General features: G+C 44.2%; 124 protein-coding genes (1 of these 124 running past the window's edge). 54 read left to right on the top strand and 70 right to left on the bottom strand.

Annotated features, from left to right (window positions below):
• From G511_RS0107345 to G511_RS0107235, 23 genes are all read right to left on the bottom strand, one after another.
• Positions 1-512, bottom strand: the 5' portion of a protein-coding gene (locus tag G511_RS0107345; protein ID WP_036551574.1) for a metal ABC transporter solute-binding protein, Zn/Mn family. It extends 406 nt beyond the left edge of the window; only the first 512 of its 918 coding nucleotides appear in the window; its start codon is at positions 510-512; the stop codon falls past the left edge of the window.
• Positions 505-1,014, bottom strand: coding sequence for a DUF6162 family protein (locus tag G511_RS0107340; protein WP_028469070.1), 510 nt, complete (start codon positions 1,012-1,014; stop codon positions 505-507). The genes G511_RS0107345 and G511_RS0107340 overlap by 8 nt, the downstream gene beginning before the upstream one ends.
• Positions 998-1,309: a hypothetical protein gene (locus G511_RS0107335; protein ID WP_036551571.1), complete on the bottom strand. Its 312-nt coding sequence runs from the start codon at positions 1,307-1,309 to the stop codon at positions 998-1,000. Before G511_RS0107335 ends, G511_RS0107340 begins: the two co-directional genes overlap by 17 nt.
• Positions 1,306-2,139, bottom strand: coding sequence for a DUF4198 domain-containing protein (locus G511_RS0107330; RefSeq protein ID WP_051221681.1), 834 nt, complete (start codon positions 2,137-2,139; stop codon positions 1,306-1,308). Before G511_RS0107330 ends, G511_RS0107335 begins: the two co-directional genes overlap by 4 nt.
• Positions 2,140-2,141: 2 nt before the next feature.
• A complete protein-coding gene (locus tag G511_RS0107325) occupies positions 2,142-2,648 on the bottom strand; it encodes a DUF2271 domain-containing protein (RefSeq protein ID WP_028469067.1) in 507 nt (168 codons plus the stop codon).
• 11 nt (positions 2,649-2,659) lie between these two features.
• On the bottom strand, positions 2,660-3,304 hold the full coding sequence (locus tag G511_RS0107320; RefSeq protein WP_028469066.1) for a PepSY-associated TM helix domain-containing protein: 645 nt from the start codon (positions 3,302-3,304) through the stop codon (positions 2,660-2,662).
• Between the two features lie 334 nt (positions 3,305-3,638).
• Positions 3,639-4,988 (bottom strand): sensor histidine kinase, encoded by a 1,350-nt coding sequence (locus tag G511_RS0107310; protein ID WP_028469065.1) that lies wholly within the window; start codon positions 4,986-4,988, stop codon positions 3,639-3,641.
• The gene (locus tag G511_RS0107305) at positions 4,985-5,707 is read right to left on the bottom strand and encodes a response regulator transcription factor (RefSeq protein ID WP_051221679.1); all 723 of its coding nucleotides are present in this window, start codon (positions 5,705-5,707) and stop codon (positions 4,985-4,987) included. The genes G511_RS0107310 and G511_RS0107305 overlap by 4 nt, the downstream gene beginning before the upstream one ends.
• 24 nt (positions 5,708-5,731) lie before the next feature.
• Positions 5,732-6,937, bottom strand: a complete 1,206-nt coding sequence (locus tag G511_RS0107300) for a tetratricopeptide repeat protein (RefSeq protein ID WP_028469063.1) — start codon at positions 6,935-6,937, stop codon at positions 5,732-5,734.
• A gap of 1 nt (position 6,938) precedes the next feature.
• Complete coding sequence (locus G511_RS23780; RefSeq protein WP_051221677.1) at positions 6,939-7,625, bottom strand: energy transducer TonB; 687 nt, start codon at positions 7,623-7,625, stop codon at positions 6,939-6,941.
• Positions 7,625-8,032, bottom strand: coding sequence for an ExbD/TolR family protein (locus G511_RS0107290; RefSeq protein ID WP_028469062.1), 408 nt, complete (start codon positions 8,030-8,032; stop codon positions 7,625-7,627). The genes G511_RS23780 and G511_RS0107290 overlap by 1 nt, the downstream gene beginning before the upstream one ends.
• Positions 8,032-8,562 (bottom strand): MotA/TolQ/ExbB proton channel family protein, encoded by a 531-nt coding sequence (locus G511_RS0107285; protein WP_051221675.1) that lies wholly within the window; start codon positions 8,560-8,562, stop codon positions 8,032-8,034. Before G511_RS0107285 ends, G511_RS0107290 begins: the two co-directional genes overlap by 1 nt.
• Positions 8,552-9,916, bottom strand: coding sequence for a MotA/TolQ/ExbB proton channel family protein (locus G511_RS22070; protein ID WP_156905171.1), 1,365 nt, complete (start codon positions 9,914-9,916; stop codon positions 8,552-8,554). The genes G511_RS0107285 and G511_RS22070 overlap by 11 nt, the downstream gene beginning before the upstream one ends.
• Positions 9,913-10,668: a DUF3450 domain-containing protein gene (locus G511_RS0107275; protein ID WP_169565734.1), complete on the bottom strand. Its 756-nt coding sequence runs from the start codon at positions 10,666-10,668 to the stop codon at positions 9,913-9,915. The genes G511_RS22070 and G511_RS0107275 overlap by 4 nt, the downstream gene beginning before the upstream one ends.
• A 160-nt stretch (positions 10,669-10,828) precedes the next feature.
• Complete coding sequence (locus G511_RS0107270) at positions 10,829-12,643, bottom strand: ABC transporter ATP-binding protein (RefSeq protein WP_028469059.1); 1,815 nt, start codon at positions 12,641-12,643, stop codon at positions 10,829-10,831.
• A complete protein-coding gene (locus tag G511_RS0107265; protein WP_028469058.1) occupies positions 12,640-13,233 on the bottom strand; it encodes a c-type cytochrome biogenesis protein CcmI/CycH in 594 nt (197 codons plus the stop codon). Before G511_RS0107265 ends, G511_RS0107270 begins: the two co-directional genes overlap by 4 nt.
• A gap of 24 nt (positions 13,234-13,257) precedes the next feature.
• Complete coding sequence (locus G511_RS0107260) at positions 13,258-14,034, bottom strand: heme ABC transporter ATP-binding protein (RefSeq protein WP_028469057.1); 777 nt, start codon at positions 14,032-14,034, stop codon at positions 13,258-13,260.
• Positions 14,031-15,086, bottom strand: a complete 1,056-nt coding sequence (locus G511_RS0107255) for a FecCD family ABC transporter permease (protein WP_051221673.1) — start codon at positions 15,084-15,086, stop codon at positions 14,031-14,033. Before G511_RS0107255 ends, G511_RS0107260 begins: the two co-directional genes overlap by 4 nt.
• On the bottom strand, positions 15,083-15,967 hold the full coding sequence (locus tag G511_RS22065; RefSeq protein ID WP_036551568.1) for a heme/hemin ABC transporter substrate-binding protein: 885 nt from the start codon (positions 15,965-15,967) through the stop codon (positions 15,083-15,085). Before G511_RS22065 ends, G511_RS0107255 begins: the two co-directional genes overlap by 4 nt.
• Entirely contained in the window at positions 15,967-17,052 is a 1,086-nt protein-coding gene (locus tag G511_RS0107245; protein WP_028469055.1) for a hemin-degrading factor, read from the bottom strand. Before G511_RS0107245 ends, G511_RS22065 begins: the two co-directional genes overlap by 1 nt.
• A 110-nt stretch (positions 17,053-17,162) precedes the next feature.
• The gene (locus G511_RS0107240; RefSeq protein ID WP_028469054.1) at positions 17,163-19,085 is read right to left on the bottom strand and encodes a TonB-dependent receptor plug domain-containing protein; all 1,923 of its coding nucleotides are present in this window, start codon (positions 19,083-19,085) and stop codon (positions 17,163-17,165) included.
• Positions 19,086-19,220: 135 nt separating this feature from the next.
• Complete coding sequence (gene hemP, locus G511_RS24180) at positions 19,221-19,385, bottom strand: hemin uptake protein HemP (RefSeq protein ID WP_084629035.1); 165 nt, start codon at positions 19,383-19,385, stop codon at positions 19,221-19,223.
• A gap of 277 nt (positions 19,386-19,662) precedes the next feature.
• Positions 19,663-20,586, bottom strand: coding sequence for an NAD-dependent epimerase/dehydratase family protein (locus G511_RS0107235; protein WP_028469053.1), 924 nt, complete (start codon positions 20,584-20,586; stop codon positions 19,663-19,665).
• A 294-nt stretch (positions 20,587-20,880) separates the two neighbouring features.
• Between G511_RS0107235 and G511_RS22060 the strand changes: the two genes are divergently transcribed.
• The 6 genes from G511_RS22060 (at position 20,881) to G511_RS0107205 (ending at position 27,197) form a co-directional block, all read left to right on the top strand.
• Positions 20,881-21,927, top strand: a complete 1,047-nt coding sequence (locus G511_RS22060) for a glycosyltransferase family 4 protein (protein WP_051221671.1) — start codon at positions 20,881-20,883, stop codon at positions 21,925-21,927.
• Entirely contained in the window at positions 21,924-22,751 is an 828-nt protein-coding gene (locus G511_RS0107225; RefSeq protein ID WP_028469052.1) for a hypothetical protein, read from the top strand. Before G511_RS22060 ends, G511_RS0107225 begins: the two co-directional genes overlap by 4 nt.
• Positions 22,748-23,266 carry a hypothetical protein gene (locus G511_RS0107220; protein ID WP_028469051.1) on the top strand — a complete coding sequence of 173 codons (519 nt, stop codon included), beginning with the start codon at positions 22,748-22,750 and terminating at the stop codon, positions 23,264-23,266. Before G511_RS0107225 ends, G511_RS0107220 begins: the two co-directional genes overlap by 4 nt.
• Positions 23,267-23,383: 117 nt before the next feature.
• A complete protein-coding gene (locus tag G511_RS22055; RefSeq protein WP_051221669.1) occupies positions 23,384-24,373 on the top strand; it encodes a DUF4114 domain-containing protein in 990 nt (329 codons plus the stop codon).
• Positions 24,370-25,815: a lipopolysaccharide biosynthesis protein gene (locus tag G511_RS0107210; RefSeq protein WP_051221667.1), complete on the top strand. Its 1,446-nt coding sequence runs from the start codon at positions 24,370-24,372 to the stop codon at positions 25,813-25,815. Before G511_RS22055 ends, G511_RS0107210 begins: the two co-directional genes overlap by 4 nt.
• Before the next feature lie 11 nt (positions 25,816-25,826).
• Complete coding sequence (locus G511_RS0107205) at positions 25,827-27,197, top strand: O-antigen ligase family protein (RefSeq protein ID WP_051221665.1); 1,371 nt, start codon at positions 25,827-25,829, stop codon at positions 27,195-27,197.
• A 47-nt stretch (positions 27,198-27,244) separates the two neighbouring features.
• Here G511_RS0107205 and G511_RS0107200 read toward each other — a convergent pair whose 3' ends face one another.
• On the bottom strand, positions 27,245-27,640 hold the full coding sequence (locus G511_RS0107200) for a DUF1761 domain-containing protein (protein WP_028469048.1): 396 nt from the start codon (positions 27,638-27,640) through the stop codon (positions 27,245-27,247).
• Between the two features lie 346 nt (positions 27,641-27,986).
• On the opposite strand from G511_RS0107200, the gene G511_RS0107195 reads away from it, so the two are divergent.
• Positions 27,987-28,613 (top strand): dioxygenase family protein, encoded by a 627-nt coding sequence (locus G511_RS0107195; protein ID WP_028469047.1) that lies wholly within the window; start codon positions 27,987-27,989, stop codon positions 28,611-28,613.
• Between the two features lie 55 nt (positions 28,614-28,668).
• Here G511_RS0107195 and G511_RS0107190 read toward each other — a convergent pair whose 3' ends face one another.
• The 3 genes from G511_RS0107190 to G511_RS24330 all read right to left on the bottom strand — a co-directional run bounded on the left by G511_RS0107190 (position 28,669) and on the right by G511_RS24330 (position 31,453).
• A complete protein-coding gene (locus G511_RS0107190) occupies positions 28,669-29,556 on the bottom strand; it encodes a DMT family transporter (RefSeq protein WP_051221663.1) in 888 nt (295 codons plus the stop codon).
• 141 nt (positions 29,557-29,697) lie between these two features.
• Entirely contained in the window at positions 29,698-30,216 is a 519-nt protein-coding gene (locus tag G511_RS0107185) for a hypothetical protein (RefSeq protein WP_028469045.1), read from the bottom strand.
• Between the two features lie 1,093 nt (positions 30,217-31,309).
• Positions 31,310-31,453 carry a hypothetical protein gene (locus tag G511_RS24330; RefSeq protein WP_156905169.1) on the bottom strand — a complete coding sequence of 48 codons (144 nt, stop codon included), beginning with the start codon at positions 31,451-31,453 and terminating at the stop codon, positions 31,310-31,312.
• A gap of 59 nt (positions 31,454-31,512) precedes the next feature.
• Here G511_RS24330 and G511_RS22050 point away from each other — a divergent pair, with 59 nt between their 5' ends.
• From G511_RS22050 to G511_RS0107110, 13 genes are all read left to right on the top strand, one after another.
• Complete coding sequence (locus G511_RS22050) at positions 31,513-31,860, top strand: DUF2750 domain-containing protein (RefSeq protein ID WP_036551565.1); 348 nt, start codon at positions 31,513-31,515, stop codon at positions 31,858-31,860.
• 251 nt (positions 31,861-32,111) lie between these two features.
• Positions 32,112-32,894 (top strand): acyltransferase, encoded by a 783-nt coding sequence (locus tag G511_RS22045; protein WP_051221661.1) that lies wholly within the window; start codon positions 32,112-32,114, stop codon positions 32,892-32,894.
• The gene (locus tag G511_RS0107160) at positions 32,891-34,024 is read left to right on the top strand and encodes a glycosyltransferase (protein ID WP_028469044.1); all 1,134 of its coding nucleotides are present in this window, start codon (positions 32,891-32,893) and stop codon (positions 34,022-34,024) included. The genes G511_RS22045 and G511_RS0107160 overlap by 4 nt, the downstream gene beginning before the upstream one ends.
• A gap of 67 nt (positions 34,025-34,091) precedes the next feature.
• Complete coding sequence (locus tag G511_RS0107155; protein WP_028469043.1) at positions 34,092-34,649, top strand: hypothetical protein; 558 nt, start codon at positions 34,092-34,094, stop codon at positions 34,647-34,649.
• 292 nt (positions 34,650-34,941) lie between these two features.
• Entirely contained in the window at positions 34,942-35,424 is a 483-nt protein-coding gene (locus G511_RS0107150; RefSeq protein WP_028469042.1) for a hypothetical protein, read from the top strand.
• Positions 35,425-35,448: 24 nt separating this feature from the next.
• Positions 35,449-36,945, top strand: a complete 1,497-nt coding sequence (locus tag G511_RS0107145) for a GumC family protein (RefSeq protein ID WP_036551562.1) — start codon at positions 35,449-35,451, stop codon at positions 36,943-36,945.
• Complete coding sequence (locus G511_RS0107140; protein ID WP_028469040.1) at positions 36,938-38,047, top strand: glycosyltransferase; 1,110 nt, start codon at positions 36,938-36,940, stop codon at positions 38,045-38,047. The genes G511_RS0107145 and G511_RS0107140 overlap by 8 nt, the downstream gene beginning before the upstream one ends.
• A 1-nt stretch (position 38,048) precedes the next feature.
• The gene (locus G511_RS0107135) at positions 38,049-39,245 is read left to right on the top strand and encodes a glycosyltransferase family 2 protein (protein WP_036551559.1); all 1,197 of its coding nucleotides are present in this window, start codon (positions 38,049-38,051) and stop codon (positions 39,243-39,245) included.
• Entirely contained in the window at positions 39,242-39,919 is a 678-nt protein-coding gene (locus G511_RS0107130) for a sugar transferase (protein ID WP_084629034.1), read from the top strand. Before G511_RS0107135 ends, G511_RS0107130 begins: the two co-directional genes overlap by 4 nt.
• 181 nt (positions 39,920-40,100) lie before the next feature.
• Positions 40,101-40,421, top strand: a complete 321-nt coding sequence (locus G511_RS0107125) for an STAS domain-containing protein (RefSeq protein ID WP_084629033.1) — start codon at positions 40,101-40,103, stop codon at positions 40,419-40,421.
• Entirely contained in the window at positions 40,418-40,798 is a 381-nt protein-coding gene (locus G511_RS0107120; RefSeq protein ID WP_028469036.1) for a hypothetical protein, read from the top strand. The genes G511_RS0107125 and G511_RS0107120 overlap by 4 nt, the downstream gene beginning before the upstream one ends.
• Entirely contained in the window at positions 40,795-42,885 is a 2,091-nt protein-coding gene (locus G511_RS0107115; protein ID WP_028469035.1) for an SLBB domain-containing protein, read from the top strand. The genes G511_RS0107120 and G511_RS0107115 overlap by 4 nt, the downstream gene beginning before the upstream one ends.
• A 29-nt stretch (positions 42,886-42,914) precedes the next feature.
• A complete protein-coding gene (locus G511_RS0107110) occupies positions 42,915-43,652 on the top strand; it encodes a P-loop NTPase family protein (RefSeq protein ID WP_028469034.1) in 738 nt (245 codons plus the stop codon).
• Here the strand turns inward: G511_RS0107110 and G511_RS0107105 are convergent.
• Complete coding sequence (locus G511_RS0107105; protein WP_028469033.1) at positions 43,636-45,159, bottom strand: SpoIIE family protein phosphatase; 1,524 nt, start codon at positions 45,157-45,159, stop codon at positions 43,636-43,638. The genes G511_RS0107110 and G511_RS0107105 overlap by 17 nt on opposite strands.
• A 112-nt stretch (positions 45,160-45,271) precedes the next feature.
• On the opposite strand from G511_RS0107105, the gene G511_RS0107100 reads away from it, so the two are divergent.
• The 4 genes from G511_RS0107100 to G511_RS0107085 all read left to right on the top strand — a co-directional run bounded on the left by G511_RS0107100 (position 45,272) and on the right by G511_RS0107085 (position 49,598).
• The gene (locus G511_RS0107100; RefSeq protein WP_028469032.1) at positions 45,272-46,738 is read left to right on the top strand and encodes a sigma-54-dependent transcriptional regulator; all 1,467 of its coding nucleotides are present in this window, start codon (positions 45,272-45,274) and stop codon (positions 46,736-46,738) included.
• Between the two features lie 138 nt (positions 46,739-46,876).
• Entirely contained in the window at positions 46,877-47,299 is a 423-nt protein-coding gene (hpaR, locus tag G511_RS0107095) for a homoprotocatechuate degradation operon regulator HpaR (protein WP_028469031.1), read from the top strand.
• A 261-nt stretch (positions 47,300-47,560) separates the two neighbouring features.
• Positions 47,561-48,412 carry a 3,4-dihydroxyphenylacetate 2,3-dioxygenase gene (hpaD, locus tag G511_RS0107090; RefSeq protein WP_028469030.1) on the top strand — a complete coding sequence of 284 codons (852 nt, stop codon included), beginning with the start codon at positions 47,561-47,563 and terminating at the stop codon, positions 48,410-48,412.
• Positions 48,396-49,598 carry a multidrug effflux MFS transporter gene (locus G511_RS0107085; RefSeq protein WP_028469029.1) on the top strand — a complete coding sequence of 401 codons (1,203 nt, stop codon included), beginning with the start codon at positions 48,396-48,398 and terminating at the stop codon, positions 49,596-49,598. The genes hpaD and G511_RS0107085 overlap by 17 nt, the downstream gene beginning before the upstream one ends.
• Before the next feature lie 140 nt (positions 49,599-49,738).
• On the opposite strand, the gene G511_RS0107080 is transcribed toward G511_RS0107085, so the two are convergent.
• On the bottom strand, positions 49,739-50,602 hold the full coding sequence (locus tag G511_RS0107080; protein ID WP_028469028.1) for an ABC transporter six-transmembrane domain-containing protein: 864 nt from the start codon (positions 50,600-50,602) through the stop codon (positions 49,739-49,741).
• A gap of 111 nt (positions 50,603-50,713) precedes the next feature.
• Here G511_RS0107080 and G511_RS0107075 point away from each other — a divergent pair, with 111 nt between their 5' ends.
• Genes G511_RS0107075 through G511_RS0107040 form a run of 8 tightly spaced genes read left to right on the top strand, consistent with a single transcriptional unit; the run spans position 50,714 to position 57,765 of the window.
• Positions 50,714-51,304 carry a TetR/AcrR family transcriptional regulator gene (locus G511_RS0107075; RefSeq protein WP_028469027.1) on the top strand — a complete coding sequence of 197 codons (591 nt, stop codon included), beginning with the start codon at positions 50,714-50,716 and terminating at the stop codon, positions 51,302-51,304.
• An 11-nt stretch (positions 51,305-51,315) separates the two neighbouring features.
• Positions 51,316-51,486, top strand: coding sequence for an Asp23/Gls24 family envelope stress response protein (locus G511_RS24495; RefSeq protein WP_169565732.1), 171 nt, complete (start codon positions 51,316-51,318; stop codon positions 51,484-51,486).
• A gap of 11 nt (positions 51,487-51,497) precedes the next feature.
• Positions 51,498-52,100: an effector binding domain-containing protein gene (locus G511_RS0107065; protein ID WP_028469026.1), complete on the top strand. Its 603-nt coding sequence runs from the start codon at positions 51,498-51,500 to the stop codon at positions 52,098-52,100.
• A gap of 10 nt (positions 52,101-52,110) precedes the next feature.
• Positions 52,111-53,007, top strand: coding sequence for a sterol desaturase family protein (locus G511_RS0107060; RefSeq protein ID WP_028469025.1), 897 nt, complete (start codon positions 52,111-52,113; stop codon positions 53,005-53,007).
• A 5-nt stretch (positions 53,008-53,012) separates the two neighbouring features.
• Positions 53,013-54,782 (top strand): DUF1800 family protein, encoded by a 1,770-nt coding sequence (locus G511_RS0107055; RefSeq protein ID WP_028469024.1) that lies wholly within the window; start codon positions 53,013-53,015, stop codon positions 54,780-54,782.
• A 2-nt stretch (positions 54,783-54,784) separates the two neighbouring features.
• The gene (locus tag G511_RS0107050; RefSeq protein ID WP_028469023.1) at positions 54,785-56,182 is read left to right on the top strand and encodes a DUF1501 domain-containing protein; all 1,398 of its coding nucleotides are present in this window, start codon (positions 54,785-54,787) and stop codon (positions 56,180-56,182) included.
• A gap of 44 nt (positions 56,183-56,226) precedes the next feature.
• On the top strand, positions 56,227-57,468 hold the full coding sequence (locus G511_RS0107045) for a B12-binding domain-containing radical SAM protein (RefSeq protein ID WP_028469022.1): 1,242 nt from the start codon (positions 56,227-56,229) through the stop codon (positions 57,466-57,468).
• 39 nt (positions 57,469-57,507) lie between these two features.
• The gene (locus G511_RS0107040) at positions 57,508-57,765 is read left to right on the top strand and encodes a hypothetical protein (protein WP_028469021.1); all 258 of its coding nucleotides are present in this window, start codon (positions 57,508-57,510) and stop codon (positions 57,763-57,765) included.
• Between the two features lie 427 nt (positions 57,766-58,192).
• Here the strand turns inward: G511_RS0107040 and G511_RS0107030 are convergent, their stop codons facing one another.
• The gene (locus G511_RS0107030; RefSeq protein ID WP_156905168.1) at positions 58,193-58,594 is read right to left on the bottom strand and encodes a hypothetical protein; all 402 of its coding nucleotides are present in this window, start codon (positions 58,592-58,594) and stop codon (positions 58,193-58,195) included.
• Entirely contained in the window at positions 58,551-58,928 is a 378-nt protein-coding gene (locus G511_RS0107025) for a hypothetical protein (RefSeq protein WP_028469018.1), read from the bottom strand. The genes G511_RS0107030 and G511_RS0107025 overlap by 44 nt, the downstream gene beginning before the upstream one ends.
• 172 nt (positions 58,929-59,100) lie before the next feature.
• On the opposite strand from G511_RS0107025, the gene G511_RS22040 reads away from it, so the two are divergent.
• From G511_RS22040 to G511_RS0107000, 5 genes are all read left to right on the top strand, one after another.
• The gene (locus tag G511_RS22040) at positions 59,101-59,592 is read left to right on the top strand and encodes an MFS transporter (RefSeq protein WP_156905167.1); all 492 of its coding nucleotides are present in this window, start codon (positions 59,101-59,103) and stop codon (positions 59,590-59,592) included.
• Between the two features lie 437 nt (positions 59,593-60,029).
• Entirely contained in the window at positions 60,030-60,341 is a 312-nt protein-coding gene (locus G511_RS0107015; protein ID WP_028469017.1) for a peptidoglycan-binding domain-containing protein, read from the top strand.
• Positions 60,310-60,873, top strand: a complete 564-nt coding sequence (locus G511_RS0107010; protein WP_156905166.1) for a hypothetical protein — start codon at positions 60,310-60,312, stop codon at positions 60,871-60,873. Before G511_RS0107015 ends, G511_RS0107010 begins: the two co-directional genes overlap by 32 nt.
• A complete protein-coding gene (locus tag G511_RS0107005) occupies positions 60,855-61,553 on the top strand; it encodes a hypothetical protein (RefSeq protein WP_028469015.1) in 699 nt (232 codons plus the stop codon). The genes G511_RS0107010 and G511_RS0107005 overlap by 19 nt, the downstream gene beginning before the upstream one ends.
• Positions 61,543-62,658 carry a tetratricopeptide repeat protein gene (locus G511_RS0107000; protein WP_156905165.1) on the top strand — a complete coding sequence of 372 codons (1,116 nt, stop codon included), beginning with the start codon at positions 61,543-61,545 and terminating at the stop codon, positions 62,656-62,658. The genes G511_RS0107005 and G511_RS0107000 overlap by 11 nt, the downstream gene beginning before the upstream one ends.
• A 16-nt stretch (positions 62,659-62,674) precedes the next feature.
• Here the strand turns inward: G511_RS0107000 and G511_RS0106995 are convergent, their stop codons facing one another.
• Positions 62,675-63,580, bottom strand: coding sequence for a LysR family transcriptional regulator (locus G511_RS0106995; protein ID WP_028469013.1), 906 nt, complete (start codon positions 63,578-63,580; stop codon positions 62,675-62,677).
• Between the two features lie 110 nt (positions 63,581-63,690).
• Between G511_RS0106995 and G511_RS0106990 the strand changes: the two genes are divergently transcribed.
• Together G511_RS0106990 and G511_RS0106985 are read left to right on the top strand one after the other, a co-directional pair.
• On the top strand, positions 63,691-64,533 hold the full coding sequence (locus G511_RS0106990; RefSeq protein ID WP_028469012.1) for a pirin family protein: 843 nt from the start codon (positions 63,691-63,693) through the stop codon (positions 64,531-64,533).
• Between the two features lie 53 nt (positions 64,534-64,586).
• Positions 64,587-65,180, top strand: a complete 594-nt coding sequence (locus tag G511_RS0106985) for an isochorismatase family protein (RefSeq protein ID WP_028469011.1) — start codon at positions 64,587-64,589, stop codon at positions 65,178-65,180.
• Positions 65,181-65,475: 295 nt separating this feature from the next.
• On the opposite strand, the gene G511_RS0106975 is transcribed toward G511_RS0106985, so the two are convergent.
• Positions 65,476-66,069, bottom strand: coding sequence for a hypothetical protein (locus G511_RS0106975; protein ID WP_028469010.1), 594 nt, complete (start codon positions 66,067-66,069; stop codon positions 65,476-65,478).
• 548 nt (positions 66,070-66,617) lie between these two features.
• On the opposite strand from G511_RS0106975, the gene G511_RS0106970 reads away from it, so the two are divergent.
• The 4 genes from G511_RS0106970 to G511_RS0106955 all read left to right on the top strand — a co-directional run bounded on the left by G511_RS0106970 (position 66,618) and on the right by G511_RS0106955 (position 68,870).
• The gene (locus G511_RS0106970; RefSeq protein ID WP_245573832.1) at positions 66,618-66,953 is read left to right on the top strand and encodes a hypothetical protein; all 336 of its coding nucleotides are present in this window, start codon (positions 66,618-66,620) and stop codon (positions 66,951-66,953) included.
• A gap of 197 nt (positions 66,954-67,150) precedes the next feature.
• Positions 67,151-67,555: a MarR family winged helix-turn-helix transcriptional regulator gene (locus G511_RS0106965; protein WP_028469008.1), complete on the top strand. Its 405-nt coding sequence runs from the start codon at positions 67,151-67,153 to the stop codon at positions 67,553-67,555.
• A 70-nt stretch (positions 67,556-67,625) separates the two neighbouring features.
• On the top strand, positions 67,626-68,408 hold the full coding sequence (locus G511_RS0106960) for a thioesterase family protein (RefSeq protein ID WP_028469007.1): 783 nt from the start codon (positions 67,626-67,628) through the stop codon (positions 68,406-68,408).
• Between the two features lie 57 nt (positions 68,409-68,465).
• The gene (locus G511_RS0106955; RefSeq protein ID WP_028469006.1) at positions 68,466-68,870 is read left to right on the top strand and encodes a PaaI family thioesterase; all 405 of its coding nucleotides are present in this window, start codon (positions 68,466-68,468) and stop codon (positions 68,868-68,870) included.
• 101 nt (positions 68,871-68,971) lie between these two features.
• On the opposite strand, the gene G511_RS0106950 is transcribed toward G511_RS0106955, so the two are convergent.
• The 12 genes from G511_RS0106950 to G511_RS0106895 all read right to left on the bottom strand — a co-directional run bounded on the left by G511_RS0106950 (position 68,972) and on the right by G511_RS0106895 (position 79,286).
• Complete coding sequence (locus tag G511_RS0106950; RefSeq protein ID WP_028469005.1) at positions 68,972-69,361, bottom strand: 5-carboxymethyl-2-hydroxymuconate Delta-isomerase; 390 nt, start codon at positions 69,359-69,361, stop codon at positions 68,972-68,974.
• 109 nt (positions 69,362-69,470) lie between these two features.
• On the bottom strand, positions 69,471-70,934 hold the full coding sequence (locus G511_RS0106945; RefSeq protein WP_028469004.1) for an NAD-dependent succinate-semialdehyde dehydrogenase: 1,464 nt from the start codon (positions 70,932-70,934) through the stop codon (positions 69,471-69,473).
• 457 nt (positions 70,935-71,391) lie between these two features.
• Positions 71,392-71,709 carry a DUF3817 domain-containing protein gene (locus tag G511_RS0106940; protein ID WP_028469003.1) on the bottom strand — a complete coding sequence of 106 codons (318 nt, stop codon included), beginning with the start codon at positions 71,707-71,709 and terminating at the stop codon, positions 71,392-71,394.
• 62 nt (positions 71,710-71,771) lie between these two features.
• Positions 71,772-73,496 carry a Na(+)/H(+) antiporter subunit D gene (locus tag G511_RS0106935; RefSeq protein WP_028469002.1) on the bottom strand — a complete coding sequence of 575 codons (1,725 nt, stop codon included), beginning with the start codon at positions 73,494-73,496 and terminating at the stop codon, positions 71,772-71,774.
• Positions 73,489-73,743: a hypothetical protein gene (locus G511_RS0106930; RefSeq protein ID WP_028469001.1), complete on the bottom strand. Its 255-nt coding sequence runs from the start codon at positions 73,741-73,743 to the stop codon at positions 73,489-73,491. Before G511_RS0106930 ends, G511_RS0106935 begins: the two co-directional genes overlap by 8 nt.
• A 47-nt stretch (positions 73,744-73,790) precedes the next feature.
• Positions 73,791-75,290 carry a monovalent cation/H+ antiporter subunit D family protein gene (locus G511_RS0106925; protein ID WP_028469000.1) on the bottom strand — a complete coding sequence of 500 codons (1,500 nt, stop codon included), beginning with the start codon at positions 75,288-75,290 and terminating at the stop codon, positions 73,791-73,793.
• Positions 75,287-76,852 carry a monovalent cation/H+ antiporter subunit D family protein gene (locus G511_RS22035; RefSeq protein ID WP_036551553.1) on the bottom strand — a complete coding sequence of 522 codons (1,566 nt, stop codon included), beginning with the start codon at positions 76,850-76,852 and terminating at the stop codon, positions 75,287-75,289. The genes G511_RS0106925 and G511_RS22035 overlap by 4 nt, the downstream gene beginning before the upstream one ends.
• Complete coding sequence (locus tag G511_RS0106915) at positions 76,852-77,208, bottom strand: cation:proton antiporter subunit C (RefSeq protein WP_028468999.1); 357 nt, start codon at positions 77,206-77,208, stop codon at positions 76,852-76,854. The genes G511_RS22035 and G511_RS0106915 overlap by 1 nt, the downstream gene beginning before the upstream one ends.
• Positions 77,205-78,191, bottom strand: a complete 987-nt coding sequence (locus G511_RS0106910) for a DUF4040 domain-containing protein (RefSeq protein ID WP_051221655.1) — start codon at positions 78,189-78,191, stop codon at positions 77,205-77,207. Before G511_RS0106910 ends, G511_RS0106915 begins: the two co-directional genes overlap by 4 nt.
• Entirely contained in the window at positions 78,191-78,523 is a 333-nt protein-coding gene (gene mnhG / locus G511_RS0106905) for a monovalent cation/H(+) antiporter subunit G (protein ID WP_028468997.1), read from the bottom strand. The genes G511_RS0106910 and mnhG overlap by 1 nt, the downstream gene beginning before the upstream one ends.
• 23 nt (positions 78,524-78,546) lie before the next feature.
• Complete coding sequence (locus G511_RS0106900) at positions 78,547-78,813, bottom strand: MrpF/PhaF family protein (RefSeq protein ID WP_028468996.1); 267 nt, start codon at positions 78,811-78,813, stop codon at positions 78,547-78,549.
• Positions 78,810-79,286 carry a Na+/H+ antiporter subunit E gene (locus G511_RS0106895; RefSeq protein ID WP_028468995.1) on the bottom strand — a complete coding sequence of 159 codons (477 nt, stop codon included), beginning with the start codon at positions 79,284-79,286 and terminating at the stop codon, positions 78,810-78,812. Before G511_RS0106895 ends, G511_RS0106900 begins: the two co-directional genes overlap by 4 nt.
• Before the next feature lie 326 nt (positions 79,287-79,612).
• Between G511_RS0106895 and G511_RS0106890 the strand changes: the two genes are divergently transcribed.
• A complete protein-coding gene (locus G511_RS0106890; protein WP_028468994.1) occupies positions 79,613-80,545 on the top strand; it encodes a hydrogen peroxide-inducible genes activator in 933 nt (310 codons plus the stop codon).
• A 103-nt stretch (positions 80,546-80,648) separates the two neighbouring features.
• Here G511_RS0106890 and G511_RS24815 read toward each other — a convergent pair whose 3' ends face one another.
• A complete protein-coding gene (locus tag G511_RS24815; protein WP_281170404.1) occupies positions 80,649-80,771 on the bottom strand; it encodes a hypothetical protein in 123 nt (40 codons plus the stop codon).
• 467 nt (positions 80,772-81,238) lie between these two features.
• Here G511_RS24815 and G511_RS0106880 point away from each other — a divergent pair, with 467 nt between their 5' ends.
• The 3 genes from G511_RS0106880 to G511_RS0106870 all read left to right on the top strand — a co-directional run bounded on the left by G511_RS0106880 (position 81,239) and on the right by G511_RS0106870 (position 84,227).
• On the top strand, positions 81,239-81,601 hold the full coding sequence (locus G511_RS0106880; protein ID WP_028468993.1) for a hypothetical protein: 363 nt from the start codon (positions 81,239-81,241) through the stop codon (positions 81,599-81,601).
• A gap of 102 nt (positions 81,602-81,703) precedes the next feature.
• Positions 81,704-82,405 (top strand): hypothetical protein, encoded by a 702-nt coding sequence (locus G511_RS0106875; RefSeq protein WP_036551550.1) that lies wholly within the window; start codon positions 81,704-81,706, stop codon positions 82,403-82,405.
• 67 nt (positions 82,406-82,472) lie between these two features.
• The gene (locus G511_RS0106870) at positions 82,473-84,227 is read left to right on the top strand and encodes an ATP-dependent nuclease (protein ID WP_028468991.1); all 1,755 of its coding nucleotides are present in this window, start codon (positions 82,473-82,475) and stop codon (positions 84,225-84,227) included.
• 137 nt (positions 84,228-84,364) lie between these two features.
• Here G511_RS0106870 and hpaE read toward each other — a convergent pair whose 3' ends face one another.
• The 13 genes from hpaE to G511_RS22025 form a co-directional block, all read right to left on the bottom strand.
• Complete coding sequence (gene hpaE / locus G511_RS0106865; RefSeq protein ID WP_028468990.1) at positions 84,365-85,888, bottom strand: 5-carboxymethyl-2-hydroxymuconate semialdehyde dehydrogenase; 1,524 nt, start codon at positions 85,886-85,888, stop codon at positions 84,365-84,367.
• A 20-nt stretch (positions 85,889-85,908) separates the two neighbouring features.
• A complete protein-coding gene (locus tag G511_RS0106860; protein ID WP_028468989.1) occupies positions 85,909-86,712 on the bottom strand; it encodes a fumarylacetoacetate hydrolase family protein in 804 nt (267 codons plus the stop codon).
• Positions 86,713-86,724: 12 nt separating this feature from the next.
• Complete coding sequence (locus G511_RS0106855) at positions 86,725-87,390, bottom strand: fumarylacetoacetate hydrolase family protein (RefSeq protein ID WP_028468988.1); 666 nt, start codon at positions 87,388-87,390, stop codon at positions 86,725-86,727.
• Between the two features lie 37 nt (positions 87,391-87,427).
• The gene (hpaI, locus tag G511_RS0106850; protein ID WP_028468987.1) at positions 87,428-88,234 is read right to left on the bottom strand and encodes a 4-hydroxy-2-oxoheptanedioate aldolase; all 807 of its coding nucleotides are present in this window, start codon (positions 88,232-88,234) and stop codon (positions 87,428-87,430) included.
• Between the two features lie 54 nt (positions 88,235-88,288).
• Complete coding sequence (hpaH, locus tag G511_RS0106845; RefSeq protein ID WP_028468986.1) at positions 88,289-89,092, bottom strand: 2-oxo-hept-4-ene-1,7-dioate hydratase; 804 nt, start codon at positions 89,090-89,092, stop codon at positions 88,289-88,291.
• Between the two features lie 258 nt (positions 89,093-89,350).
• The gene (locus tag G511_RS0106840; protein WP_028468985.1) at positions 89,351-92,113 is read right to left on the bottom strand and encodes a response regulator; all 2,763 of its coding nucleotides are present in this window, start codon (positions 92,111-92,113) and stop codon (positions 89,351-89,353) included.
• 36 nt (positions 92,114-92,149) lie between these two features.
• A complete protein-coding gene (nosR, locus tag G511_RS0106835; protein ID WP_028468984.1) occupies positions 92,150-93,433 on the bottom strand; it encodes a response regulator c-di-GMP phosphodiesterase, NosR family in 1,284 nt (427 codons plus the stop codon).
• Between the two features lie 224 nt (positions 93,434-93,657).
• The gene (locus tag G511_RS0106830) at positions 93,658-94,269 is read right to left on the bottom strand and encodes a glutathione S-transferase family protein (protein ID WP_028468983.1); all 612 of its coding nucleotides are present in this window, start codon (positions 94,267-94,269) and stop codon (positions 93,658-93,660) included.
• Positions 94,270-94,287: 18 nt separating this feature from the next.
• On the bottom strand, positions 94,288-94,569 hold the full coding sequence (locus G511_RS0106825) for a hypothetical protein (protein ID WP_028468982.1): 282 nt from the start codon (positions 94,567-94,569) through the stop codon (positions 94,288-94,290).
• Positions 94,566-95,231: a response regulator gene (locus tag G511_RS0106820; protein ID WP_028468981.1), complete on the bottom strand. Its 666-nt coding sequence runs from the start codon at positions 95,229-95,231 to the stop codon at positions 94,566-94,568. Before G511_RS0106820 ends, G511_RS0106825 begins: the two co-directional genes overlap by 4 nt.
• Positions 95,232-95,308: 77 nt before the next feature.
• Positions 95,309-95,755: a hypothetical protein gene (locus G511_RS0106815; protein ID WP_028468980.1), complete on the bottom strand. Its 447-nt coding sequence runs from the start codon at positions 95,753-95,755 to the stop codon at positions 95,309-95,311.
• Between the two features lie 53 nt (positions 95,756-95,808).
• A complete protein-coding gene (locus tag G511_RS22030; protein ID WP_051221653.1) occupies positions 95,809-96,630 on the bottom strand; it encodes a DNA-binding protein in 822 nt (273 codons plus the stop codon).
• A gap of 81 nt (positions 96,631-96,711) precedes the next feature.
• The gene (locus G511_RS22025) at positions 96,712-97,335 is read right to left on the bottom strand and encodes a 3'-5' exonuclease (RefSeq protein ID WP_051221651.1); all 624 of its coding nucleotides are present in this window, start codon (positions 97,333-97,335) and stop codon (positions 96,712-96,714) included.
• 156 nt (positions 97,336-97,491) lie between these two features.
• Between G511_RS22025 and gap the strand changes: the two genes are divergently transcribed.
• A complete protein-coding gene (gap, locus tag G511_RS0106800) occupies positions 97,492-98,496 on the top strand; it encodes a type I glyceraldehyde-3-phosphate dehydrogenase (RefSeq protein WP_028468979.1) in 1,005 nt (334 codons plus the stop codon).
• 20 nt (positions 98,497-98,516) lie between these two features.
• Here gap and G511_RS0106795 read toward each other — a convergent pair whose 3' ends face one another.
• Genes G511_RS0106795 through G511_RS22020 form a run of 3 tightly spaced genes read right to left on the bottom strand, consistent with a single transcriptional unit; the run spans position 98,517 to position 103,655 of the window.
• Positions 98,517-101,591, bottom strand: coding sequence for an AAA family ATPase (locus G511_RS0106795; protein WP_028468978.1), 3,075 nt, complete (start codon positions 101,589-101,591; stop codon positions 98,517-98,519).
• A gap of 3 nt (positions 101,592-101,594) precedes the next feature.
• Entirely contained in the window at positions 101,595-102,746 is a 1,152-nt protein-coding gene (locus G511_RS0106790; protein ID WP_028468977.1) for an exonuclease SbcCD subunit D, read from the bottom strand.
• Positions 102,747-102,791: 45 nt separating this feature from the next.
• Entirely contained in the window at positions 102,792-103,655 is an 864-nt protein-coding gene (locus G511_RS22020) for a hypothetical protein (protein ID WP_051221650.1), read from the bottom strand.
• A gap of 187 nt (positions 103,656-103,842) precedes the next feature.
• Here G511_RS22020 and G511_RS0106780 point away from each other — a divergent pair, with 187 nt between their 5' ends.
• Positions 103,843-104,694 carry an SDR family oxidoreductase gene (locus G511_RS0106780; RefSeq protein WP_028468976.1) on the top strand — a complete coding sequence of 284 codons (852 nt, stop codon included), beginning with the start codon at positions 103,843-103,845 and terminating at the stop codon, positions 104,692-104,694.
• Positions 104,695-104,753: 59 nt separating this feature from the next.
• On the opposite strand, the gene G511_RS0106775 is transcribed toward G511_RS0106780, so the two are convergent.
• The 3 genes from G511_RS0106775 to G511_RS0106765 are packed head-to-tail and all read right to left on the bottom strand — an operon-like array spanning position 104,754 to position 106,707.
• A complete protein-coding gene (locus tag G511_RS0106775) occupies positions 104,754-105,230 on the bottom strand; it encodes a GNAT family N-acetyltransferase (protein WP_051221648.1) in 477 nt (158 codons plus the stop codon).
• A 29-nt stretch (positions 105,231-105,259) separates the two neighbouring features.
• Positions 105,260-105,952 (bottom strand): DUF3047 domain-containing protein, encoded by a 693-nt coding sequence (locus tag G511_RS0106770; RefSeq protein WP_051221646.1) that lies wholly within the window; start codon positions 105,950-105,952, stop codon positions 105,260-105,262.
• A 17-nt stretch (positions 105,953-105,969) separates the two neighbouring features.
• A complete protein-coding gene (locus G511_RS0106765; protein WP_028468973.1) occupies positions 105,970-106,707 on the bottom strand; it encodes a polyamine aminopropyltransferase in 738 nt (245 codons plus the stop codon).
• Positions 106,708-106,988: 281 nt separating this feature from the next.
• Here G511_RS0106765 and G511_RS0106760 point away from each other — a divergent pair, with 281 nt between their 5' ends.
• Complete coding sequence (locus G511_RS0106760; protein ID WP_028468972.1) at positions 106,989-107,423, top strand: DUF3010 family protein; 435 nt, start codon at positions 106,989-106,991, stop codon at positions 107,421-107,423.
• A gap of 91 nt (positions 107,424-107,514) precedes the next feature.
• Here the strand turns inward: G511_RS0106760 and fahA are convergent, their stop codons facing one another.
• Positions 107,515-108,834, bottom strand: coding sequence for a fumarylacetoacetase (fahA, locus tag G511_RS0106755; protein ID WP_028468971.1), 1,320 nt, complete (start codon positions 108,832-108,834; stop codon positions 107,515-107,517).
• Positions 108,835-108,933: 99 nt separating this feature from the next.
• On the bottom strand, positions 108,934-109,476 hold the full coding sequence (locus G511_RS0106750; protein WP_028468970.1) for a VOC family protein: 543 nt from the start codon (positions 109,474-109,476) through the stop codon (positions 108,934-108,936).
• Between the two features lie 208 nt (positions 109,477-109,684).
• Between G511_RS0106750 and G511_RS22015 the strand changes: the two genes are divergently transcribed.
• Both G511_RS22015 and G511_RS0106740 read left to right on the top strand, forming a co-directional pair.
• The gene (locus G511_RS22015; protein ID WP_084629030.1) at positions 109,685-110,164 is read left to right on the top strand and encodes a MarR family winged helix-turn-helix transcriptional regulator; all 480 of its coding nucleotides are present in this window, start codon (positions 109,685-109,687) and stop codon (positions 110,162-110,164) included.
• 96 nt (positions 110,165-110,260) lie between these two features.
• Positions 110,261-110,629: a hypothetical protein gene (locus G511_RS0106740; RefSeq protein ID WP_028468969.1), complete on the top strand. Its 369-nt coding sequence runs from the start codon at positions 110,261-110,263 to the stop codon at positions 110,627-110,629.
• Between the two features lie 67 nt (positions 110,630-110,696).
• Here G511_RS0106740 and G511_RS22010 read toward each other — a convergent pair whose 3' ends face one another.
• Entirely contained in the window at positions 110,697-111,620 is a 924-nt protein-coding gene (locus tag G511_RS22010) for a DMT family transporter (protein ID WP_051221643.1), read from the bottom strand.
• 134 nt (positions 111,621-111,754) lie between these two features.
• Here G511_RS22010 and G511_RS0106730 point away from each other — a divergent pair, with 134 nt between their 5' ends.
• Positions 111,755-112,210 carry an Lrp/AsnC family transcriptional regulator gene (locus G511_RS0106730; RefSeq protein WP_028468968.1) on the top strand — a complete coding sequence of 152 codons (456 nt, stop codon included), beginning with the start codon at positions 111,755-111,757 and terminating at the stop codon, positions 112,208-112,210.
• Here the strand turns inward: G511_RS0106730 and G511_RS0106725 are convergent.
• Entirely contained in the window at positions 112,207-113,892 is a 1,686-nt protein-coding gene (locus tag G511_RS0106725; protein WP_169565728.1) for a GGDEF domain-containing protein, read from the bottom strand. The two genes, G511_RS0106730 and G511_RS0106725, sit on opposite strands and share 4 nt — an antisense overlap.
• A 155-nt stretch (positions 113,893-114,047) precedes the next feature.
• On the opposite strand from G511_RS0106725, the gene G511_RS0106720 reads away from it, so the two are divergent.
• Entirely contained in the window at positions 114,048-114,329 is a 282-nt protein-coding gene (locus tag G511_RS0106720) for an HlyU family transcriptional regulator (RefSeq protein ID WP_028468966.1), read from the top strand.
• Between the two features lie 242 nt (positions 114,330-114,571).
• On the opposite strand, the gene G511_RS0106715 is transcribed toward G511_RS0106720, so the two are convergent.
• The coding region (locus tag G511_RS0106715) for a transposase (RefSeq protein WP_028468965.1) at positions 114,572-114,848 on the bottom strand (277 nt) is incomplete at its 5' end.

Here is a 114,848-nt window from a genome sequence, read left to right as displayed (position 1 = left end):
TTTTTCATATTGCGCATATCACGGGCAAACTGAACGGCATTTTTTTTATAATAACGGCCGTTATCTGGGTCCAGCTTGGCAAGCTCACGTGCAATCGAATAAACCTGTCGGACGGCCGCACTGATAGAAACAAAAGTATGCGGGTTCCAAGCTCCCTGGCTATTAGCGGATGCTAACAATGGTACGTCAGCATTAGCTTTAATGACTGTGAGGTTGCTTCCTTCACCGAGCTGGCTTTGCAGAGTGTCTAACGCACGAAAAGCAAACTCATCATGACCAATACCATTAACAACCAAGGCATCCATAGTCATTAGTCGCTTTAGATCTGCTGGCTGCATCTCATAGCTATGGGGATTAAAACCCGCGTCCACTAAAGGTACGATCTCTGCTCGATCACCGATTACGTGACTGACATAGCTATAGTAGGGATGCAAAGTAATACCCACGCGTAATTTATCGGCAACAGCCGGCATACTCGCTAGCAGCACCAAGAGAAGTGTAAAATTACGCATTGTTAAATACCTGCCAACTTGCATCGGGGTGACAATTTTTTGTTTCTAGTGTGTGCTCAACAGCAGTGACTAAAGAAGACCAGTAGACATTGATCCCTCCATCAAACGTCAACATAAACTGAGCTGACGACTCAGCACGTTCTGGTATGCCCAAATAACAACCCTTTAACTGTTGCCAGCGGTAGCTCGCAACATCTTGTATTTGTGATGAAAAAGGAGGCAGGTCAGAGGCTATTAGTTCATCTATTTGAGGAAGAGAATCTCCGTTTTCTGCCATAAATAGAATCTCGTCTCCGGCATTTATTAGCGCAACCAGAACAGCTTTCTCTATCACACTTAAACTCAGATGCTTGGGTGGCGGCGTAACATCTACTTGATTTTGAGAACCCCAAAAACCACCCAACAACAAGATCACGACAATTGCTAAAAATACCCCCGTAGTTTCCTTGCGACCATTATCTGGCGTAACACGCTCGCTATAGCCTTCAGAGTTCACCAACATCTACCTCCACAGGAAACTCATGCCCAGAATCAAACTGCAGGTAGTACTCCCCTGAGGGGCGTGAAAACTCTACTTTAGAAAACTTATCTGACTTCTTTTCTTGTAGCAGGTTTTCATCATAATCAAATAGGCGTACGACTTTACCAATGGCTTTACTGCCATCGGTAAAACCTACTTCACAACTAATCACCTCTAGATTTGATTCACAAAACATCAACGGATAGTGCGCATACACAGTTGTGCTTTGTAGTAACCCGGTGAGTAATATCGCGGGCAACCACTTGCTCAAGATCATTCTAAAATCACTTCAAAAGTCAGATAGCGCCCAGACCACACTTCATCAGCCAACGGAGAGTCAGACGGAGCAGCAAGTGCTGCGTACATTAGCCAAGGGCCCGCTTGCTTTGGTGTGAAATTAACCTCACCGCTAGCATCCGTGGTTAATTTAATACTATTACGATCATTACGGTAACGGGTGCCCCCTGGTGTGATCTCTACTTCTACCCCTGCTACTGGCTCACCATGTAGGCTTAATATAAAGCTAGCTTCTTCACCCCGAACGATATCGTTAGGATGCGTTACCGGTGTCAGTTCTAAGCCTTTTCCCTTTGGTTTAAATACAGTATCGGTTGGAGCATTACGGCTGACATAAACGACCGTTGACATATCAATGAGTTCGGTTTTAATATCACGCGCATCAGCAGGTAATTTGTCTTTTGCGTTAATCTTATCTGCCATCATGCGCTTTGGTGTATCACGCTTACCCGATTTATAACTTGTGAAGTAGAATGGTGGGCGCTGCCCTTGAACCCTGTAGGTTCCTTCTTGAGTTAACTCCACATCAAATACGCTGCGGCGATGCCCCTTAAAAAAGCTCCCCAGTCGGTTCTGGTCGCCATCAGGAGAGGTTACTTCAATGTTATCGGCAGACACGCCTTTATCAAACCCGAAGACGGCATGCGACGCAGTCACATCAAAGGTTAGCCACTGGCTAGCGTCCCCAGAAATAGAAAACTCACTGGGCAATATCCACATCGGGTGTGCCTGAACAGAAGCAGACGCTCCTGCCAACAAAACACTACTCGCTAACGCCAAGTAACCCAGTCGCTGTTTGATCATTCTCATTGTTACTCTCCAACCTTAATTTGAACCGGCCCTAACTCCGTGCCCGCTGTTATTTCATATTGATGTGGTCTATCACCCAAGTGCACTTCCTGTTTCAACAGCGTGCGGTTCCCATGCTCACGTACTGATTCCATATAAATAAGGTGTGCACCGCTGAGTAGCTCACCGTCTTTGTTACGCCCATCCCACTTGATGGTGTATTTACCCGGTGCTCGAGTCGCCGCAGTAACACCATCAAAACTCACGCTATCTTTTGCAATCTCGTAACGACCAGCTTTACGCCACCATCGACGGACATCCTTAAGCCACTTCTTATCGTCATACCATAGCGCTAGCGTTTGTAAGGCCTTACGCTCCCCTTTACGTTCAACCCATACGGCAACAAAGGGCCGTTTATATTGGCCCGAACCAATAACTGGAAGTTGCAGCTCAACACTAACTGGCTCAGCTTGAGCCGTGCTGATAGACAAACACCCAACCAGCAATGGCAATAAAATAATGCGCTTCATACATACCTCATTCAAAAGACCAGCACCGCCCTATAACCAAGAAACATGACAAAAGCCCCAACAGCTGCAAGCGAAAACAGACGCATCCGGCGTTTTTTCTGCGGTATCACCAACCAAAAGCCCGTCAAGGTAAATAGCAGCATTAGCAAGGCTGAAATATCAATAAACACACTCCATATAGCACCGCTATTACGCCCCATATGTAGATCATTCAATACCGAAGTGGCACCATAGTACTGATGCTCCAATAGCACTATCCCTTCTGCTGGAAGCACTTCAACTAGGCTATAACCACCCGGACGCTTCACATCGATTAACATTAGTTGTTCATCTTCCTGCCAGTCATAGCTAACCTGATTGCCGTAAAGGTTATGCTCTTCAACCAACCAGCGGCGTACCTGTTCAGCATGATCTATCGGAGAGCGCCTCCAGACACTTGAATCACTTAACATTGAAGGTAATACCAGCTCAACTCGCTCTGGTGTCGGCGCATCGGGTAACCAGTCACGATGATTTAAGGTCAATCCGGTTAGAGTAAAAAACAGCATAATGATTAACATCAGCAGCGAGGTGTACACATGCAACATGCGAGCAACACGCTGACCATACCTAGCCTTTGATTGCTTTTTCCCACTTGATATAAAGCGCTGCTTCATCTCTCGTCACGCCATGTAAATTGATGGCACTCTCCACAACGCTGCCCACTACCACTTCGTCGAAGGGGAAAAAAATCAGTGCCCATAATCAAAGAACATAAGAAGCTGAAGGACGATTATTGCTAGGTGATTGACCGCGATTCAAACCACCTTCTTTTTTCAATGCAAGATCTACATCATTCAGGAAAAACGATGGACTGGTAATTGTAGTAATCCATGGTAAATTTTTTTTGCTCATCGAACTCTCGCAACTCAATCTAAATGACAATCGTTATCATTTTAATTATCGCTGTTAGAGTATCGATTTAATTTACATTCTTTACACGCTGCTAAGCTAAAAACCAGAGCATGGAAACTCCAGCACCACTCGCAGCCCCTTAGGATTATTATTTGAGGCGTACACACTCCCTCCCACTGCCTCAACTTGCCGCCTTACCAATGCTAAACCAAGACCTACGCCTCCTTGTTCTCGAGTACGTGCTTTATCTGTACGGAAAAAAGGTTCAAAGATTTTTTCCAGCTGCTCTTCTGCAACACCTTCTCCTTGATCTAGAATTTCTACACGAAAAAACTGTTCAGCCCTTAGCTGGCAACGCAAAGTAATCTCTGTATTAGGTGGCGAATACCTTAGAGCATTACGCAACACATTCTCGATCGCCTGCGCTAATGCACGCTGGTTACTGAGCTCTACAGGACAATCCATCTCATAGTCACGTACAACCTTGTGATTTGGGTACTCAAAGCTGGCGTCCTCACATAACAGATCTAATAGTGTGGCTAAATTAAAGCTATCAACACACTCGATTTGAGGCTTACCATCTAACCAGGCTAGCGTTAAAGCATCACTAACCAACTGTTGCATCAATTCTGTTTCACGGCCGATTCTGGGCAGTAATATTAATGCTTTTTGCTCATCAACTCGGCACAGATCCAAAGCGAGTTCAATCCGCGTTAGCGGTGTTCTCAGTTCATGAGAAAGATCACCCAATAATTGGCGCTGCGAGTTAATTAAACGCTGTAAACGCTCCGCCATGCTGTCGAATGAGGAAGCTAATTGTGTAATTTCATCACGACGCCGCTTGGGCATTTGCGGCCCTACGCGCGCATCAAGACAACCTCCCGCCAATTTCAAGGTCGCCTGGTTCAACGCCTCAAGAGGCCGCATTAGGTAGCGATAGAGTAAACAGCAAAAGAACATCAGCATGAGTGAAGGTGCAACCATTGCCAGCAGCGTATGAACGACAGAGGTATTGGGTCTGGGGTGCATAGCCTTCGGGAGCTCGATAATAAACGACTTCTTTTGCGACAAAGGAAAACCAATCAACACTTTGTCCATAAAGGTATGTACAGGCCAATCAACCTGACGTTGAAACCCCAATTTGTCAGCTAAGCTTTCAGGCAAGGGCTTATTAGAGTGCAAGGTTCCATCTGCATCTCTTACAGCAGACCATACCCCAAGACTACTCTCCACCTCTTCTGTTAACTCCAAAAACGCTTCTGAGTCACCCTTAATATAAGCCTGCTCCGCCCTTTCTGAATAATTAATAAGGGATTGGCGGTGCTGCGGTTTAATCTCAGTCATCCATGACGTTACTTGGTAAGAAACCTCATGCGCTACAGAGAACAACATGAGTGATACCGCTAACAAACCCAATACCATTTTCCAAAAAAAACGACGGCTCATTGGTAACAGTACCCTTTACCGTGAACTGTTTTAATGAGCTTTTTCTCAGGAATCACTTTAACCAATTTAGCTCGCAAGTTACTGATATGCATATCTAAACTACGATCATAGCGACTAAAAGGCTTGCTAAGTACCAACTGATATAAATAAGGTTTAGATAGCACTTCATCTCGCTGGCGTAAAAACACTTCTAGTAAGCAGTATTCAATCGGCGTTAAATTAATCTCTTTTCCTGCACAGCAAGCGGTTTGAGACACAGCGTCGAGCTGTAAAACACCATCTCTAAGCAGTTCAGGTGCCAACGGGTCGTCTTCCATCAGGCGCATGCTTCGTCGCAGGAGCGCTTCGATGCGTAATTGCAGTTCGGTCATATTAAAAGGCTTGGGCAGGTAGTCATCAGCGCCACTACTAAAGCCATCAATCCTATCTTGCTCCGCACCACATGCTGTTAACATAATAACCGGCGTATCACGGTATTGACGCAATCTTAGTAATACCTCTAGCCCATCAATCACTGGCAGTAATTTATCCAGCAATATCAAATGAAACGACTGGTTAATAGCGGTTAAAAGACCGTCACGACCATCAAAACATTGTCGTACTTGATAGCCCCGACTTTGCAAGGCATCTGCTAGGCTATCATTTACGGTTTTATCATCCTCAATCAACAGGATGCGCGCTGGTTGAAACGGCTTATTGGCTGATGCTTCAGCATTCATAATGTGCACGATTTATTCACTTAATTAACTCATTCCCATCATTTGCGGAGGCTGAATCTGCTCAAGGTAGCGCATCCAACTTTCTGCGGCTGGTTGCTGTCGCTTACTCTTTGCTGCCAGCAATAATGCTTGTCGCGCTTTGTGAAAGCGCTTCAATTTTATTCTTACAATACCCAGTAACAATTGAGCTTCAGACTGTTCCGCCTTGGATCGTTTTGTTAACTGTTGCAGTGTTAATTCAGCAGAACGCCAGTCGCGTAACTGCATTTGCATATGTGCTTGCTGTTGCAAGCTTTTATTAGACGGAGAAGCGCGATTTAAACGCACCAATACAGCAACGGCTTTTTTTGCCTCACGTGCTTTTACCCAACAATCACTGAGCAGCTGTAGTGTTTTTCTATTAGCTTTTAGTGTGCCGCTTTTCACACCTTGCTCGAGCACTTGGCCAGCATAAAAAGGGATATTCGCCTGTACCAACATCTGTGCTAACAAGCGGTAGTCGGCAGCGTCTACTAAAACACCACGCTCATACCCCATTCGCTGACTCGCCAACGCCGCTTTATGCCTACCCGCCTGTAACTGTAAGGACACCAGTTGTCTCCAGTTATCACCTTTTGCGGCATAGTGTTTAAGCAGTCGCTGCTGGGCTTTTATCGCACGTGACCACTGTTTTAATTGAATATAAGCGACCACTTTCAGCTGAAACCAACTCTGAGGAGCAACAGAGCGACTATTGATTGCAGTAGTAATCGGTTGAATTACTTTTTTCCACTGGTTTAGCTGACTATAAGCCTGCGCCAGCATCAAATAATCTTGGCCTGTAACTTTGTTGGCACTCACGGGGATCCACTGATTCATATAGCGAATGCAAGAGCGCCATTTCTCTTTGACACAGTGCACTTGAGCTAGCGTGTGGCCTAGACCGACCTGTTGCTCGGCCGGTAAAGCTTTTAATTGATAAGCCTGAGTAAGATAGGGTAGTGCCTTACTATAGCGCTGCCATTGCAATTCAAGTTGACCTAAGTTTGATAACAGTAGCGCCTTAGCATAGCTGCTACGGACCTGTTTTTTTGCCTTAAGAAACTGCTGCTGAGCGACTTTAAGCTTACCCTCATCAATCGCTTCAAACGCAGGTTTGAGCAATGCAAAATCACGCTGAGACAGCTGCTCTTGAGCATTTGAAAACAACGGTAACAATAACAAAAAAAGCATTATCTGAAGGTTACGCATATTACTTCTCCAGTTTGAATTCCAATTCCTGACGAGCCCGATACTCAGACGGCTGCCCATTTGCTAAACGGGTTTTAAAGCGCCATCGCTGCATTGAACGCAACACTGTTTTATCGAACACCCCTTTAGGGATAGATTCGATAACTTTCATTGATCCTGGTTTCACCGTACCTGTCGCAGTAATGACAAATTCCACTAATACCCGTCCTTCTTGTCGTCGACGAAGCGCACGCTGCGGATAACGTGGCGGCACTTGGCTCATAACCGTTGGATTCGTATCTATGGTCATCATCGGTGTGGGCATCGCTAAACTGGTGACATTGGTATTCACTGATACCGCCGGAGCCGGAAAAGACAAGCTACTAAACGATGGTGACAACTTCACACCTACGTCGATATCCGGAATGCTAATATCAGGTAACGACGCATTAAGTGTTGATGCCATCTCAGTTTTAACCTGCGGCATTGCGGGTTGTTGCTGCACTAACTCTTCAGGCTCATCCGGTAAACGTCGCTCACGAAGTGCTATTTCCGACTCCTGAACGTGCATTGAAAAATCTAGGTTGGGGTTAACCTGCCGCTCATCAGCCAGGCCATCTCCCATACGAGTGATCAGTGCCAAGGTATAAAACAGCAGTAATGACAATAAGAACGCCAAAGGGACCGAGACCAAAGTCCGAGTAATCATTACTCCCCACCTGTAGTAGCAACCGTGTATTGCACTTTTGCCAGACGTAATTGATCAATGACGCTGACCAACTGGCCTGTACTGGATTGCTCATCCGCCTGAATTACCACATTAACTTCTGATTGCTCGCTGCGTAGCCGCTCAATCGCGGGCCTCACCATGCGTATATCTAATGGTTTACGGTCAAGCCAGATATCATCATCAGAGGAGATCGCTATCAGCACCGCCGCTTTATTTTGAGCATCACTGCTATCAGCGGTTGGGCGATTCACATCGATACCTGACTCGCGAACAAAGGAGGTAGAAACAATGAAAAAGATCAACATGATAAATACCACATCTAGCATGGGCGTCATGTTGATTTCAGCATCGTCCTGCTGTTGAGATAAATTAAATCGTTGACGCATTACAGTATTCTCTGGTTCCGACTCAACGCCAATCGCAGTTGCTGTCGCTCAGCCTCTGACCAACGAGATAATCGGTTATGAAACAACAAGCCAGACACGGCAACAGCCATACCAGTCATCGTAGGAAAAGTAGCACTGGCGACACCCGCCGCCATTAACCGTGGGTTACCAGTGCCATATAGCGCTAGACTGTCAAATACCTGAATCATCCCAGTGACTGTCCCCAACAAACCAATTAGGGGGCACAAAGCAATGAGGGTTTTAATAAGTGAAAACTGGCTTTTCAGTGCTAAATCCAAGTCACAGGCCAAACTTAAACGCCTTTGCGCCAGCGGCTCAGCCGCTAACGCCAACAGTGTGTCACGACGCTCTACCGGATAACTAAAACCACGATAGATCAGGCGCTCTATGATCAATACAAACATCAGCATGCTGACCAATAAGATCGGATATAAAACCCAACCACCCGTCTGAAAAAACTGCCCCAAAGCGAACAGCCAGTCATGCATCCTGGGCAGCTCAGGCAGCACGGTCAAAAGCGCCTATGTTTGAATCAGACGTTGTTGTTTCTGCCAGCAAGCCTAAGCTTTTTTCTTGCAAAACTTGTGTAAGACGGCGCCCCCTTGTGGCCAAGTAGCTATGGCAAAACAATAACGGGATCGCTACAACCAAGCCTAATACAGTGGTCATCAATGCCTGAGAAATCCCTCCAGCCATCAGTTTAGGATCACTCGTTCCAAACAAAGTAATGCTTTGGAATGTCGCAATCATACCGATAACAGTCCCTAGCAACCCTAGTAAAGGTGCAACTGCTGCCAATAATTTAATAAAGCTCTGGCCTCGTTCCAGCCTAGGCAGCTCTTGCAAAATTGCTTCATCGACCTTCAGCTCACGCTGCTCATTTGATAGATCCTGCCCTTGCAAAGACAATAAAACTCGCCCTAACGCATTATTCGAATTCAACTCAGAACCATGGCGCAGCTGGGTACGAATCTGAAATTCATTACGCAGCATTAATATCATCTGTAGAAAGGCCACCAGCAGCCCTAACGCTCCGAGCACTAGAATGAGATAACCAACTTCCCCCCCTTGCTGAATACGCTCCAGCAGTTTGGGCTCGCGGTCCAACAGCATAAATAACCCCCCTCGGGTCGGATCAACAGTCACTTCATCTGAATTACCGGCTAAATAATCCAGCAGTGAAGATCGAGCGCCAGCGGGCTGAGTAGGTAACACCGAAAGCACTTGCTGTGAAACATTCCAATTAAGGAATTCACCATCTTTGCTGGCGGCACCAAACAAACCAAAACGTACCACTTCCTGTATTTTAGAATGACCATCAACGGCTACAACAGGCGCCTGAAAACGACTAATACGCCCGGACTCTGTCATTTCTAACTGCAATTGATACCAGAGTGTTTCTAGTTCTTTCAGCGTAGGCACTCTATTCAGCTCGGCAAAAGCAAGCTGCTCTGCCCGACCTGGACGCTCGGCACTCACTAACGAGTCCTCAAGTAAGGAGCGCAACTTGCCCGCCTCCTCTTTAGCTACGCCAAATACCTCACCCAATTGGCCAGAACGCTGCTCAATAAGCGCAGCGATTTCAGCCAGCTTCACATCGTTGGCGTCAAAGGATGTCTTTAACTTCTCTTGTTCAGCTTCCGCACTCTTCAATCTTTGCTGACTTTGAAGCAGCAAACTCTTTTGCTGCTTCAGGTCACTATTAAATAACTGCTCTCGCTTCTTATTAAGGCTACGATCTGTGGCTGTAAACTCACGCACTTCCTGCAGCAGTCCATCGAGAGTGACAGAGGCATTGGCAGCCGCTACTGCCATATTTGCATTGAGGGACAAAGCAATGGTTAGTAGAACTTTCTTGATCATGACCGAGCCTCCGGCGATGGTAACGCAAGGTCGATAAGGCTAGGAACTTGCTGCTGTAATGCAATTTGTATAGCTTTGCGCAGGGAGAGGTTTTGCTCCTCTGTTAATAACTGCCAACGCTCTTCACCTTGCAACCACAGGCCACTTTCTTGACCTCCTAATGTCTGATAGTAAAGTGCCGTACGCCCCAACCGTAAGAAATTAACCTGACGTCGCTTACCGCCTTCATCAAGCCCGCCACTGTAAGCTTCAAAGGTCTGCCCGTACTGAACCTCAACCATATAAGCCTCAACAATCTGACGATACTTCTCAGCTACACTTACGTCAGCACGCAGCAATAAACCTTCAAGTTTATTGAGCCGTTTACTACGCTCTTCTGGTAAAAAAGGTAAATCGATACGGGTAAAACGCTGCACGGTATCCAGCATCCGATTCAACATCGGTAGCACCGCTTGATCGGTCTCTTCTATCGACTTCAACTGCTCTTGAAGGTCAGTCAGTTCACGCTGTTGAGATTCAACCAACAAGCTTATCTGACGATTATAAGCATCGGTCACATCCGCCATGCGCTCATTATCAAGATATTCAGCACGAGCTTCTTGTATCGCAACATCAATGTTATCAATACGATGCTGGGACTGTTGCGCTCCCGCATGGCCTTTAGTTGTTTTTACTTCACCGCTGGTAAGCTGGCCTGCTTGCAATGCCTGCGAAGCAAGTATCAACAGCCCTAACAAATGACAGAATTTCATAAAAGACATCATTGAATCAAATCCGAATAGTAATGCAAATGAGAATGATTATTATATCATGACAATACTGAATCAAACATCTTTACATTTATTACAAACCCTAGATCAATGACAAAACATCCAAAGAAGGCTGGATAGCACTCAAACTAAACTAAACTATTTAAACGGCTTTGCTATAGAGCGATGCATAATAACCATCAGCTCCAATTAATGCCTCATGACTGCCCTGCTCAGCAATATAACCACCGTCAAAAACATACACATGGTCGGCTTGCTTCACCGCACTTAAGCGATGTGCCACAATCAGCGTGGTTCGCCCGCAAAGAAACGTAGATAATGCACTATGAAGCTTTTGCTCTGTTTCCATATCCAGGGCAGAGGTTGCTTCATCTAAAATCACAACTTTTGGGTCAGATAACACCATGCGAGCAATAGCCAAACGCTGCCGCTGACCACCTGATAAACGCACACCACTGCGCCCTACAGCAGTATCTAATTGCTGTTCCAACCCTTGCACAAACTCTTTTAGTTGAGCAATGTCCAAAGCCTTCCACAATTTATCTTCCTCAAACTCGCGCCCCATACCCAGATTGCTACGAATGCTGCCATTAAATAAAGCAGGGTGTTGCAACACTGTGACAACGTTTTCGCGAACCTGCTGGTAACCAATTTCTTGAACCGGGACACCCGCATAAGCAACCTGCCCCAGACTGACTGGATATAGGCCCAACAACACCTGAACCAAGGTAGACTTTCCGCCACCACTGGCCCCGACTAGCGCTACTGTTTGGCCTTCAGGGATTTTGAGAGATATACCGTTAAGAATTGGCTTATCTGCTTGGTAAGCAAAATGAATGTCTCTTAGTTCTATACTCACTGTATTGCGATCGCGAAAAGGATCTTTATACGGCGGATAATAAGGCTCTTGTGTCAACGACATCAGGCGATTAATACGTGCCAATGCAGCTTTGGCACCATACCAACTGTACTGAATTCCTAAAATTTCTTGCACCGGCCCCATCATGAACCAGAGATAACCAAATACAGCCATCATCTCTCCCACACTGAGGTCGGAAAATACCACCATCAACATAGCAACAGCACGAAACAACTCAAAACCCAGCAAGAACAAACTAAAGCTAAACCGCCCTGCCGCATCGCTTTTCCAGGCAAAGGCAGCTGCATTATCCCGCACTTGTTTAGCACTGCCTCGCAGCTCATCAATGTAGTGTTTTTCACGGTTGGCAGCCCGCAGCTGCTGAATACCATCTAGTGTTTCTGTCAGCAACCCCTGGAACAGTTCATAAGCTTTATTCTCTTTCGTCTTTAAGTGCTTAACTCGCTTGCCTACCAAGCGAGTCGCATAAATAACCAAAGGATTCATTAGCAAAATAAATAAAGCTAACTGCCAATGTATCCATAACAGAATAAATGCAGTACCTAGCACCGACAATATGGCCACGAGTAGCCTACTGACAGTTGATCCTATAAACTTATCAACTGTATCTAAATCTGTGACAAAATGAGCATTTACACTGCCGCTTCCTAGGTTTTCATACTCCGCCATTGAAATTCGCTGTAGCTGCTGCAACATTGCGCTGCGCATACGATAAGTAACTTCTTTGGCTATCAGCGTAAATTTTCGTGCCTGCCAGACGTTCAATAGCAACGCCACTAAACGCAATGACAACGTCAGCAGTAATATAGCCCCCACATAAAGCAACGGGCCGTGCCAGTTTTGTGGTGTTGATCCATTAACAAGAGCCACCATCTTTGCAGGTTGATTAAGTAGCACTTCATCAACAAGCAATGGCATAAGCAAGGGCAAAGGCACTAGCGCCGCTGCTGCAAAAACAGCAATCAGATTTGCCACCACTAGATCACGCTTATGCTCTAATGCAATACTGCGAATATACTGCCAATTATAAACGGGAACTTCTCTGTTAGATTCAGCATTTGATGAAAATGCGTTCATTCTGCCGCCTTGATTAACAAAGCTACGGTACGCTTCTCTGGTCCAGAGAACTGCAATACTGAACTTAAGCTGTAAGTATCTTCGGGGCCTGTTTCATGAACATCACTGCTAGAAGACACCTTAGCGGTCACAACCAATTCTTTGTGACCTTTCATGGTCATATTAGGCAAGACATACATCGCTTCAGTGAGCACAAGCGTTGCCGGCAACTCACTCAGCTTTACTCGAGTAGAGCTCAATGGCAATTTACTGCCCGGTGCTGACGCATAGACAAATACCGGCCAATCTTGGCTAAACGCCACCCCTTCTTGAACACTCAGATTTACTTTAATCACGCGCCCGCTATTGGCATAACTCAGCGAGACCAATAAGACAGAGCTGATTGCGGTGAGCAGCAATACAAAAATAAAGCGGTTAAGGCGCCCGCTAATTAGAAGAGCGCCACCGATAGCGGATCCTGCACAAGCTCCCACCACAAGCCAAACTGGCAAGTTATCTAATGCAACCCCGATACTCGCGCCTATACCAATACTGGTAGAGCAGATAAGTGCAGTAACAACGCCAGGAGAAACTTTATTTGCATATGACATATCAACATTTCCTTTTGATATTTTTTAGAGCATTACAACCATAGGTCGTTGTGAAGTTGGATGCGGCATGATCGATACATCAATAGAAAACAGCTGGCGAATCAATTCTGGGGCAAGCACCTCTTCCACTGCGCCTTGTGCAGCAATTTCGCCTTGCTGCAGCATAACAATACGGTCACCATACTGAGCCGCGAGATTTAGGTCATGCAAAATTGCCATCACACCAATCCCCTGTTCAGTTAATTCACGCGCCAGCTGCAAGGTGAGTTGCTGGTGAGCGACATCAAGTGCCGAAGTGGGTTCGTCCAACAATAAATAACGTGGACCGAATACAGACCTTTCCCAAATTTGAGCCAAAACACGAGCCAACTGCACTCGCTGCTTTTCGCCACCCGACAAAGAGGGATAAGAAGCATCCATTAAGTGAGTCATATCTACTTTATCTATCACTTGTTTCACTATTTCCACATCTCGTGCTCGCCCAGAACTATGCGGCAAGCGCCCCAGCATCACGACTTCTGAGACTGAAAATGGAAACACAAGCTGCGACGATTGTGGCAATACCCCCACCATGCGGGCTATATCACCAATCGGTAAACGTGAATACCTAGCACCATTAAGTTGTAGGTCACCTTCATAGAAGCTGTACTCACCAGACATCACTTTTAGCAAGGATGATTTGCCCGCACCATTAGGTCCCAATACCACGACCAGCTCGCCTGGGCTAATACTAAAATCCACGTTATTCAGTAGCGTTTTACGCCCTACACTAAGGCTAAGATGACTTACAGAAAAACTCATAAGCCCCCCTTTCGCGCTTGCAGAATAATCAGCCCAATAAAGAATGGGCCACCGATTATGGCTGTTATTAATCCGATAGGCAGCTCAGCCGGTGCTATCACGATGCGTGATAACATATCAGCCAACAACAGAAATAAAGCACCGAGTAGCGCCGAAGCAGGTAACAAGTAACGATGATCAGGCCCCAGGCTCATTCGCACAATGTGCGGCACCACCAGCCCAACAAAACCAATCATTCCAGAGACAGAAACTGCCGCCCCTACAGCCAGTGCAGACAACAAAACCACACGCACCTTAATACGGCTGACATCAACACCCAGATGGCGCGCTTCTGATTCACCCAACAACAGTGCATTCAAGCTTTTTGCATAACGTAGAATAAGCACCACGGCCACAGCAATCATTGTTGCGGCGGCGGTTACATTGTCCCACGTTGCTCCACCCAAACTGCCCATTTGCCAAAACGTAAGAGTGCGCAACATGGCATCGTCTGCCATATAAGTAAAAATACCAATACCTGAACCCGTAACGATATTAATCGCAATCCCCGCCAACAGCATGGTAGTGATAGAGGTACCAAAACGACTATTAGCTATCCAAGCCACTAACAAAGTCGTTATAAATCCACCCAAAAATGCCATCATCGGCAGGCTATAAATTCCCAACAGATCATGTAAGGGCTTTAAGACGCTGCCTCCCAGTACAATACTGGCCACTGCAGCAAAAGCCGCACCGCCAGACACACCAATCAACCCAGGATCGGCCAAGGGGTTACGAAACAAACCTTGAATAGCTGCACCACTAACCGCTAATGCGGCGCCAACCAACATACCAAGAATAGTACGCGGCATGCGGATCGACTCAACAACCATCACAACATGCTGAGGAACACTCAGCTCATTCAACCCCAAACGAGCAATGGCAACTTGCAAGGACTCCGACATCGACAAAGACATAGGACCCACGCCCACGGATATGATTAACGTGGATAGCAGTAAGATACCAAGTAACCCAAGCGTCCATTGCCCCCGAATTTCATGCTGCAAATTCATCGCACAACCTGAACACTAGAGTCACCGTATAGCGCCTCAGTTAACTCGCTAATGGCTTCACCGATACGCGGGCCGAAACCCAGCAGCTTAAGGCCATTCATAGTGATCAATCGCTTACCTTTTGCGGCGGGAGTCATTGCGAAACCGGCCTGTGAAAAGAGCTGATCAGCACTCACGGTATGACCTTGCCTTGCCATCATTAAAATCACATCGGGGCGCGCTGCTACCAACGCTTCTGCCGGCATAGGTTTGTAGCCATCAAAACCTGCAACGGCATTCAGCCCTCCTGCCAAATGAATCATGGTATCTGCACCGGTATTACCACCGGCCACCAAAGGCGAACGATCTCCCGCACTGAGCACAAACAAGACACGTAATGGCTGCTCTGCTTTAACCGCCTGTGCTTTGGCATCTTCAACTTTACGCTTAACCTCTGCCCATAACTGGCTACCTTCCACCTGTTTATCCAGCAGCGCAGCGACATGCATGATTTTTTCTTCTACAGCAACCAGTGAAGGTGCTTCGCTATATACACGAAAATCAACCCCCGCCGCTTTTAACTGCTCCACCACTTTATCCGGCCCCGAGTCCTGAGTAGCAATGATCACATCAGGTGACAATGACAGTACACCCTCTGCTGAGATTGCACGTTTATAACCAATTTGCGGTAACTTAGTGGCAGCTGCTGGATAAGACGACGTTGTATCCACCCCAACTAAGCGCCGCTCTTCGCCTAATGCATATACGATTTCGGTCAGAGCACCATCGGCGGACACAATACGCTCTGGTGCCGCCTGCACACCAGAGACAGAAAGAGCACTACACAACACTGCCGAAGTTATGGCCGCGCTCAGCACGGACTGCAACGTAATGTGTCTCATCAGGCGGCTTGCTCTTCACTCAGCATGCTTTCTGCCAGTTTTCGCCACTGCTGATTCTCAGGGCTACCTTCTTCACGAACACCAAAGAACTGAGCAATGGTTTCACCACCGGCATCATAGAGTTCAAGCGACGTCACCATGCCATCTTCCGTTAGCTTACGGATTAACCAACCACTCGTAATGCCCTCACGCTGCAGGTGTAAATTAAATTCAGGATCCAACACGTTTAACCAAGGACCCATGACTTTAATATTCTCTACGGGGCCGGTATGAATCTGAATATTCCCGTGATTGCCGACAAAACACATAATTGGCAACTTTTGACCCGCCGCTGTGTTCAACAACACTTCCAGTTGAGAGGTATCAAATGGAAACGCCCATGGCCCGCCAACAATTCGAAATGCCTGTTCACGGCTTATCTTGTGGCGACGCAACATGCCAAAAAACTGATGAATATCGGTCATAGCAGCCCACTCATCTACTAACTGATCACGATCGACTTCTCTATCTTCAACATAAACAGGGACATCTGTCAGCGCCTCATACGCTAAAGCTGTGCTCTGATCTTCTGCCCGGTATTTATCCACCAATTCAGCGTAAGCCTCTTCATTACTATCGGGCTGTAAAAATATCTTTTGGATTGCAACACCGGCTTTATCAAAAAACTGAAAACTGAAACGCGCGCCACGAGGCGTATCTTCACGTACGGCAAAACCCAATGCCCAACGACTTAGAATGATTCTCAGATCCACCTTGCGATCCTTAGCAATCACTAGACCCATTGGACCTGTAATCCGCACGTTCTCATAAACACCCTTACGTTCATGTACACAATGCTCATTGCGGGTCAGGGTCATGATGTAGCCTAGATCTGGCAACTGACGAATTAACTCAGCAAACTGGTTATTCAAACGTACGCGCTGAATACCACACTGCTGATCAACCATTGCGGCTTCACTTACACCCAGTACGGCGGCTTGATCGCGACGACGCAACTTAGGATCCGTCGCTAGTAAGCCCTTATATCGAATATATAGCGGCGACTCGTCTGCATCATGCTGAAATAGATTGTCCAGATTGCTCATAGTTTTCTCGCTTTTTACTTACTTTTAGGAAGGCTTTTGGAAGCTGCACCAATGCCTTATATCACCACGGCGCAGCTTTCTTGTGATTATGCTTACTAACAAATTTTTATTTAGAAGGTACCCGTCAAGCTCAGGCCAAATTGACGGCTCACCTCAGTGTGAGAACCGTTGTCATCACTGTCTGCTGCTAGGTCATCAAATAGGTTGTAGACACCTGCACGAGCAGTGAAGTGTTTGTTAAACTCTTTGCGTAAGGTCACATCAACAACGGTGTGACCTGGACGCTCATCCGTGTTGGCAGCATCGGTGTATTGCTTACCGACATAACGCACCGCAAGCTGGCTACTCGCATCGATTGAAGATACATGCTGGGTCAATTTAAGCGCCGCCTCATGACGAGAACGATTAGTCAGCCAATTACCAGAGTCTTCGTCTTCGTGATCAAGGAAGGTGTAGTTAAAGCCGACATCTAAACCGCTAGCAAAGCTATACCCTAGCTCTGCTTCAAGGCCCGTAATCAGTGCATTTTCAACATTTTCATAACGGCTTGTTACCGTAGTAGTACCTCCTGACGTAACACTGGAAATCTGTTGAGCCTCAATCAGGTTATCTACATCATTGCGGAACACTGTTAGCCCCGCGGTCAGCGCGTCTTTACTATAAACAGCACCCAGCTCTATTGATTTATTAGTTTCTGGCTCTAAGTCGCTATTGCCCAAAAAGTTATTCATACGGAACATACCGGGGCCTGTTGGGTAACCGTAGGTAAAGCTATAGGCATCAGACGCTTCTCGCACTGCCGGTGCTTTAAAACCTTCTCCATACCCTGCCTTCAATCGCAGCTCATTTGATACGTCCCAACCCAAATATATTTTAGGGCTAAACTTGCTACCAAAGCGCTGGTGATCGTCGTAACGCCCACCGAACGTTAGTGTGAAATCATCTCCCAGATCGACTGCATCTTGCGCAAATAGAGACCATGCTTGGAAGTCACCTGCAAAGTCATTGTTAGAGCTTGCAACATAGTCTTTTTCATACTCTTCAGAGGAGTACTCAACACCTGCGATTAGCTGATGGCCACTAGTCAACTCTCCGGTTACATCGACAGACACCACATCTTCAGTCAAATTATGAAAGTAATTACTGGCCACATAACGGTTTTGTGAATCCGATCGATAAACACGAGCCTTCACATCGAACTCACCTACCTTTGTGTAAAAATCAACAGCAGCTTGATAACGTTCAATATCGTAGTAAAGCGTATCAGGGAAGCTTTTTCGTTCCTCTTCACCAGTAATCAAACTCAAATTTATATGGCTTTCTTCTCCAACATAAATACCTAGGTCTGCGGTAAGGTTAGTGATCTCTTTACCTTCTTGAGTGGCTGTTGAATTACCACCAAGAAACGTTTTTCGAAAAGCATCTTCATTGCGCTGCTCTATACTGAATGCCAAATCTGCCCTTTCTCCCAACGGGCCTGCAGCGGTAACAATAAGGGCTTTCTCATCTCCGCCCTCTCCTGACGAAGTTGAGCGCCCTTGTGCCGTTACCGAAGTGCTCCATTTCCCACCGGCTTTTTTAGTCACTATATTGATGACGCCACCCAGAGCAGACGAGCCATAGAGGTTAGACATCGGCCCACGAATCACTTCGATGCGCTCGATCATCTGCACGGGCACCCAATTGAATTGATAATCAGAGAATGGCACGTTGGTGTCGGTATCACTTACACGACGACCATCAACAAGAATCAGCGTATGGTTAGTTTCCATACCACGCATACTGATCCCATTACGGCCGCCACCCACATTACTGGCAGACACACCGGGCAAACCCTCAATCGCTTCTAGTAGGTTATTAGCCCCACTTAGCTCAATATCTGCAGCCGTTACGATGTTAACGGAACCGGCAAAGTTTTTAGCGGTAACCGGGGCTTTGGCGGCAATTACAACCGTGTTTTGTATAGCTGGGGTGTCGGCTTGAGCGTGCGCAGAAATCATTGCAGCAATGATCAGCGGGAGTGTTTTTTTCATGTCAGTCTACTTCGGCTATTGGTTAATGAACGACTATTAGTTTTGTGTAAAATAATCGTGGTCAAAATCAATCGGCGGTAGCTGGCTGCCTGTATCTAAACGAAGGTGGCTTGCAAAAGGCCTTTGAGGGTAAAGCTATTTTGTGAGTATCAATTTTCCGTTACGTGTTTCCCGTAAGTGGTAGAGTTGTCCATTATGTATAATCAATAATTCTTTTTGATTTTTTAACAATTCTTGGCTAGAAACTTGACGTAAATTGATCACCTCATTCCTAGACTGCAGAGCATCTATCTGTTCCATGTGATTACTTCATAATCATAAAAGATAATGCGAATCATACTCATTTATATTTAAATGTCAAAAAAACTTCCTTGTGAATTGACTATTTCTAACCATGGTCTAGTCAAGCATATAAAAAATATGTACCTCGCTTAGCTTTTTGAAACACTCACCCTTGACCCTATAAGTAATTAATATTGCCACCTTGTTTACCTAGAAGCTGGTGAAATAAAGCACACAATGACAATACTCCTTCCTGCTTGGTTGAAGGCATTACCAATGCTACATCGGCTAATCATTAAGCCATATCCTCTAGCATAAATTTTAAGCCATCACCCAGTGTAACTTCTGCTGCAAAGCCGTAGCGCCTATTGGCTCTTTGCGGCTCCCCCAACGACTCAACAATATCCCCTTGCCTGCAGGTCATTTTGTTTAGCTGTGGATCACAACCCGATAATATCGATAAGGTTTTTGCCAACTGCAAGATTGATGTGGGTTGGCCTGTACAGACGTTGTAAACGGATGCTTCACCTTTTTGATTATGCATGGCTGCTATCAAAAACCGCACGACATCAGCCACATAAATAAAATCTCTGGTTTGCTTACCATCGCCATGAATTGATAACGGTTGGCCTTTCAAAAGACGGTCAATAAAAATTGAGATGACACCCGAATACGGAGATTTAGGATTCTGTCGTGGACCATACACATTAAAAAACCGCATACACACAGTTGAGACACCATGCGCCAACCAAGCAACACGCGCATGATGCTCACTGCCCAGCTTATCGGCGCCGTATGCGCTAATGGGCCTAGGGATCGACGATTCATTTAAAGGCACTGCTGCATTATCACCATATACTGCAGCTGATGACGCATAAACCACGGGTATTGTTGGCGTTTCGCCATTTCTTCTAGCAGCATCCAATAAATTCACTGTGCCCTGCTGATTATTGCAATGAGTACCTACCCAGTCGTTAATCGAACATGTAACAGAAGCCACGGCAGCTAAATGGAAGCAACCATCAACCCCCTTCATTGCTGTTTTGACCAGCTCCCTATCGATGACGCTACCCAATAAAAACTCTACTCCTGATGAAAGGTTATCCTGTACACCAGTAGACAGGTCATCAAGCACTCTGACTTGATGCCCCGCATCTACCAGTGCATCACACAGATGCGACCCTATAAAGCCACACCCTCCTGTTACGAGATATTTCATTATGCGCTCCTTGTTTTAGTCTTTTATAAGAAAGAGCAAAACGTCTGCCAACTTTTATCTCTTTAAAATCAACGATCTATAAACATAGAATTCTCTACTTTTTCATATCGAGTCTCATATTGAGAGCCGCTTTGTTGTTTTTAGTAAAAAGTGAGTATTTAACAGAGAAGTGGATTATTTTATTAATATTTTAGATTATATAACTTATTTAATTGCCTGTTTTAAAAAGAAATTATATTTAGTGGCTGCATATTTGCTCCCTTATAAGAATAAAAGAGCACATAGAGGCCAAGTATGAAATTACAACAAAGAAACATTTATCAACTTATCGATAGTCGCGGCAGTGGGGGAATTGAAACACACGTATTTCTATTATCTTGCTGGCTGGAGCGTAATGGTTTTAATAACGAAGTACTGTTCTTAAAGCGCTACGCAGACAACCTTCTGGCAGAACAGTTATCTTTATTAGGGTTACGATGGCGCTACTTAGAAAAGCCTTCTGATTTGCTACCTATCATTAAACAACAACCTTCACTGGTCACCACTCATGGCTATAAAGCAGGCGTACTCGGTCGCAGCTTGTCATATTTTGCGGGAGTGCCGGTTGTATCTACTTTTCATGCTGGTGACCTGGGTAATGGCAAGGTACGTATTTATAGCTGGTTAGATCTACAAACCTCAAGACTTGCCAATCAAAATTTAAGCGTTAGTGCTGAAATAGATAAACGGATCCCCTCCCCTTCAACTCAAGTAAACAACTTTGTAAAAGAGCAGCCGCTGACAGCTAAACACGGAAAACAGATTGCTTTTGTTGGTCGTCTTTCGCAAGAAAAAGGTCCTGAGAGCTTTGCTCGTATTACACAAGGGATATCAAGCCTACATGGTTTTCATATCTACGGCGACGGACCTTTACGCAGCAAATTCACTCAATACCCGCATATTAAATGCCATGGTTTAGTCAATATGGATGCCTTTTGGAAAGATATTGGTTTGCTTTGCATTACCAGCGAATCCGAAGGACTTCCGTTAGTCGCACTAGAAGCCATGTCCCGAGGTATTCCTGTTATTAGCTATGCCATTGGTGGGCTGCCTCAACTTATTACTCACCACAAAAATGGCTGGTTAATCTCGCCGGGAGATGAGGATGCGTACCAGCAAGCCATTGCTGAGTGGTTATTGCTTAATACCACACAGCAAACAACGCTCTCTGTTGCGGCGAGTGACCATATAAAACAACACTATACTGATGATGTCGTTTGCCCACGCATCGTGGACATTTACCAAAGAGCCCTCCCAAAAGTAAACAAACAATCGCCACACACAAGGCATCACTCATTATGATGATGCCGCAAGCTAATCCAAAGCGCTTGCTACTGCCCGTTCTCACATTAATGGCAGTCATCAACGCTCTTTTGCCTGCCATTATGCAAAGCTTAAACGAACCGTTGTTGGTGGCGGCAAGTAGCGGGTTTGGCCAAAGTTATGTTTTATGGTTTAGCCTGTTTCTATCAGCATTCTTGTTATCTAACACTCAAATAAAGTACAGAGCACAACCGCGCGGGTTCTTGCTATATGCAACACTTATTAGCACCTTAATGGTGTTACCTAACGCAACACTCAGTTGGGTTTTGTGCTCACTTTGTTGCGGCATTTGGCTTAAGCAGATTTGTGGGCAAGATGGTAAGCACACTATCTTAGAAAGGTCTGCCGTTCTCATTTTATTTGCGATATCAATTCGCAGCCCTGTTTGCCAGCTACTGCTCAGTTTATTTTCGAATGAGATTCTTAACTTTGATGCTTGGTTTAGCGGTATTTTTCTACAAATATTAACGCCTGACGCCATTGTAGAAAATAACCTTATCACCCAAGAAAGTGGTCATAGCTTACTCATACTGACGGGCTGCTCAGCCTTAGGGAACCTGTCTTGGGCAATGTTGCTTTGGTTTAGTTTAACGACTTACTTACATCACACAATCACGACTCGTGCTTACCTTCGCATTGTTTGTGTTGTTGTTCTGATATTAAGCATTAACAGTATTAGACTTTCATTAATGGCACTTGATGAACAGTGGTATCTGCAGCTGCATGAAGGTGACGGAGCTGACTTTATCGAAGCCATTACATTGCTACTGACACTGACTTGTGTGAAATGGAAAAAGTCATGAAAAAATACCTCCCCGTGTTTTTTATATTAGTACCTGCCGTATTGCTAGCACCGGCTAGCCGTATCTATAAACATCAATCCACCGTCAGGCCAGCAGTAGAGCAGCCATTATCTATATCAGCTATTAGTTATCCTGACTTGATCGACATTGGTTCAATACAAGCGGCTAACCAAGGCCCCTATAAGATTCGCGGTTACCAACACCGCCTTTGTGCAGGTAGTATCGCGCTGCTTACTTTGTACCGAAACGCAGAAGGTAGCCATATTTTAAAAGCCATCATTAATGACGATGAAATGTCATACGGTGTGATTTTTAATGGCAGGATTTATTCACGCTTCCCACAGTGGGAGTTCACTGTGCAACGCGTCATTGATAAGTTTCAGTTATTGCTATCGTCCTCTTCGCGTGAGTCAAACGCTACGCCACATCCCCAAGCATTTGCCGAAAAAGGCACCTGCAACATCGCAGCCTCTCTCGTTGCTGATGCTTCTCAAAATGCGAAAACATCTGATTAAACCCAAGGTTTTTCTCATTATGAGAGTGACCATTATTCATATAACTTATTAAATTCAATAACTTATATATTGGTTCGTTTCTTGCTTTTACCTATGTGTAATGAATGGGAGATTACTATGAAAACACCAATTAATAAAAAAACACTCATGAGTTTAAGCTTGTTGCTCAGTGCCGACCTACTGCATGCCGCTACCGATGCAACTGACACACTGGTCAATGTTGATCTTGACCCCGCATTACTGCAAGAGGTTCAGCAAGCATTACCAGAGAGCGTTGTTGCCAACAAAGAGTATTTAAGCTTGGAATATAACCCCAATATAACACTGCAAAGCGATGCTCATATGAGCGTCACTTTTCTTGATGAGGGGGCCGGTTACAGAAACTCGTTAGGTTATTTCACCTTTACTGATAATGCCTTTGATGGATCAACTTTCGGTGATCTTGATCTGAATGGTTCAGGACACATCGGCATTAACGAGCTACAAGCCATCGATGGAATTGAAACAGGCATGGTTTTTAATAATGTATCAGAACTTGGAGGTGGCGGCTCATTAATTGCGGGAGATACGGTAGGTTTACTAGGTACTGAAATCACCGATATTAATGGCACTGACTATAACATGACAGGTGGTTCAGTATTTACGGAAGGCACCAATGTTGGCTTCTTCTTACTACAAAACGCATGGACAGGTAGAGAAGTTAAAGGCTGGGATAACAATGCTGATCCACTTGCTATGTACACTATTGATCTCCTTAATCCTGAAAACAATGCATCAGCTACCATGGATAATGTTGATATCAACTCACGTCATGTGGCCATGATGACCTCTCTTTCGGGTGAAAATGAACTCATTCTCGGCTTCGAAGATCTAGTAAGGCCACAAGGTGATAATGATTTTAATGATGCTGTATTTCGTATAAGAACCGACCCAGTAGAGGCATTGTTTGCAGATGTACCTACGTCTGGATCAGTTATTAGCTTACAAGCCGCTCCTGCTCCTAGCATGGGTACTGGACTACCTGGTGGCATCATGCTGACATTGGGTGCACTGGTATTTTTACGCCGCCAGCAGTCTCGCTCAGACAAAGGAGATTGCTTGTCATGATTAACCGTATTGCAAAGCTTCCACAAGCGGTGCAACACAGCCTTATATATGCTTCTGCGCTAGCATTATCTAAAGGCTTTGCACTGGTGATGGTGCCCGTAGCTACACACTTTCTTACGCCAGAAGATTATGGACGGCTAGATGTACTTCAAACGCTTGCAGACTTACTCAGCATTGTTATCGGCATGGGTTTGGCTGAAACCCTCTTCCGCTTTGCTGGCAGCGCAGATAATGAACAAGAACAGAAGCAAGCCGTGGCAAATATATTCGGTATGGCCATTGTTGTGGGGACAACTGCACTCATCATTGGTCAGTTGATTGCCCCCCAAGTCAGCCAGTGGTTACCCGGCAATATACAAGAAACCGAAGCACGCTTAATTCTTGCTAGCCTGTCGCTTGTCGGAACTATTCTTGTACCACTGGCTTGGTTACGCATGCAGGGCAGCCCATGGACTTATTTTGCCGGCACCGCAGGACGAGTTGCCTTGCAAGTGGCTATTGCCATCCCTCTCCTATTTTTAGGATTTGGGGTCATGGGCGTTCTTTGTGCCACACTACTCTCGGCTATCGTTCTATGCGCATGGCTGATAAAAAAGCAGATCCACACTACCGGCATTCGCTTTGAGTTTGCTCGTTTTAAAATGTATTCGATCTATGGCGGTCCGCTTATTTTTGTGGGTATCGCGGGGTTCGTATTAGGTAGTTTTGATCGTTGGATTCTGGCGAGCGTGGTTGGCACAGCCGAAATGGCCCAATACGCCATTGCGGCCAAGTTCGGCTTAATTACCGCTGTTCTTGTACAGCCATTTGATCTTTGGTGGCATGCAAAGCGCTTTAGCTGTTTAAAAGAAGTAAATGGCCTTAAACGCTGTGCAGATATCGCCACCATAGGTGTCATTATTGCGATGGCGTCAGCATTAATCATCACAGCAATCGGGCCAACATTAGTACGCTTGCTAACGCCCTCCTCTTACCATGGTGCTATTCAATACATACCTTGGTTGGCTGGCCTTGCCGCTTTACACAATGCCACATCAACACTTGGCTTTGGGTCAATGAGCAAAGACTCAACCATTCGCCCCGCGCTAGTTGATGGCACAGCGGCGGGTATCGCATTAGTCGGCTACCTTGTCCTGATTCCACTCTTTTACGCATGGGGTGCAATTTTGGCAACAAGCATAGCGCTCAGTCTGCGTTTAGCGGCCATCTACTATATTAGCCAACACGCCTTAAAACTCCCTTATCAACTAAGATCACTTCTACTGCTAACGGCATGCATGCTTGTTTGCATTTATCTATTACCTTCAGCGCCTATCAGCATAGATACGGCTATTCAAATACTGGTTATCATGCTCAGCTTTGCCGGTGTAGCCGCGTTGCTCAACCCTTTACCCTTGCCTTGGTTACAACGTTTTTACCGGGCTCACCCTAGTAAGCATTGAGCAAGATACTGATGAATAATATCCTTATCATCAACCGCTGGCAGCAAGTACTGATTGCACTCATATCTGTGTTGATGATCGGGCTTACTTGGTACCAACTGCCACACCCTGCGCTTGCAGCCATTGCGTTACTGCCTTTACTGCTCATTGCTGGGTTACAAATGCCCTTTTTGCTTTGCCTTGCTTTTATTGCCTTCTCATTTTTCCGTTTGCATGAAGTATTTCCAACGCTTTATTCCCTTAAAATCCCTCAGCTACTCGCAGTGGGAACTCTCGGCTCTTTACTGGTTAACTTAATCACACAACGCATTAATGTTTTTTGGTGTCGTGAAATGTCTGTATTTAGCTGCTTCTTTTTGCTCGTTGTTATTGGCGCATTGTTTGCGACAAATCGCGGAGCAGCAATGAGTTCGTTAAATGGAACCTATATAAAAATAGCCACTATGGTGCTGGCTATTAGCTGGTTACTGCAAAAAGAGCGTCAATTTAAAGGGCTTTTAGTCAGTATGGCGGTCTGCGGTATTAGCCTTGCGGTTGTAGCGCTTTACAATAAAAATGCTGGTATTGGCTTAGTTGAAGGAACCCGCGTTACTATTGGCCGCAATATTGGCTCAATGCTCGGTGATCCTAATGATCTATCGTTAGTACTGCTGTTTCCTGCCAGCTTCACATTAGCGATGTTTCTAACGCCTGGTTTAAGTAAATTTTGGAAATTGTTTGGGTTAGTCGGCTTTATTACGATCGTATGCGCAATTATTGCAACACAGAGCCGTGGAGGCTTGTTAGGTAGTTGTGCTGTCACCGGAATTTTTGCATGGCGTCGAGTCAAAAATAAAGCACTATTAATCAGCTTAGGACTAGTGGCGCTCATGGTGCTTTTTGCCTTAGCCGGCGTTAGTGATCGTGCTTCAGGCGGCGCTCAAGAAGCAGGCATTGATGAATCAGCCATGGGCCGTATTTATGCTTGGCAGGCCGCGATGGGAATGGCTCTACACCATCCGTTGCTGGGCGTTGGCATCAACAATTTTATCTCGAACTATTTTGAATATAGCCCGCACTGGGACGGTCAAAATCACGCCGTACATAGCACCTGGTTTGGAGTATTAGCCGAAACCGGTATTCTAGGCCTGATGTTATTTACCACCATGATTATTATGATTGCCCGTATTAGCTACACCAGTATTAACCGCTTAAGACCACAAATACCTATACAGCAGCACTACTCACCTACGCTATACGCATGCGCACAAGCGGTTCAGGCTGGTCTCGCTGGCTTTTGTGTGTCGGCGACTTTTCTCACAATGGGCTTTACCTGGCCGATCTACATTCTATTGGCGCTTGCTATCGCGTTATCTCAACAGACAAAAATAATCAGGCTATAAAGTAGCTAGACTCGATACCAATAGAGGGTGTTAAACAGGATCCGCTATTAAACAAGATAGATAACCAAAGACATAAGAAACACGCTTACAACCCTATATCCGGATTGGATAATAAGAAGTTTACTTCCCCAGCCACAAAACAAATTATCTGATAGTAATGCGGGAAATATAACCAAGAACCCCAAAATAGCCCCAATACTAATAGCGGTTACAAAATTAGAAACATTAAGTAAAGAAAACAACAATGAAACACCAACGGCTGTCAGCAAGCTCGAAATAATACTGCCAACCAATGGAGCAGTTTGCTTACCGAGTGTTTCGGGTGTTTTACCAACGCACTTCATCCATGCTCCACCAAATGCGATAGATGAATACCATAAAGCACCAAGAAGCATACCCACAAGGGTTGCAGCTATGACTCCTAACAGGTTTACCTCAAGCATATTCAATCCTCTACTCTAAAGATAAGTTGAAAGGCATAAACCAGCAAAACAGAATATCCATGATATTTCTACCATAGCACTCATCTCCATTATTGTGGAATTGATTCAGAGTAGGGCCACGGCAGCGGCATAAGCTCGGGCGACATTACCGATCTCATTCTATTTTTAGAAAAAGACTTTAAATAATATAAATTAAATTTATTAGCCACCACAGCGTGCTTGACTGTATTTAGCATAATGTTATTTTAAAAAATGCCTTAAATATATTTAAGGAGAACATCATAATTAAATCACTAGTTACTTATAGGTCATCACACCCTAAGTGATGAATTAAGAGTGTAACCAAATGAACAAAATCTCAAAATCGCGTCGCTCTATTTTATCTGGGTTAGCAGTCACCATTGGCGGTCTCATTTTTTTGAGAGGCGCTAAAGCATCAAATTCAACACCACGTGCCACCGAAGGGCCATTCTACCCAACAGAATCAATGCGGACACAAGACATTGATAATGACCTTGTCAAAGTTCAGGGGAATAACCACAAGGCAATTGGCGAGGTAATCACGCTGGAAGGTACCATCAAGGATCAAAACGGCGCGCCGCTCAATGGGCTGCGCATCGAGATCTGGCAATGCGACCTCAACGGAAAGTATCTACATACTGAAGATACACGCACTGTTATGTATGATCAGAGTTTTCAGGGTTTTGGGCACGATATCACTGGGCCAGATGGGCGCTACAGCTTTCGGACTATCAAACCAGGAAAGTACCCCGGCCGCACACCACATATCCATGTCAAAGTGCTTGATAGCAAGCGGGAACTCCTGACAACACAATTCTACGAGGCCAACAATCCCGAGAACATTAAGGACTCTTTGTTTCGCCGTATGTCTGACGATCAGGCTGAATTTGTTTTGATGAGATACCTCCCCGCAGATCATGGAGAAGTGGCAACCGTTAATATTGTTCTTTGAATATTTCCCAATAAAACCAAGGGTGCTAACGCAAAAAAATAAGAATCAGCTTACTTCAACCAGCAACCCGCTTGCGCGTTAGCGCTATCCCTAAAATTATTAATAACAACGCCGCTAAGCTGTGCCATTCAATGGCTTCGCCCAAAATAAGCGCGCCAGTAAAGTACGCAACTACAGGAATCACGTAATTAATGTACGAAAGAAACGTAGGACCTGCCGTGGCGATAACTGCAAACAAAGTAATGGTGGCAAACGCAGTCGGGCCGATACCTAACCACAACACAGATAACGTGGCCTTTAAAGAGTAGCTTTGTTGCCACGGTAGATCTTGCCACAGCCACAATGGCACTATAGCGATGCTGGAAACAATCATCACACCAGCTGCCGTTACAACAGGGTTATAGGAGGGCAACCGTCTCACCAAAATGGCATTTATTGCATAACTAAAAGTGGCTAACAAAATCAGTAGACCACTCAGTAAGTTGCTGTGAGTCCCTACTAACGACGGCCAAAGCACAATCGCCACACCAGTAATACCCAACACAAAACCGAGTATTTTAAAGCGGTTGAGGCTTTCACCTAACACAAAATAATGTGCCAAAATCATTGTCACCAGCGGCATAAATGCCATCAACAACCCCGCAATGCCCGAGCTAACATCCTTCTGACCTGTTGAGATCAGAAGAAATGGCAACAGGTTACCCATAATGCCCAGCAGCAAAAACACTGCCCAAGCCAACGGGTCGACAGGCAAACGTAAACCCTTGGCATACATAAAAAGAGTTAGAATAACAGCAGCAATCAACACCCTAAGAGCGACTATACCTACAGGACTAAAGCTATCCAGTGATACAGCGGTAAACATAAATGACGTACCCCACAGCAGAATAAGTAGCAGCAGAGAAAGCCAGTCTTTAGCAATAGGTATGTAGTTGTGAGTCATGTGTTTGAGTCGATTAGAATTATTACCGGAGAGTTTAAACAACAACCTACCACTTTTTTGATGCTTTTAAAGTTTAATTAAATGCCTTCTAACGCTCCGAATAAGCGACATCCTTAGACCGTAGAGAGTGTACTTGATTGGTTAGGCGATTTCTGGCTCTTCTCTTTCGGAAAACCTGCTACGTGCGAAATATACGATAGCGTAAAAAACTAAGCCAACTATTGAACCTATTAATGTATATAAAGCAAACTGAATGGCCTCATCTTTTTCCTGTTTTCGTTCTGCATATAATTCTTCGTAGGTAAATATAGATGTGTCATTAATAGATAGCTCCCATGCATACAACTCTGCATCAGAGTTTCTTTGAACAAGTGCATTTATTGTTTTAGAGCCATCGAAAGCTTTGTAACCCCATCCGTAATCGCAAATGCATGGAAATCTTAGTTTTTCAGGATTGCCCTCGAATGATACTAATCCAGAGTTATTTTTAAGATCTGTAATGTTGCTAACTATAGGTATCAACTCTAACTTCTCTGGAAGGGCTTTTTGTACAGCTGTATACATGGAAATCACCCCAAAAACTAGAAATATAGGTACTATCGAAAGGAGCCTATAAAGCTCATCTGACTGAGCAATTTTTCTGGTAATGTTTTCAATCATAATCTGTAGTTTTTCCTTCGCCTAACGACTAAAGCTCTGCCGCATCGCGTAAGAGTTACTTCGACTTATTTACTTGAGAAGGCTCATATGTGTTAAATGCCTTACTCTTCGAATTTGTGCCCACAATTTCGACACGCTCCGCGATACCAAGTGAAATAGTATTTACTCCCTTTAATTTTAAAAATACATTCCCAACAGATGGGGCACTTAAACAAAACTGCTTGAGCTAATAATAGTAATACGACCAAAACTATAAAAATTATAGTTGCTTGTAGTTCTCCGAGCCAGATATTAACTGGAATTATTACTGCTGGTATTGAGAGTAGTGTAGCAATTGAGAAATATTGAACTCGGCTTCGCATGTTTGGCATTTAACGCTCGCAACACGGGCTAAATTGGAGTGGAGCCTTTTTGCATATAATGGCGAAGCCATGCCAAAAGGTGCAACGGGAATTTAGTCCTTTGTGATTGCGCTTGTTATGCATTTTGTTTGAACCAACTTTGAGGCATGTAATATAAAAACGTGAACTTGAGTGCCTCTTTACTGGATAGGCGACCTGAAAATACAAAATAAAAGCTACATAAGCCAAAGACAAAAAATTGGACTAGTGAAACTGATAGCAGAAATACGAATGGAAATACTACCCAAAAAACTACCTGATTTTGTTGTAGATAAGAACAAGCATCTTGCCATAAACAATATCTAGATAGAGCTGTGAGAGAAAAATACGCTATGACAACGCATAAGAAGCCGAGTATATCTAAAAATACTCTATAGCCTTTAGATAGTTGCTTGCGCTCTCTATTTATTCGCTTGATGTAATTCAACATAATTTGTGCATAACAGTTTATTCAAGAGCCTATGGCTTACTATCACTTTGGCGCACTAATTGGGTTCCAAGTAAAAACACCATAAGCATTAATTTATTGTAATTCAAAGAGATAGGATGATTGAGACGAACGTGGTTTTTGTAAAAAAGAGCCAATCCTTTGCCCAATACATTCAATCCCTATTCTAGAATCATAGTTTGTTAGTTATAAAGATCAATAACTTAGCCATTTATTTCTTAGTCAAAAGAACATTGGCGCGTTATTATTGGTGATAATGTACGTATTTTTTCCAACCGAGACCTTGCCCTTCAATACCAGCACCTTCTGGCTCTGCACCGACAGAAAACAACCAACTCAACCGGTAAATTACCTGTTTGTAATTGACACCATCTGTACAAGCCGACACTATGCGCACCTAATAACAGCTTACGCATTCTCGCGTAACAATTCTCACAACGGTGCCCTATGAGCGAGCAAGCTTACGAAGCAAATTATCAACAATTTCTGCAACAAGTTTGCAGCCAGCAGGAGATCTGGATTCTGACCGACACTCATGGTTGCGTCATGCTCAATACCGACGATGAAGATTGTGTTCCAGTTTGGGCGAGTGAAGCTGACGCGAGCAACTGGGCTAATGGCGAATGGAAATCATGCGAAGCAGAAGCCATCACATTAAAAACGTGGCAGCATCGTTGGACAGCAGGCCTTGTAGAAGATGAATTCTATGTGGTAATTGCTCCTCAAGAAGATCAGCTAGGTCTAGTTGTACATCCAGAAGATTTAGATCGGGATATCCGTAAAGCAAGAAAATGATGGGCACCTCGATTCAGCATTTTTTTGTAGCATTTCTATTTATATAAGCCCGCAGAAACATGCTGCATACCTACTGTGCTTACAGGGTGATCGTTTTAGATTCGGCACACAAACTTTGTCGCAAAATGCGAAGTAACAAATACGTACACAAGCAATACAACTAACTATTTGATTTTATTAGTTAAATAATCTGGCACAGCTTCTGCAAGCTCATCATAAACCCAACTTTTTTTAATAAGGTAGGTGTACTGATGAATACGTTACAAACACTCAAACGATGGGTAAAAACCTCTAGCCACCCACTAGCTAAGTTGATAAAACAACTGCACCTTAGGGCTAAAAATTTCGAAGTTCCTTCTGTTAAGCTTATTTACAAGCCTATTCTGATTTTACATACGCTTATCTGCCATCTATTGAGCTCGCTAACACGCGTGCTCTATTGGACACCTCTTTTTAAAACACGCCTAAGCAACCACAGTAAGCATCTGTATCTTTATGGCGGCATGCCTCTTGTTCAAGGTAACCTTGATATAGAGGTAGGTAATGATTGTCGCATCTCGGGACAAACCACTTTTTCGGGGCGTTGGAGCAGCAAACAAACACCCCAACTAACAATAGGAAACAACGTCGGTATCGGCTGGCAAACCACCATTGCTGTTGGGCAACACGTTATTATTGGCGATAATGTACGTATTGCCGGACGTGGTTTTTTAGCGGGTTACCCCGGCCACCCACTTGACCCTGTTGCACGTGCTAAAGGGTTACCTGAAAGCGATGACCAGGTGGGCGATATTATTCTTGAAAAGGATGTATGGCTCGGTTCAGGCGTTTCGGTTATGAAAGGTGTCACCATTGGCACAGGCACCATTGTTGCTGCCGGTAGTGTTGTAACACATAACCTCCCTGCTTTTGTTTTGGCCGCGGGCGTACCCGCAAAAATTATTAAACCCCTCGATACGTCCACCAGCACTTCGCCTAATACTCCTCAAAGCAGTTCACATGCGAGTACTCATAGCACGGAGAACGCCGCATGAATATTGATATGTTGGTTTTTGGCGAAGACTGGGGCGGGCACCCTAGCAGTACGCAACACTTAATTAAGCATCTAATCCCGGAGCAGGAGATCCTCTGGGTGAACTCCCTAGGGCTACGTAAGCCTAGATTCACTCAACGGGATATGCATAGAGTATGGAATAAATTAACCGCTCTTTTACATACCCCGTTTTCTTCTGAATCTACTCAAGATAACCGACAAGGGCCACAGCCTTCAATTTTACAGCCCTGCACCATACCTTGGCCTGCAAGCCAAATAGCACGTCGTATTAATCAGACAATTCTTACGCAGCAATTAAAACCCTTGCTCAAACAAAACAAGCAGCGCCCATTACTCTGGACATCATTACCGTCAGCGGTTGATGTTGTCGGCAGATTAGGTGAACGCGCTACTATCTACTACTGCGGTGATGATTTCTCGGCATTGGATGGCGTTGACCACCAGCCAATTCAACAGATGGAGCAAGAGCTCGTCATTAAGAGCACCTTGATCATTACTGCCAGTAACAAGCTCGCTGAGAAATTCCCTTCACAAAAAACAATCGTTCTTCCCCACGGTGTTGATACCGAACTCTTTTCAACACCTACGGAACGTGCAACTGACCTACCTATTGGCCCTGTCGCTGGTTTTTATGGATCAATCGCCAGATGGTTTGATCAAGCCCTAATGATTGATACAGCCCGCCACTTGCCGCACTGGACGTTTGTACTTATAGGCCCTGCAAGCTGCAACATAGAAGGGTTATTGAAAGAACCTAACATTCAATGGTTAGGGCCAAAGCCCCATCATGAACTGCCTCGGTATAGCCAACATTGGGATGTCGGTTTGCTGCCGTTTTTGCACAATCGCCAAATTGAGGCATGCAACCCTTTAAAACTAAGGGAGTATTTAGCCGCAGGCTCTGCAGTTGTTAGTAGCGATTTTCCTGCATTGGATGGTTACAGGGATCTTATCGACATTCGCAATGATGCGGGGGGCTTTGCACAAGCGATTGAACATTCTTACCAGTCAAACAGCCAGCAATTCATACGCATGAGGCAACAGCGCCTCAGCAAAGAAAGTTGGAGCAAACAAGCTAGGTTACTCAAAGATATACTGCAATCTTTATGACATGATTCTGTCATATTCTGCCGCTATGGTGCTGTGATTACGTTGAAACAATGCTTGTGAGGCAGAAATGAAAAAACAGTTTGCAGGAATGATGACGGTCGCAGCACTACTGAGCTTGTATGGTTGCCAATCGACTAGCGTGAAGGATAACGTCGCTACAGCTCCAGAGATTAATAACCAAGATCTTTATGAAGTATCTCATGAAGGCCGTTACTATGTTTTTGATGATTTTAAGGTCTATCAAGAGTTCCTGACTGTCGGTGAAACATCGTACCGTAAAGTGCTCATTGGCGGTGGTCCAAATGGACAAACACTGGTTTACGGCCTGCGCGGCGTTGATAAGAAGAAGCTAAGCGGCGTAGCAGCAGAAGAGATGTTTAAAGGATCATTACAAGCAGCCGATCCATTTTACGGTGAAATCCGTGCTGAGGATGGCCGTTTATATGTTTTCGATAGCTTAGAAGATATGAAAGCCATGCGTATGATTGGTGAGGCACCCTACCGTTATACGGATATCGGTACAGGCCCTGACAAGCAAACCGTGGTTTATGTACTGAACAAGCAAAATAAAAAGTATAAGCCTGAAGCGCTAATGATGAAATTCAAGCAGCATTACAACTTATAACGAGAACACGCCAAGGCCGCCCGTCATTCGAATAACGTTGAGTGACGGGTAGCTTACTTGCTACAACCCTCCTTAATCCCTCAATTGCCTCGCCTGGCGCTCTTCTCTCAAATTGCGACTCTTTCTGATAACGAGCTACTTCAATAGTGTTTCAAACACATATTAGCAACATATAACACTTCACTAAATATCTGCAACTATATGATTTATAATAATTTAAATTAATTAGAAGATCTTGGCCCAATCCCTGCTTTATCTCTATTACACACTTTAAAAGTATTGGAGATAGATAATGAAAAGGGCCTGGATAAGTTACTCAATCATTTTAAGCTCACTCGGACTGCTATCAGGTTGCGCCACATCTTTAAGCAACATAAACCTGTCCTCACTAGGTATAAATCAACCCCAAGCAGTAACTAACAATGGCCATAAGCCAATGAGTGTTGAGCAGCTTCTTGCCCAAGCTCGAAACGGTAAGACTACTCAACAGTCGTCTTCTCAAAGCGACCAAAACGAATTAACACTCTCATTTTCTGGAAAAATTTCTCGCCTAACACCAACACAAGAAGACCAGCTACATCGTTTTGCCAACCTCGCTAATACACCCGTCAGTGTTGCTTGTGCTCCCGGTGGGTTAAGTGATCCTTTTACTGCAGCATCTCTTGCCATTTCTCGTTGCAAACATGTCAGTGACTTTCTTAGCAAACGTACACGTAAAACAAATATCTCTATGCAGCCTGAATTGCAGGCTGACCGTGTACAGATCTCACAGTAACAACACAGCGCAAGAGAGAAACTTATGATTAGAAGCCTATTGATAAAGAACATTGCTTCCATTTTATGGGCAGCATGGCGTCGTCGTTATCTAATCATGCTTCCGATTTTATTGATGCCTTTTGTCGGGCTTACTGTTGGTGCTTTATCACCTAAAAAATACGAAACAACCACAACTATTTTGTTTCAAGAAGCATCAGAGCATAACCCTTTTCTTGAAGACCTATCCATTGCAACGAACCTGCGTAACCGCATGGAAGCACTCAATGCATTACTCCATAGCCGACATATCCTTGCCAGTGTTGCCTGGAAAATGAATTTGCTCAATGACGAGATGGATGAGCAGAGCAAAGCCAATGTCATTGCCGACCTTTCAAAAGCACTTAATGCAAAACTTGTCGGCGATAACCTTATAAAGATCACTTATCGCGCAGGATCTTCCCTAAAAATCAAAGAAACCCTTTCTATGATTAGCATGCACTTTGTGGAGCGCGTACTTGCACCACAGCGCTCATCTGTATTGCAGTCTGAAAACTTTCTTGCAGGTGAAATGGAAGCAAGACGCTCCAACTTACAAGATGCCGAACAAACACTGGCTGAGTATAAAAATAAATATGCGAGTGAACTCCCCGCGCTACATGGAGCCAATGTTGCGCGCTTATCCGTGCTTAAAGCCTACTTAGCTGAACGTAGCATTGAGCTGGAAGGTGCAAAGGCGGCTCAGGCCAGTCTCGCGTTACGCTTATCACAAACCAATCCTGTGGTAGGGAAAATTGAAGAGTCCATTATCAATGAAATGGCGCAACTCACCCAGCTTCGGGCCCGCTATACCGATGAACATAGCCAAGTTCAAAGTATTCGTGCTCGCTTAGGCTCGTTGGAAAAAGAGCGCAGCCGCATTCTTATGGAAATGAACTCTCTTAATAGCGGTAGCCTAGATAACGTGAAACTAGAACGCTTATGGGCTATTGCCACTATGAGCCAAGAAACACACCAAAGTAATAACAAGCACCCACTGCTCATCTCTCAATTAGAACGCCTACAAAAAGCGAATGATCATATCGAGCGCCTTATGAACGAGGTGAAGTCACTGCAAGCCGAAATTGATCGTATGCAGCAGCAAGTTAATGGCTATGGGCAACATGAGCGCCGCTTAAAAGAGTTAGAGCGCGATATTCAAGTACGCCAAAAAGTATTTGAGAACCTTGCGGAGCGTCATGAAATGGCACGAGTAACACGCTCGCTAGGCAAGAATGAAGAACACGAACGCGTAAAGTTGATCGACCCACCTTTTGATCCACTTGGCCCCATCAATATGCCACTTATTATTTTCGTGATAGCCGGAAGTATTGCAGGCATTGGTTTAGGCATAGGTCTGGCGACCATTGCTGAACTGCTCGATACCAGTATTCGTCGTAAAGACACCGTTGTCGCGATGCTTAATGTACCCGTTTTAGCACGCATCCCCCCTTTTTCTCATCATTCTCTCAATACTACAGAGAAGGAGCCAACCTATGAATAAAGTGATTGTACAAGTCGTACAACATCTACGCCCTGGTGGCATTGAAACCATGGCATTAGACTTACTTAAGCAGCTAGACTCACAAGCAGAAGTGCATATTTTCAGCCTTGAAGGAGATAAAGCATCTGCCATCAAGCAGTGGCCAAGATTAGCCGAAACAGCACACCGACTGCACTTTTTTGACAAATCCGCCGGCCTAGACCTAACACTAGTACAACGGCTAATTCGCAGACTAATACACCTTAAAGCAAGCTCAGTACATAGCCATCACATAGGCCCTTTTTTATACGCAGGTATGGCGGCTAAATACCTTAAACTTAAACATGTTCATACTGAACATGATGCATGGCACTTGAATAAGAAAAGTAATAAAAGGCTTCAACGCACCCTGATCTACTTGTTAAAGCCGATGTTAGTCGCTGATTGTTCAGAAGTAGCAACAGCACTGAATAAACATTTTCCTGCCACAACCCCCAAAATCATTCTCAATGGTGTTGATACTCAGCATTTCTTACCGCCAACTAAGCAACAAAAAGCGTCTGCTAAAGCACGTTTAAAAATACCTAAGCAAACATTACTCGTCGGTTGCGCTGCACGCCTTGAAACAGTTAAAGGCCATAAGTTTCTCCTCAAGGCTTTAAGTAGAACTCACCTTGATGTGCATCTAGTACTGGCAGGTGATGGAAGCTTACGTAGTTCACTAGAAGATCTTGCAGAAAAATTAGGCATTGCTGAGCGAGTTACATTTCTTGGAAACATAAATGATATGGTGCCTTTTTATCATGCCATTGACCTCTTCTGCTTGCCTTCGTTGAACGAAGGTTTACCGCTATCTCCCCTAGAAGCCCAAGCCTGCGGTGTGCCCGTCATTGTTACTAATGTTGGCGGTTGCAAAAATATTGTTTGCCCTAAAACCGGGATAACAGTCTCTGCTGGAAATATAAAAGAGCTACAAGAAGCACTACTGCACCACAGTCTATCTTCACGACGAACAAGCCCACGCCAGTTTGTTTTAAGCAAAGGCGATTTGACTAAAACGGCACAAGCTTACTTTCAACTTTTAGAGCCCAATTTATCTTCACAACCCACCTTGGAGGTGTGATATGTCATTTTCTTTACTGCTATTAATTGTCCTGTGTTGGTTGCTGATTATTTATCATCATGTGATCTACCCTTTGATTCTTAAAAAAATACAAAAGCGCAACGCTCATACTCCAGTAAGCAACCTAGAAGCAGATATCGATTTTAAAAGCATAACGATTCTCGTACCCGCTTATAACGAAGCCGATGTTATCGCCGACAAGGTTCGTAATGTAGCGGCACTGGATTACCCTGCTGATTTAGTAAAACTGATCATTGCCTGTGATGGCTGCCAAGATGATACTGCCGATATTGCTCGCCAAGTTGCTCAAGAGCCTGAAAATAGCTGGCTCAATATAGAGATTCTAGATTTAGATAAAAACCAAGGCAAGGTTGCAATATTAAACCAAGTGATAGAACAGCTTGATACAGACATTGTTGCGCTAAGTGATGCCTCTGCCTTGATATCGATAGATGGTCTTAAAATTGCCAATCAACATTTCTCAAACTCTGATGTTGCGGTGGTAGCTGCAACCTATCGTTTATTGAACCCTGGTAGTGCCGGTGAAAATAAATACTGGAAATATCAGATTGAAGTTAAACAAGGTGAAGCAGCTATTGGCAGCCCAATTGGCGTTCATGGTGCGTTGTACTTCTTTTCACGTCCTCTCTTTAAAGCACTTGAGCCCGACACGATTAATGATGATTTTATCCTACCAATGCAAATGGTTGCTGCCGGTTATGCTGCAGTTTACGACTGTAGCATTATAGCTTTAGAGCTGGAGCAAGCGGATTTAGAAATGGACCAGCGCCGCAGGATTCGAATAGCGGCAGGCAATATGCAGCAATTATTACGCCTGCCTGCATTATTATCTCCGCGCCAAGGGGGAACCGCCTTTGCATTTTTATCAGGTAAAGCCCTGCGCACACTCATGCCCTTTATCATACTGCTACAGCTATTCTTGTGTGCAATGTTAGCAAATGGATCAAGCCTGTTTTTGTTCTTACTCTTAGCCGAAGTGAGTGGCATAACGCTGGCTAGACTGAGTTTGTTTTTACCAGAAAAGTTACTCTCAAAGAGTAAATTCACACGCCCACTCAATTTGATTTTTTATCTCGTCAATGGCTATTTCAGTAGTTTAATAGGTATTACGCGTTACTTACTGGGCTTAGAACGCGGCTGCTGGAAACCCGTTTCTAGTAAGGAGGTGTCATCATGAATGCTTTTAACTTTTCTTTTATAAGAAGTTATAAATACACGGATAATTACATTCCTATTAAAGTATTTGTTTTGAAAAGGATCATGGACATTAGCCTCTCTTTCATAGCGCTGTGTGTATGTTTACCACTGTTTCCAATCATTGCTGGTCTGATCTTTCTTACTTCTCCAGGCCCCGTTATCTTTCAACAATTAAGAATCGGACAAGCCGATAAAAATAAGACAGACATATTTTGGATGTATAAATTCCGTACCATGCGGTTAGATGCAGAGGTTGCATCTGGCGCTGTATGGGCGACAAAGAATGACCCTCGAGTGACTATGTTCGGCCGGTTTTTGCGTAAAACCCGCTTGGATGAACTTCCACAGTTGTTCAATGTATTAGTTGGCGACATGTCATTAATTGGCCCTCGCCCTGAGCGCCCCGGCTTTTATCAAAAACTAGAGGCAGCAATCCCCTACTTTGCGGAGCGCACTTGGGGGCTTAAGCCAGGTATCACAGGTCTGGCTCAGGTAAACCAAGGCTATGACCGTGATCTTAACGATGTTCGTAATAAAGTGGCATTTGATCATGCTTACGCACTGCAATTAGGCAACCTAAGGTCATGGATATTCTCTGATCTACAAATCATTTTTCAAACAGTTATTGTAATGGTCACTGGCCGAGGGCAATAGTGAGTATTCATAAAATGGGCTCACTCCTTCTCTTTCATTCTGTCTCTCAAAATGAGAAGGCTCTTATTAATAGTTTTGAATATTTTTTAAGCAATAAAAAAACCTAATAAAATCAACAGATTAATTAGTGGCACGCACCTTGCTCTTTCTTTAGTAACTAAAAAGAGCAAGGAGTATGACCATGACAAATTTAGCGACCACCACCGAAAACGCAAATAGCACACTTCACTTTGTGATCAATGACTCATTCGATGCCTTAGCCGTTGAAATTCTTCGCCCTCAACTAGATGAGTTAGTACAAGGTAAAACGGATGTTGTGTTAAACATCGAAAATGTGCATTTCATCGACTCATCCGGTATTGGTGCCATTGTCTTTCTTTTCAAACGCCTCCGAACGCTTGAGCAGTCCTTGAGCATTATAGGTGCCCACGGACAACCTCTAGAGTTAATGAAGCACTTACGTGTTGAGCAAACCATTTCAGTATCTGAGTCCGCATCATGAACGCCCTCGCAAGTACATTACTGGTGCTTTCTTTAAGCCAATGCAGTGGTTGTTTCTATTGGGTTACCGAAGGCCAAGGAGGCGTTGCTGAGCGTTTCCCTATTACAGAAGATGAGCACCCTCTTGCCTCTCGTCTATTGATGTGTGAGCAAAAAATGCAACAACACACATCAACTCAGCATCGCACCGAACGATATCAAATTGCTCAGCAACTACTGATTCAAAGCCGCCGTCTCTATGACGCTGAGTTATTACAAGCAGTCGATAGCCCACTGCAACAGGCCGAGACTTTAATACGCCAAATTGAACAGGAAAAACCATTGGTGATGGTTCAACAAGGATCTGGGCAGAATAGCAACGGGGAGATATGTTTATGAAAGCGCTAATTAAATACCTATTAATATTTGTGGTCAGCTTCAGTGTGAGTGCGCAAACCCTGCGCCCTGGTGATGTACTGCAAATCAAGCTACCTGGTGAGACTGCCTTTGAAAGCAATTTTCAGATAAATAATGAAGGTCAGATCAACCTACCTGAAATAGGTTCTATCACACTGAAAGGGCTTTCTTTAAATGAATCGAAAACACTCCTGCAAGAACAGCTAAGTTCGGTATACCGTGATTTAAGCCGCTTCAATCTTATTCTTAAAGAGAGACGTCTGTCGGTGATGGTACTGGGCTATGTTAAAAAACCAGGCTCTGTTGATCTGCCAGTGCGCTCTAATGTGCAAATGGCTATCAACCGTGCCGGAGGACTAGCTCAAGGTGCACAGCTTGATAAGCTACAGATCCGACGTAACAGCGGCCTTATTGAGTTCAACTACAAAGAATACCTAGATAGTGGCGACCCAAGTAGCCTACCTCCACTAGAGCCTATGGATGAAATTTTTGTACCGGCCTCCCCTCTCATTGGTAACGTACAAGTTGAGTTTGATGCCAAAACACTAACTGCATCCGGTGATGCGGGCACAGGAGGAGACTCTATCAAGGTTTTTGGTGAAGTGCATCGTCCCGGTACTTTTGCGTTTAAAAATGATGCTTCAGTAATGGATATGATTATGCGTGCCGGTGGTGTTACCCGTTACGCAGGTATTGAACAAATTCGCATTATCCATAACGGCCAACCCTTCCCATTTAACATGCGTGAATACCTTGATACAGGCAACCCTAAGCTAATGCCAGGCATTCGCCAAGGTGATGTAATTTTTATTCCCCAAGCCACAGAGCAAGTAAAGAATGGATCTCGTACGGTTTATGTTATGGGTGAAGTGTTCAAACCTGGCGCTATGGAAATGGGCGATGGCAGTGGTTTTTATGACTTATTAGCGACCGCTGGTGGGCCAACCCGTTTCGCCGAAACACGACAAATCAAAATAATACGTGCAAACGGTCAAGTCACTCCTTTTGATCTACAAGGCTATGTTGATGGACAAAAGCGCGGTCGTTTACCGCAAATTATGCCAGGTGATGCGATTCTCGTCCCTGAAAAAACGGATATGAATGAAAAGAGCTGGTTAAAAGTTCATCCCAATCGCGCGGTACGTATCATTGGTGCTGTTAACCGCCCAGGGCGCTACGAGTGGGCGACGGAAATGACCTTAATGGACCTTATTGCTCATGCAGGCGGCCCGGTCGCTGGCGCTGACACTTCTCACTTACAAGTACTTAAAGCAAGCGCAGATGGCATTACCCGCTCTGTCAGTTTTGATCTTAAGAAATTTCTCGATAAAGGTGGCGATATTCGTACGGTCCCAGTAGTGCGTGCAGGTGATACCGTGGTTATTCCTGAGCTTCCTAAAGACCCTAACGACAACCGCTCTCAATGGGTAAGGCAATCAAGCGACCGTTCAATCTACATTTTTGGACAAGTCGGTGCTCCCGGCCGTTACGCCTTTAACAATGAACTTAACTTTCTTGATATTTTATCCGCAGCACAGGGGCCAACGGGTAATGCAGACTTAGCAAATGTTCGTATTACGCATCGCCGTGACGGAAAAACCAATGTATCCCAGCTCAACCTTCATCGTTATTTCCAAACAGGCGATGACAGCATGTTACCCACCGTACAAAACGAAGATGTCATCTTTATCCCTAAACGTGACCGAGCATGGTTAGAAAAACCCAAAGAAACCGTTATTCGTGTATTAGGTGCCGTTGCTCGCCCTGGCCGTTACACCTTCGATGACAACATGACAGTCCTTGATCTGCTTGCTGAAGCTGGTGGACCAATGAATAGCGCCTTGCAGGACCGCATTATGGTAGTCAACCGTGTTGATGGTGAAGCGCACTCACGACTGTTTGATTTGGTAGATTTTGCTAAAACAGGCGACTTCAGCAAACTGCCCGCAATCCGTGCCGGAGATACCTTATATGTTCCAAGCAAAGAGCAAAGCGGCTGGTATCGATTTGTGAGCACACTGCAAGAGTCCATCACTGTGTTCTCTTTTGCTCACCTTATCGGTTTATAAAATACTTACCTTTTCGTGGAGCGATGCAAATGGATAAGCTACATAACACTCAAGCACTAGAAACCGTGTACTCACGTATGTTGCGCCTTAACTTGCGACAAATAACACTATGCGGAACCAACAGAAAAAGCGGTAACAGTGAGCTGGCTTTAGCCATAGCAAAACGCGCAGCTGAGTCTGGCAAGCATGTATTATTAGTTGAGCTTAGCCATTACTCTCCGTGCTTGCACGAACGACTAAACTTAGTACGCAACGAGTGGTTACCCTTAACAGGCCATTGGGAGCATGCCGCACAAGCAACACAATACTCAGGTTTAGTGTTGCTCTCTTGCCCCGAGAAGTCTATCCATTGTGTTGAGTTCAAAGATCAGGAAACCCTGAAAGCATTTTTTGATAGCTGTGAGCAACGTTTTGATTTAGTCATTTGCGATGCAGCGCCATTGCTCGCCAGCAAAAAAACATTTGAAGATGACTTAATTATTCGTGAAGAAGCTATCTGTGTCGATTCACTGTGCGCTGCTAGCAAAGCGACCTTGCTGACCATCATTAGTGGTGTAACGACAGAAACACAGATTAATGAAAGCAATGAGATACTTAAACAAACAGGAGCGGTATTAGCAGGCGTCATTATGAATGACTGCTTCACACCCAGCTTACAACAAGAGCTCATACGTGAAAGCCATCGGCTAGACCGCTTCTTTCCTAACTGGATGGAAAAGATCCGCCAACGCCTCAGCCGTATGGTGTTACTTAATCAAGAGCTATAGCTGCCTCATCTATTTCTAATAATATGAGCGTTAGGTCATCGGCCACTATTCCATGATTTAAACGCCACTGCAGCAAGTAATCTCCTGCAGCAGAGATAGGTAACGTCATACTGTGTTTGAGTATCTTAGATAACTCATTCGAGATGGGCTCTCCTGCATCCAAAAAACCATCAGAGAACACCAGCAATCGCTCTTTATCGTGCAACGTGAAGCAGTGCTCTTCATAGTTTGCCAGCCCTAATCCCGGTAGAGGCCCATCAACGGATATCTGTTTAACATTATTGCGAGTCATCAAAATCGGAAAAGGATGGCCTGCGTTGGCAATACAAATTTCACCCTTGGATGAAAACGATAAGAGCATCAGGGTTGCCAGCGTCTCTTTTAAGACTGGGTCAGAATCAAAGCTGTTAGATAAGAGTTCAAGTAAACCACAAATATTACTGTGAAGGTCAGCTCTGGCAGAGCACAAACCTTTAAGGTACCCCGCTAACGCATAAGCAAACCCTTTTGGGGTAACGCCATGGCCCATCAGATCTGCGAACACCAGTAATGCAGCATTCGGGGTTTCATTAAGTTGTAAAAGATCACCACCACCGGGCTCTGGGCAGATACTACGTAAAGTACTGCGAAAACCAGAAAACTCCTCAGGCAAACTAGGCTGTAACCCCAGTGTTATTTTCTCATCCTGAACTCTCATTAGCTGAGTCGTTAGGTAAGAGCGGCGCATCAAGACACGCTTGATAGTCGCAAGAAGAAGCGCCTTATCGACAGGTTTTGATAAATAATCATCGATAGGTCGGCTCACCGCACGTTCTATTAGTGCAGCTTCTGTGCAACCCGAAAGATAAACAAACGCCGTATTAGAAACATCCGGTATATAACTTATCTGGTCAAATAATGCCGTACCATCTTGCCCCGGCATGCGGATATCGCAGATAACCAATATGGGTTTGTATTTTAAAATCTGCTCGCGCGCTTGAGGCACACTGTCCGCTTGAATAACGACATAGTGAGCGGATAAATAAGCGGATAACACAGCGCGGTACGTAGGGTCATCATCAACAATTAATATACGGTTTAGTGGCTGCCCTTGTGCTGTTAAGGGTTTACACAGCAACATAAGATTGCAGGCATCATCCCGATAACATGCGGGAACATAGTTAAAGTCAGCAAAATAATGCGCGAGCAACTTAAGACCCATGCCGTTTTCAGCAGCGATGGCAGGATCGGTGTCATTGAGCAGTTGGCTAAACTGAGTAAAAGTCGGGCCATTATCGAGTACCTCAAAGCACCAATGAAAATCATCTTTACCAAATCGCACAATGACATTGCTTGGCTTAGGGTCAGGGTAACGATAAAGGTTAATAATTAGCTCAGCACAGGCCAATAAAAAATGATCCGCATCAGGCACTTTATGCAGAGCTAATACCTCGGATAGCGCTTCTCGAATACGCCGTGCTTCAAGGAGTGTGGGTTGTAAATGCCATTGTGCTAATAGTTGCTTCATATATTTCACCGCAATCACTCAATTAAACGCGTAGATTCAATGCGTTGTCAGTTGCGCCTCGCCTACCTGTAGCCTAGTCTAAAGTTAGCAATTTGGCTGGAGAGGATGTCCAATGCCCGTTCCTGATATAACCAGAGTTCTATTAATAGAAGATGATATTTCCATGGCTGCCGTTTACCGCAGCTACCTGACAGGTAATGCCTACCAGGTACAGCATGAGAAAACAGGGCAAGATGCCCTATCGGCTATAGCAACAAATAACTTCGACGCCATTCTATTGGATCTCACCCTTCCCGATATGAACGGTCTAGAAATCCTTAAGCATATTAAAGCCCAAGAGCTGCTCGTTGAAGTCATTGTCACTACTGGCGACTGCTCTATGAACACCGCCATTGAAGCAATGCAGTTGGGTGCAAAAGACTATCTAGTCAAGCCATTCACTAAAGACAGGCTATTAACAACGTTAGATAATACTCTTGAAAATCATAAACTTAAACAGATAGTCGAGACTTACCGTGAAGAGATAGATCGTAATAATTTTTGTGGTTTTATTGGCTCTTCTCTATCAATGCAGCGGGTCTATCAAGTTATCGATAGTGCTGCAAGCTCACGCGCTACCATCTTTATTACTGGCGAAAGCGGCACGGGTAAAGAGGTCTGTGCTGAGGCTGTCCATCAACGTAGTGATCGAAACAAAGCTGCGTTTATTGCACTGAATTGTAGCGCCATTCCTAAAGACTTAATTGAGAGCGAAATATTTGGTCATGTTAAAGGTGCTTTCACCGGTGCGGTCAGTGACAGAGACGGAGCGGCGAGTGCAGCTAAAGGCGGTACTTTATTTCTTGATGAAATTTGCGAAATGGAGCTCTCACTCCAATCAAAATTATTACGTTTCCTGCAAACCGGCACCTTGCAAAAAGTGGGTAGTAATAAAACCGAAAAAGTTGATGTAAGAATTCTCTGCGCCAGTAATAAAGACCCTATGGCAGAAGTCCAAGCCGGTAACTTTCGAGAAGATCTTTATTACAGGCTTCATGTGCTTCCGATTCACCTTCCACCGCTTAGAGAACGGGAAAACGATATTATTGAAATTTCCCGTAGCTTTCTTGAACAATACACAAAAGAAGAAGGTAAGGATTTTTGCAGTTTTGATACAGAAACAGAACTCATTCTTAGCAATTACGACTGGCCAGGCAATGTAAGACAGCTACAAAACGTCATCCGTAATATCGTCGTGCTTAATAATGGTGAGAGTGTCACCCCTCATATGTTGCCAGCGCCGTTAGATAACTACACTCCTGCTATTCAAGTACGCCCTACTCACGTTATCAACCAGGAACATACAGGTTTTTCGACTCCTCGCTCGACTTCAATGCATGAACGTCACTCGCCTGTTGAAGTGCAACAAAGGATGCAAGATAAACTCGCAACTATCATTCGCCCTATTGCTGATATCGAACGAGAAGCCATAGAGCATGCAATCGACTTATGTGGAGGCAATATTCCCACTGCTGCTCACTACCTGCAAATTAGTGCAGCAACAATTTATCGAAAACGTAATAGCTGGAAAGATAGCTAACTATAGAGAACAGCTGACTTTAATTTTTCTTAAACGAGAAGCAAGACAACATGTTTAGGCGACTGCAATCACATGAAGCGCTTGCAGAAGAACCTTTTAACCGTAACAATTAGCTATTCTTAATTGAGAAGACTAATAATGCGCAAGTTTGAAGACTCGATCCCGTTACAATTGCTCAAAGCTCGCGAAGCATCCATGCAGTTTTTCCGCCCGCTATTACAGAAAAACAACCTAACCGAGCAGCAATGGCGTGTTCTTCGAGCACTAAAAGCTTACGACGAACTTGAGTCCAAACAACTCGCAGACATTTGTTGCATCCTTAGTCCGAGTTTAACAGGCATTATTAAGCGGCTTGAACAACAAGGTTACATAGAGAGGCGTAAATCAGCTGAAGACCAGCGCCGTACACTGATAAAATTAACTGAGCAGGCTTTACAACTGTTCGAACAAATTAGCCCAGAAGTCGACGCTCACTATCAATTATTTGCAGAACGTTTTGGTCCAGAAAAGCTAGATCAGCTTTCAAAACTGTTACAAGAGCTCGCCTCAATCAAGCCGTAAAGAAACTTACTTTTACAAACCCGCATATAACCATATCGGGTTTTAAAGTATCATTCGCAACACCACCTATATTACCTTTCATACGATAATCAGCACATTTGATTTTTACCTTGCCTATTGACAATAGATAACATGTTAACTAATCTCTGAGCATGTACTTAATATATTAACTAATAATCACATTAGCCATCCATATTGGTTAGGTGTAAAGCACACAGTCAGATGGCTTATACTGATAACAATACTAAGTGAGGTAACACAATGGGCGAAATTGTACTGGCGGCGAAGATAACTCACGTGCCAACGATGCTGTTATCGGAGCAGCCCGGACGTTTGGAGGGCTGTCGCAAGCAAGCTATCGATGGACATAAAGAGATTGCTCGCCGTGCTCGCGAAGCGGGCGCTGATACCGTTGTTGTTATAGACACCCACTGGCTTGTGAACAACGGTTACCATATAAATTCTAATAGCCGTTTTAAAGGCAATTACACCAGCCACGAGTTTCCTCACTTTATTCAGAACATGGAATACGATTACCAAGGTAACCCTGAACTTGGCGATTTAATAGCAAAGAAAGCGACAGATAAAGGCGTTTATACCCTCTCCCATCAAGTTGATTCGCTTACACTTGAATATGGCACCTTAGTGCCTATGTATTATATGAATGAGGAAGCTGACCTAAAAATCGTCTCTATTTCCGGTTGGTGTAGCGTCCATAGTCTTGAATCATCACGTATCCTTGGCGAAGCTATTCGTGAAGCGATTGAAGCCAGTGATAGTAAAGTAATGGTACTGGCTTCAGGGTCGTTATCTCACCAGATTTGGGCTAATGACGATTACGAAGCAAATAACGGCACCTTTACTATCTCCAAAGAATTTAACCGCCAGGTTGACCTTCGCGTATTAGATCTTTGGCAACAAGGCGATAACGCCACCTTCTTAAAGATGCTGCCTGACTATGCAAACCTTTGTTCTGGCGAAGGCGGTATGCATGATACAGCCATGCTATTTGGCGCACTGGGGTGGGATGAGTATCAGGGTAAAGGTGAGATAATTGGTGAATATTTCCCTAGCTCAGGAACAGGACAAGTAAACGTTGTTTTCAGTCTTTAAGAATAAAGCGCCGTCTACAACACCAGTTTCATTACTCGCGGGCATGGCGATAGCCAGCCCTGTTGCGCTTAATATCTTTGCTCCGGTCATGCCGGAGCTAGCCGTTACATTTAACACCAGTACTTTCACTATCCAGCTGGGCTTTACCCTATACCTTTTTACACTCGCGATCGGCCAGCTGATAAGCGGGCCTCTGGCCGATCGTTATGGCCGTAGGCCGGTGTTGCTGTGGGGCTTTATCCTGCATATCGCGGGGTGTTTACTCGGTGTTATGGCTACTGAAGTCTGGCAATTATTGTTAGCACGTGTGCTACAAGCCGCCGGAGGTTGTACTGGAATGCTACTAGCACGAAGTATTGTTTTGGACCAACACGGAAAAGACCAAGCTGCCGGTATGCTCGGCTATATCACCTTGGGGATCGCTAGCGCACAAGCAATTGCCCCCACTATGGGTGGTTATCTTAACCTACTCGCAGGTTGGCAAAGCGTATTTTGGCTTTCGATGATTCTGGGATCAGTCGTGTGGCTGGGAGCACTTTTTTACCTGCCAGAGTCAAATCAGATCGATCAGCAAAACAGAAGTTTCCTTGAAAGCTTTAAACGCTATAACAGCGTTTTGTCTTCACCCGGTTACCTCTGGTACGCCCTATCCTGCACCATGATAGCGTGTGGTTTCTTTATCTTTATTACCAGCGCTCCCTTTGTTGTAGCTAAGCATATGCAAGGCAGCCCAGTGGATTATGGTAACTGGTTCATACTGGTTGCTGGCGGTTTCTGGTTAGGGAGCCTGACCGCAGGAAAAGTATCTGCAAAAGTGGGTACCGACCGAATGATCAAACTAGGAAACTATATTTCTGGTATAGGCAGCCTACTAATGCTGGGCCTGTTCATAGCAGGTTCCCCCAGCTACTTGAGCTTGTTCCTACCGATGGCCCTGTTCACTTTTGGCAGAGGCTTAAGTCAACCGAATGCCCAAGCCAGTGCCATATCCGCTACCAGCGGAGCCAAAGCTACTGCTACCGGCATGCTCGGCTTTCTTCAACTGTTGATAGGCTCACTCATGGCTCAGCTAACACCGCTACTAATGAAGACGGGCCTGGTTGTACTGCCTCTTGTTCTGCTAAGCATGGTGCTACTGGCAGCCTACTGTTATTACCGAGGCGTAAAGGCCAGCATAGCGTTATAAACGTCGAGTCCCCAAAAACCCTTGTCCAGCCACCTAAATCCATTAAAGCAAATGTTGAATGGGCGAAAGACAATGGCAGGTGTCGGCCCAAAGCGATCTTTTTTTCTTGAGGTATTCAACATACTTTTTCTGTCAGCTAATTACTGAGCCTTAGAACTGTCTGTTTGATTAATGCGACAGGTGATCTCTTGTAATCGGGTTAACCCTTGCAGGGTTATAGGGAGTACCAGTGCTGCCTGCACAAACTCCCATGAATAAGTAACGATAGTAAAAATAGTACCTGCAGAGATCTCAGGCATTGCTGTTGCAGCCCATAGATTAGCAACAATAAATCCCGTTACCACCAGAAAAATCAGACCATAAAGAATGGCTTCCCGATCAGACAGTTTCACTTCCCAGCGAAACAGTAAACTCAAATGCTTGTGCAAGCTTGTTTTAAACCCTAGTGCCAGCAACGCTACCTGACGTTCAGTTTGGTTATTCAGTGCCTGGTTCAATCGTAAGAATGAGTGATGAAAAAAACCATAGAGTATTACCATTATCAGAATCATACCGGCGGCGTTTGCAGCAAGTATGGAGCTAAAAGATGCCAGTATGACCAGCGAAATAATAATCTGAGTAAGCCCGGTGATTAGTTCCGGCACACCATCTTCTAAAAAACAGACGAGTTCCCGGGACATGTCGAGCCTAGCACTACGAATCGAAATATTAAGCATTGTATTGCGTTGATCGAGTTCAAGCCCAAGCGCTACTTTGATTGCTCCATACATACGGGTGTCATATATACGTCGCAGTACAGCAATGATTGTCAGCAGTACCATTACCATAAAGAGAACCATCAACTGATCCGTCACTCCCGCCAGAAGATCATCAATTGAAAAGCCGATGAATAACGGAATGAGAGCTAATAGGCAATTTTCTAGCAGCACTAATCCCCAAGTAACAGCTATACCGGACGAATATTTTCTTAACAGTAATTTTAGATTCAACGTACCAGACAGCATAGCATTACCTTTATTCTATAAAAATTTATTGTCACAATTGACAATAAATAATCTGCATTATATATTGTCATTATTGATAATAAAAGACAGTTATAAAGCAGAGTAAAAACTATGGGACGTCCGAGTAAAAAAGCAGAGAGAACCGAGCAGATATTACAAGCCCTGCAGCGCTGTGTGGCGCGCTATGGCCTTGAAGGCAGCACATTGGAACGCATTTCTGAAGAAGCTGGATTACAACGAAGCTTAGTACGACACTTTGCTGGTAATCGTACAGAGCTAGTAACACAGCTTGCCGACCGGGTAATTGAGCGATCAGACAAACAGTGGTCTGAATTCATCAGCTACCTACCTGAACAAGATATTACCTCTGCGTTGCTCAATGGCCTGTTTACCGAGGATCACAGTGATGCTGAGTTTGTCTTGGTTATCGAGTCTTTGATCTTTGCTGCTGGTCAGGATGAGCCATTACGTAAACAGATGCAGGCATGGATGAGCCGCTTCACCAACGATATGAAATTTATCTTATTACGTGACAACCCATCAGCCGATGATGAACACCTTAATGCAATTGCCTTTGGCTTGGTGTCGATCTATTTCAACCTTGATTCACTGGCTCCGCTGAATATGAGCGCACAATACCGTCCCTCTGCACGCAGGGCAGCGGAGCTGTTAGTTAATACGTTAATTCCTGCGACAAAATAAGGAGACTGATCATGGCGTGGACATCTATTCTAGGTATTGCACTTCTACTTTGGGTTGCGTGGGATCTGTATGCAGGCTCCGTCTGGTTACACCGTGAGTATTTCCGAAATCAAGATCCTTGGAGCTATTGGATTCTAATTCTCGTTTGGATACTGGTCGCAGTATCTTGTTTCTACTGGTAGGAGATTGAACAATGGCACTGCCAAAGCACAATGGATTTATTCGACTTATTTACTTTGTAGCAATACTGATAATGTTTGGTTTTTTCGGTTGGCTGATTCAGGCATCGCTAACCTCTGAGCAGCCATATACAAGCGCAGGTACCAATACATCACAGCAACCCACCACAAAATCACTCACACCCAAAACAGCCTATGTGAGTGACGGTGCGGTGATAGTAGGTATTGAAAGTCGCATTGACCTTTCAGCTGATGTGCAGCATCAGCTGGATCAAAGTTGGCAAGAATTTGCGCAACAAGACCTTGCTTCTGCTTTAACAGCAAAGGACCCACTTAGAGTCTTTGCCGTTTACCACAGCTATAACCAGAAAAAGAACCAAATCAGTGTCACGCTAGGATATCCAGCACCGAAAAACTTCAAGTTAAATGGCCGTATTCATGCCGTCAGTGTAGACCCAGGTCAGTATATAGTCCTGCCACATAGATACGTTCTAGATAGTTGGGCAAAGGCCAACCAATTTGTAAATCAGCTTAAGTTTAAAGGTGACTATGAAATCTACCTTCTAACACCAGACTATCAGATTGACCAATTTACAGCCTACATGGCTATTCAGTAAGGGGATTAAAATGAACGAACAACTCTGGCTGGAATTTTTTGAGTTCATATCTTTTGACATCTATGACTGGACCTTGGTGTTCGCAGTCTTCTTTATCGCTCTAGAGCTAACTGATGATCTGATAACTAAACGATTCAGTGGTGAACGCTTTCTGGAAACGCTTTCCAGCATACTTACTCAAGTACCTTATTATTTGGCTGAGATCTTTATATTCGGCGCCGGGGTTTATCTGTACTTCATGATCCATGAAATGATCCCTTGGAAGCTTCCGGTCAACGGTCACACCGGTTTACTGGTGCTTATGCTCGCTGACCTAACCTATTACATCGAACACTATGTTATTCACAAAGTCCGACTGTTCTGGCTGGCACATTCAGTACATCACAGTTCATCTATGATGAACACTGCCACCGCTTTTCGTTTCAGTTTGTTCGATCCGATGGTTTCGGTGATGTTCCACCTGCCACTGGTGCTGATGGGCTTCAACCCTATCTTGATATTTGCCGGTGAAGTACTCGTACAGGCTTATCAGTTCTGGCTCCATAATGAGGTGATCGGAAAGCTTGGGCCGATCGAATGGCTGTTTAATACGCCGTCCCATCACCGTGTACACCATGGCTCTGATAAGAAGTATATCGATAAGAACTTCGGCGGAATTTTGATCATTTGGGATCGCCTGTTCGGCACCTTTCAAAAAGAGGAAGAATTGCCAAACTATGGTCTGACAACGCCTATGACCAGTAAAAACCCGATCACTGTTCAATTTTTTGAATTTCCAAAACTGTATCGCGATCTAGTTAAAGCAAAAGGTGCCGGTGAGTTTTTCGGTTATCTCTTTCATGGCCCTGGCTGGCAACCAAAGCGTAAGCCCGTTGTTTCGTGCAGTGAAACCGTTAAGCAGGATTAAGACAGATGGATGATTTACAAAAAGTAAACCGTTTTCTTGAACAAGCAACTATGGGAGCTAACAAAGCCACTCAGCGTAAAGTAGCAGAACAAGGAATTGAGCGCTGGTTACAAGATGAGCTGAACTCTAAGCCAATCAAAAATAATACTTTTGAATCCTCGACTCGAGAGATCTGGCAGTATTTCCGTTTAAAATTAATTAGAAAGTATGGTGAGAAAGCCATTAATGGTGAGAGTAATAATCCTGCGTTGCCTTATAAATGGTATTTTCATATGGCTTGGTGGCACCAGACGCTGACAAGCCAGAAAAATCTTCTGCGTCATCGGGTCGCGCAGGCGCTAAGTGAAATTCTAGTTATATCTGACAACTCATCATTAGAGCTTGATGCGGTAGGCATGGGGAGTTACTACGACCTATTGTATAACCACGCGTTCGATGACTACAGTGAACTACTTTATAAAGTTTCAATGCATCCCTGTATGGGTGTGTATTTATCGCCTATGAATAACCGTAAAGCTGATCCCTCGCTAAATACTCATCCAGATGAAAACTTTGCCCGAGAAGTAATGCAGCTATTCAGTATCGGTCTTTATCAATTGCACCCGGATGGTAGTCATGTCTTGGATCGTTTAGGGCGCTCGATAGAAACATATAAAAATCAAGATATTAAAGAGATGGCTAGAGTGTTTACTGGGCTTAAGGCTGATAGTTATCAGTATGAATGGAATACTAGCTTTTGGCGTGCAGAAAATAATGGTTATGCCGTAGACTTTGAAGATGGAATTGATAAAAGCTATAAAACAGTTCCTTACGTCAACATGACTCGGCCAATGAAGGCTGATGCAGCGTTTCATGATAAAGGAACGAAGCAATTACTAAATGGCCATATCCAACTACCGGGAAACGAGTCGGCACAAACAGAAATACGTGCTGTCATAACACGCCTGATAGAACATCCGAGTGCCGCTCCTTTTATAGCTCGTCACCTTATTAAGCAATTAGTAACGTCTAACCCTGCGCCTGAATATGTAAGAGCTGTAGCCAGTAAATTTGGGGGAACGGGAAATCTCAAAGCCGTTGTTGAAGAGGTACTTCGTTATCCGTTGCATAAGTCAGTCGCTAAAGTAACCTTTTCTTCACGCTATGAAGAGCAGGGAAAGAGCGTACAGTCACAAAAGCTGAAGTCTCCGTTGTTACGTGCAACTCAGCTATTGCGCACATTTAATGCTCATAACAAGTCGGGCAAGCTTTGGTGTATTGGTGATGACATGCAAAATATGTTGCAGCAGCATCCGATGTCATCTCCAACAGTGTTTAATTTTTATAAACCAAGTTTTGTCCCTCATGGCCCACTAGAAAAAAACAATCTGGTTGCTCCTGAGTTTGAACTGCATACTTCTGCAAACTCAATTGGTTACGTAAACCTGATGTATTACTGGTTTTTTGGAGACTATCTACCAGCAGTTAGTACTCAGGTTAATAGTGACCTTAGTGTCAAGAACATACCTGAGTTAGATCCTGAAAAACTACAAAACATAAATCAGGACCGTATTCGCTTGGATTTTAGCGATGAGATCATATTGGCACAAGACCTAGCGAAGCATGACTTTCTGATTGATCAGCTGAGTTTGCAGTTGACCGGAAAATCAGACCTATCGATTAAACCGCGGATTAAACATGCATTCAGAAATTATCGCGACAAACCCGAATGGGTCGTGCAAACAATCGCCTTTATGTTGGCAATTTCCCCCGAATTTACTGTTCAGGAGGCATGAGCATGATTAATAAAATGATATCGCGTCGTGGGTTTGTGAAGAGTGGAGCCTCATTAGCGACAGGAGCAGGTTTGTTACTGTCTGGAATAGCACCTAGTTTTGCTTTACCGAAAATACCAATTAAGGTTACCCCAAGCCCTAAGGCATTAGTGTTTATTATGCTCGACGGTGGTAATGATAGTTTTAATATGTTGGTTCCTAAAACAGAACCGCATTACTCAGACTATCGAGTCAGCCGTAGTAATTTAGCTTTGGCAAAGGACCAGTTACTGCCTTTATCAGGTTTTATCGATAAGAATATGCAAAGCTTTGGTGTGCATCATAGTATGCCAGAGGTTCAGCAACTGTTTAATGATGAAAAACTGGCGTTTATTGCCAATATTGCACCTATGATCGAACCGGTTAATAAGTTAGCGATGGCTGAAGGTAGTGCCAATCTTCCATTGGGTTTATTGTCACATGCTGACCAATACAACCATTGGCAAACTGCTCGTGCAGATCAACGAGTAAGTAACGGTTGGTTTGGTGCTATAGCTGATAGTTTACGAGCGGATCGACTGCCCCACCAAATCCCTATGAATATATCTCTTGCTGGCAGTAATATTATGCAAAATGGCCAGGTATCAGCGCACTATTCAATTACTCAGAGAGGTAGTGTCGGCTTGGTCGTTAACAAAGAGAAAACTCCTCTAAATAATGAACTGCTCAATAGTTTCGAACAGCTTCTTAATGAGAATTTTGAGGGTGATCCTTTTAAACAAAGCTACCTAGCACTTACTCGTGAAGCTCAGTCACAGCATCAGATCTTCTTCGATGCGACGGATAAAGTATCTTTACCAACAAGTTTTTCTGATACAGACCTTTCACAGCAATTGCAAAAAGTTGCTCAAACCATTAAGGCTGCGGATGATCTTAACCTTGAGCAACAAACATACTTTTTAAGGTATATAGGTTGGGACCATCATGATGAGTTACTGAATAACCATGCGACTATGTTACGGGTTCTTAGTAAAGGACTGGGTGAGTTCCAAAATGCCTTGAGTGAAATGAGATTGGCTGATCAGGTTGTCACTTTTACTGGTTCAGACTTCGGCCGGACGCTGACTTCCAATGGCAATGGTACCGATCATGGTTGGGGAGGCAATACATTGGTGATGGGTAATGCTGTCGATGGAGGAAAGATTTTTGGTCAATACCCTGAACTCAGTTTAGGCGATGCAAATTCGTTGGATGCAGGTGATGGTGTGATCATTCCAACGACTGCAACTGAGCAGTTATATGCAGACTTAGCTATCTGGTTCGGAGTGGATAGATCAAGCTTGAATGATCTTTTCCCCAACCTGAAAAATTTTAGTCCTAAACATGCAGACGGAACGCATTTGGGAATTATTAAAGGTTGAGTAGGAAAACGATTAATTTTAGCCTTCAAGTAAGAGTACAAACAATGAATATTTACATCATTAAAGCATCTGCAGCAGGCGCATTTAAAGACTATAAGCAGTTTATGGGGGCGCCTCCTCAGAGTATTTATGCATTAGCCGCAGCAACACCTGATTGGGTTGAAGTTGACCTTGTCGATGAAACATCCCAGGGGGCAGCTGATTTGGCAGTCACTGCCGATTTAATTGCAATATTTATGTCCACACCCGATGCATACCGGGGCTATCAGTTGGCAGATGAATACAGAAGACAAGGAAAAACAGTCATCTTTGGCGGCTTACATGCTTCCTTCATGCCTGATGAAGTGCTTGAGCATAGCGATGCGGTTATTATTGGGGAAGCCGAACCAATTTGGCCTGAATTACTCAATGACTTTACCAAAGGGCAACTGAAAGCCCGCTATCAAGGAAAGCAGCTTTCAGACCTGTCAGCCTTACGCGCTTTTCCGCATGAATATATGGACCTAACTCCCTACGATGGATTAGGGTCTGTGGTCGTTTCGCGTGGTTGCAAGTTTAAATGCTCGTATTGCACTGTACACCGTTTCTTTGAGGGTATGCGTAATCGACCAGTTGGCCAGGTTGTCGATGAAATTCGTAAGTCTGGACTTGAATACATTGAGCTCCATGCTGACAACCTTATTGCTGATCGAGAGTACGCATTTGAGCTATTTGAAGCGCTGAAACCACTGAATATTAAATGGTTAGCCGAAGCGACCATTAACATTGCAGAGCATGATGACCTTCTTGAAGCGGCAGCTAACAGCGGCCTATTTTATCTGTTATCGGGGTTAGAAACACCTTCCCGTGCAGCTTTGAAAGCGGCAGGGAAAGGGTTTATAAAAATTGATAAATCTAAAGAGTATATTCGCAAACTGCACGAACATAATATTGCCGTCGATTCCGCAATGCTATTTGGTTTCGACGAACATAGCACCGATATATTCGAGGAGACCCTCGCCTTCGTTGAAGATATCGAGCTAGATGTTTGCCATTCGGTCATTATCACGCCGTATCCAGGCACTACCTTTTATCAGCAGTTAGAAAATGAACAGCGATTGCTGACGAAAGATTGGGCTCTTTACGATGGTACCCATGCCGTTTTCCAACCAAAACAGATGACACCTCAAGAGTTAGAAGAGGGACAAGCGTGGTTTCATGAGAAATATAATAGCCTTGGGCGCAGCCTTAAACGAAGCTTTGTAAAAGCAAGAAACATAGAGTGGATTAACTCTAGTTATTTCTAGACTATAGCCCTTACCATATCGAAGTAAGGTGAAGTGATCATGGAAAGCACAAAATGGAAAGCGATTCTCGGGCTGGTATTGATCTATTTGGCTGTTGGGTTGCAGCTAATGTGGTTATGGGGTGTAATTATTATATGCTGGATTATACCCGATCTTAGAAGCGGAAGCACTCATTTATTTGAGCAGGTAAGTAAGCGTCATAATCCATGGATATATTGGTTTATTTGTATCACCTGGATCATAATGGCAGTCACTCTTTTACTTAGTCCGTTACTCGGATCATTGGGAGCTGATTAAGACGGTTTCTGCTTTCGGGGGATAATTACATACTGATTGCAGTGTAAGTATCACCTGTGAAACGGTAAAGCTCTAGCCTTGACGAACAACTAATGTCCGCTTCACGCCCTGAGCCATTCAACAAGTCTTTTATACTGCTAACAAGTCCTTTTTACTATTCTACAAACCGCATAGATAAGGTAGTAGGATTTTAAATATTGGACTTATCCGCCTTTTCCCTAAATGCAGAGATTTTCCTGATTAGGTTCGTAACATCTTCATTCGGCTTGGCGATAATATTCAATACTCTCAGAGCTTCTTTTTTCCGACCATGGGCCAGTAAAGCCATTCCATACACTAAGGACACCTCAGCGCTATCCGGCTGCAACGTATAGGCCGTGGAAGAAAATTCAAACGCCTTCAATTTTTCATCACTTCGAAGGTAAAGCTAGGCAAGGTTATTTGCCACCTGCCAATTATTGTCAAGCAGGTATCGAGTATCAGGTACCGCAAGGAAAGCGATAGCTTCCTGTGCTTTTTCTCTGGCCAACCATTGAGCCAGCATCACCCGGGCTACTAGATCTGAGGAATTCCCTACAAGATAAGATTCACCAACTCCCACCAACTCGTCGTGTAACTCAGCCTTTTGTATATTACCAGCCACCGCATCTCTATGAGCAAGGTAAATAAGAGAAGGAATATTCCCACCATCAATTTCAAATGCCTTCTGATACCAGCGCACTGCTTCAGCTAAACCTCTTTGCTTTTGATAAACAAGTGCCAAAGCATTGAGTGCATTGACATCGCTAGGTGATTGCCGGTACGCAAGCTTGCGTCTCTTGCAAGGCACTTTCCATAGCATTCGTTTCAATTAGCAACATAATATTGGCCAACCTCGACACAGCACTCTCATTCTCCGCCCAATCAGTAATACTTGACAGAGCCTCTACGGATCCCCTTTCCAACTGTATTTTCAGAGCCTCACGCTGCATTTTTATAACAGGATTAATCACTGTCGTCCCTTGCAGTCGAGATAAAACCTTTGCCGCTGACGTAATGTCTCTACCTTCAAGCAGACGAGTACCTAACATATGACCAAACAACACGTCCTGATCATTACCCACCATTAGTTCATTGAAGCCTTTTACTGCGTCTTGTAACTGACCCAGCTTCAGTTGCAGCAAAACAAGAATCTTTCGTACCCTGTGATCCGGAGGAAGCTGCCTTGATAGCTTTAAGCGCTATAACAGCGTTCTGTCTTCACCTGGTTACCTCTGGTACGCTCTATCCTGCACCATGATAGCGTGTGTTTTTTTTATCTTTATAACCAGCGCCCCCTTTGTTGTAGCAGAGCATATGCAAGGCAGCGCAGTGGATTATGGTAACTGGTTCATACTAGTTGCTGGCGGTTTCTGGTTAGGGAGCCTGACCGCAGGAAAAGTATCTACAAAAGTGGGTACCGACCGAATGATCACACTAGGAAACTATATTTCTGCTATAGGCAGCCTACTAATGCTGGGCCTGTTCATAGCAGGCTCCCCCAGCTACTTGAGCTTGTTCCTACCGATGGCTCTATTCACTTATGGCAGAGGCTTAAGCCAGCCGAATGCCCAAGCCAGTGCTATATCCTCTACCAGCGGAGCCAAAGCTACGGCTACCGGCATGCTCGGCTTTCTTCAGCTTTTGATAAACTCACTCATGGCTCAGCTAACACCGCTACTCATGAAGATGGGGCTGGTTGTACTGCCTCTCGTTCTAATGAGTATGGTACTACTGGCAACCTACTGCTATTACCGAGGCGTTAAAGCCACTATGGGGTTATTACGACAAGCCCAAAGCAGATATTAACGCATGCACGGGAAGCCAAATACAACTCTTTAATTTTTACCGCCCCTCTTTTATTTTCCATTCAAAAAACAAGAATAACTTACTTTGTACATATTATAGCCGGGTTGTTTTTGCCCCAGCTCCGCTCACTAGTAATCCTTTATTATTCTTAAAAAGATCAAGCAGTTGTGGTTATTTATTGAGAGTGGCGGGTGTATTTTGACCCAGATGAGAGGAGAGACGAAGAGATTACATTGAATATTTCCTTTTATTTCAAACCATTAGGTAATGAAGACTGCTGGCGCGGAACTTGCCTTATTGTAAGTAGTTGCAATTGACGGTTGGAGGCTACGCCTAAGCCCGCATCTGATCTAGGTGTTAGCCACACAAAGTATTACCGAGTCAGTTGATTGACCTATTCCGTGTGTTGAATGGTTTTACGAAATAGGAGAAAGAGGATGACTGCAAAACAAATATCTCGACGCTGGTTTGTCTGCTTGGTGGTTGGATCGGTTGCTGGTTTAACATTACCGAATATCAGCACAGCCGGTGATTACCGTTACCAAAGAGAATCACGAAATGACTGGCCAAGGAATTTGGTTCGGGTCGTTCAGCTAAAACTCAAAGAACTTGGTTATGAGCCCGGTCCAGCCGATGGCATGTCCGGCCCTAAGACCCGTTACGGTATCAAGCAGTTTCAGAGCGCCAACAATATGACGGTGAATGGACAGATTTCCGATGAGTTACTCAAGGAGCTCGGGCTTGAATGAAACTAAAACGCGTTGCAAGGTCTGCGCCAAGCTGATACCGGAAGGCGCAAAGAAATGTACTGAATGCAATGAATATCAGTCTACTTTATTTCGTGTACTGGCAGGCTTTGACCTGAAAGGAATAATTGCACTGATACCGATTGCTACCCTAGCATTCGCATTTATACAAGATCGTGTTGAGACAAAGACCTCGGATCTTAAAATTGCGCTGGTTACTTGTGAGCAAAACAAAGTCAGCTTGTTCGCAAGCAATATAGGCAACCGAGCGGCCATAATCAGTGGGGCTAGCTTTGTAACTAACGGCCTGCCCTCCATGCCACTGAGTGTCATTCTGCCGCCGTCAAAGAAGCTGATCGATGGCGGCGAGACCAGAGCGATCGATTTGCTGACAGATGCTCGCCTCAGTCCTGGTGGACTCGTGCCATTCGAGCAACGCAATGCAAATATTTGTGAGGTAACAATCACGATAGAAACTATCGCTTTTGATCACGAAATGAAAACACAGGATATCGTATGCGATTGTCCACGATAGTCGGAGTCTTATTAAGCTTCACATGGGCGTTTTCCTCATTGGCTAAAGAGCGTACCGAGGTACACCTTTTTCAGTATGGGCGTACCAACACACCTGTGTTGCAGGCAGCTTTTCAGGACTTTCATGACATGCTGGTAGAGAAGCTACCTAAGCTAGCAGCCGAAATGTTAAAAACAGATGTTGGTCTACAGGCAGGCTCAAAATTAAGCTTGGAAAAGCTAAGCTTACAATCAGTACGCGATACAGAGGGTGTGTTGCTACGTCCTGAGTTCATGGTAGCAAGTCTCGATGAGAAGCGGCAATACTGGTTGCAAACCGGAGCTCTGGGAGTGCTGACCGGACATATTCGCCAACAGGAGCAAACACTCTATGCGAATACGACATTTTATTGGGGGCGATTGAAAGGCCCTTTCCCTGATGAAATGATCACTCTCAAGTTGCCGTTAGCGGGAGAAACCTTCGACAATACTTTAGACAGCCATTCGATAGCTGTGTTGTATGCACTGGCACAGGAAACACGGCATGGATGTACCAATATTGCGGATGCAGTGAAACTGCTCAGCGAAGCACAGAAACGCGCCAAGGCGATCACAAAAGATTTCCATGTGCTAGGAGCTGAACTGGAAACCGTAGTCGTTGATGCGATCGAGGCCATAAAGGATGAGTGCAGTGATGGTTAAAGTCAGATTTATACAAACAGTACTGGCGCTTTATTTACTGCTTGCATCCGCTATCAGTCATGCCGTTAACAATCCGGATCAGATAACGGTGTATTTTCCTGCATTCCAAGGACCGGAACATCTGGGGCTCAATGTCAGCACAGTATTGTCGTTACAACTCGCGCAAACAACGCGTCGGATGCCATGGCCAAATAACCCAGACAAACACGATTTCGGAGAAGGCATCATACGATGGAGTGCGGAACCTCTCGACAGTTACGCTGTACAAGGATTGGTCGAAGCAGCACAACGGAAAAATTTGCTTGCGCAGATCGTGGTTGCCGGGACGGTTAGACGTTTCGCCGGAAACTTCGTCGTAGAACTTGATGTGGTCCTTCCTGAATACAAGGTTGCGCCATCAATGAACTGTGCCAGCCTAGCAGATACGAAATGTGACTACCGGACGAAGAACTTCGAGGTCTGGAAAATTGGAACGGGTTCTGAAAAAATCGAGGTAGGCTTGCCGAAACGTTATTTCAGCATTTCCTCTATTGTCTTGAAGCCCGACGTAGTTAACCGCTACAAGGCGGCATCTGGGCTGACTATCAGGGAATCACTGAATGGCGGCAAAGTACTGGGAGAAACCGGTGATCGTCTTCGTTTCGTTGAGTTTAACAAGAGCATGCCCGGCGCGCCGACAAAGGTCATCAGCGGAAACATCCAAGGTTACGTCACCCTACCCGAGCTATCGGACGCAGTGTCTGAATTCTCAGATATGGTTGGCGGTATCCTGCAGTTATTTCGTGGTGACTGGCAATGGGCAATTTCTAGTTTTACTCAGGTACTAGAAAATCCTAATACACGTATACCACTCAGGGTTGACGCCCTACTCTACCGAGGTATGGCAAGGTTCCAAAACGGTGGGAACGGACTGGATGATATCACCACGGCAGCAAGTCTTGCGCCTTATGATGTCACTGTTACAAAATACTTGGCCATGGCACTTATCGCAAATGGAATTAACAGCGATCAGATCAAGCAGATGTTGCACGATAAAGCATTGTTATTTGCGCGTGACGACGACTGGTATAACAAGGTGCATCGATACTTAAATCACCTTTTGTGAGACTGTAAATTTATTTTTATTTTACTTCCCAAGGGGAATGGGGAGTCGTTGATTCAATCACATGATCGATAAAGGTTCTGACATTTCGGGCTAAATATTTGTGGGAAGGATAAATAATATAAATGCTTTGCTCAGGGGGCGAGTAATCGGCTAAGACCTGAATTAATTTTCCTTCTATTAATGACTCAAGAACCAATGGGTGAGGCACTTGGGCGATCCCCATACCGTTATGAGCGGCTTCAACGACTAATTGCATATTATCAGCTGCATAGCGTCCTTTAACTGGAACCGTAATTTCTCCTTCTTCAGTCAGAAATCGCCAGTGTTGATTTTTTAAGCCCCTTCCCATGATGACACAGTCATGCTGACTCAAATCATCAGGAAAAATTGGCCTACCGGATTTTTCGAGATAATCAGGGCTAGCACAAAATATACTCTGCTTAGGGCCAATACGGCGGGCAATAAGACTGGAGTCCTTCAGATCGCCGCTACGAAACGCAATATCTATGCGCTCCTCTATAAGATCCACATAACGGTCTGTTACTTCTAATTCTATCTGAACATCAGGGTAGCGCCGTAGAAAGTCATTAATCCAGGGTTGCAAATAGTTCACGGCAAAATCCGTTGGCGAGGTTACCCTTAAGAGACCTGTTGGCATCGACCTGGACTCACTCGCCAGCGTCGTTGCTTCTTCAATACTTGCTAAGCTCTGCTGGCAACTTTCAAAATACTGCTGGCCAATGTCGGTCAAGTGCAGTTTTCGCGTAGACCTTTGCAGTAGCCTCACTCCAAGAGCATCTTCAAGCTTCTGTACTTTTCGGCTCACCGTCGTTGAAGGCATGTTCAGTTGCCAGCTTGCTCCGACAAAGCTTCCCGCCTCTACAACTTTTACAAAGACATAGACCTCATTGAAATCAATCATTCGCCAACTACTCACAATTATGGGATAGACAAAACCAACTATACCATCTAATCAAGTAGTCAAATATTAAATACCATGGAGACATCGTTAATGCTTAGGAGGATCAACAAATGAGCCGCTCAATAATAGAAACCAGAAACGGTCACCAGCATGGTCCTATTACCAGCTTTATTAACCAGAAGAATGTTAAACAACTCAACCCTTTTGTGCTTTGGGATCACTTCCAGACAGAAGGTCTGACAGGCACCACAGGGTTTGGCTTTCATGGTCACTCAGGGGTAGCCACTATTTCTTACCCCGTGATCGGGGACATCGTCCACGAAGATACCGATGGCAACCAAGGTAAACTAGAAGCCGGCGGTGTGCAGTTGATGGCATCTGGTGCCGGTGTTTTACATAAAGAAACCGTCTATCCCAATCAGGGTGTAACCGATGCTTTCCAACTATGGACTCTATTACCCCAAGACGAGGTCGAAATGGGGCCGGTGTCCTATTCATTGGCACAGAAAGAGCAGGCTCCGGTGGTGACAACACCTGTCAGTAAGACGAAAGTCCTTGTCGGACAACATTCTGGTGCTTTTAGCCCTGCCAAACACAGTGTCGATATTACCTATCTTGAAGTCGAGATTACGCCCAATGGCACATGGAAACATACTGTTGAGGCGGGCCAGACCAGCGGTTTTATTTATGTTCGTTCAGGCGAAATATCCCTCAACAATAGTTTGCTTAAAGCAACCCATCTAGGGGTACTCAACCAATCAGACGCTGATCTTAGCCTAACCGCTGGTGACTCAGGTGCCATCATTATGGTTGCTTTAGGACAGCCACTTGAGCAACCCATTATCAGCTCTGGTTCATCGATGCATTCGAGTCAGGAACGCCTAAACGTAGGCACCCTTAACATTCAGCGTTTAACCCAAGCGCTTGATGCAACACCCAAAAGAGCAATTTAAGTCTGACAAAGCCTAAAAATGGCTGAGTACTTAATCAACTATCGAGGTCTATTATGGAATCACCATTATTCACACCTAAAAATTCCGCCATGTTATTAGTCGACCATCAGGTAGGCACTATGGGCTGGGTCGGCTCCGCAAGCTTGGAAGAGATTAAAATGAATACAATTGCGCTGGCACGTGCTGCTGATGCGGTCGGTATGCCTTTAATCCTAACTTCCAGTATGGAAGATCAAGCACAGGGGCCTCTGTTTGAGGAGCTACAACTGGCAGTGCCAAATGCTTACGCGAATCGCGTATTGCGAGGAGGCGTTGTCGACTCAATGAAAGATGAAGGGTTTGCCAAAGCAGTCGCAGATACCGAACGTAAAAACCTTATTATCGCCGGTATTACTACCGATGTTTGCGTGGTGTATCCCGCCATCACTGCCGTATCAGAGGGCTACAATGTACAGGTTGTAGTTGATGGTTCAGGCTCACCAACTCAGATCGCCGATGAGACAGCGTTGCGCCGTATGGAAAGCAATGGCGTAACATTAACAACAACTAACCAGTTGATAGCAGAGCTTGCTCAAGACTGGAGTACCGAAGATGGCCAAAAACTGATGCAGGTATTATTTGAAGAGATTTTGTCGAAACAACAATAATCGTTGTTCAGTATGAAATAACTCCCAAGCACTTTTTCAGTTACATAGCTTTGAAAAGGTGCTTGGCCAAACATTAGAAAGATTGGCTTTATACGATATACCGTTAAATTTCTCTATAAAGGCATCATAAATCCCTTCTTGTAGCAATAGGCGGTTAGCATACAGCTTCATCAGCAGCTTGCCGACGGGCATTGATCCGGCGAAAGACTATAGCTGATACGAAGGCTGTACTTCCTTGCTCCAGTTGCTTAGCTACCACATATTCTTCGTTGGCCCTGTAAACATCATCTGTATTTTAGAGCGTTATTTTTTGTTGTTGTGCCTTAATCTGTTTTTCTATCGCCATTACTGTAGGAATCAATTTCTCTTTTTTAATTTTATCAAAAACTTTTTCCATCACCCTACTTATGCCATTTTTACGGTCTTCAACAGGATCATGGTAAAGAGATAATGCCGTTTCAACTTCCTCTGTAAACTCAAAAGCTTCAACAATATTTTTCCCTGAAACAATTCTTACTTTGAGAGTATGGTTCTCTGTCAGTACTGCAGGTATAAGTAAAAGGGTTGAAGCAGAAACCATCGTTTTAGCAAAACCTTTCCCCGTATTTATCTCTGGTTGCTCCCATGAATACTTTACTTGGACTGTAACTGGCCACCTTCTAAAACTTGTTTCTACATCCGAAAAAAGACCGGATTGCTCAAAGCTATCGTAAATATGTTCAACAACATTAGCTTCGTGCATAGCTACATATCTACCGGCATCAACATCTAAATTAATAGCAATGTATTTATCTTTTTGATCAACCAAATAGTTCTTTGTAACAGCTTTGGGACTTGCGCAACCAGATACAAAAATGGCCACTAAAAGAGTTAAAATTAGCTTTTTCATCATACGCCTTATGTTGATGTTGTTTACTCATATATTGATTTTTACCAACCACTAAAGACTACCCAATACACACTACAAGTCAGTAGAGGCTATACCAAGCGGGTGGCGGACTGCATATGCGGTTTACACACAGACTACTTAAAATGCACTGCTTTAAAGATCATTTATAATGCGGGCTGCATCTGTCATTTTCCTCCGTTGAAAATAAGCATGCGCGTTTTGATGATATTAGCTTGCGCAGTATCTTATCTGCGCTTTTCCTTATTGAGTGATAATGCATAACTTTCTTCTCAAATACCAGAGCAAACCACTCGCAGAAGAGAAACCATAAACACAAAATACGCACGCCATTAAAGAAAGTGAAAACAGAGGGTATGAATGCCCATAAAATCGCTCCTACTTATAGGCAAGAAGGCTAACCCCGTTGACAAAAAGCAAGCTTGCTATCTATTTAAAGCGGCTCGGCGCAGGTATCGTACTAAACAGGAGTGCTAGCTTTAGCTAGCAAACGTAATGAAGCGACAAGGGTCGGCATAATGAGACATAACATGAAACCTCTTAACGCTTTGTTGGCAGTGCTTATTGCCGCTCTCGTTCTTGTGGGTTGTGACAATACTAAAGAGCCTAAGCAAGTGTCTTTAGCAACGCTAGCAGAGAGTGCTGCTAGTTTTGATAATAGCCAAGTCATCACCCGGGGCATAGTTCGCCGCTTTGAGGCACCTTTACACTACTGGATAGAGGACGAGGGTTTGAACCGTGTCGAGATATTTCCTCAAGAGAGAGTGGCTTTATTTTTGGGCGACACGGTATTAGTGGAAGGCCACTTCCGTTTCTCAGAAACTGACGGGCGGCGGCTAACGCTGACTAAGATCATACGAGAGTAAAGATAAAACAGGCACATAACTCACAGCTAGTTTCATTCAGCATTTCGAATAGTCCCGGAATACCCAAGTCAGTATTACGAATAGGCGGGTATCTTCTCTCGCTCAAACTAGAGAACATTGGTAACTTTTAACGTATTGACTTAAGTTCATCTGAAGAACTATGCTTGTACACAAGTAAATTACAGGTAAGTTATCTCGTGAACATTGATGAGTGCATCTTTTTTTCTCTTAACAGTACGGCCCGAAAAGCTAGCAAATTTTGGAAGCAAAGTGTTTCCGAATTGGGTGTGACGGGTGTGCAAGGATTAGTGCTCCATGCCCTTTTAGAAGAAGATCAAATCACCTCAGTGCAGCTGGGAAAGAGAGTGCAATTGGACAGCGCCACGATGACAGGGGTTCTTGATCGACTCGAACAATCAGATCTTATTAGGCGAATGGCCGATATTCAAGACAGGCGGGCTGTTCAAATAACCCTAACCGCTGCAGGTAAAGAGGTGACAGAGAAACTGCAGCATAGATTAGTTGAAGCGAACCAGAACTATACACGAAACCTCAACGACCAAGAGTTAAAGACACTCAAAGATTTACTGGCTAAGTTATAGACCAGAAATTTTATTTAACTGTATTGCTCGCATGCAAGTAGCTTGCACACAATTTAAAGGAAATTGATCAATGCATATCGATGAATTATTAAGCTCCATTCGAGCAGATCAAGAAACCCTAATTCCCGATTCGTGGGCACAGGGAAGAACCACATTTGGCGGTCTGACGGCGGCTATTCTGTGTGAAAGTACTAAAAGAGATACCGACCCCGCTCGTTATCTGAGAAATTTTGAAATAGGCTTTGTGCGCCCTCTGGAAGCACTCAAACCTTTTGAAGTTCAAGTTGAAACCCTAGCTAATGGAAAAACCGTAACCATTAAATCTGCACGGATTATTCAGGATGGCAAAGTGAGAGCAACCGCACGAGCGGATTATGTTTTACCACTTGATTCGAACATCATCATAGACGCATTCTCCTCGCCTAAACTTCTGGATAAAAAGATGTCGGCGCCCTTAAAAGGAGACCATTTTCCTTCGTTTTTCCAGCATTTTGACAATTATGTAGCAACAGAAGGAATTCCCTTTAGCGGACAAGCAGTGCCCGAACTGGGAGGTTGGATGAAGTTCAAAGAGACCCCTGAGAAATTAACAGACTCCCACCTAATTTGTGTAATTGACTCTTGGCCGCCCGCCGCTTCACCTTACTATGACGGATTCAAACCGCTCTCAACGCTGAGTTGGAGCATTCACTTTGCAAACCCCACCTATGAAGTTTCACCGGCAGAGCACTTGGGGTATTTGGCAAAAGTAAACTTTGGTGAAAATGGCCTCAGTTCTTCGCAGGCAGAGGTGTGGGGGCCTGAGGGGCAACTGTTAGCAAGAAGCTTTCAGACCAATATTATTTACGGATAATTAGAATACCCTATTTTGAAAGTACGTATGCCCGTTTTAAGCGGGCTAGGAGAAACCATGAAAGACCTTCAATACTTCAATGAAATCTGTAAAGACACGCTCCCTGGATTGCTGGGAATAGTTATGACTAAAGTAACCTCTACTGCAATTCGTGCCGAAATGAATGTTACGCAATCACATTTAGCCCCTAATGGCTTTCTACATGCTGGAAGCGTGGTCACACTCGCAGATACTTCATGCGGTATTGGATGTATCGCAAATTTACCAGAAGGCGCATCAGGCTTTACAACTATTGAGCTTAAGTCTAATCACCTAGGCACTGTACGTGATGGCTTTATTGAATGTGTTGCTACACCCACTCATATGGGGCGGACTACACAGGTTTGGGATGCGGTTGTTACTAATAAGGAATCGGGAAAAACCATTGCGTTATTTCGTTGTACGCAAATGGTTTTGTATTGAAGTATCAAATACTTAATCAGGCCATCGAAGGCCTATAGCCCTCAGCCCCACAGCATCTTTCACTGGCTTTGACCGTCTTTAAGGTAGGGATATCAAAGAACTTACTTCTTATCAGCTAGTTTTTTATGGATGTTGTTCATCCGATAGTTTCGCTCTGGGTGCAGCTCGATCATTTCAAAACCGATACTCATCCAGCGCTTATCGAAAACAGGCTTAAGGTAGGCAGTAAAGGTTTCAAACACCTTATCGGATGCTGCCTTAAGTACTTCAGGCTCACGCCCTGCTCCCACTTTTGCCGTTAAGTGCACAAAGGTATTTTCTGGATCACCTTCACCAATACGAAAATGTTCACAACGAACAGCCCGTGTGCGTATGCCTCCAATAGGGAATACACCGGTAGATATGGCTGTTTCATTCAGCTTTTCGAATAACCCCGGAATGTCCAAATCATCATCAAGATTAGCTGAGTATTCCATAATAAAATGCGGCATTGTGTCTCCTGCACACCTAAGATTAGGTGCCAATTATCATCGTGTAACATCAAAAAAACGCGCAATTACCTATAGTAGGCAAGAGCACGCTTGATAACTAAACAATATTTTAACGGTTTAAACCACCGATACAGATATACTTGGTTTCAAGGTAGTCTTCCAGACCGTACTTGGAACCTTCACGACCCTGCCCAGACTCTTTTACACCACCGAACGGAATCATCTCTGAGCTAATGGCTGTTTCATTCACGCCCACCATACCGTAGTCGATACTTTCTGACACACGCCAGATACGCCCCATGTTTTCTGTATAAACATAGGCGGCCAGACCAAATTCAGTATCATTGGCCATACGGATCGCGTCCTCTTCAGAGGAGAACTTAAACACCGGTGCAACAGGGCCAAATATTTCTTCACGGAACACCCGCATTTGATCGTTTACATTGGTCAGGATGGTCGGCTGATAAAAACATGCCCCCTGCGTACCCGGCTGGCCGCCGATGACAACATGAGCACCCTCTTCTACTGCTTGCTGTACCTTCGCGTGTATATCATTCGCCGCTTTTGCCGTGATCACAGGCCCGTGAGTTGTTTCACTATCAACCCCGTTACCAATTCGGAACTGGCTCACTGCCGCTGAAAATTTCTCTATAAAGGCATCATAAATCCCTTCTTGTACCAACAAGCGGTTAGCACAGATACAGGTTTGGCCTGAGTTGCGGTATTTAGCCGCCAGCGCACCCGCTACCGCCAAATCAAGATCAGCATCATCAAAGATGATAACCGGTGCATTACCGCCTAATTCCATGGAGGTACGCTTCACGGTGTCGGCGCACTGCTTCATCAGTAGCTTACCGACGGGCGTTGAGCCGGTAAACGTAAGCTTCTTAACTGTCGTGTTAGAGGTCATCTCTCCACCGATAGCCGGTGCATCCAACCCAGGAAGCACATTCAGCAGGCCTGCTGGCAGCCCGGCACGCTTAGCCAGTTCAGCCAGTGCTAGTGCAGATAGCGGCGTTTCAGCCGCGGGTTTTAGTACCATAGCGCAACCCACTGCAAGTGCGGGTGCTGCTTTGCGGGTGATCATCGCATTAGGGAAGTTCCACGGCGTAATCGCGGCCACCACACCGATGGGTTGCTTAATAACAACACCACGACGATCTGATGTAGATGGGATTATATCGCCGTAAACGCGCTTACCCTCTTCAGCAAACCACTTTATATAGGATGCTCCGTAAGCTATTTCACTACGGGATTCAGCCAGTGTCTTGCCCTGCTCAGCTGTCATTATGATTGCTAGATCTTCAGTGTTAGCAAGAATCAGGCGATGCCACTCTTCCAGCACCTCGCTACGCTGCTTTGGTGCTAACGCTTGCCAACCGGCTAATGCCTTGTCGGCCGCCTCTATTGCACGCGTTGTTTCAGCAGCACCCACACTCACTACATCTGCTAGTTTCTCACCAGTGGCCGGATTGGTTACAGCAAAAGTCTCGCCCTTATCACCGTTTACCCACTCGCCATTAATAAAAGCCTGAGCTTTTAACAAAGAGGAATCTTTAAGTTCAAATGTCATAGCAATCTCTTCTAACATTATTGGGCAATACCGACCCTGTGAAAGTTATAAGATATACAGTAATTCAATTTACTTAATAAGTTAAGTAAATTTTTAGTTGGACTGACTGATACATTCATTAACGCCCTATCAATTGGTGAAGTACGTGGTAAAGGACTAGGTACTGATGGAGTAAATAAAATTGTTCATATCTTAAAACAAGTCTTTAGTGAGATTGATAAGTAATCTGGTCAAAACTAGGTAAATGTAAAAGCCTGGAATGGCAGTAAACTGATCAGCAAGAGGGCCTAAATGAAGTCCCGAATTCTTATACGTTTTCCGGATTTTTTATGTTTAAACTGGTTCTTATGCGAGATTCAACGCTTTAGCTACAACAACAAGCCCCTTTCTCAGTTTCTGCGTAGCAGCGAGGGCCCTGCACACAGGCCCTTTATGTGGGTGATCATTGATGAATTAGTTATCTGGTGTTATCCGATGTTTGCTGCAATGTTAGTTCGGGAGCTTCATTCTCGCTGGTCTCTTTTCGAAGAAAGAGTTCAGCAATTATGAATGCAAAGGGAACGATAGAAGCAAAGAAAACAAGTAGCCAAACGAGAACAGACCAATTTTGTCTATGTGAAACATTAAGAGATAACAGCATATATCCAATGAATAGAACACCATGAACTACACCTAAAGGAAAAACATAATCTCGACTAATTATACCTAGCGTCACACTAAGGATAAGCAGATAAGAGATACCCTCCGACAAACTCACCAACCTAAATAATTTCAACTTATATCCCTTCTAAAAATTCAATTTTAAAGTACGAGCCTATCTCAGGAGAATACCCTTAGTCAGAGCAGATCATGTATGTAATAAAATATCAGATAAATCGCTAGCAATACCGCCACCCAAACGACCATAGTTTCGGTTGGCCATAGCCTTGCGAAGTAGCCCTTTGGTTTGCCTGACTCTGCATCATATGAATTCTGAACCATCTGACCAATCGAACTCACTAAAGCCTTTTCAAAGCTGACATAAGCACCATAGATTGTACTCGCAACCCTGGTTACAACGGCCGGCGCAAGCCTGCGATATAACCAATCAGTATCGAGATTGGTCGATGGTAGTTCAGGTGGATACATATTACGCAGGTTCAGCCATACAAAAGCGAGCGCTGAGAAAAACAGCAACTGAAGCTGAGTTAACACGTGAGTAACATCATAGGGCTGATAGCTATGCTCCCAAGGTAACAGGGCATAAACCGTCTGGGCTGGGAAAGTACCTAAAACAACACATGCGATGGCTGCTAATGTCATCGCAACAAGCATATTTTTAGGTGGCTCTGTTGTACGAATACCCGAATCATGAGCAAAGAAAGCAAAGTAAGGGATCTTGATTCCTGCGTGGTGGAATACACCTGCAGCAGCAAACAACAATAACAGCCAAACCACATCATAGCCTTCAGCAACAGCAGCAGCCATGATCATCGACTTTGATACGAAACCGCTGAACAGCGGAAAAGCTGAGATAGAGGCTGCTCCGACAATACAGAGCACGGTGGTTTTGGGCATACTTTTATATAAACCGCCCAGCTCAGAGCCATTGATTTTACCAGTCATATGCAAGACTGCACCCATGGTCATCATCAACAGGCCTTTAAAGATAACGTCATTAAAGGCGTGAGCTACAGCACCATTTAAGGCGATAGCAGTACCGATACCAATGCCCACTATCATAAAGCCGATCTGGTTGATCAGGCTATAAGCCAATACACGCCTCAAATCATTTTCGATTACGGCAAAGAATATTGGAAAACACGCCATGGTGACGCCGATCCAAACAAGGATTTCCTCACCTGGATAACCCCGGGCGAAGGCGTACACGGCAACCTTTGTCGTAAATGAAGCTAAGAAAACAGTACCGCTTGGAGTAGCCTCAGGATAAGCATCGGTTAGCCAGTTATGCATAAACGGGAACGCACACTTGATACCAAAGGCAAAGAAAATTAACCAGGCTCCGACCTGGGCTATGCCTTCATGTTGCAAGCCGATATGAGTGAACAACAAACTGTTATTTACCTGGGCGAAAATCAAAAGGCCCACGAGTAACAAGACGCCAGACAATACCTGAATGATCAGGTAGCGAATGCCAGAAGAGTAAGCACGATCCGTCCGGCGAGCCCAGATAAGGAATACCGAGGTCAGCGCGAGCAGTTCCCAGAATATAAACAGCGTAAGCAGATCGCCAGCAAATACGGCCCCTACTGCACTTGCAGCGTAAGCCAGGCCAGCCACATGCTGGACTGTATCTTTAACATGAAGCGCATAGATAACAGCTATCAATGAGGCGAGATGGAAGAGATAGCCAAACATCATGCTGAGTTTGTCTACTTTTACCGGCTCCAGGGCATAACCCATAAACTCAACGGACCAGAATACACCATGGTCCATGCCCATAAGATTGATAGCGCCCAAGATGGGTGCCACTATCATTATCAGATTACGCAACCAGCCCCGCAGCACAATTGCCGCCAGGGCACCCAACATCAGGGGAATAAACGGTATCACACTATTCATCGTAGTAATCTTCCCCACGCATCAGGAACTTACGCATCTCTTTAGCGATCAGCACCAGAACCACACAACCAACAAAACCATAGATGGCATAAAATGCCGGGATGTTCTCCCAGTCATGGTAGATATGTCGGTGCACAACAAAATCAAAAAGAACTAACAGGCCGCAAATAACATAGAAAACTCTTAACAATTTTCTAACGTTTTCTGGCTTATCAAACCAGCCATCTGAATCATGATTTTCAGACATCTAGCCTTCCCCCCTATTCGTTGAAGCGCTCATATCGGTTGAGACTGTCATTTGGTTGAGACTCCCGGAATCAGATTAATGAGGTCAACCAAGGGCTGAAGATAGAAGAACATTGCCAGGCAACAGCCCGAAGTGACGATCAGGGCAATCAGAATCGGTAGCGGCGCTTCCTTAGTCTGCGACCAGCGCCATGGCTTTGCACCTTCAGCAGGTTTACTAAAGAAGGCCTTGATAGGAATCGGTAACAGGTAAGCTATGTTCAATAAAGAGCTCACCATCAGTACCGCCACAATAATGAATTTATCCGTTTCTAGTGCACCAATGGCGAGATACCATTTACTCCATGTGCCCGCCATAGGCGGTAAACCGATAATACTGATAGCACCGACAGTAAACGCAGCAAACGTAATGGGCATTTTGCGACCCAGACCAGCCATATCGCTTATGTTTTTCTTATGGCTGGCGACCATAATGGCACCGGCACAGAAGAACAGCGTGATCTTCCCAACCGCATGCGTAGCGATGTGCAAGGCAGCACCGGCACTGGCGATCGAAGAAGCGAGCAGCGCACCTACCACGATATAACTAAGCTGGCTCACAGTTGAATAGGCCAGCCGTGCCTTCAGATTATCCTTGCTCATGGCGATACAGGATGACAGCACTATTGTCGCTGCACCGATATACAACATGATATCGGTTGTCGCCAGATCCTTCAGACCTTCAATACCAAAGATATAGATAACGATTTTCAGAATACTGAATACGCCGGCTTTTACGACAGCAACGGCGTGTAATAAGGCACTTACCGGAGTAGGTGCAACCATCGCAGCGGGTAACCAGCGATGGAAAGGCATAATAGCCGCTTTACCAACACCGTAGCAGAACAAAACCAGCAGGACACTGAGAACGACCTTGTTATGTGAGTCATCAAAAATACCGCCAGCACGAAAATCCAGCGTTCCAGTCAGAGCATAAGTGCCAAGTATCGCGAATAGTAAGAATACGATTGAGGTACTCAGAAGAATACCCAGGTAGACACGCCCCCCCTGCTTCGCCGCATCGTTGCCTGCATGTGTTACCAAAGGATAAGTGGAGAGGGTTAGCACTTCATAGAAAATGAACAGCGTCAGCAGATTCCCTGAAAAGCAGATACCCATGACAGAACTGATTGACAGAGCAAAGCAGCAGAAGAAGCGTGTCTGATTTATTTCATTATGGCCCCGCATATATCCGATGGCGTATATGCTGGTGACAATCCACAGAAAACTAGCCACCAGAGCAAACAGAACACCTAATGGCTCAACATTAAAGCTGATGCCAAGCCCAGGAAACAGTTCAATCACATCCAGCTCAAGCGTTGTTCCCAGGAAAGTATAATCGGTAATTGCCAGAACAATACTGAACAGTATTGCCGCCGTTATCAGTGTCACAGCTTCACGCAGGTTCGGTATTTTCCCCGTTACGATTACAAGCAGCGCACCAACAAATGGGACACAGATAGATAATGTAATTAACTGTGCAGGTTCCAGCGCTTGCCAGAGATTCATGAAGAAACCTCCTGCGCCTTTTCTTCTATAGCATGGCCTTCCAACACTTCACCTTCCATCACCTTGTTTTCTAACATATTGTTAGTTTGAAAAAGCCATTCTGAAGCGCTGTTCGCCGCTTCGGTTGTCAGGCTGGTATCAATACCGAAGTAGATGTTGGCAATAACAAGAACCCACATAGGAACCAGCATCAGCCATGAAACCTCTTTAATATCTTCTGAACTCCGTGATTCAGGAAGCTTTTGAAAGTAAGCAGCTTCAATAACCCGGCCAATATACATAACCGCAAAGAGTGAACCGACCAAAACAAACGCAGCCACAAGCCATTGATCCTGTTCTAGCGCTGCTGAAACTAGGTACCATTTACTGACAAAGCCTACGGTAAGCGGCACACCAATAATACTCAGACCTGCAATGGTAAACGCCGCCATCGTCAAAGGCATTTTCCGGCCTAATCCGGCAAAGTCTTTGATCTCGACAGAGCCAACGCGATAAAACACTGCACCCACAGCCATAAACAGAGCACCCTTCATCAGCGCATGGTTAAAGATATGGATCATACTGGCCATGAGACCGGATACACTGACCAGGCTAAGCCCAAGAATCATATAGCCAATCTGCGCAACACTACTGTAGGCAAGAACGGTTTTAACGTTGCTTTGTACGGTTGCCATATAGGAGCATTTGAAGATAGCAACAACGGCAAGCACCATCAGGATAATGCCCATCCCCATATCAACAAACACATGGTCAATGCCGAACACCGTAAAGATAAAACGGATCATCACATAGACAGCAACCTTTGTAGCGGTACTGGCCAGGAAAGCTGACACGGCCGAAGGCGCATGGGTATATGCCGGTGGTAACCACATATGCAGTGGAAATAGTGCAAGCTTGATGCTGACACCTACCATAATAAACGCGAGCCCGGTGTTAATCGTACGACTGCTATCGTAAAGGTCGATTCTTTCTGCCAGGTCCAGCATATTCAGGGTGCCGGTTTTCATATACAGCAAGCCAACACCGATCAGAATAAAGGTCGCACCGATTGTACCCATTACCAGATAACGGAATGCTGCGGTAAGACAACGCCTGTCTGAAGCCAGACTCACTAAGGTGTAGGTTGCCAGGGAAGAGATTTCCAGGAATACAAACAAGTTAAACGCATCACCTGTTATCAGTATGCCTGAAAGGCCCGCCAGGCATAATAAGTGTGCGGTGTAGAAAAGAGTATGATTGGTAGCTTTCACCTCTTTTTCGATGCTGTGTTTCGAATAAACCAGCACCAGAGTGGAGATAGCAGTTACCGCCAACAGGACAAAGGCATTGGCAGCATCGACTCTTAACTCAATACCCCAAGGAGGCGCCCAACCGCCGACTGCGTAGCTGATTACACCTTCAGACAGTGCCGCTGACAACAGTTGCCAGGACAGCAGAAATGCCAGGCCACTGACCAGGGTTGCAAAGCCCCAGGAAAGCACTGAACGCCCCAGGATAAGTGCTATTGGCGCAGCAATCAGGGGCAGAATAATAGGAAGCGCTGCTAAATGTTGTTCAAGCATCAGATAACATCATCCTTATTATCAAATTCGTTCTCCTCAACAGTGCCATAAGCTCGTTTGATTCGGACAACCAGTGCTAGACCCACCGCTGTCGTGGCAACACCCACAACAATGGCTGTAAGAATAAGCACGTGAGGTAGAGGGTTAGAGTATTGAGTGACCCCTTCCGCCACGATAGGTGCCGTGCCCCCGGTAACCTTGCCCATCGATATATAGAGCATGAAAACAGAGGTTTGAAAAATATTCAGACCTACAATCTTCTTAACCAGGTTGTTAGCGGAGATAACAATATAAAAACCGGCCATCATCAGAAAGACGACGATCCAGTAGTTGTAGTAATCGAGAATAAAGCTCATTGGACGTTTGACCTCTCAGCCTGACTGCCAAAGGCATAGAAAATATTCAGCATGACCGCAAACACTGTAATACCGACACCCAGCTCAATAATGATGATGCCGTAGTGCTGACCAGCTATCGGGTCTGCGGCGAGTTGGTTGTAATCAAGGAATTGACCGCCCTTGTACATGCTATACAGACCAACACTGGCATAGAGCAATACACCTGCAGCGGCCATCCACTGTAAGAATCTGGGCCCTACCACGGCAAACGCCTTAGGTAGTCCGAGGACGAGGGCATATAGAATAAATGCAGCAGCTGCAATTACACCGGCCTGGAAACCTCCGCCCGGGCCGAAATCTCCATGGAACTGTACGTATAAGGCAAAGAGGATCACCAGAGGAATAATGTTTTTAGCAACCACATGCAGAACCCTGTGAGTTTCCAAACCCGATTCAAGGTCTTTTTTCTTCTTACGTCTTACTCCCAACAGTGAGAGAACACCAATGACAGCAGAAAATACTACGACCGTTTCACCCAGCGTATCGAAGCCGCGGTAACTCGCTAACACCGATGTAACCATATTAGGTAAGCCAACTTCTTTCGGGGATTCCTCAATATAACGAGGTGCAACATGTTGATGCACTGGATTGTCGGGATGTCCGAAAGGAGGCATATCGAGGGTGCCATAAATTAACGCAGCACCCGTAACCAGAACAACAAATAGCGGCAATAGCGAGGAGTGCGTACTCTGTTTCTCTTTGCGGCCAGTCATCGCCAGGGTTACAAGCATCAGAACGGTAGAGATACCCGCACCAACTGAAGCTTCAGTAAAGGCAACGTCAACCGCATCAAGGTTCAGAAATATCAAAGCGGACAGGAAACTGTAGATACCGAACAACATTACCACGGCAAACAGGTCTTTTAAGAAGATGATCCGTAAGGCGGTGAGTGCCAGCATTGCCAGCATTGCCAGCAACACCAAATCAATAAACTCAGCCATTACTTAGCACTCTCCTGTTTATCTTGCGGGCTGGATTCTGCCAACGTCAGTAGTCCACCATGACGGGCAGATTTTGCCAGGGCATGAGAAGCCGTCGGGCTGGTAACCAGCAGAAACAGAAGAATAAACACGAGCTTAGCCGTATTCAGATCAAATGAGGTTTGTAACAACAAACCGCCGATAATCAGGATAGCGGCGATGGAATCAGTAACACTGGCTGCATGTATCCGGGTAAAAAAATCCGGGAACCGGAACAGCCCGACAGCGCCGCTCAATCCAAAAAACACCCCTGCGAGAAGCAGTATGCTGCTGACAATATCCAGGAAATCCATGGCTTATCACTTATACTCAGTTGTTATTCAATGGGTGAGGTATATTCGAAGAATCGAAGTACCGCGACCATCCCAATAAAATTAATCAACGCGTAGACTATGGCGATATCCAGAAAATCTGGTCGGCCCATCAGAAATCCGCTAGCGGCGATAAACAGAACGGTCTTGGTGCCGAACATATTTACGCCAAGTACCCGGTCGTAAACCGTAGGTGCCTTAAATGCTCTGGCCAGCGCGATTGCCATGACCACCAGAATAGCTATGCAGGCTGCTGCCAGAATATCCGTCATTTGTTTTCGCCCCAGATACCGGTAATTTTCTTTTCCATCTGACCTTCTTGCAGTTCTTCGATTGACGATCTGTGGAGAGCATGAACGGTCACTTCATTCTCATCCAGGTCCACACTCAATGTGCCTGGAGTCAGGGTTATTGAGTTTGCATAAAGCACACGGCTGCTTGCAGGAACGTCTTTTACGTTGATTTTAGCGATGGCAGGCGAAACCTTATCAGGTGAGCCCCAGATCAGTTTCGTGACATGGATAGCAGAACTGAAAACCTGCCCGATCAGCCAGGGGGTATACCGGATCAGTCGAATACTTGTACCGATCTGCCCGGGCTCGTTTTCGGCTCTATCCATACGCTTTAAGATGAACAGCACGATAACCACGGATATGACACCGAAACTCAGTAATAACGGTTCGATGAAGCCGGAAAGCAACAACCAGAATATTGAAAGTACTACCGCCCACTTAACAATATGCATGTAATATCGCTCCACTTTATTCCCGAAACTTTTCTTGTTTTGTCCAGTAAGGGTAACCGACCTTAAAGGCCTTCAGGCGCCCCTTTTTAATGACAGTTCACTATCAGTGACTACCAGCGAAACAGGCTTTTATCATTCGTGAAAAATGCTCTCTGGAACTTCAGAAGGCCTTTAATCTTTTATCCATTGCGACTTTTTCATAATCCCAGAGCAAATATTGGGTTTAATATTGCGATGCTACAGCTGATAGCTCAATAGAGATTATTTAATTTTATTGATAGGATAATCCTATCAATGTGATATTTCACTCCTGAGGATTTACAATTATGGCTCTGGAAAAACCGACGATAAAACAGCTGGAATACTTTGTTCGCCTGGCCGAATCCACTACTTTCCGTAGCGCTGCAGAGCAACTGAAAATCAGTCAGCCAACTCTGACAGCTCAGATCTATAACCTGGAAAAATCCTTAAATCTGACCTTAATTGAACGTAGCCGCAGCGGGGCTACCCTAACCCCGGCAGGCAGAGATTTACTGGCAAACGCCCGTCAGGTTCTTGAGGAAATGAATGGCCTTCTGGATCAGGCTGCGATGATTAATCATGGACCTGGAGGTATCTTCCGTATGGGGGTATCACCCACCGTCGGCCCCTACCTCCTGCCGCATATTTTACCGGGATTACATCAAACCTATGCATCCCTTAAACTCTTTGTAAGGGAGAACACACCTAAAGCATTAGAGCTTGACCTGCTTGAGGGGCGACTGGACTTGGTACTGATTCCACGCCCATTTAGCAACCCTCGCCTGACCACTGAGGTACTATTCGATGAACCACTTAAACTGATTACACCAGAAGATCATCCACTGGCTAAGCTGGAAAGAGTCAGATCCCATCATCTGAATGGTCAGAACATACTGACACTGGAAAAACAGTACAGTAGCTACCAGCAGATGGAACTTCTGTGTTCCGAACTGGGTGCTACTATTGCCAGGGATTACGAGGGTAGTAGCCTGGATGCCCTGCGGCAAATGGTGATCATGCAGATGGGATTAACTTTCTTACCCTCGCTTTATATCTATTCTGAAATTCACCAACCCCAAGGGTTGATCGTCAGGGATATTGAAAACCTGAATCTGTACCGCACCCATGTACTGGCATGGCGACAGAACTCACCAAACCGTAGTTTTTACAGGGAATTAGCAGAGCTGATACGCTCATTAGTGAAAACCAATCTATCTGATGCCAAATTAAGTTTTTGAACAGACAGTGTTTATCAAAAAAACTATCGAACCGTTTATTACTCTTAGAGTGCCGCTTCTATTGCGCGCTTTGTTTCAACAGCACCCACACTGGCTACATCTGCTATTTCTCGCCAGTGGCCGGATCGGTTACCGCAAAAGTCTCGCCTTTATCACCGGTTACCCACTCGCCATTAATAAAAGCTTGAGCTTTTAACAAAGAAGAATCTTTAAGTTCAAATGTCATAGCAATCTCTTCTAACGTTATGGGCAATACCGACCCTGTGAAAATTATAAGATATACAGTAATTCAATTTACTTAACAAGCTAAGTAGTTTTTGAGTTGGGCTGATTGGCCGTTGCTTTTTGGCACCTTAAATAAGCTGTGGTACAAGCTCGATTTTATGGGCGTTTATACCGTGTATTTTCACTTGCTCTGATTACGTACCTGTTTTGCCACTAATGGCCTCTCATTTATGCAGGGTTTGTGCTGGCATTTTAGAAGGAAGTTGTGCACTATCAAATAGATAAGGAAGAGCGCAGGTAAGATACTACGCAAGCTAATATCATCAAAAGCACATGCTTATTTTCAACGGAGGAAAATGACAGATGCAGTCAAATAATCTTTATTTATCAATCCTCTCCACAGTAATGCGCTTTAAGCAGTCTGCGCGTTTACGTGCATAAAAATGTGAGGTATCAAAAGGAATTGCGATGACATATAAATTCATTACACCAATCTTGTTATTCCTGTTAAGTAATCAGTCGCTGGCGGTAGATTGGTATTCATGCGAGAGCGAGTTAACCAGAGTAAGCAGGCAAGCTAGGAGTGCAGGGAGTGTTGCGTCTGACATACAGTCAATTAAATCGTCTCTAGACAGCTTGAAAAATGACTATGAAAACTGCCTAAACTACCCGGAAATATATGACTTAATGCAAGACGGCTGTGAAAGTCGTAGAAATAATTACAACTGGAAAGTAGAAGAATACAATTCCAGAGTATCTAGTATGGATGACGAGATAAACAACCTTACCCGCCGCATGAAAAACTCATTGAATCACTGTGGTTATCAGTAACCCCCTAACAAAGCCGCCAACATTCAGCCCAACTATGTTGTGCTCGGACCTACTCAGCTTCGGCCCGTTACGGCGGCGGTAGAACACATTAAGAGAATAACTATGGAAGATTTGCTAAACAACGGATGGGTAATCGGAATTGGGGGCGGTGTTCTCAGTGGACTTATAGTAGCTTGGCTAACACGGGCGCTTTTTTCCAAGAAAGACCTTCGAGAACTAGCAATAAATATTTCGGCGGGAAACAAAGAGATTCTCTACGCAATTCGACCAGATATATCAGAAGATAGTCTCCCGTCTGCTGAAGTTATAGATGCTTTGAAGAATGCTACAGCTAGAAAATACAAATTAGAGCCAGAAAGGTTACACGGTACTACTCAAATAGTAGAAGAGCTAATAAAAGAAATCATGGATTCTAGCTTTATTTCCTCTATTGCAAAAAAGGAGTACTGCGAGTCGTTGAAAACACTGATTCCAGATGTGTTAGAAGAAACTAAACTTCAAGCAGAGGATAGAGAGGTGTTTGTCGCACGGGTTGAGTACAAAGAAAAGATGACGAGCTTATTGTCGATGACACTAGGTACTATCGCTGCATTTGCGACGATGTTTTCCTTCATAAAAAGTAGCTTTGAGCCCTCCTCACTATTTGGAAAAGTAACAGAAACTATTTTCCCTATGCTGCTTATTCTGGTCTCAGTAATGCTTGTAATGACAGCTATGCAGGTCGCATTGAAACTACGGCATAAAAGAATTAGGGCGGAGCATGGAATCTCAGGTCATGATAGCTCTAACAAGCACGTCAATTAGGATGCTCAAAAACTCGGCGTTAGCACCCTATCTAAATTTTCGTCAATTTCAAGTATAAGGATATTATATGAAACTTGTTTCCTTAAAAATAAACAATTTCCGAGCTATAAATGGTGAAGAAAATATAATCGAATTTAAAGATAATAATATAGTTTTTATATTCGGGAAAAATAATATTGGAAAGTCTAGCGTACTACATGCATACCGCTATTTTACAGCACCTACTCAAAAATCTCTAATAACTGATTTCAATGAACAAGATGTGACTAAGAAAATAGTAATTGAGGCTACTTTTCTTAAAGAAGCTACTGATGTGGATAATTTTGCTAGAAAAGGCTTGGACAAGTGGGTAGATCTCGATAGTTTAGTTAGATTTCGAAAAGTATGGTCTGGAGTTGATACAGTTGCTACCAAAATGACTTATAGTATTGAAGAGGGAGATTTCATTACAGGTGGTTTTGGTGGATTAGAACCCATACTCACAAATGCGACACCTAATATTATTTATATTGAAGCAATGCCGAGTGTTAAGTCTTTAACCGACTGGCTTGAGAAGGAAATAAAAAATAAGCTTCTGAAGGAACTAAGAAAAAATCATAAAGAAGAATACGGTAACGCACTTACAGCAATTAAATCACTTCAAGAGAAAGTTGAGAATGAAGGTTACCTCGGCGAAATAAGTCAAAAAGCTAACCGTTATTTTGGAGAGACCTTTCCTGATCTACAGTTAAATATCCAATCTACACCATACAAAGAAGCTGATTTAAGTAAAGCTTTTGAAAAAGACTTTAGCATCACCATTGGTGAAAAAAAAGATGATGAAGTTCGGTTAGCTGAAGCTGTTGCAGCAGCTGAAGAACTAATAGATGGAGATTCACCTCCATCTATAGTGGATAGACAATTTGATTTACATGGTCACGGATTAATTAGGCAAGCAATTATTAATATACTGTCATTATTCAAAGACACTAAAGATGGTGAAAAACATATTATTTTATTCGAAGAGCCTGAGTTATATCTGCATCCAAGTAATAAACGGAAGTTTAGAAATACGCTATATCAGATTGCTGAACAAGATGATTATCAAATAATTTGTGTATCTCATGATCCTCAACTAATAGACATGAGCAGAGAACATACTTCATTAGCTCGATTTGTTAAAAAAGAAAACGGTGAAACTATCATCTATCAAGCTGGTGATAATGTCTTTTCCAAAGATGAAGAAACCAAAGATAAAGTATTAATGCTTAACCGCTTTAATCCTCATATCTGTGAAACATTTTTCTCTGATGAAGTTATCTTGGTCGAAGGTGATACTGAAGCAATCGTTCTTAGAGGTTTAATTTATGAACATTATCCGGACAGTGATTTGTTTGTTTTAAATACAGGAACAAAGAACAATATTCCTTTTTTTATTGAAGTGCTCAGCCACTTTAGAATTAACCAACACGTAATACATGATTCAGATGAAAGGTATCTGTATACAGATGGTGAGCGCAGATTGAAGAAAAATGGTGATCCCAAAGCTAATAGTGCTTGGACATTAAACTCAAGAATCTGGGATGCAATGGTAACCGCAAAATTTACAGGTGCATCGGTCAAACGATACGTATCAGTGAGAAATTTTGAACACAGTCACGACTACTCTCACGATCCTGATAAAGGCAAGCCATTGTCAGCATATGAATTCGCGCAAACTTTAAATATTGATGATGAAGATAAGAGCATAGTTAACTTTTTGAAACAGGTTGCTGGCGATAAAGCATATGAAACTGATTTTACGCAAGAACACTTAGAAGAAATTGTCGAAGAACCGTTTTAAAGAGTACTAGCAAGTTGTTAAAAACAAAATAATTAATTTTGTAAGCTATCAAAAACAAAAACCACAGCAGGGTTACAAATACCCGCTGTGGTTATAAAGCTATCTTGCGATAGCTATTCAGAACTCAATATTCAGCTTTAACGCCCTAGTACAGGTACGCTGTGCAGATCATGTGCGATACACACGTTTTTGGTTTCCATGTAAAAGTCAAAACTCCAATCGCCACCATCTCGGCCAATACCCGACATTTTCACACCACCAAACGGTGATGGCAGGTTACGGTTGTTTTCAGAGTTAACCCACAACATACCCGCTTCGACTTTATCAGCCATACGCATTGCGCAGCCTGTGTTGCTTGTCCAAATATAACCGGCAAGGCCATAGATAGTGTCATTCGCTAAGGCAATAGCCTGCTCTTCGGTATCAAACTCAATCGCTGTTAGCACAGGGCCAAAAATCTCTTCTTGCGCAATACGCATGCTATTTTTGGCTTCTACAAACAAGGTTGGCGTCACATAGTTACCTGGGCCCATCTCATCGCGTAGAGACTTACCACCGACAGCAACCGTTGCTCCATCTTGTTTTGCGATATCAAAGTAGCTTGTTACTTTGTCGTAATGGCCGGTATGCACTAGAGGGCCAACTTCCGTTGCAGGGTCTAGTGAGTGGCCTACTTTAAGGTTGGCAACGCGTGCTTTAAGCGCCGTTAAGAACTTGTCTTTAATGCCACTTTGCACCAATAAACGACTTGAGCTGGTGCAGCGCTGGCCGTTTAGGCTGTAAATCATAAACACAACAGCATCTAGCGCACGGTCAAAATCAGCATCATCAAATACGATAACGGGGTTTTTTCCACCCAGCTCTAGGTGCAAACGTTTAAGCGTACTAGCCGTTTGCGCTTGGATTTTTTTACCTGTGGCAGAGTCACCTACTAGCGCTACTGCTTTAATAGCAGGATGCTCTGTTAGTGCTTTACCTACCACGGTGCCGAAACCATTCACCATGTTCCACACACCTTTTGGCAAGCCTGCCGCTTCTGCACATTCAGCCAAAATAGAAGCTGTTAGTGGGCTAAGCTCTGCCGGTTTATGTACCACGGTACAGCCTGCTGCAAGGGCTGGGGCAATCTTCCATGTCGATAACATGAAAGGCGTGTTCCACGGTGTGATAACCGCCACAGGGCCAATGGGGTTACGCACGGTATAGTTAGTGTGTTGGTCTTGATGAAGCGATAAACCATTACGTGCTTCCGGTGCTTTATCAGCAAAAAAGCGAAAGTTAGCAGCACCGCGTACCGCCGCTTGGCGCATAAAGCGTATGGGCTGGCCGCAATCCATAGACTCAACCATGGCTATCTCTTCTGAACGCTTTTCAAGCTCATCGCCTAGTTTGTGCAAGATTTTCTTACGTGCTGCGCCCGGCATCGCTGCCCAATCTGCTGCTGCCGCTGCTGCCGCTTCACATGCAGCGTTTACATCGGCTGCACTGCCCTGCACCACTTTACCTAAAAAGCTCTGGTCCGTTGGTGTGCTGTTATCAAACGTGTTGCTCTCTGTACCTAACGTCCATTCGCCGTTGATATAATGGCCCAGCGTATTCTCTTTAAAACGAGCTAAGTAGCCTTCAGCTTTAGCGATGTTTTGTTGCAGTTGTTCGCTCATTTCTTCTCTCCTAGCTCGTTTTAGTATTTGTCGCCGTAAAATTCTTGCTCAGAAACAATGTATGTTTCTAGTGCACCAATTTTTTCAATTTCACAAACCACTTTGTCGCCGGGCTGCATATCTTTTAGGCCTTCTGGAGTACCTGTTGCTATCATGTCGCCCGGTTTTAGGGTCATGATTTTGCTGAGGTATTCAACAAGGAATGGCACATCAAAAATAATATCCGCTGTGGTTCCATCCTGAGTTAACTCGCCATTAACATGGGTTGTTACTTTCAGGCTTGAGATATCACCTACGTCATCTTTATCAATGATCCATGGGCCAACCGGTAACAAAGAGTCACGGCTTTTTACACGTAGGTTAGGACGGTAATAGTTTTCTAGGTAATCTCGGATCGCAAAATCGTTACAGACGGTATAACCGGCGATGTAATCCATCGCATCTTCACGAGAGATGTTTTTACCTTCTTTACCGATCACGGCGACCAGCTCGCACTCATAGTGCTGGAATTTAATATTATCGGGGCGATATGCGTTCTGCTTATGCCCGGTCAGCGTATTAGCGCCCTTAAGGAACACTAGCGGCTCTTTTGGTGGCTCAAACGCTAGCTCGCGAGCATGGTCAGCATAGTTAAGCCCTAGCGCAAAAATAGTGCCCGGCTCTTTAATTGGGCTTAACCACTTTACATCTGATTCGTTAATCAACTGGCCATCAGTTTTTGATTTAAGCTGGCCTGTTGTTGCAAAAGAGTCTTCTACTGTTACGTCTAGTTCTTGGCCGTTAAGTGGCCCGGCACCTGTAAATAATACGCGTGCATGTTTCATCGTTCTCTCCCCTTAAGCTCGGCCGGCGACGTTGTTCAATTCGATTACACCTGCAATAGCAGAGCTTACTTTGTCACCTTGTTTGATTGGCGCACGCTGGCCAGGAAAGCCTACAGCGATCACATCGCCCGGTTGCAACGTCATGATGTAAGAGATCGTAGAGATAAGTTCTGCAACACTGCGAACCATATTAGACACAGGCATTTCGCTAACAGTCTCGCCATTAACTTGGGTTACAACTGTCAGGGCTTGCGGATCTGCCACATCACAAGCAGGTACAACAACAGAGCCGGTCGGTGCACTCCCATCAAGACACTTACCTTTAATATCAGGTCGGTAGTACGTCAGCTCAGGCAGAGAGAAATCATGAACAAGAGAGTAACCGCCTACATAGCTAAGCGCTTCTTCCTGGCTTACACGGCAACACTCTTTACCAAAGACAACCGCCAACGATGCACCAACAACCATACTATCAGCGGCCTGGCCTTCGCTCACTGCCCATTCGACAGTCGCGCCTTCTGTGCTCCAGGTGTTGTGAGGCTTAAAGTAAAGCACTGGCTGAGTTGGCGCACTTTTATAAGGTGCTTCATTAAATTCAGCCTGCATCGCTTCGAACTGACTCGCATCGTTCAGCGCAACACACACCAACTTACCTTTAACGATTGGATTGTTTGTCATGATTTAAAACCTATAAAAGTAATCTGTGAAAATACCGTTAGTAACCGCTAGATTGGCTTGAGTCTGCTTTATTAGCGCCCGACTTAAAGCTTTCAGCCAACTGTTTTGCAGCATTACCTAGCAATAGAGTGTCCACTCCAATGCCAACAAATTTAGCGCCCTTCTCAACATAGTCATGAGCTTTGGCTGGATTAATACACAGCAGACCACCCGCCTTACCCGCATCATTGATAATCTGTAAACCATTCTCGATAGCGGCAACCACTTCTGGATGATCGGGGTTACCGATATGCCCCATTGAAGCCGATAGATCAGAAGGCCCGATAAAAACAGCATCAACACCCTCAACCGCGGCAATCTCTTTCAAGTTTTTCATCGCGGTTACGGTTTCTACCTGCACAATCAGGCAGATCTCATCATTGGCTTTTTGAAGGTAGCCCGGAACACGGTTCCAATTAGCTCCCCGCGCTAAAGAGCTTCCTAAACCACGGATACCTTGTGGCGGATATTTCACGGCTTTGACCAACTCTTTGGCTTGTTCGGCGGTATCGCACATCGGAATAAGTAAGGTCTGCGCACCTATATCCAACAAGCGTTTTAGTAACGCTGTACGGCCCTCTTCTGGGCGCACAATGGCAGGCACGCCATAAGGTGCGATCGCTTGAAGATGACGCATGATTGAGTCCAGCTCAAAAGGCGCATGCTCACTGTCGATCAGCAACCAATCAAATCCAGAACCTGCCACTATCTCTGCACACGATGCATCCGGCAGCCCCAACCACAAGCCCCACTGAGTTTCATCGCCCTGTAATGCTTTTTTAAATTTGTTTACTGGAAGTTCCATCACGTTCATCTCTATCTATGCTTGGTTAATCAACACATGCAGTACATAGCGCACTTAAACAAACTTCACGGAGATACCGCCCAATGGGCCGTAATCTGCATGAATCGTATCTCCCGCTTTCACTGGAATCGGACGCGTAAACGAACCTGCCAATACAACCTGGCCTGGCTCTAGCGCTACACCGTGCGGTGCAAAACGCTTACATACCCAGCAGATACCATTTGCAGGATGACCCAATACGCCAGCCGCAATACCTGTCTCTTCAATCTGGCCGTTTAGATACAATAAGGCTCCCGCCCAACGCAGATCGATATCCATAGGTTTTACAGGGCGTCCGCCAAGAATAATGCCGGCATTAGCCGCATTGTCAGAAATGGTATCCAATACTTTACGGGTGTAACCCGTATCAGGGTCCGTACGGTGACAACGCGCAGCGATTAACTCGATGGCAGGAACCACATAATCAGTGGCATTGAGTACATCAAAAATCGTGACATTGTCGCCTTCTAAGCGATCTTTTAGGACAAAGGCTAATTCAACTTCGATGCGTGGATCTAAAAAGTCGGATGCTTTTATCTGCGCGCCATCTTCAAAGAACATATCGTCAAGCAGCACACCGTAATCAGGCTGGTCAATATTAACGGCCATTTGCATGGCACGTGATGTCAGGCCAATCTTGTAGCCTTTTATAGAGGCCCCTTCAGCGATCTTGCGATCCACCCATGCTTTTTGAATCTTATAAGAGTCATCCATTGTCATATCTGGATACTCTAGTGTGAGCGCGGGAATCTGTTGGCGCTGTTTCTCCGCGTTATAAAGACGATCTGCTGCATTCTGAATCTGTTGGGGAGTTAACATGACAGCCCTTCCATCATTGCAAAGCTCTATTAATTGAAGCTTTGTTCTTTTGTTGGTGTCTGTATTTCATCTACGTTCAACAATTAATACATAACATGTTAAGTTAATATAATTAATATATTAAGTAATTTCCAGTTATATTTTAACGAGCCGACTTAATTGAATGGCGGAAGACGTAACGAAGTAAGCATGAGCATGCTTATAAAATTGATATTTACCTAGCCAAGTCGCCTTGTAATTAAGTGGTAACCTCTGAAGCTATCTCGCTTGAATGTGCTTCTCTAGGAGTTCTAGACTTTCTCTTCCAAGCATTACAAATGCCGCTAGCTCTGCTGTCACTGAGCACTCTGCTAAGCATTGCTGCTCTAGCAAGCGCGCCTGTTCACTGAAGCGTATTAAGCCGTAGAGTGCGGCACTACTACCGAGGGTATGGAGTTGTCGCTCAACCATGTTCAGGTCAAGGTTTACATCAAGATTATCTTGTTGCAACTCATCTAAGCGCTCAGATGCATCATTAATAAAGATCTTGCAAAGCTCTGGCAAAATATCTTCAGAGGTATCTTTTACAAGCTGTTCTATTTTTTTTGGGTCGAACATAAGGCTGAGCAAATTATCAGGCTTACGTTCCCTTTTTGCTGCAAGTGCATTATTGGCTTCACTCACTTCTTGTATCGAACTGCGTGATGAAGGTAAGTAACGACCGCTGACCTGCAACAAGCGGTTTTTATCAAGCGGCTTCTCAACATAGTCAGACATGCCATTAGCCAAAAACCTCAGCTCATCTTCTGGCATAGCATAGGCGGTGACCGCAATCACCGGAGTGTTCATCCATTGTGGTAGTTGTTTAAGCTGAGCCGTCGCCTCTAGGCCATCGATACCCGGCATAGATATGTCCATCAGGATAAGGTCAAATTTAGCCGTTGGGTATAATTCAATCGCTTGATAACCATCTTCAGCTGTCGTGACGGTTACACCGGCTGATTCCAACATCGCTTTTGCAACTAAGCGGTTGGTGGCACTGTCATCCACCAATAACACATGGCCTTGCAGTTTATCGGCGTAGATTGCACGATCAGGTGATTGAATGGGAGCTGCACATTCTATTAGTGGTATTTCAAACCAAAATTGACTGCCTTTCTCCGGTTCGCTGCCAAACTCTAGCTCGCCTCCCATTAAGTTCACGAGTTTATAACTGATCGCCAGCCCTAAACCCGTACCTTCATAAACCTTGTCACTTTTCGTTTGCTTAACGGTACTAAACTCGGAGAATATTTTTTGCTGTTCACTGAGCGGAATACCAATGCCGGTATCGCTGACCGAAAAGTGAATTCGGTTTTGCTGAGTTAACGTTAAACTTAAGCGTACTTCACCATAGTCAGTAAATTTTATCGCATTACCCAATAAGTTGAGCAGCACTTGCCGTAAACGCTGAGCATCAACATTAACCCACTCAGGTAGTGTTACATCCATTTCACAGTGTAATTGTATTGATTTTTCTTCCACGCGTAGATGAAATAACTGCCCCAGCTCTTTCAGCAAACGGGGCAGCTCACAATCCACTGGTTGTAGTACTAGCTTGTCAGCTTCGATTTTTGAGAAATCTAAAATATCAGAAATAATAGTAAGTAGGCTTTGACCAGATTCTGCCGCTGTTTCTATATATAGCTTTTGCTTTGTTGTTAGTGAGGTATCTTGCATGAGCTGCAATAAACCCAAGACACCATTTAACGGGGTGCGGATCTCGTGGCTCATCATGGCAAGAAAGCGCCCTCTCGCTGCATTTGCGTGCTCCGCGCTTTTTACTGCACCTTCTAGTGAAAGCTGCGTTTGTTTTAAGGCCGTGATATCAAGATGAGTAACAATGACCGAGCCATTTTCGCTACGCGTTTCATGAATTTCAATCCATTTACCCGCCTCTAATTGCAGCTCTGTTACCATCGGCAAGTTATGGTGAGCAACCTCCCTCTCGGCTAACCATGCCGTAGGGTTTTCTTGAGCATCGGGAAACAGGCCATGCTTAATGCAGTTCTTAAAAAATTCTCGGTAAGTAACCCCCTCTTTAAGCACACCACTACACGATTGGTACAATGCTTTGAACTGCCTATTCCAACGAATTAATTTATCACCCGCACCAAATAATGCAAAACCATCTTGGCTGCTTTCTAGTGCCTCAATTAACAACTGGTTTTCTCTTTCTGCACTCACTCGACGGCTGATATCACGAATCATTCCCAAAAATTGGGTTTCGCCCTCTATCTGCATACGATTAACACTGAGCTCGATAGGAAAAACTTCACCATTTTTGCGAAGGCCAACAAGGCGGCGTCGATTGCCAACAATCCCCCCCTTCTCCTGCCCTTGATAGTGAGAAAGGTAGTGATCATGCTGACTTCGGTAAGGTTCAGGCATCAACTTTGAAATATTCTGCCCTAGCAACTCAACTGCCGAATAACCAAAAACGCTTTCAAGCGCTCGATTGACAGACAGAATGACTCCAGCACGGTTAATCGTAATCATGCCGTCTATCACTGTATCTAAAACAACATTGAGCTTCTTCTCGCTAACGCTTAAAGAGCCCTCATCGTCAATTAACGTACTCGAGCCTTCTTTGTCTGTTGCAAAATCGTTGGTTTGGTTGGATGCCTGCTGCCCTGTCTGTGCAAGTAGAGCCGATTGAATGTGCTCTAAGAACTCTTCATTTGACCAAGGTTTAGCTAAGAATTTATGTACAACACCACTATGTACTGCTTGGAGTACGGTATCAAAGTCAGCATGAGCGCTCAGGATAATTCGAGTAGTCGTAGGGAATTGAGCCTCGATCTTGGCAAGAAGTTCTGTCCCCGTCATGCCTGGCATTCTGTAGTCTGAAATCACGACAAGAATCTGATGTTGTTGAATTAACCCCAGTGCCTCCTCTCCTGATTGCGCAGAGACATAAGTAATACCAGCCTTGCGCAATATACGCCCTAAAGATGCGAGAACAGATGCTTCATCGTCAACCAGCAGTACTTGCTTATTCACTCGACTCTTTCCTTAGCGTGCAACAGCTATAGTGGCTTAGCTTTGACTAGAAACATAAATGGAGAACACTTCATTTAAGTTGAATTCCATTTCACGAATACGCTCAATTGCTGTCTCATCCAGCGCTTGCTCTGCACTCAACAAGAGAATTCCTGATTCACTAATTAAATCCCGGCTGAGCTTCATTCCCAATGTAAGCTCACCACTTTGAATACAGCTATCTGATATAGATTCGCCTTTTTTAGCTAATAGCTGAATCAGTTTTTGTAACGCCGCTACAATGTCCTGATTGTAACGCTCGGGTGCTTTTGTCTGCAGATAGGCAACAGCTTCGGCGGTACTGTAATGTCTCTCGTCATATAACCCTGTTGTTAATTCAACGTAGTCGTTCATTACGCATATAATTTGCGCGCTAATACTGATTTGCTCAGCAGCAATACCTTTTGGGTAGCCACTTCCATCTAAATACTCTTTGTATTGAAGAATTACTTTCCCCGATGGATAGAGCGGCTTAACCATCATACAAGCCGCTTGCGCCAATAAAGGGTGCCCGTGAAACTCTCGCTGCTGTTTAGGGCTCATTTGTAGGTAGGGTGTTTTAATCAGTTCATCAGAAAAACTGAGTTTTCCGATATTTCTTAATTGCCAAGCATAATAAAGTTGCTTTAAGTCTGCGCCTTCAATACCTGAGTGCTTAGCAATACCCACCAGCAACTGGTTAAGCTGTAAATTAAGGCTTGAAACCTTAACACCCATTCGGCGAGCCGTTAGTGTAGAAAACATTCTAACAACAGAACGGTAGCTGCCTTTGAGTTGATCATTGGTTAGTTTGAGCTGCTGTGTACGCTCTTGCACTTTAGCTTCGAGGGACTGGTTAAGCTTCGCAAGCTCGGCATTATTTTGTGCAGTTTCTGCTTGAAGACGTAAATTTTCGGCCTTCATGGCGGCTAGTTCAAAGCTATCGCTCACCACCTTTTTTACTTGTTCATCATCCCAAGGTTTCAGCATGAAACGACTAATTTTACCCTTATTAATCGCATCAATTGTCGCTTGAGTATCTGAATAGCCAGACATCACGACTCTTTCGATGTCAGGATGTCTTTCTGATACCTTCTCTAAAAAACACCCGCCTTCCATCTCTGGCATACGCATATCACTGATAACGATATCAACGGGTTGTTGCTTAAGCATATCTAACGCCTCAATAGGTGAGGTCGTTGACAGTACTGTGCAACGTAATGGCCGCAGCAACCGTTTTAATGCGTTTAATACCGCTTGCTCATCATCAACGAGAAGTACGCTATTACCTTTATACTCCATTATTCTCTCTCTTTATTCGCCTATCCGATGAACACGTCACATAGATAAAGCCATAAGAACGACTACGTTCAATGTAATCGATTTAGTTTAAAGATCAGTTTAGTTCAGCAGCAGCGTTTATGCGTGATATATAAGAGGTGTAATAGCAGAAGATAAAAAAATAGCGGATAAATAAAAAAGCCCGATATAAATATCAGGCTTTCATAAGCAACAGAGCAACCCGTTTATTTACACAAAGCCTTATAACGCTTTAAGCCATCACGCTCAGATATGCGAGTGCGCCACTGATTAATGTTGTTATAAGCACTCAAGTCAAACTTTATATCATCACAAATACCCACAACAAACGATACATTTAAATCGGCCAAGGTAAATCGATTAGCCACCAAAAAGTCGTTGCCTTCTAGCTCTGCATCTAAGCTTGCAAGCATCACAGGGAGTTTTTCAAAAGCTTTAGCGATCACATCTGCGTTACGATGTGGCTCTGGTACAAATACCAACTGAATAAAAGCATCGATCATTGGTACTTGTAAATCGGCTACAGACCAAATACCCCACTGGCTCACTAAACCACGCTCTTGTGCCGTTGTGCCTAGAAGCTCAGGCTTATATGCATCTGCAATATAGTTATTAATGGCAAGCGACTCCCAAATCGTGAAGTCGCCATCTTTAAGTGCCGGTACTTTGCCGTTGCGATTGATCTTCAAAAACGCTTCAGACTTATGCTCGCCCGCTTTAAAGTCGATAGTTTTTGTTTCGTAAGATACGCCAGACTCTTCTAGGCACCAGAAACAACGCCCTGCGCTAGATTTTGGGCTACCATAAATTGTTATCATTATTTGTTCCTGTCGGTGTTAATTTAGCCGGTATTTTACGGGACTAATCAGGTAGTTACCTACTAAAAACGGATGCACACTAATAAGCTGATCAGTCACATCGGACTGTACAATAAAAGCAATATCACTGACATCTTTCTCAGTCTTGGCGAGAACTTCATAGGCCAGTCCTTTACGTAATATCAACTTACCCTCTTCGTAATAATCGGCGTCTAAAACAATTTGGTCACCTTCAAGAAGGCTGTACCAAAAGAACTCTGAATCAACGAGTGGGTTAATATCTTCTTCTTTGATAATCACGGTAGAACTACGCCATGTCGTATTGCAAGATGCACAATTTCTGAATTATTGCTGAGTGATAGCTTACGCATAATATTAGATCGGTGTGCATGTACCGTTTTGTGACTCAAGTATATAGACTCAGCAATCTGTGTTGCTGTCTGCCCCTCTGCTAACAAGGTGAAAATTTCAAACTCTCGCTTGGTGAGTAACTTAACAGGGCTAATTTCTTCATCGTCACCATCATTAATGATCGCTTTGATGCTTTCAGAGAAATGTGTTCCGCCCAAGTACACATCCAAAACAGCCTTCACCAGCTCTTCAGGTGCACAGCGTTTTGTTAAGTAGCCTTTTACACCCACCTTCACCAAGCTTTTAGGATAAGGGTTAGACTCCCATACAGTCAGCACAATGACTTTTGCTAACGCATCATGCTCGATGATTCTCTGAATCGCTTCAATCCCCCCCTGAGCACCAGATGCAGCTGGAGAGTCTGCATCACTCGGCATCGAGAGGTCCATAATAACAACATCTGGTGAGGTCTTCTTATAAGTATTAAAGGCTTCTCGGCTATTGTTAGCCTGGGCTATAATTTCAATTTGCGGATGAGAGTCAAGCAACTGCTTAAATCCTGCACGCACAATATCATGATCATCAACGAGTAGTACTTTTGCTGTCTTCATAACGCCTATTTACATGTACTGATGGGTTGCTGATAGAAAATTAATATCGATATAGGGGAAACCCAGTATAGCACTGCTTAAATTTTCATCAATTCTGAATTCGAATCTGCGCCAGTATATGCTTCACTACTATCAATATCTAACGCATAAACTGACGCCTGATTTGGGTCTTTACAGCCGGCGGGATAAGCCACCAGCTCATCACTGTATCCAACCAATTTAACACCTTCTTGCTGGCAATGACGTAATACTTTCTCCAACGCTTTTATAACGGCAAGCTGACGGTCGTTAAACTCTCCCGCCCCTAGTTCACTTCTACGTTTGCCCGTTACTTGGCGAATAACATAACCATCATCTCCAAGTAACTGAATACTGACACCTGTAATCTTTTCTTTAACCAATAACAGCTTTGCTTGTGCGAACACTTCCTCAGATAAACAATTAACAGCGTCGCCCTCAGAGCACGATAAAAGAGCTGCTCTAATGGTTTCGTTATCCGCTTCTAACTGTAAATCAGTATCCATGCGTTTTCCTGGAAGTATTTATCCGACAAGATTCGTATATAAGAAATTGATTATTAAGACATACTTTTTGCCAGAGATAGCTCATTTTTGCAATCAGTTAGTGCTTTTAGTGCATCATCATAACGTGCATCTTGCTGGGCTACGACTAGCTCCAAGCGATGTTGTTGCTGCATTGCGGCCCTTTCTTTACTCAACAACTGATCTTTAAGATCAATACACTCTTCTTCTTTACTCTTAAGAGATGACTCTAGATTATTGATTTTTATCAAGTTAACTTTTATTTCAACTTTCGCATCAAGCAATGAATTACTATTATCCAAAGAAGTATTAGGCGCGAGAGAAGCATTATCACGCTGAATTATTTTTAGCTGTTTATTTTCTCGATTAATTTCGTCTCGCTCAGCAGTTGCTCGAATCAATAGAGTCTCAGACGCCAACAATTTTTGCTGAGCGTCCATACACTGCTCGTTAAGGGAGTCACTTTGAGCACGCAAGGTCATATTTTTTTGCTGTAGCTGGTCAATCGTAGCTCTTAACTGTTCTAGCTGTTCTAGGTTCTCAACTTTACGACTGTGTAGTATATCTGCGACCTCATCCCTCTCATTCTTAAAAGAATGATGAGCATAAGCTAGCGCTTGATCCCACAGCTTATTTGCTGCACTAATGACAGGTTCTGGCAGCTCTGGATGCTGATCTTTTCGGTTCATTCTGTCCGATAAGGTCGACCACCAAGTATTTAATGCAGAATTGATAGTTGTAATACTGCCGCTGCCAATACGGTCTCGTACATTTTGTTGTGTCGGGCGCGTACCTTCTTGTAACAGGAGATCAGCTGTGGCAAAAACTTTTTCTCGGGTATCTGACTTTTTTGGCATAAATAATACACAGTTCGTATTGTTTGATACGTATCATATCTGTATTAACTCTGTTTTTCATGCCAAAGAAACACTTTTTAATTATAAATCAGTGATCGGCAATGCTGCCACCGGCTTATTCAATGTACTGAGCAGCTTAAGTGCTGTGTAGGCATCATTCGCTGCATATAAAAGCTGATTATCCCTTAGTTCCCGCGCGGCCCAATTCGACATAGTTACCGATTTTGATTTTTGAAACTTGCGGTTAAAAACGATAGCGACGGCGGCCTTCACACCTAACTCTTTACGATAACCTTGCTGCCTAAAGACCCTATCCATATCCAAAATAGCCTTAGGCGTTATACCCAGCTTACGACGCAAGTGGCTTTTATCCGACTTCAACCCAAAGCCTACTTTTATCACGTTGGTCGATTCCATTAATTCAGTTACATGCCTATGACTCTCAACCTTATGCAATTGAAATATATAGGCAGTCTCTAAGGTTGTGAGCTGCACAATATGCGGCCCCAGAGAAGCCTCCCCTTTTTGGAACGTTGGCCGCGATTCCGTGTCAAACCCTATAAATTGACAGCGAGCGAGATCGCTAGCGGCAGCAGCAAATTCCTCTTTCGTATGAGGCACTATGATTTGTTCTAACGACAGCCCGGCAAAAGGCTCTAAAAGCGCCATTTCAGATTTTGTTGGTGCATCTATTTCATTTGCCATTTAGCTATCTCAAAATTGTTCTGATAATGATTTTATGCAAACAAGCATAGTAACTGATTAATACTAGAGGACTTATTCTTTTTGACTTCCTATTTACGCCTCTTTTAAATCTAGCCTATGCTTTAAACAGTGTTCACATATTTAAGGAGTATTGATATGACTATTCGAATAGCGATTAACGGCTATGGACGTATCGGCAGAAATATCATGCGCGCCTTATATGAAGGCGACCACAAGGAGCATTTATCCATCGTTGCTATTAATGATTTAGGCGATGCCGATGCGAGCGCTCTTTTAACTGAATACGACTCTGTACATGGACATTTTGAACACGCCGTTTCAGTTTCAGAAAACAAAATGTTTATCGATAACGATGAAATTATAATATTAAAAGAAAGCGACCCACATAACTTAAATTGGGGGGGCTTGGATATTGATATCGTTTTCGAGTGTACAGGCCGTTTTACTGCCCGAGAAAATGCTGCCATACACTTAAAACAAGGTGCTAAAAAAGTGCTCATTTCGGCACCAGGAAAAGATGCCGACGCTACCATTGTTTATGGTGTAAACCATGAAATATTAACCGCAGAGCATCTCATAGTATCCAATGCTTCTTGCACAACAAACTGCTTGGCACCGATGGCGCAAGTGCTTAATCAGCATATTGGTATCAAACAAGGGATCATGACCACAATCCACTCTTACACCAATGACCAGCACCTGTCTGACGTTTACACTAACGATATTTATCGCGCCAGAGCCGCAGCATTATCCATGATTCCGACACGCACCGGGGCAGCCGAAGCCGTCAGTTTGGTCTTACCTGAACTCAAAGGGAAGCTATCGGGCTTAGCGGTACGCGTCCCTACAGCTAATGTCTCCTTGATTGACCTCAGTTTTACTGCGAACCATAAAACCAGCCTTGAAGAGATCAATAACCTGATGCAGGATGCCAGCCAAGGGCAACTGCAAGGAATCCTTGCTTACAACGAGTTACCACTAGTTTCAGTAGACTTTAACCACAACCCAGCTTCGTGCATTTTTGATAGTACTCAATCCATTGTTAGCGATGGGCTCATTAAAGTATTTGCTTGGTACGATAACGAATGGGGATTCTCAAACCGCATGCTAGATACCGCACGCGCTATGAGTCTCGTTTAACTTTACCTAACGGGCATCAGCTAACCCGCATCACGCCAAACAATTTTGCTGCCTAACTCTGATGCCTTAATATCAATACGCGCAGGTATTTGTTCTTTAAGCTCAGCAACGTGGGAAATGATACCTATCATTCGCCCACTTTTTTGCAAATCAGTCAGTGTGCGAATGGCTAAATCCAACGATTCCGGATCAAGACTACCAAAGCCTTCATCAATAAAGAGTGTGTCTAAACGAATACCACCCGCATAAGCCTGCACTACATCAGATAACCCTAGCGCCAATGCTAATGCGGCCATAAAGCTCTCTCCACCAGAAAGCGTTGCTACTGCACGCACTCTCCCGCTGTAAGCATCCTCAACTTCTAGATCCAACCCTGATGCCTTATTTCCTTTGGCACGATCTTCTTTACGAAGTAATCGATAGCGGCCTTTACTCATCAGTGCCAAGCGATGGCTCGCTTCAATCAACACATCATCCAACAGCACGCTTAACACAAAGCGTTGTAAACTAACCTTGTTACCGGTCTGCCCGTTAGCTACATCACTCAAGGTGCCTACTACCGCATATTGCGCTTCAAGTGCAGAGCCCTCTTTATTTAATGTGGTTATTCGCTGTTGCGTATTTTGTAAAAGCGTTAGCTGATCGTGCATCAAACGCCACTGCTGCTCAGCTGCAAGTAATGCCTCTTCTTCAACCGAAATTTTATCTAAATACGGCTGTAAATCAGGACGGACGGACTCCCCTAATACCTGCTGCTGGCTTTGCAATGCACCTAGATTGTGTTGCACCGCTTTTTTATAGCCTTCAATACACTGCACAAGGCTGTCTTTTACTGCAGCATCAAGGAGTGATTCCTTGAACTCTTCTACACTCTCAAAGGCACTCCCCAATAAGCTTGCTAGCCATTGAGTTTTGGCTGCATCTAGTGTTTGCTGGCTTTGTCCTACATTCTCTTGAAGAACACCTAACGCAGCACCAGCAGAATCATGTTGCTCTTTTGCCGTGTCATAACGCATTTGTAGGCGGCTCAACTGCTGCTCACAACTATTAACGGTATCTCGTTGCTGTGTGATGCCCGCATCTAGCACATCTAGTGAGCGGTATGCTTCAGGCAGCTCTTGCTCTGCTATTTGGTAGGCTTTGAGCTCTTGCGCTACAAGCTGGCTGGCAGCATTCCAAGCGTTCTGCGCTTCATCCATTGAACTTAACAACGGCAACTGCGCATTTTTATGGCCGCTTAATGTTTGCTCCGCTTTTCTCAAAACATCTTGTTTAGCTTGCAAATCATCCCAGCGCTTCTTAAGCACAGAAAAGTGCGACTGCATCTCTTGTAACGATGCATGCGATGCTTCACCTAGCGCTTGATTCAGATCTTTATCGATGTCAGAAATTTCTAAAGACAAGCGGGATATTTCTGTTTTAATTGAGCGATAATTTTCTCGCTCAGCATTGAGTAAATCACTGGCTTCCTGAAACTGCTTTCTTACCTGTTCAACCATTGCTTGAGTGGGTGGTGGAACTTCTGAATGCGCAGGTGAAGGATGATCAATACTACCGCACACAGGACAAGGCGCTTCATCGTCCAATGTCATCGCCAAAATGGCAGCTTGCGCTAGATGCCAATCTCGCTCGATAGTGTTTGCTACTTTTTCCTTCTCATCAGCTAATGCTTTTAGTGCCCCGCCTTTTTGCCCAGAAGTATGAAGGGTTGTTTCAAGCGTGATTTTTTGGCGTTGTAGCTGCTCAACTTTCTTCTTTTTCTCTAACTGCCCAGAGTAACTTTGCAACGTAAGTGAAAGCCCATCAGATTGCTGTATAGACAATCTTAATTGCGCAATGGATTGCTCAGTTTCGTCAATATTCTTTTGATTAGCACCGTGTAGCTGCTTCGCAAGCCCCAGTGCAGCCTCTGTTTTTGACGAAGCATTAATAGCAGCAACATGGTTATTTTTTAAGCTTTGCAGTTTCTGAACGCGAGACTGATACCCCAATAAAACCTGCAGCTGCGCTTTATGATCATCCAGCTGCTGCTTTAACGCAGGTGACTGTGCATGCTCAATAGATATTGCGTGCAAAGACTGCTCAAATAGCTTGAGCTTTTCTGTTTCTGTTTTAAAGCGTTCAGCATGTTTTACATGTATCGCTGTAGAGGATTCATAGCGCTCAAAATCAGGAGCAATTTGTTGCGCCTCACTATGGCATTGCAACTGCGAAGATTGTTGATCAATAGCGTTTTGCTGCTTTGCCAACACTTGCTGCTCAGCAATCAAGCTATCCAACTGTGTAAAACGTGAAATTAACTCTACGGCCTGATCTTTCTCACGTAACGCTTTTACCCGCTCTTCAAGCTGCAGGTCGTAAACCTGTTTAAGTTTTTGCGTTTCATCCGAAGCATGCTGAAGCTTTTCAGTGAGTGCTTCAAGACTCTCTAATCCTGTTTGGCCCAACAGCGTAGCTTTTTGCTTATTGAGAGAATCAACTTCACGCCGCACTTCAGCAGAGCGGTTTTTCAATTCATCTTCTAGGCGTTTGTAAATTTGCGTCTGAAACAACTGACTAAAAATATGCTCTCTATCTTTTGAATCCGCCGTTAGTAACTGGCGAAACTTACCTTGAGGCAATACCATCACCTGGCGAAACTGATCGGCATTCATGCCTAGCAGCTGCTCAATTTCACGGGTGGCTTCCGTTACTTTATTGCTGACAATCAACTTTTCTGGCGTGCCATCATCTGCCAATGACCATAGCTGGGCTTCTGCTGACTGCTGAGTAAATCCATCTCCTCTCGCTTTTGGGCGCGCCTGTTCTGGAATACGTCGGATCCGATAACATTTACCGGTTAATTCAAAGGTAAATGTCACCTCCGTTAGCAGGCTTGGTTGCGCGAGATCTGAGCGCATCTGCGCTCCTTCGCGCTCATCACCCGTGGTTTTGCCATACAAGGCGAAGCAGATTGCGTCTAGTAAGGTGGTTTTTCCTGACCCCGTTGGACCATTGATCAAAAAAAGCGGTTTATCTCCTAAGCGCGAAAAATCGATATTTTCTTCTGCCGCAAAAGGACCAAAAGCACACATCTGTAACGTTAATGGATGCATCTGTTACAACACCTTTTGCAGTAGATCTTTATCATGCAGATCAGTGAGAGTTTGCGATACATAAGCTTGCTGCTCTTTAGTCAGTGACTCCCCATTAACCTGCTCAAAAAAATCACTAAACATGGAGAACTCGCCTTTTTTGAGCTGATCACGACGGGTACTTTGCTGCGGATTAGCAGCCATCAGGCCGGGGCGCTCAATATGCAGCACGTTAGGATAAACATCGCGCAATTTACCCATCACATCCAATATCGCTTGTTTATCGGTTAAGCGTATTTGCAAGTAGTCATCTTTTTTAGGGTCACTCTTGCCTTGCACAAGAATTTCACTCAATTCACCGGTAATAGTGCGCATGTCTCTTATTGGCTGCAAAGGAATCTGCGTGACTTCATCAACACCCTGACTCCCCATCTCAACCAGGGTTACCGACTTGATTTGTTTCTCTTCAGAAAAAGAATATTTAAGGATCGAGCCTGAATAACGAATGGTGTCGGCACCTTTGTATTGGCGGCCATGTAAATGCCCTAATGCGACATAACCAAAAGAGGCGAAATGTTTATAAGAGATTCGCTCAGCCCCACCTATCGACAAAGGGCGTTCTGATTCGGACTCCTCACCACCATCAATAAAGCAATGGCTCAGCAATACAGTGCGTGTATTGGCGGGAATACAGGACTGTATAGAAGCCACAACATGCGCCATCGCTTCATCATGCGTACTCGCTTCCACTCCAAGCACATGCCTTACTGAAACAGGGTCAGCATAGGGAACCCCAAAAAAAGCAACATCACCATGCTTATCTTGCAGCGTAACGGGCTGAGCAATTTGCTCAAGATCTGCCAATATATGCACACCAGTTTGCGCCAATTGAGAAGAAGCAAAACTCAAACGCGCCGCACCATCATGATTACCACTAATCATAATGACCGGAATTTTTAATTGATTAACTCGATCCAAAACATCATCTAGCAAAGCAACCGCTTGCGATGGAGGAACAGAACGGTCATATATATCGCCCGCGATCAGCAACACATCCACTTGCTGCTGGTCGGCAATATCAACTATTTGGTTTAGTACGTGGCGCTGATCTTCAAGCAGAGAAACGTTATGAAACTGTCGCCCAATATGCCAATCCGATGTATGCAGTATTTTCACAAGTCATCTCTTTAATACTCTGTTTTTAAAAGAGTTAATTTATTTTTAATTTGAACATTCACTATTAAACAAACGAGAGAACAACTCAAAGTCTTGCATATTAATAGTTTGCGGCGGCTTAACAAAATCAGCGACTAGAGCATCAAAACATTGCTGGTAAGGGTCCAGCGCTACACGCGTATTCTCTTTAATGAAATGCACCCAAGCGAAGCTTTCTTTATCGTTTAATAAGTCATAAGTTTTAGTGACAGTGCCGATACAGGTCGTTGGCCTATCATCTAGCTTGCTCTTTGGTTTAAGGCTTAAACTTTGGATGCTCGCATCCTTACTGACCTTTTGTGTGGTAGCTAAGTCGAGTGTAGAACCGAGCGTATCTAGTGCCATTAACGTTGCAGGATTAACGTTTATATCCACCTCTAAAATAGCTTCTGACACTAAGCGCGCCGACTGTATTCCACCATTACAACGGTCGCCACTTTCACCAATACTGGTGATAAAATCGCGCGTACCTGCCCCTATATGTGGCAAACGCCCAATGACATAAACGGAAGCATCTGTGCCTTTTTGACCTTGCCTATCATGTACCAGCAATAGCTCCATCGCTTTATCTAGCGTACCCACGGGCTGGTAAACTACATAACCTTGAGACTGGCCCAGCTCATCTACCGGGCGCCTTGCATAGTAGCCACCATCTGGAGTTTGCTTAACGGTGATGTCTTTATACTTTTCAGAGCATGCATCCATATCAAACGCACCGCCCTCTTCTTCCTGAGTTTTTAGCTCGTTCAAACACAACGGATGAAAAATAGGAACAGACTCAGGCCCTTCATACGATGCGCCCGCATGAACTGATACTGCAACAGGTAAAGAAAAGACCAACGAGGCTAAAGCCAGGGATGTAAAACGCATTAATGCTCCAGTATTCAACGGCTAAAATGGCGGCATGCGACTCCTTGAAACAGCAAGTAAATAAACACCTGCAAACATACCGTACGCTAGGATAGCAAAAACGAGATAAATAATATGCGTTTACAAGGTACTTCGCACACACCGTTATGCTAATGTTGACGGCTTTGTAATATAACGGTTTTTCTCTGTGAACAAGTCTATTTTTATTACGGGTTGCTCCACGGGTATTGGCTTAGACGTTGCTCTGGGCTTAAAAGCGCGTGGGTATCAGGTTTTTGCTTCAGCGCGTAAGCCTTCTGATGTTCTTCGCTTAAAAGAGCTAGGCTTACAAGCCTGCCAGCTTGACCTTGACGACAGCGAGTCAATTCAGCAAGGCGTTGAATGGCTATTGGAGCAAACCGACAACACTCTTTATGCTCTATTTAATAACGGAGCGTATGGGCAGCCCGGTGCAGTTGAGGATCTATCCCGTGAAGTACTTCGCCAACAGTTTGAAACCAACCTGTTTGGCTGGTTAGAACTCACTAACCTGCTAATCCCTGTTATGCGACGCCAAGGCCATGGCCGTATCATTCAAAACAGCTCGGTATTGGGGCTCATCACCATGAAGTATCGTGGTGCATACAATGCCAGCAAGTTCGCACTAGAAGGCCTTACCGATACATTAAGACAAGAGCTTCATGGCTCCGGTATACATGTATCACTGATTGAGCCTGGCCCGATCACCAGTGATTTTAGAAAAAATGCTTATATAAAATTTAAAGAAAACATCAACACACAAGGCAGTGCCCACCAAGCAACCTATGAGGTAGTCGAAAAGCGCTTAGCAGCCCAGCCTGACTCAAGAAAAAAAGACCCTTTCACACTCGGCCCAGAGGCCGTGTTAAAAAGAGTAGTTCACGCACTAGAAGCAAAAAGGCCAAAAGCACGCTATTACGTGACCTTTCCTACCTATCTTTTTGCTTATTTAAGAAGACTACTGTCAGCTAATATGCTGGATGCGGTACTGCGTAAAGCTTCTGAAGGAGAGAATAAATAAGCGATCACGGAATCTAAAAGCCCAAGCTAATGTTTCCTCCTGCTACAAGCGAAACGTTATTACGAAGACAACTGATACTTATAAAAAACAACAGAGCGGTCTTCATTAAGATACGTGGTGAAACCTAAGCCTTCTAATAATTTTGCAGATGCTACATTCTCTTTCTCTACACCTGCCATTAATACTTTTATGACAGCATCTGCTAAACACCAACCAATAAGCCCGCTCAAACACTCTTTCGCATAACCTTTACCCCAGTGTTGCTCACCTAAGAGGTATCCGATGTGCGCCGTATTATTTTCTATAGAAAGAAAAACAAACCCCAGCAACTCGTTAGTGTCCTTGCTACTGACAGTTAACAGCCTGCTGTCACTCGTCATTTTTTCATACCACGCTTCCGCTTGCGCCAGCGACGTAATGCCATGAAAATAAGACGGCAAAGCCTTCACAACCAAAGGTGAAAAAAGCGCAATTGCTTTACGTAGCAACACAGTTCGAGAGCCGCCAGCCAAGCTAGACGTTAGCTCATCAATCAATAGTCTCTTTGTTTCAAAAAGTTTTATGATTACTCTTCCGTCAATCGAATGTTCGAGTAGTAGCTCGTAGCAGAGCTCTTAGAATTATCAGTGTCTGTCATGATAGCAATGGCATCGATATAGCGGATCTCTTTACCAAAGAGTTTTTGTAGATCTTCTTTTATATTGCGCTTTTCTGTTACCCAGCCGTTACCGTCTTCACTGCCTCTTACCGCGAGCATCATAGCGCTGCCATTCGTAAACGGATTTGGCCACACATCATTTGTATGTGATTGTTTTGACCAAACATAGCTAATTGCTTTAGTGCTCAGGAATGTCCAGCCATCCTGCACAACAATATAGATGCGGGCTGCAAAATCATCACCGGCTTTTACTTTTTCATCGCTAACAGCAGGGAATTTTTCTACACGCCATGACCAATTTAAAAACGGTGTTTTATTGAGATCAATTTTCTTTTCGTAAAAAAGCCCCGACGCTGCTTGGCTACTTTTCGCTAGAATCACTTTTTGCTGAATTTGCTCGTCATAAACAACGCTATAATCGGTATCTCCCGAAAAGCTTTTATGCTTCCAGTCGATAATCTCCGTTGCGGGGTAACTAATATCCGCTGCATGAACCGGTGATAAGGCAATAGCTGCAGCTATCATTAACGCCCTACAAGACAGCTCTTTTATAGATAGCTGCTTTACAAACCCAAGATTCATAAGCGGATATTTAGTCATCACATTGCCTTTTTTGTTTACGCTTTTCGAGCCAAATAAACTGTATTTGTTGAGTCTTCTTGCAAATACGGGTTAGGGAAACTGACAACGTGAGATTCAGAAGATTCAAATATACGATCAAGTAACGCCATAAAATCTGCTGCGGGCGGCTCATCAGACCATAAACCAAAAATACCACCCGAAACAATTTTGTCAGACACGTCACGTAATCCCTGCTCTGTGTAAAAAGCACTGTTACCTGGGTTGAGCCAATAACTTGGCGAATGATCAATATCGAGCAATACAGCATCTACTTGCGGATGAGGTACACCTTCAGGGTAAGCGAGACCATCAAAACCTTTTGTCTTGGATGTTGCCACATCAAAAAAATCTGCATGTATTAACGTACACCGCGAGTCTGCTGTTAGCTCACTACCCAAAGGCACCAAACCACGCTGATGCCAGTCGATAACTGGTGCCATAACATCAACCACTTTAAGAGAGCGCACACTATCATGCTCAAGAGCTGCCTTAGCGGTATAACCTAGCCCCAGGCCTCCAACAACCACATCAAGCTCTTTGCCTTTTAATGCTCCTAGACAAATTTTGGAGAGCTGAATTTCTGCCTCCGTAAACAAACTAGACATCAAGAATTCATCATCCAGTTTTATTTCATAGAGAATTTTATTATTGAGCCTTGGCTCGGACCGACGTCTCAGGCTAATCACACCCAGTGGAGTTTCCTGATAGTCCAGCTCTTCAAATACAACGCTCATAGATGTTATCCGATTAAAAACAGAAAAGACTCATTATTCCCTGCCGCGAGTAGCTCCGCAAGCAAAGGGTAAAACCATTAGCGCCTCCTGCACGCAGCCTATTTGTAAACCTTCATGCAAAGCAGGCACGTAAAACACAAGCTTATGGCCTTGCTCAGTCTTAATTTCACAAATAAACGCTAATAATCATTAAAAATTCTCTCATATATCTATACCACGCTTAGTGTTATGTAGAGCTTTAACGCTATAATGCGCATCGTCCAAATATGCGGGGGTTTGTCATGAGAGTCTGTGGTGTTGAGTTAAAAAATAATGAAGCTATTATCTGTCTTTTATCATTATCTGACGGACTATTTGATATCCCTGATTGCAGAACAAGTCGCATTACATTATTGGATAGCAATGATCGACAGAATTTGAAAGACTTTCAGTTTAGCTTTAATAAACTGATGACCGACTATAAAGTGGAAAAAGTAATTATCAACCAGGCTCCTTTGAAAGGTAAGTTTTCTGGAGGCGGCCTCGCATTTAAGATGGAAGCGACACTTCAGCTGGTTGATGATCTTGATGTTATCATCTTGCCTGCTTCTGAAATCAAAGAAGTTTTGAAGCGCAACCCTCTGGGTATTCCATTTAAGGAAACCGGTTTGAAAGAATTCCAACAAGTGGCTTTTAATACAGCGTATGCGTATCAGCAACGAGAAATGTTCGCCTGATCGAGCACCAACACTTTTCACTTCAGATACAAAAACGCCTCAAGAGACAAAGCTCACTTGAGGCGTTATTCTTTAAACGCTTACACGTTATTTATATTTTTGCAGGCAACACAGTACTTCTCACTTCACCAAAACCGATACGTGCAGCACCTTCTTTTTTGCACCAACCTTTAAGCACAACGGTATCGCCATCGTTTAGGAAAGTACGGCTTTCACCATTACCCAAGTCGATAGATTCTTTACCACCACGAGATAACTCAAGCAGTGAACCTGACTCTTCATAATCAGGGCCTGACTGTGTGCCGCTTCCCAAGAAGTCACCCGGTTTTAGATTACAACCATTCACTGTATGGTGAGCAACCATTTGCGCAACAGTCCAATACGAATACGAGAAATTAGATAAGGAAACTGACTTATCTTGTTGATTTTCAACACGCATTTTTTCTGTTTGAATCAATACTTCTAATTTAATATCAAACGCACCCTGCTCACGGTTTGCACCAGATTCAAGGTATGGAAGTGGTTGAGGATCAGCAGCATCACGCGTCCAAGGAGTTCTAAACGGTGCCATCGCTTCTAGTGTAACGATCCATGGAGAAACCGTTGATGCAAAATTTTTCGCTAAGAATGGACCTAATGGTTGATATTCCCATGCTTGAATATCACGCGCAGACCAATCATTGAACAAACAAAAACCAAAGACGTGATTATCACTATCATCCAACTTAATAGCATCACCCATTTCATTCCCTTGGCCGATATAAATACCTAGCTCAAGCTCATAATCCAAACGCTTACATGGGCCTAATGAAGGAGCTTCAGCATCAGGGGCTTTCGTCTGCCCTACTGGACGATGGAATGTTTGGCCTGAAACACCAATTGATGATGAGCGACCATGATAGCCAATTGGTACCCATTTGTAGTTTGGCAGTAATGGGTTGTCTGGACGGAACAATTTACCGACGCTGGTAGCATGATGAACAGAGGTATAAAAATCAGTGTAGTCGCCAATGGTTGCTGGTAAATCGAACTCAACATCCGACTGTGCAATTAAACAGCTTTCTAAAGATTTGTCTGCACCTTCTCTTAGCGCACGTGATAACGCTAAACGTAAAGCGGATGCATATGCCACACCCATGCCCATAAAATTATTAAGTGTTGGTTGTGAACACGCTTTCGCTGCTGTTGCTGCTTCACCTAAGAAGAGTGCCTTTTCATCCACCGCTGCCAGATCAACAACTTGATCACCAATCGCTACACCGCCACGAAATTCCTCGCTTGAGCCTGAACGACGGAAAATAGCAAAGGGTAGGTTCTGAATAGGAAAGTCGCTATTCGTTTGATTCGCACTACCAACCCAGCTTTTCAATGCAAGGTCATGGGTTTCATTCAACGTATTAACATTGCTCATAGTATTAGTTCTCTACTCTTATTCTATCTACCCAGAAACAACAAAAACGAAAGCCAGTTACTGGCTTTCGTTTACTAATTCAAACACAAGATCATAGATTTATTTTGAAGAAAACTCTTCTTCATGCATCCAAGCAGCATGCTTAGGTGCTTTTTTAGTCCGTGACCATTCTTCCAACATTAGCGGTGCTACTTCTTTCAACTGCTTCATCTGGTCGTCAGTACCTGTTAAGCAGGTAAGCTCAAGACGATGACCATTTGGATCAAAGAAGTAGATAGACTTGATAATGCCGTGATTAGTTGGGCCTAATACATCAAGACCTTTACCTTCTAGTTCTGCTTTCGCTTCCATCAAAGCTTCTTCGCTTTCTACACGAAAAGCAATGTGTTGGACCCATTCAGGAGTCATGCGATCACGGTCCATTTTTGGCTTAGTTGGCAATTCAAAGAACGCCAAGATATTGCCGTTACCTGCATCCATGAAAAGGTGCATGTATGGATCAGGTTCTTTTGTAGAAGGCACAAGGTCTTCTGCAATAGCAACTAAAAACTCCATATTGAGCATATTCTGATAGAACTCAACCGTTTCTTTTGCATCGTTACAGCGGTAAGCGACGTGATGGATCTGTTCAAGTTTAATCATTAATATGCCCTCGGCTAACTATTGTTGTTGGTATGGACACCATATTAGTAACATTGGTTACCAATGTCAAAATTCATAATATTTCTATAACCTATTGTTACTAAAGAATTTAAACACAATTTATTGATTGATTCCTATCAGGAAATTGTATTTTTACTCATTACACCATAAGATATAACTCTGTTTTATCCATTATTGTAGAAAACGTATGACTTCCTCAAATACGGTTACAGAACCATCCAACGCTTTACGACTAAGCGACTTTTTCCCCTACCGACTAGCCATGCTCAACGCGTCTGTTAGCGAAGTCATTGCTCAACTCTACTCAGGGCGTTTTAATTTAACGCCACAAGAGTGGCGAGTTGTTGCAGCATTAGGTGAAAAATCACAGATGTCGGCTAAAGAGATTGCTCAATTTACCAGCATGGAAAAAATGCAGGTTAGCCGCGCCATCTCTAACCTTAAAAAAGCAGCGCTATTAACACAGAATGTTAACAAGGAAGATCGACGTTTCTCTAGTGTCTGCCTATCAGAGCAAGGTAAACAGACATACCTACAGATAGTGCCACTTGTGACTGCGCGAGAAGGTTATTTATTATCAGCCCTGTCTGTTGATGAACAAGAGCTCTTTAGCCAGTTTGTTGATCGCATAGCTCAACAAGCCGAAACTCTCAAACAGCTCGGCTGACTTTTTGTGAAGTTTCATAAAAGTTTAATATTATGACGGGTGTTTTTTTGTGACAATGCGCTCGTATTTCAACATCCTGACTATGAGTCCTAACAGATGAAGATCAAGAAAAGTGATTTAACCACTGTCATTCAATGGATTGATGTACAGCTGAGCAAGGATGATAAATTTCCTTTCGACCAAGACGCGTCTTCTAAGGCATCGAAAAAGCACCTCAAAGCACTTAAAGCATGGCGTAAATGCTCACGTAATTTAAAAGAGGTAAGAGAGTGGTGTGAAGAGTGGCTAGACAAAGAATATGAAAATAAACTAGCGACATCTTTAGACAACACCAAAGCACATAAGGCTAATCATACTCTTAAGCTAACCCAAGAAGCACATGATCTACTAACAGCCCAGGCTGATAAAGAAGACTTATCACCTTCGCAGCTCATTGTAGCCCATTTCTTATCAAGCCATAATTAACGAGTCAGTAGTCTTCGCTTTTTCTTGCAGATTGATGATACTCACACAATCAACCTGCAAGAAAAACTCACACCAAATTACTTTTAAATCGAATACCACTTGCCAACAACACACCGCACGTAATAAAGCCGAGTCCAACCCAAGCCACCAACTGAATGGGTTCTCCTAATAGATACAACCCGCCAAGTACCGCCAAAACAGGCGTAAATGCACCAATTGCAGACGTATTCTCTGCTCCCAACTGGCGAACAGCAAATCCATAACTAAAACCTGTTATAAGCCCGACACATAGAACCTGTACCACGACCTGATAAGCCGTTTGCTCTATCGGTGCATGCATAAACGTAACATCCCAGACACCAAACGTCACACCTGCGAGCAAAACGCTTGATGATGACACACAAAGCCAAGCAGCCGCATCCCAAGGGCGCAATTTTGACAGTTTTAAGCTAACAGTAAATATTGCCCACGATAAGCTAGCGCATAAGAAAAAAATATCTCCTCGCCAATGTTCTGAGCCTGTATTAATCATTGTCATTACGAGTATGGTCGCTATCCCTATAACAATAGAGGAAAGCCCCAAAGCACGCTGCTGTGTGAGCTTTTCACGATAAAAGATAACGGCAGCAAAGGTAACAAACAGTGGAAATGTTCCGGTAATAAGCAAACCTGCATCAGCGACGGGGGCATAACGCATTCCCAAAGATGATAAGTAGAAAAAAGGTAATCCAGCACCTAACATAATACCCAACAGATAACGCTTAGGGGTGTGACGAATACTCGGCAAGGATTTAAAAAAAACGGGTAGCAGAATCAAACCTGTTATGCCATAACGCAACACGGCTAAATCGATCGTTGAAAGCTGAGACTGGCTACCGACTCTCATAGAAATTAACCAGCTCGCCCAAATGAAAATTGTCACAATGGCTGCGATAATTCCAGTATGAGCGGGCGAAAGCCCTACCAAACGCTTGAGTACTAATGCAGTCATGACAATCTCTACTATATAAAGCGCTATTATCAATGCTTTATACGCCGCATGTCCTTGCTATTTACACCTTGAATTAACTTATAATTAGCATAAAATGCCAATAAATATAGAATTATATATAGATAATGCCAACAATGAACAAAGTAGATTATAAAATAGCCTCGTTATTGCAACAAGATGGGCGCCTCAGTAATGTTGAGCTATCAGATAAGATCGATTTATCACCCTCCCCCTGCTTAAGACGAGTGAAGAAGCTAGAAGAGGAAGGTGTCATCACTGGCTACTACGCAGCTCTGGATCGCCAGCTCGTAGGACTTGGGATGACTATCTTTGTTGATGTTAGTCTGGATAACCATCGCGATGAGGCAAGCTTACAATTTGAATCTGCAATTTTAGCGATGCATAACGTCATTAGTTGCTTTGTTGTATCTGGCGCATCGGATTACCGCTTAGAGGTTGTTGTATCAGACCTGCTGACTTACGAGGCATGGCTCAAAACATTACAACGTCTACCTATCGTAAAAGATATACAAAGCAACTTTGCCATCCGCGCTGTTAAAACCACCGCTCCTTTGCCTCTTAAATATTAGCTACATTTATCTGATGTATGGCTGAGCCTGATGCAATCACGCCCCGCATCTTTGGCTGCATAAAGTAGATCATCGCTACGCTTAAATAGATCATCTACAACACGGTCTGAATCTAGTATCTCTGTCAGCCCAATACTGATCGTATAACGAATACTTAACCCACTATAGACCACACTGTTATGACGGTTGGCATATAAAATTCGCTCAGCCAAGCCAATGGTTTCGTTTAATGGCGTGTTGGGCAACAGCACAACAAACTCCTCGCCGCCATAACGAGCGAATAGGTCTGTGCTGCGTAATAAGTTATTGGTAACACTCGCTAGAGAGCGTAATACTTCATCACCAGCTTGGTGGCCATACTTATCATTCACTTCTTTAAATAGGTCAATATCCATAATCATCAAAGAAAATGACTGATGATACCTACGCGCCCTAGCAAACTCTTTTTCTAAATTTTGCTGAAAAACATAACGGTTACTAATGCCTGTTAAACTATCAAGTTCAGCCTGGACCTTGAGCGTTTTCTCAGCTAAGCGACGCTTACTTATCTCTCGCCTAAGCGCTGCGGTTAATGAAAACAGGTACCAGATAATACCTACAGCAACTAAAAATGGGATTATTAGTAATTGAATCCAGTGTTTATATTCAATCCATAAGTCTTCTGCCCCTGCCGGAACATAAAGAAAACTATCCAAGTTGTATTGATCAATTAAACCCAATGATAGATATGTTTCCGCAATTTTTTGCCAGCGCTCCCGATTAATATAGCCAATTTCTATCACATCAGAGTTCATCAGTTTTTTTATTTGCTTCGCTTCATACAGAAGAAAGTCCTTATCGTAAGCAGCCCGACGAGTTTTATAATTCTTAACAATAATGTCTGCAATTTCTTCTGGATTATCCATCGCATACTTCCAGCCTCTCAAACTAGCTGCACGAAATTTCTCTACTATCTCAGGCTGCTCATCCAGCATTTTTTGACGCGTAAAAAGTAAGTCACCATAAAAATCTATTCCATACACTCTAGGCTCAATCAATATAGGAGTATGCCCAGCTTTCTCAACAAAATAGGGCTCATCTGTACTATATGAAGGAATAAGCTGAGTATGGCCAGACAAAAGGTCATCTAGCTCCCACGTAGGGAAATGGTTATTGAGGCTTGTCAGATCGACCCCCGCCACTTTAAGAGCAGCGATTGCTTCAGCATCCATCCGTTCATCACCGTCACTAGGCAAATTCAATGATATAGGCCGGTACGGGCCGATATCTTCCAGACGATCAAAGTCATATTGATCAGTCGTTAAAAAAATATAAGGCGAATGCTGCATAATGTTTGCTAGCACGACAAAGGGTAACCCTTGGCCATGATTGATCAATAAATCAGTACGCGTTGAGCCAAACTGAGCTCGGTTAAACAATACTTCTGCTTCTGGCACAACAGCGTGTCCAGTACTGTCATAGCCTCCATCCTTGATGGTAACGTCTAGCCCGACTTCTTTGTAAAAACCTTTTTCCTTGGCCGCATAATACCCGGCAAACTGGAATTGATGATTCCATTGCAACTGAATAGCCACAGGAGTGAGTTTGTTTTGTGCTTGCACTTCGAACGTAAAAAACAATAAAAAAACTGCAACAATGACAACAACCCGACTATTCATTCGGGAACATACAAATTGATGCATACCCGTCATCCTTAATATAAAATGAACAAAAGCCAACTATATACTTAAGCATAGCAGAGAGATGGCACAGCTCTACTTTTTTCACTATGTTAGGTTTTCATTTCTGATAGAGTACTTAAAAGTAATTATATTCTGGGACTTTTACAGGAGCATTAATGGGTTTATTCACATCACTTTTGGGTATGTTTACTGCAAAAGACAACGACACAACCTCTTCAACGCCTTTTTCGCAAGAGGAATATAAGGGTTACCTTCTTACCGCTACGCCTGCTGAAGAAAATTCTCAGTTTCGTATTAACGGTTTAATCAGCAAAGATGAGCGTGAGCATCCGTTCATTAGGGCCGATGTTCTGCCAAGCCAAGAAATGTGCGCACAAGAAACATTTCGTAAAGCTAAGCTTATGATCGACCAACAAGGTGACAACCTTTTTAACTAACCCACTTGATTTATTACTATGAACGCGGCGAAGCCAGCTATATGACAGGTCATTAAGCGTATTTGCTAATGCACTTACGCTAGTGATTTTACGTACTATTTTTAAGCTCATCCCCCCCTTTCTTATAAACACACCCCTCAATACTTTTTTATTTCTTCACATATGTTAATTTTGAATCTACTATACTGTATATTAAAAAGGGGTATCCCTTTAGCTCCATTCATATACTAATCAGCAACATTTTACTTTTTTATCACATCCTTGTAGGTAATTGGGGATGTTAAAATACTACGCTGAAGCAGTCGATAAAAAAGTAAGCCTCTAGATTTTGAGGTCCGTCGATTAAAACGAAAAACAAACTCATCTAGATATGAATCAAGTTGTTTTGGCTGTATCGCCCCATGATGTGTGCCTAGCAACCACCGTTGCAATAAGGCAGCAACGCGATGAACGCCTGGCATAGATTCATGAGCAGCAACATCTGACCCAAGATGAACCGAGCGTCGATGCGTATATCCT

Source organism: Neptunomonas japonica DSM 18939 (genome assembly GCF_000422765.1).
GTDB classification, from domain to species: Bacteria; Pseudomonadota; Gammaproteobacteria; order Pseudomonadales; family Balneatricaceae; genus Neptunomonas; species Neptunomonas japonica.
Note: the sequence above shows the minus strand (reverse complement) of the source record. Positions and strands in the feature narration are given on the sequence as shown.

Excerpts from the sequence above, each read along its gene's own strand:
- G511_RS0107340 (WP_028469070.1), bottom strand. The coding sequence starts at position 1,014 with ATGTTGGTGAACTCTGAAGGCTATAGCGAGCGTGTTACGCCAGATAAT.
- G511_RS0107335 (WP_036551571.1), bottom strand. The coding sequence starts at position 1,309 with ATGATCTTGAGCAAGTGGTTGCCCGCGATATTACTCACCGGGTTACTA.
- G511_RS0107330 (WP_051221681.1), bottom strand. The coding sequence starts at position 2,139 with ATGAGAATGATCAAACAGCGACTGGGTTACTTGGCGTTAGCGAGTAGT.
- G511_RS0107325 (WP_028469067.1), bottom strand. The coding sequence starts at position 2,648 with ATGAAGCGCATTATTTTATTGCCATTGCTGGTTGGGTGTTTGTCTATC.
- G511_RS0107320 (WP_028469066.1), bottom strand. The coding sequence starts at position 3,304 with ATGAAGCAGCGCTTTATATCAAGTGGGAAAAAGCAATCAAAGGCTAGG.
- G511_RS0107310 (WP_028469065.1), bottom strand. The coding sequence starts at position 4,988 with ATGAGCCGTCGTTTTTTTTGGAAAATGGTATTGGGTTTGTTAGCGGTA.
- G511_RS0107305 (WP_051221679.1), bottom strand. The coding sequence starts at position 5,707 with ATGAATGCTGAAGCATCAGCCAATAAGCCGTTTCAACCAGCGCGCATC.
- G511_RS0107300 (WP_028469063.1), bottom strand. The coding sequence starts at position 6,937 with ATGCGTAACCTTCAGATAATGCTTTTTTTGTTATTGTTACCGTTGTTT.
- G511_RS23780 (WP_051221677.1), bottom strand. The coding sequence starts at position 7,625 with ATGATTACTCGGACTTTGGTCTCGGTCCCTTTGGCGTTCTTATTGTCA.
- G511_RS0107290 (WP_028469062.1), bottom strand. The coding sequence starts at position 8,032 with ATGCGTCAACGATTTAATTTATCTCAACAGCAGGACGATGCTGAAATC.
- G511_RS22070 (WP_156905171.1), bottom strand. The coding sequence starts at position 9,916 with ATGATCAAGAAAGTTCTACTAACCATTGCTTTGTCCCTCAATGCAAAT.
- G511_RS0107275 (WP_169565734.1), bottom strand. The coding sequence starts at position 10,668 with ATGAAATTCTGTCATTTGTTAGGGCTGTTGATACTTGCTTCGCAGGCA.
- G511_RS0107270 (WP_028469059.1), bottom strand. The coding sequence starts at position 12,643 with ATGAACGCATTTTCATCAAATGCTGAATCTAACAGAGAAGTTCCCGTT.
- G511_RS0107265 (WP_028469058.1), bottom strand. The coding sequence starts at position 13,233 with ATGTCATATGCAAATAAAGTTTCTCCTGGCGTTGTTACTGCACTTATC.
- G511_RS0107260 (WP_028469057.1), bottom strand. The coding sequence starts at position 14,034 with ATGAGTTTTTCTGTAAGTCATCTTAGCCTTAGTGTAGGGCGTAAAACG.
- G511_RS0107255 (WP_051221673.1), bottom strand. The coding sequence starts at position 15,086 with ATGAATTTGCAGCATGAAATTCGGGGGCAATGGACGCTTGGGTTACTT.
- G511_RS22065 (WP_036551568.1), bottom strand. The coding sequence starts at position 15,967 with ATGAGACACATTACGTTGCAGTCCGTGCTGAGCGCGGCCATAACTTCG.
- G511_RS0107245 (WP_028469055.1), bottom strand. The coding sequence starts at position 17,052 with ATGAGCAATCTGGACAATCTATTTCAGCATGATGCAGACGAGTCGCCG.
- G511_RS0107240 (WP_028469054.1), bottom strand. The coding sequence starts at position 19,085 with ATGAAAAAAACACTCCCGCTGATCATTGCTGCAATGATTTCTGCGCAC.
- hemP (WP_084629035.1), bottom strand. The coding sequence starts at position 19,385 with ATGGAACAGATAGATGCTCTGCAGTCTAGGAATGAGGTGATCAATTTA.
- G511_RS0107235 (WP_028469053.1), bottom strand. The coding sequence starts at position 20,586 with ATGAAATATCTCGTAACAGGAGGGTGTGGCTTTATAGGGTCGCATCTG.
- G511_RS22060 (WP_051221671.1), top strand. The coding sequence starts at position 20,881 with ATGAAATTACAACAAAGAAACATTTATCAACTTATCGATAGTCGCGGC.
- G511_RS0107225 (WP_028469052.1), top strand. The coding sequence starts at position 21,924 with ATGATGATGCCGCAAGCTAATCCAAAGCGCTTGCTACTGCCCGTTCTC.
- G511_RS0107220 (WP_028469051.1), top strand. The coding sequence starts at position 22,748 with ATGAAAAAATACCTCCCCGTGTTTTTTATATTAGTACCTGCCGTATTG.
- G511_RS22055 (WP_051221669.1), top strand. The coding sequence starts at position 23,384 with ATGAAAACACCAATTAATAAAAAAACACTCATGAGTTTAAGCTTGTTG.
- G511_RS0107210 (WP_051221667.1), top strand. The coding sequence starts at position 24,370 with ATGATTAACCGTATTGCAAAGCTTCCACAAGCGGTGCAACACAGCCTT.
- G511_RS0107205 (WP_051221665.1), top strand. The coding sequence starts at position 25,827 with ATGAATAATATCCTTATCATCAACCGCTGGCAGCAAGTACTGATTGCA.
- G511_RS0107200 (WP_028469048.1), bottom strand. The coding sequence starts at position 27,640 with ATGCTTGAGGTAAACCTGTTAGGAGTCATAGCTGCAACCCTTGTGGGT.
- G511_RS0107195 (WP_028469047.1), top strand. The coding sequence starts at position 27,987 with ATGAACAAAATCTCAAAATCGCGTCGCTCTATTTTATCTGGGTTAGCA.
- G511_RS0107190 (WP_051221663.1), bottom strand. The coding sequence starts at position 29,556 with ATGACTCACAACTACATACCTATTGCTAAAGACTGGCTTTCTCTGCTG.
- G511_RS0107185 (WP_028469045.1), bottom strand. The coding sequence starts at position 30,216 with ATGATTGAAAACATTACCAGAAAAATTGCTCAGTCAGATGAGCTTTAT.
- G511_RS22050 (WP_036551565.1), top strand. The coding sequence starts at position 31,513 with ATGAGCGAGCAAGCTTACGAAGCAAATTATCAACAATTTCTGCAACAA.
- G511_RS22045 (WP_051221661.1), top strand. The coding sequence starts at position 32,112 with ATGAATACGTTACAAACACTCAAACGATGGGTAAAAACCTCTAGCCAC.
- G511_RS0107160 (WP_028469044.1), top strand. The coding sequence starts at position 32,891 with ATGAATATTGATATGTTGGTTTTTGGCGAAGACTGGGGCGGGCACCCT.
- G511_RS0107155 (WP_028469043.1), top strand. The coding sequence starts at position 34,092 with ATGAAAAAACAGTTTGCAGGAATGATGACGGTCGCAGCACTACTGAGC.
- G511_RS0107150 (WP_028469042.1), top strand. The coding sequence starts at position 34,942 with ATGAAAAGGGCCTGGATAAGTTACTCAATCATTTTAAGCTCACTCGGA.
- G511_RS0107145 (WP_036551562.1), top strand. The coding sequence starts at position 35,449 with ATGATTAGAAGCCTATTGATAAAGAACATTGCTTCCATTTTATGGGCA.
- G511_RS0107140 (WP_028469040.1), top strand. The coding sequence starts at position 36,938 with ATGAATAAAGTGATTGTACAAGTCGTACAACATCTACGCCCTGGTGGC.
- G511_RS0107135 (WP_036551559.1), top strand. The coding sequence starts at position 38,049 with ATGTCATTTTCTTTACTGCTATTAATTGTCCTGTGTTGGTTGCTGATT.
- G511_RS0107130 (WP_084629034.1), top strand. The coding sequence starts at position 39,242 with ATGAATGCTTTTAACTTTTCTTTTATAAGAAGTTATAAATACACGGAT.
- G511_RS0107125 (WP_084629033.1), top strand. The coding sequence starts at position 40,101 with ATGACAAATTTAGCGACCACCACCGAAAACGCAAATAGCACACTTCAC.
- G511_RS0107120 (WP_028469036.1), top strand. The coding sequence starts at position 40,418 with ATGAACGCCCTCGCAAGTACATTACTGGTGCTTTCTTTAAGCCAATGC.
- G511_RS0107115 (WP_028469035.1), top strand. The coding sequence starts at position 40,795 with ATGAAAGCGCTAATTAAATACCTATTAATATTTGTGGTCAGCTTCAGT.
- G511_RS0107110 (WP_028469034.1), top strand. The coding sequence starts at position 42,915 with ATGGATAAGCTACATAACACTCAAGCACTAGAAACCGTGTACTCACGT.
- G511_RS0107105 (WP_028469033.1), bottom strand. The coding sequence starts at position 45,159 with ATGAAGCAACTATTAGCACAATGGCATTTACAACCCACACTCCTTGAA.
- G511_RS0107100 (WP_028469032.1), top strand. The coding sequence starts at position 45,272 with ATGCCCGTTCCTGATATAACCAGAGTTCTATTAATAGAAGATGATATT.
- hpaR (WP_028469031.1), top strand. The coding sequence starts at position 46,877 with ATGCGCAAGTTTGAAGACTCGATCCCGTTACAATTGCTCAAAGCTCGC.
- hpaD (WP_028469030.1), top strand. The coding sequence starts at position 47,561 with ATGGGCGAAATTGTACTGGCGGCGAAGATAACTCACGTGCCAACGATG.
- G511_RS0107080 (WP_028469028.1), bottom strand. The coding sequence starts at position 50,602 with ATGCTGTCTGGTACGTTGAATCTAAAATTACTGTTAAGAAAATATTCG.
- G511_RS0107075 (WP_028469027.1), top strand. The coding sequence starts at position 50,714 with ATGGGACGTCCGAGTAAAAAAGCAGAGAGAACCGAGCAGATATTACAA.
- G511_RS24495 (WP_169565732.1), top strand. The coding sequence starts at position 51,316 with ATGGCGTGGACATCTATTCTAGGTATTGCACTTCTACTTTGGGTTGCG.
- G511_RS0107065 (WP_028469026.1), top strand. The coding sequence starts at position 51,498 with ATGGCACTGCCAAAGCACAATGGATTTATTCGACTTATTTACTTTGTA.
- G511_RS0107060 (WP_028469025.1), top strand. The coding sequence starts at position 52,111 with ATGAACGAACAACTCTGGCTGGAATTTTTTGAGTTCATATCTTTTGAC.
- G511_RS0107055 (WP_028469024.1), top strand. The coding sequence starts at position 53,013 with ATGGATGATTTACAAAAAGTAAACCGTTTTCTTGAACAAGCAACTATG.
- G511_RS0107050 (WP_028469023.1), top strand. The coding sequence starts at position 54,785 with ATGATTAATAAAATGATATCGCGTCGTGGGTTTGTGAAGAGTGGAGCC.
- G511_RS0107045 (WP_028469022.1), top strand. The coding sequence starts at position 56,227 with ATGAATATTTACATCATTAAAGCATCTGCAGCAGGCGCATTTAAAGAC.
- G511_RS0107040 (WP_028469021.1), top strand. The coding sequence starts at position 57,508 with ATGGAAAGCACAAAATGGAAAGCGATTCTCGGGCTGGTATTGATCTAT.
- G511_RS22040 (WP_156905167.1), top strand. The coding sequence starts at position 59,101 with ATGCAAGGCAGCGCAGTGGATTATGGTAACTGGTTCATACTAGTTGCT.
- G511_RS0107015 (WP_028469017.1), top strand. The coding sequence starts at position 60,030 with ATGACTGCAAAACAAATATCTCGACGCTGGTTTGTCTGCTTGGTGGTT.
- G511_RS0107010 (WP_156905166.1), top strand. The coding sequence starts at position 60,310 with ATGAGTTACTCAAGGAGCTCGGGCTTGAATGAAACTAAAACGCGTTGC.
- G511_RS0107005 (WP_028469015.1), top strand. The coding sequence starts at position 60,855 with ATGCGATTGTCCACGATAGTCGGAGTCTTATTAAGCTTCACATGGGCG.
- G511_RS0106995 (WP_028469013.1), bottom strand. The coding sequence starts at position 63,580 with ATGATTGATTTCAATGAGGTCTATGTCTTTGTAAAAGTTGTAGAGGCG.
- G511_RS0106990 (WP_028469012.1), top strand. The coding sequence starts at position 63,691 with ATGAGCCGCTCAATAATAGAAACCAGAAACGGTCACCAGCATGGTCCT.
- G511_RS0106985 (WP_028469011.1), top strand. The coding sequence starts at position 64,587 with ATGGAATCACCATTATTCACACCTAAAAATTCCGCCATGTTATTAGTC.
- G511_RS0106975 (WP_028469010.1), bottom strand. The coding sequence starts at position 66,069 with ATGAAAAAGCTAATTTTAACTCTTTTAGTGGCCATTTTTGTATCTGGT.
- G511_RS0106970 (WP_245573832.1), top strand. The coding sequence starts at position 66,618 with ATGAAACCTCTTAACGCTTTGTTGGCAGTGCTTATTGCCGCTCTCGTT.
- G511_RS0106960 (WP_028469007.1), top strand. The coding sequence starts at position 67,626 with ATGCATATCGATGAATTATTAAGCTCCATTCGAGCAGATCAAGAAACC.
- G511_RS0106955 (WP_028469006.1), top strand. The coding sequence starts at position 68,466 with ATGAAAGACCTTCAATACTTCAATGAAATCTGTAAAGACACGCTCCCT.
- G511_RS0106950 (WP_028469005.1), bottom strand. The coding sequence starts at position 69,361 with ATGCCGCATTTTATTATGGAATACTCAGCTAATCTTGATGATGATTTG.
- G511_RS0106945 (WP_028469004.1), bottom strand. The coding sequence starts at position 70,934 with ATGACATTTGAACTTAAAGATTCCTCTTTGTTAAAAGCTCAGGCTTTT.
- G511_RS0106935 (WP_028469002.1), bottom strand. The coding sequence starts at position 73,496 with ATGAATAGTGTGATACCGTTTATTCCCCTGATGTTGGGTGCCCTGGCG.
- G511_RS0106930 (WP_028469001.1), bottom strand. The coding sequence starts at position 73,743 with ATGTCTGAAAATCATGATTCAGATGGCTGGTTTGATAAGCCAGAAAAC.
- G511_RS0106925 (WP_028469000.1), bottom strand. The coding sequence starts at position 75,290 with ATGAATCTCTGGCAAGCGCTGGAACCTGCACAGTTAATTACATTATCT.
- G511_RS22035 (WP_036551553.1), bottom strand. The coding sequence starts at position 76,852 with ATGCTTGAACAACATTTAGCAGCGCTTCCTATTATTCTGCCCCTGATT.
- G511_RS0106915 (WP_028468999.1), bottom strand. The coding sequence starts at position 77,208 with ATGAGCTTTATTCTCGATTACTACAACTACTGGATCGTCGTCTTTCTG.
- G511_RS0106910 (WP_051221655.1), bottom strand. The coding sequence starts at position 78,191 with ATGGCTGAGTTTATTGATTTGGTGTTGCTGGCAATGCTGGCAATGCTG.
- mnhG (WP_028468997.1), bottom strand. The coding sequence starts at position 78,523 with ATGGATTTCCTGGATATTGTCAGCAGCATACTGCTTCTCGCAGGGGTG.
- G511_RS0106900 (WP_028468996.1), bottom strand. The coding sequence starts at position 78,813 with ATGACGGATATTCTGGCAGCAGCCTGCATAGCTATTCTGGTGGTCATG.
- G511_RS0106895 (WP_028468995.1), bottom strand. The coding sequence starts at position 79,286 with ATGCATATTGTTAAGTGGGCGGTAGTACTTTCAATATTCTGGTTGTTG.
- G511_RS0106890 (WP_028468994.1), top strand. The coding sequence starts at position 79,613 with ATGGCTCTGGAAAAACCGACGATAAAACAGCTGGAATACTTTGTTCGC.
- G511_RS24815 (WP_281170404.1), bottom strand. The coding sequence starts at position 80,771 with ATGACATTTGAACTTAAAGATTCTTCTTTGTTAAAAGCTCAAGCTTTT.
- G511_RS0106880 (WP_028468993.1), top strand. The coding sequence starts at position 81,239 with ATGACATATAAATTCATTACACCAATCTTGTTATTCCTGTTAAGTAAT.
- G511_RS0106875 (WP_036551550.1), top strand. The coding sequence starts at position 81,704 with ATGGAAGATTTGCTAAACAACGGATGGGTAATCGGAATTGGGGGCGGT.
- G511_RS0106870 (WP_028468991.1), top strand. The coding sequence starts at position 82,473 with ATGAAACTTGTTTCCTTAAAAATAAACAATTTCCGAGCTATAAATGGT.
- hpaE (WP_028468990.1), bottom strand. The coding sequence starts at position 85,888 with ATGAGCGAACAACTGCAACAAAACATCGCTAAAGCTGAAGGCTACTTA.
- G511_RS0106860 (WP_028468989.1), bottom strand. The coding sequence starts at position 86,712 with ATGAAACATGCACGCGTATTATTTACAGGTGCCGGGCCACTTAACGGC.
- G511_RS0106855 (WP_028468988.1), bottom strand. The coding sequence starts at position 87,390 with ATGACAAACAATCCAATCGTTAAAGGTAAGTTGGTGTGTGTTGCGCTG.
- hpaI (WP_028468987.1), bottom strand. The coding sequence starts at position 88,234 with ATGGAACTTCCAGTAAACAAATTTAAAAAAGCATTACAGGGCGATGAA.
- hpaH (WP_028468986.1), bottom strand. The coding sequence starts at position 89,092 with ATGTTAACTCCCCAACAGATTCAGAATGCAGCAGATCGTCTTTATAAC.
- nosR (WP_028468984.1), bottom strand. The coding sequence starts at position 93,433 with ATGGAGTATAAAGGTAATAGCGTACTTCTCGTTGATGATGAGCAAGCG.
- G511_RS0106830 (WP_028468983.1), bottom strand. The coding sequence starts at position 94,269 with ATGATAACAATTTATGGTAGCCCAAAATCTAGCGCAGGGCGTTGTTTC.
- G511_RS0106820 (WP_028468981.1), bottom strand. The coding sequence starts at position 95,231 with ATGAAGACAGCAAAAGTACTACTCGTTGATGATCATGATATTGTGCGT.
- G511_RS0106815 (WP_028468980.1), bottom strand. The coding sequence starts at position 95,755 with ATGGATACTGATTTACAGTTAGAAGCGGATAACGAAACCATTAGAGCA.
- G511_RS22030 (WP_051221653.1), bottom strand. The coding sequence starts at position 96,630 with ATGCCAAAAAAGTCAGATACCCGAGAAAAAGTTTTTGCCACAGCTGAT.
- G511_RS22025 (WP_051221651.1), bottom strand. The coding sequence starts at position 97,335 with ATGGCAAATGAAATAGATGCACCAACAAAATCTGAAATGGCGCTTTTA.
- gap (WP_028468979.1), top strand. The coding sequence starts at position 97,492 with ATGACTATTCGAATAGCGATTAACGGCTATGGACGTATCGGCAGAAAT.
- G511_RS0106795 (WP_028468978.1), bottom strand. The coding sequence starts at position 101,591 with ATGCATCCATTAACGTTACAGATGTGTGCTTTTGGTCCTTTTGCGGCA.
- G511_RS22020 (WP_051221650.1), bottom strand. The coding sequence starts at position 103,655 with ATGCGTTTTACATCCCTGGCTTTAGCCTCGTTGGTCTTTTCTTTACCT.
- G511_RS0106770 (WP_051221646.1), bottom strand. The coding sequence starts at position 105,952 with ATGACTAAATATCCGCTTATGAATCTTGGGTTTGTAAAGCAGCTATCT.
- G511_RS0106765 (WP_028468973.1), bottom strand. The coding sequence starts at position 106,707 with ATGAGCGTTGTATTTGAAGAGCTGGACTATCAGGAAACTCCACTGGGT.
- G511_RS0106760 (WP_028468972.1), top strand. The coding sequence starts at position 106,989 with ATGAGAGTCTGTGGTGTTGAGTTAAAAAATAATGAAGCTATTATCTGT.
- fahA (WP_028468971.1), bottom strand. The coding sequence starts at position 108,834 with ATGAGCAATGTTAATACGTTGAATGAAACCCATGACCTTGCATTGAAA.
- G511_RS0106750 (WP_028468970.1), bottom strand. The coding sequence starts at position 109,476 with ATGATTAAACTTGAACAGATCCATCACGTCGCTTACCGCTGTAACGAT.
- G511_RS22015 (WP_084629030.1), top strand. The coding sequence starts at position 109,685 with ATGACTTCCTCAAATACGGTTACAGAACCATCCAACGCTTTACGACTA.
- G511_RS0106740 (WP_028468969.1), top strand. The coding sequence starts at position 110,261 with ATGAAGATCAAGAAAAGTGATTTAACCACTGTCATTCAATGGATTGAT.
- G511_RS22010 (WP_051221643.1), bottom strand. The coding sequence starts at position 111,620 with ATGACTGCATTAGTACTCAAGCGTTTGGTAGGGCTTTCGCCCGCTCAT.
- G511_RS0106730 (WP_028468968.1), top strand. The coding sequence starts at position 111,755 with ATGAACAAAGTAGATTATAAAATAGCCTCGTTATTGCAACAAGATGGG.
- G511_RS0106725 (WP_169565728.1), bottom strand. The coding sequence starts at position 113,892 with ATGCATCAATTTGTATGTTCCCGAATGAATAGTCGGGTTGTTGTCATT.
- G511_RS0106720 (WP_028468966.1), top strand. The coding sequence starts at position 114,048 with ATGGGTTTATTCACATCACTTTTGGGTATGTTTACTGCAAAAGACAAC.